The 113,317-nt window shown below is 66.7% G+C and carries 101 protein-coding genes and 1 tRNA gene (2 of these 102 only partly in view); 59 read left to right on the top strand and 43 right to left on the bottom strand.

From position 1 onward, the window contains the following. The 3 genes from LQV39_RS05950 to LQV39_RS05940 all read right to left on the bottom strand — a co-directional run. On the bottom strand, positions 1 to 532 hold the 5' portion of the coding sequence (locus tag LQV39_RS05950; protein ID WP_230021229.1) for a sigma-70 family RNA polymerase sigma factor. 53 nt of this gene lie to the left of the window's left edge; 532 of the gene's 585 nt are visible here — the first part of the coding sequence; it begins with the start codon at positions 530 to 532; the stop codon falls past the left edge of the window. Between the two features lie 94 nt (positions 533 to 626). Beyond that, positions 627 to 1,718 (bottom strand): sensor histidine kinase KdpD, encoded by a 1,092-nt coding sequence (locus LQV39_RS05945; RefSeq protein ID WP_230021227.1) that lies wholly within the window; start codon positions 1,716 to 1,718, stop codon positions 627 to 629. 161 nt (positions 1,719 to 1,879) lie between these two features. Beyond that, a complete protein-coding gene (locus LQV39_RS05940) occupies positions 1,880 to 2,248 on the bottom strand; it encodes a response regulator (protein ID WP_230021219.1) in 369 nt (122 codons plus the stop codon). A 284-nt stretch (positions 2,249 to 2,532) separates the two neighbouring features. On the opposite strand from LQV39_RS05940, the gene LQV39_RS05935 reads away from it, so the two are divergent. The 3 genes from LQV39_RS05935 to LQV39_RS05925 all read left to right on the top strand — a co-directional run bounded on the left by LQV39_RS05935 (position 2,533) and on the right by LQV39_RS05925 (position 6,094). After that, a complete protein-coding gene (locus LQV39_RS05935; RefSeq protein ID WP_230021207.1) occupies positions 2,533 to 2,697 on the top strand; it encodes a hypothetical protein in 165 nt (54 codons plus the stop codon). A gap of 153 nt (positions 2,698 to 2,850) precedes the next feature. Further along, entirely contained in the window at positions 2,851 to 3,252 is a 402-nt protein-coding gene (locus LQV39_RS05930; RefSeq protein WP_230021199.1) for a response regulator, read from the top strand. A gap of 142 nt (positions 3,253 to 3,394) precedes the next feature. Further along, positions 3,395 to 6,094 (top strand): caspase family protein, encoded by a 2,700-nt coding sequence (locus LQV39_RS05925; RefSeq protein ID WP_230021190.1) that lies wholly within the window; start codon positions 3,395 to 3,397, stop codon positions 6,092 to 6,094. On the opposite strand, the gene LQV39_RS05920 is transcribed toward LQV39_RS05925, so the two are convergent. Continuing rightward, positions 6,080 to 8,245, bottom strand: coding sequence for an FUSC family membrane protein (locus LQV39_RS05920; RefSeq protein ID WP_230021180.1), 2,166 nt, complete (start codon positions 8,243 to 8,245; stop codon positions 6,080 to 6,082). The two genes, LQV39_RS05925 and LQV39_RS05920, sit on opposite strands and share 15 nt — an antisense overlap. A gap of 124 nt (positions 8,246 to 8,369) precedes the next feature. Here LQV39_RS05920 and LQV39_RS05915 point away from each other — a divergent pair, with 124 nt between their 5' ends. Further along, complete coding sequence (locus tag LQV39_RS05915) at positions 8,370 to 8,621, top strand: hypothetical protein (RefSeq protein ID WP_230021178.1); 252 nt, start codon at positions 8,370 to 8,372, stop codon at positions 8,619 to 8,621. A gap of 25 nt (positions 8,622 to 8,646) precedes the next feature. Here the strand turns inward: LQV39_RS05915 and LQV39_RS05910 are convergent, their stop codons facing one another. The 4 genes from LQV39_RS05910 to LQV39_RS05895 all read right to left on the bottom strand — a co-directional run bounded on the left by LQV39_RS05910 (position 8,647) and on the right by LQV39_RS05895 (position 14,605). Further along, entirely contained in the window at positions 8,647 to 9,897 is a 1,251-nt protein-coding gene (locus tag LQV39_RS05910) for an alginate lyase family protein (RefSeq protein ID WP_230021177.1), read from the bottom strand. 20 nt (positions 9,898 to 9,917) lie between these two features. After that, positions 9,918 to 12,623, bottom strand: a complete 2,706-nt coding sequence (locus tag LQV39_RS05905; RefSeq protein WP_230021168.1) for a TonB-dependent receptor — start codon at positions 12,621 to 12,623, stop codon at positions 9,918 to 9,920. A 58-nt stretch (positions 12,624 to 12,681) separates the two neighbouring features. Then, positions 12,682 to 13,842, bottom strand: coding sequence for an alginate lyase family protein (locus LQV39_RS05900; RefSeq protein ID WP_230021160.1), 1,161 nt, complete (start codon positions 13,840 to 13,842; stop codon positions 12,682 to 12,684). A gap of 361 nt (positions 13,843 to 14,203) precedes the next feature. Beyond that, on the bottom strand, positions 14,204 to 14,605 hold the full coding sequence (locus tag LQV39_RS05895; RefSeq protein ID WP_230021155.1) for a hypothetical protein: 402 nt from the start codon (positions 14,603 to 14,605) through the stop codon (positions 14,204 to 14,206). Between the two features lie 79 nt (positions 14,606 to 14,684). Here LQV39_RS05895 and LQV39_RS05890 point away from each other — a divergent pair. From LQV39_RS05890 to LQV39_RS05870, 5 genes are all read left to right on the top strand, one after another. Further along, positions 14,685 to 14,758 (top strand) — tRNA-Cys (locus LQV39_RS05890). A 148-nt stretch (positions 14,759 to 14,906) separates the two neighbouring features. Next, positions 14,907 to 16,373: a glycoside hydrolase family 30 beta sandwich domain-containing protein gene (locus LQV39_RS05885; RefSeq protein ID WP_230021152.1), complete on the top strand. Its 1,467-nt coding sequence runs from the start codon at positions 14,907 to 14,909 to the stop codon at positions 16,371 to 16,373. 275 nt (positions 16,374 to 16,648) lie between these two features. Next, complete coding sequence (locus tag LQV39_RS05880) at positions 16,649 to 19,354, top strand: TonB-dependent receptor (protein WP_230021149.1); 2,706 nt, start codon at positions 16,649 to 16,651, stop codon at positions 19,352 to 19,354. Positions 19,355 to 19,371: 17 nt separating this feature from the next. After that, the gene (locus tag LQV39_RS05875) at positions 19,372 to 20,817 is read left to right on the top strand and encodes a glycoside hydrolase family 30 beta sandwich domain-containing protein (RefSeq protein WP_230021146.1); all 1,446 of its coding nucleotides are present in this window, start codon (positions 19,372 to 19,374) and stop codon (positions 20,815 to 20,817) included. A gap of 70 nt (positions 20,818 to 20,887) precedes the next feature. Further along, positions 20,888 to 21,901 carry a LacI family DNA-binding transcriptional regulator gene (locus LQV39_RS05870; RefSeq protein ID WP_230021143.1) on the top strand — a complete coding sequence of 338 codons (1,014 nt, stop codon included), beginning with the start codon at positions 20,888 to 20,890 and terminating at the stop codon, positions 21,899 to 21,901. A gap of 133 nt (positions 21,902 to 22,034) precedes the next feature. On the opposite strand, the gene LQV39_RS05865 is transcribed toward LQV39_RS05870, so the two are convergent. From LQV39_RS05865 to LQV39_RS05840, 6 genes are all read right to left on the bottom strand, one after another. Further along, a complete protein-coding gene (locus LQV39_RS05865; RefSeq protein WP_230021141.1) occupies positions 22,035 to 22,946 on the bottom strand; it encodes a diguanylate cyclase domain-containing protein in 912 nt (303 codons plus the stop codon). Next, positions 22,943 to 26,371 carry a hybrid sensor histidine kinase/response regulator gene (locus LQV39_RS05860; RefSeq protein WP_230021139.1) on the bottom strand — a complete coding sequence of 1,143 codons (3,429 nt, stop codon included), beginning with the start codon at positions 26,369 to 26,371 and terminating at the stop codon, positions 22,943 to 22,945. Before LQV39_RS05860 ends, LQV39_RS05865 begins: the two co-directional genes overlap by 4 nt. 12 nt (positions 26,372 to 26,383) lie before the next feature. Beyond that, entirely contained in the window at positions 26,384 to 28,609 is a 2,226-nt protein-coding gene (locus LQV39_RS05855) for a TonB-dependent receptor (RefSeq protein ID WP_230021137.1), read from the bottom strand. 237 nt (positions 28,610 to 28,846) lie between these two features. Continuing rightward, positions 28,847 to 30,106: a metal-dependent hydrolase gene (locus tag LQV39_RS05850; protein WP_230021135.1), complete on the bottom strand. Its 1,260-nt coding sequence runs from the start codon at positions 30,104 to 30,106 to the stop codon at positions 28,847 to 28,849. Positions 30,107 to 30,141: 35 nt separating this feature from the next. After that, positions 30,142 to 30,813: a 4'-phosphopantetheinyl transferase superfamily protein gene (locus tag LQV39_RS05845; RefSeq protein ID WP_230021133.1), complete on the bottom strand. Its 672-nt coding sequence runs from the start codon at positions 30,811 to 30,813 to the stop codon at positions 30,142 to 30,144. Positions 30,814 to 30,817: 4 nt separating this feature from the next. Beyond that, on the bottom strand, positions 30,818 to 34,843 hold the full coding sequence (locus tag LQV39_RS05840; RefSeq protein WP_230021130.1) for a Pls/PosA family non-ribosomal peptide synthetase: 4,026 nt from the start codon (positions 34,841 to 34,843) through the stop codon (positions 30,818 to 30,820). A gap of 211 nt (positions 34,844 to 35,054) precedes the next feature. On the opposite strand from LQV39_RS05840, the gene LQV39_RS05835 reads away from it, so the two are divergent. Continuing rightward, complete coding sequence (locus LQV39_RS05835) at positions 35,055 to 36,602, top strand: PAS domain-containing methyl-accepting chemotaxis protein (protein WP_230021128.1); 1,548 nt, start codon at positions 35,055 to 35,057, stop codon at positions 36,600 to 36,602. On the opposite strand, the gene LQV39_RS05830 is transcribed toward LQV39_RS05835, so the two are convergent. After that, positions 36,599 to 36,886, bottom strand: a complete 288-nt coding sequence (locus LQV39_RS05830; RefSeq protein WP_290368552.1) for an MmcQ/YjbR family DNA-binding protein — start codon at positions 36,884 to 36,886, stop codon at positions 36,599 to 36,601. The two genes, LQV39_RS05835 and LQV39_RS05830, sit on opposite strands and share 4 nt — an antisense overlap. Positions 36,887 to 36,969: 83 nt before the next feature. Here LQV39_RS05830 and hemN point away from each other — a divergent pair, with 83 nt between their 5' ends. Genes hemN through ccoS form a run of 4 tightly spaced genes read left to right on the top strand, consistent with a single transcriptional unit; the run spans position 36,970 to position 41,714 of the window. After that, positions 36,970 to 38,400 carry an oxygen-independent coproporphyrinogen III oxidase gene (gene hemN, locus LQV39_RS05825; RefSeq protein WP_230021124.1) on the top strand — a complete coding sequence of 477 codons (1,431 nt, stop codon included), beginning with the start codon at positions 36,970 to 36,972 and terminating at the stop codon, positions 38,398 to 38,400. A 1-nt stretch (position 38,401) separates the two neighbouring features. After that, positions 38,402 to 39,169 (top strand): sulfite exporter TauE/SafE family protein, encoded by a 768-nt coding sequence (locus LQV39_RS05820; protein WP_230021122.1) that lies wholly within the window; start codon positions 38,402 to 38,404, stop codon positions 39,167 to 39,169. Next, positions 39,166 to 41,574: a heavy metal translocating P-type ATPase gene (locus LQV39_RS05815; RefSeq protein WP_230021121.1), complete on the top strand. Its 2,409-nt coding sequence runs from the start codon at positions 39,166 to 39,168 to the stop codon at positions 41,572 to 41,574. Before LQV39_RS05820 ends, LQV39_RS05815 begins: the two co-directional genes overlap by 4 nt. Beyond that, on the top strand, positions 41,574 to 41,714 hold the full coding sequence (gene ccoS, locus LQV39_RS05810; protein WP_230021120.1) for a cbb3-type cytochrome oxidase assembly protein CcoS: 141 nt from the start codon (positions 41,574 to 41,576) through the stop codon (positions 41,712 to 41,714). The genes LQV39_RS05815 and ccoS overlap by 1 nt, the downstream gene beginning before the upstream one ends. Before the next feature lie 7 nt (positions 41,715 to 41,721). Here the strand turns inward: ccoS and LQV39_RS05805 are convergent, their stop codons facing one another. After that, on the bottom strand, positions 41,722 to 42,135 hold the full coding sequence (locus LQV39_RS05805; protein WP_230021119.1) for a TraR/DksA family transcriptional regulator: 414 nt from the start codon (positions 42,133 to 42,135) through the stop codon (positions 41,722 to 41,724). 153 nt (positions 42,136 to 42,288) lie between these two features. On the opposite strand from LQV39_RS05805, the gene ccoN reads away from it, so the two are divergent. The 7 genes from ccoN to LQV39_RS05770 all read left to right on the top strand — a co-directional run bounded on the left by ccoN (position 42,289) and on the right by LQV39_RS05770 (position 48,016). After that, positions 42,289 to 43,740, top strand: a complete 1,452-nt coding sequence (gene ccoN / locus LQV39_RS05800) for a cytochrome-c oxidase, cbb3-type subunit I (protein WP_230021118.1) — start codon at positions 42,289 to 42,291, stop codon at positions 43,738 to 43,740. 19 nt (positions 43,741 to 43,759) lie between these two features. Next, complete coding sequence (gene ccoO / locus LQV39_RS05795; protein ID WP_230021117.1) at positions 43,760 to 44,389, top strand: cytochrome-c oxidase, cbb3-type subunit II; 630 nt, start codon at positions 43,760 to 43,762, stop codon at positions 44,387 to 44,389. 1 nt (position 44,390) lies between these two features. Then, positions 44,391 to 44,561: a CcoQ/FixQ family Cbb3-type cytochrome c oxidase assembly chaperone gene (locus tag LQV39_RS05790; protein ID WP_230021116.1), complete on the top strand. Its 171-nt coding sequence runs from the start codon at positions 44,391 to 44,393 to the stop codon at positions 44,559 to 44,561. After that, on the top strand, positions 44,554 to 45,477 hold the full coding sequence (gene ccoP / locus LQV39_RS05785; protein ID WP_230021115.1) for a cytochrome-c oxidase, cbb3-type subunit III: 924 nt from the start codon (positions 44,554 to 44,556) through the stop codon (positions 45,475 to 45,477). Before LQV39_RS05790 ends, ccoP begins: the two co-directional genes overlap by 8 nt. Continuing rightward, the gene (ccoG, locus tag LQV39_RS05780; protein WP_230021114.1) at positions 45,474 to 46,862 is read left to right on the top strand and encodes a cytochrome c oxidase accessory protein CcoG; all 1,389 of its coding nucleotides are present in this window, start codon (positions 45,474 to 45,476) and stop codon (positions 46,860 to 46,862) included. Before ccoP ends, ccoG begins: the two co-directional genes overlap by 4 nt. A 10-nt stretch (positions 46,863 to 46,872) precedes the next feature. Next, positions 46,873 to 47,385: a FixH family protein gene (locus tag LQV39_RS05775; protein ID WP_230021112.1), complete on the top strand. Its 513-nt coding sequence runs from the start codon at positions 46,873 to 46,875 to the stop codon at positions 47,383 to 47,385. Positions 47,386 to 47,479: 94 nt separating this feature from the next. Then, a complete protein-coding gene (locus tag LQV39_RS05770) occupies positions 47,480 to 48,016 on the top strand; it encodes a pyridoxamine 5'-phosphate oxidase family protein (protein WP_230021110.1) in 537 nt (178 codons plus the stop codon). Between the two features lie 37 nt (positions 48,017 to 48,053). On the opposite strand, the gene LQV39_RS05765 is transcribed toward LQV39_RS05770, so the two are convergent. After that, positions 48,054 to 49,046, bottom strand: coding sequence for a GlxA family transcriptional regulator (locus LQV39_RS05765; RefSeq protein WP_230021108.1), 993 nt, complete (start codon positions 49,044 to 49,046; stop codon positions 48,054 to 48,056). A 186-nt stretch (positions 49,047 to 49,232) separates the two neighbouring features. On the opposite strand from LQV39_RS05765, the gene LQV39_RS05760 reads away from it, so the two are divergent. Further along, on the top strand, positions 49,233 to 49,919 hold the full coding sequence (locus tag LQV39_RS05760) for a M24 family metallopeptidase (RefSeq protein ID WP_230021106.1): 687 nt from the start codon (positions 49,233 to 49,235) through the stop codon (positions 49,917 to 49,919). A gap of 16 nt (positions 49,920 to 49,935) precedes the next feature. Here the strand turns inward: LQV39_RS05760 and LQV39_RS05755 are convergent, their stop codons facing one another. Next, complete coding sequence (locus LQV39_RS05755; RefSeq protein ID WP_230021105.1) at positions 49,936 to 51,345, bottom strand: PLP-dependent aminotransferase family protein; 1,410 nt, start codon at positions 51,343 to 51,345, stop codon at positions 49,936 to 49,938. 100 nt (positions 51,346 to 51,445) lie between these two features. Here LQV39_RS05755 and LQV39_RS05750 point away from each other — a divergent pair, with 100 nt between their 5' ends. Together LQV39_RS05750 and LQV39_RS05745 are read left to right on the top strand one after the other, a co-directional pair. Then, entirely contained in the window at positions 51,446 to 51,895 is a 450-nt protein-coding gene (locus LQV39_RS05750; protein WP_230021104.1) for a carboxymuconolactone decarboxylase family protein, read from the top strand. Positions 51,896 to 51,908: 13 nt separating this feature from the next. Beyond that, entirely contained in the window at positions 51,909 to 52,559 is a 651-nt protein-coding gene (locus LQV39_RS05745) for an HD domain-containing protein (protein ID WP_230021103.1), read from the top strand. Here LQV39_RS05745 and LQV39_RS05740 read toward each other — a convergent pair. Continuing rightward, positions 52,556 to 52,870 carry an EthD family reductase gene (locus LQV39_RS05740; RefSeq protein WP_230021101.1) on the bottom strand — a complete coding sequence of 105 codons (315 nt, stop codon included), beginning with the start codon at positions 52,868 to 52,870 and terminating at the stop codon, positions 52,556 to 52,558. The genes LQV39_RS05745 and LQV39_RS05740 overlap by 4 nt on opposite strands. Positions 52,871 to 53,077: 207 nt before the next feature. On the opposite strand from LQV39_RS05740, the gene LQV39_RS05735 reads away from it, so the two are divergent. After that, positions 53,078 to 54,001: an ABC transporter ATP-binding protein gene (locus LQV39_RS05735; protein WP_230021098.1), complete on the top strand. Its 924-nt coding sequence runs from the start codon at positions 53,078 to 53,080 to the stop codon at positions 53,999 to 54,001. 9 nt (positions 54,002 to 54,010) lie between these two features. Next, complete coding sequence (locus LQV39_RS05730) at positions 54,011 to 57,592, top strand: M1 family aminopeptidase (protein ID WP_230021096.1); 3,582 nt, start codon at positions 54,011 to 54,013, stop codon at positions 57,590 to 57,592. Between the two features lie 96 nt (positions 57,593 to 57,688). Here the strand turns inward: LQV39_RS05730 and LQV39_RS05725 are convergent, their stop codons facing one another. From LQV39_RS05725 to LQV39_RS05715, 3 genes are read right to left on the bottom strand one after another with little or no spacing between them, the layout of a single operon-like run. After that, positions 57,689 to 58,603, bottom strand: a complete 915-nt coding sequence (locus LQV39_RS05725) for a YgcG family protein (protein ID WP_230021090.1) — start codon at positions 58,601 to 58,603, stop codon at positions 57,689 to 57,691. A gap of 21 nt (positions 58,604 to 58,624) precedes the next feature. After that, positions 58,625 to 58,861, bottom strand: a complete 237-nt coding sequence (locus tag LQV39_RS05720) for an NINE protein (protein WP_230021086.1) — start codon at positions 58,859 to 58,861, stop codon at positions 58,625 to 58,627. 45 nt (positions 58,862 to 58,906) lie between these two features. Continuing rightward, a complete protein-coding gene (locus LQV39_RS05715) occupies positions 58,907 to 59,467 on the bottom strand; it encodes a hypothetical protein (protein WP_230021084.1) in 561 nt (186 codons plus the stop codon). A 408-nt stretch (positions 59,468 to 59,875) separates the two neighbouring features. On the opposite strand from LQV39_RS05715, the gene udk reads away from it, so the two are divergent. Then, on the top strand, positions 59,876 to 60,517 hold the full coding sequence (gene udk, locus LQV39_RS05710) for a uridine kinase (protein WP_230021082.1): 642 nt from the start codon (positions 59,876 to 59,878) through the stop codon (positions 60,515 to 60,517). 13 nt (positions 60,518 to 60,530) lie between these two features. Here the strand turns inward: udk and fnr are convergent, their stop codons facing one another. Beyond that, the gene (fnr, locus tag LQV39_RS05705) at positions 60,531 to 61,301 is read right to left on the bottom strand and encodes a fumarate/nitrate reduction transcriptional regulator Fnr (RefSeq protein WP_230021080.1); all 771 of its coding nucleotides are present in this window, start codon (positions 61,299 to 61,301) and stop codon (positions 60,531 to 60,533) included. A gap of 198 nt (positions 61,302 to 61,499) precedes the next feature. Here fnr and LQV39_RS05700 point away from each other — a divergent pair, with 198 nt between their 5' ends. The 23 genes from LQV39_RS05700 to LQV39_RS05595 all read left to right on the top strand — a co-directional run bounded on the left by LQV39_RS05700 (position 61,500) and on the right by LQV39_RS05595 (position 82,811). Beyond that, on the top strand, positions 61,500 to 62,927 hold the full coding sequence (locus LQV39_RS05700) for a cytochrome ubiquinol oxidase subunit I (protein WP_230021079.1): 1,428 nt from the start codon (positions 61,500 to 61,502) through the stop codon (positions 62,925 to 62,927). Positions 62,928 to 62,929: 2 nt separating this feature from the next. Continuing rightward, positions 62,930 to 63,937, top strand: a complete 1,008-nt coding sequence (gene cydB / locus LQV39_RS05695; RefSeq protein WP_230021077.1) for a cytochrome d ubiquinol oxidase subunit II — start codon at positions 62,930 to 62,932, stop codon at positions 63,935 to 63,937. Continuing rightward, entirely contained in the window at positions 63,937 to 64,059 is a 123-nt protein-coding gene (locus LQV39_RS05690) for a DUF2474 family protein (protein WP_230021076.1), read from the top strand. The genes cydB and LQV39_RS05690 overlap by 1 nt, the downstream gene beginning before the upstream one ends. Before the next feature lie 78 nt (positions 64,060 to 64,137). Beyond that, positions 64,138 to 64,809, top strand: a complete 672-nt coding sequence (locus LQV39_RS05685; RefSeq protein WP_230021075.1) for a molecular chaperone — start codon at positions 64,138 to 64,140, stop codon at positions 64,807 to 64,809. Between the two features lie 8 nt (positions 64,810 to 64,817). Next, positions 64,818 to 65,027 carry a formate dehydrogenase gene (locus LQV39_RS05680; protein ID WP_230021074.1) on the top strand — a complete coding sequence of 70 codons (210 nt, stop codon included), beginning with the start codon at positions 64,818 to 64,820 and terminating at the stop codon, positions 65,025 to 65,027. 21 nt (positions 65,028 to 65,048) lie between these two features. Beyond that, on the top strand, positions 65,049 to 67,877 hold the full coding sequence (locus LQV39_RS05675) for a formate dehydrogenase subunit alpha (protein ID WP_230021073.1): 2,829 nt from the start codon (positions 65,049 to 65,051) through the stop codon (positions 67,875 to 67,877). Positions 67,878 to 67,934: 57 nt separating this feature from the next. Next, on the top strand, positions 67,935 to 68,606 hold the full coding sequence (gene fdh3B, locus LQV39_RS05670; RefSeq protein ID WP_230021072.1) for a formate dehydrogenase FDH3 subunit beta: 672 nt from the start codon (positions 67,935 to 67,937) through the stop codon (positions 68,604 to 68,606). Further along, positions 68,603 to 68,815 carry a hypothetical protein gene (locus tag LQV39_RS05665; protein WP_230021071.1) on the top strand — a complete coding sequence of 71 codons (213 nt, stop codon included), beginning with the start codon at positions 68,603 to 68,605 and terminating at the stop codon, positions 68,813 to 68,815. The genes fdh3B and LQV39_RS05665 overlap by 4 nt, the downstream gene beginning before the upstream one ends. A gap of 10 nt (positions 68,816 to 68,825) precedes the next feature. Continuing rightward, positions 68,826 to 69,911, top strand: a complete 1,086-nt coding sequence (locus LQV39_RS05660; RefSeq protein WP_230021069.1) for a formate dehydrogenase subunit gamma — start codon at positions 68,826 to 68,828, stop codon at positions 69,909 to 69,911. Further along, positions 69,908 to 70,357: a hypothetical protein gene (locus tag LQV39_RS05655; RefSeq protein ID WP_230021067.1), complete on the top strand. Its 450-nt coding sequence runs from the start codon at positions 69,908 to 69,910 to the stop codon at positions 70,355 to 70,357. Before LQV39_RS05660 ends, LQV39_RS05655 begins: the two co-directional genes overlap by 4 nt. An 18-nt stretch (positions 70,358 to 70,375) precedes the next feature. After that, positions 70,376 to 70,933: a hypothetical protein gene (locus LQV39_RS05650; RefSeq protein WP_230021066.1), complete on the top strand. Its 558-nt coding sequence runs from the start codon at positions 70,376 to 70,378 to the stop codon at positions 70,931 to 70,933. Positions 70,934 to 70,946: 13 nt separating this feature from the next. Further along, positions 70,947 to 71,387: a DUF3305 domain-containing protein gene (locus tag LQV39_RS05645; protein ID WP_230021065.1), complete on the top strand. Its 441-nt coding sequence runs from the start codon at positions 70,947 to 70,949 to the stop codon at positions 71,385 to 71,387. A 7-nt stretch (positions 71,388 to 71,394) separates the two neighbouring features. Beyond that, positions 71,395 to 71,883: a DUF3306 domain-containing protein gene (locus LQV39_RS05640; protein ID WP_230021064.1), complete on the top strand. Its 489-nt coding sequence runs from the start codon at positions 71,395 to 71,397 to the stop codon at positions 71,881 to 71,883. Beyond that, positions 71,880 to 73,556: a 4Fe-4S binding protein gene (locus LQV39_RS05635; protein WP_230021063.1), complete on the top strand. Its 1,677-nt coding sequence runs from the start codon at positions 71,880 to 71,882 to the stop codon at positions 73,554 to 73,556. Before LQV39_RS05640 ends, LQV39_RS05635 begins: the two co-directional genes overlap by 4 nt. Positions 73,557 to 73,614: 58 nt before the next feature. Then, complete coding sequence (locus LQV39_RS05630; protein ID WP_230021062.1) at positions 73,615 to 75,291, top strand: AMP-binding protein; 1,677 nt, start codon at positions 73,615 to 73,617, stop codon at positions 75,289 to 75,291. Between the two features lie 107 nt (positions 75,292 to 75,398). Next, positions 75,399 to 75,911: a hypothetical protein gene (locus tag LQV39_RS05625; protein WP_230021061.1), complete on the top strand. Its 513-nt coding sequence runs from the start codon at positions 75,399 to 75,401 to the stop codon at positions 75,909 to 75,911. A 112-nt stretch (positions 75,912 to 76,023) separates the two neighbouring features. Further along, positions 76,024 to 76,365: a hypothetical protein gene (locus LQV39_RS26480; protein WP_374199406.1), complete on the top strand. Its 342-nt coding sequence runs from the start codon at positions 76,024 to 76,026 to the stop codon at positions 76,363 to 76,365. Between the two features lie 597 nt (positions 76,366 to 76,962). Continuing rightward, positions 76,963 to 77,448, top strand: coding sequence for an SET domain-containing protein (locus tag LQV39_RS05620; protein ID WP_230021058.1), 486 nt, complete (start codon positions 76,963 to 76,965; stop codon positions 77,446 to 77,448). Further along, a complete protein-coding gene (gene pncB, locus LQV39_RS05615; RefSeq protein ID WP_230021057.1) occupies positions 77,445 to 78,632 on the top strand; it encodes a nicotinate phosphoribosyltransferase in 1,188 nt (395 codons plus the stop codon). Before LQV39_RS05620 ends, pncB begins: the two co-directional genes overlap by 4 nt. A gap of 10 nt (positions 78,633 to 78,642) precedes the next feature. Beyond that, positions 78,643 to 79,389, top strand: coding sequence for an SDR family NAD(P)-dependent oxidoreductase (locus LQV39_RS05610; protein ID WP_230021051.1), 747 nt, complete (start codon positions 78,643 to 78,645; stop codon positions 79,387 to 79,389). A gap of 151 nt (positions 79,390 to 79,540) precedes the next feature. Beyond that, on the top strand, positions 79,541 to 80,941 hold the full coding sequence (locus tag LQV39_RS05605; RefSeq protein ID WP_230021049.1) for an FAD-binding oxidoreductase: 1,401 nt from the start codon (positions 79,541 to 79,543) through the stop codon (positions 80,939 to 80,941). A gap of 90 nt (positions 80,942 to 81,031) precedes the next feature. Continuing rightward, positions 81,032 to 81,769, top strand: coding sequence for an AraC family transcriptional regulator (locus LQV39_RS05600; protein ID WP_230021045.1), 738 nt, complete (start codon positions 81,032 to 81,034; stop codon positions 81,767 to 81,769). A gap of 91 nt (positions 81,770 to 81,860) precedes the next feature. Further along, entirely contained in the window at positions 81,861 to 82,811 is a 951-nt protein-coding gene (locus LQV39_RS05595; protein ID WP_230021042.1) for a DMT family transporter, read from the top strand. On the opposite strand, the gene LQV39_RS05590 is transcribed toward LQV39_RS05595, so the two are convergent. Further along, on the bottom strand, positions 82,804 to 83,697 hold the full coding sequence (locus tag LQV39_RS05590; protein ID WP_230021040.1) for a LysR family transcriptional regulator: 894 nt from the start codon (positions 83,695 to 83,697) through the stop codon (positions 82,804 to 82,806). The two genes, LQV39_RS05595 and LQV39_RS05590, sit on opposite strands and share 8 nt — an antisense overlap. A gap of 100 nt (positions 83,698 to 83,797) precedes the next feature. On the opposite strand from LQV39_RS05590, the gene LQV39_RS05585 reads away from it, so the two are divergent. Together LQV39_RS05585 and LQV39_RS05580 are read left to right on the top strand one after the other, a co-directional pair. Beyond that, a complete protein-coding gene (locus LQV39_RS05585; protein ID WP_230022227.1) occupies positions 83,798 to 84,406 on the top strand; it encodes a glutathione S-transferase family protein in 609 nt (202 codons plus the stop codon). A 7-nt stretch (positions 84,407 to 84,413) separates the two neighbouring features. After that, positions 84,414 to 85,307, top strand: coding sequence for a pyridoxamine 5'-phosphate oxidase family protein (locus tag LQV39_RS05580; protein WP_230021038.1), 894 nt, complete (start codon positions 84,414 to 84,416; stop codon positions 85,305 to 85,307). Here the strand turns inward: LQV39_RS05580 and LQV39_RS05575 are convergent. Then, the gene (locus LQV39_RS05575; RefSeq protein WP_230021034.1) at positions 85,293 to 86,186 is read right to left on the bottom strand and encodes an AEC family transporter; all 894 of its coding nucleotides are present in this window, start codon (positions 86,184 to 86,186) and stop codon (positions 85,293 to 85,295) included. The two genes, LQV39_RS05580 and LQV39_RS05575, sit on opposite strands and share 15 nt — an antisense overlap. Positions 86,187 to 86,330: 144 nt before the next feature. Here LQV39_RS05575 and LQV39_RS05570 point away from each other — a divergent pair, with 144 nt between their 5' ends. Further along, the gene (locus LQV39_RS05570) at positions 86,331 to 86,483 is read left to right on the top strand and encodes a hypothetical protein (RefSeq protein ID WP_230021033.1); all 153 of its coding nucleotides are present in this window, start codon (positions 86,331 to 86,333) and stop codon (positions 86,481 to 86,483) included. Here LQV39_RS05570 and LQV39_RS05565 read toward each other — a convergent pair whose 3' ends face one another. Next, entirely contained in the window at positions 86,484 to 87,542 is a 1,059-nt protein-coding gene (locus LQV39_RS05565; RefSeq protein WP_230021032.1) for a major royal jelly family protein, read from the bottom strand. 36 nt (positions 87,543 to 87,578) lie between these two features. After that, positions 87,579 to 88,724, bottom strand: a complete 1,146-nt coding sequence (locus LQV39_RS05560; RefSeq protein WP_230021026.1) for a DNA topoisomerase IB — start codon at positions 88,722 to 88,724, stop codon at positions 87,579 to 87,581. Positions 88,725 to 88,899: 175 nt separating this feature from the next. Between LQV39_RS05560 and LQV39_RS05555 the strand changes: the two genes are divergently transcribed. After that, positions 88,900 to 89,643 carry an ABC transporter substrate-binding protein gene (locus tag LQV39_RS05555; protein ID WP_230021022.1) on the top strand — a complete coding sequence of 248 codons (744 nt, stop codon included), beginning with the start codon at positions 88,900 to 88,902 and terminating at the stop codon, positions 89,641 to 89,643. A gap of 164 nt (positions 89,644 to 89,807) precedes the next feature. Further along, positions 89,808 to 90,395 carry a PEP-CTERM sorting domain-containing protein gene (locus LQV39_RS05550; protein WP_230021021.1) on the top strand — a complete coding sequence of 196 codons (588 nt, stop codon included), beginning with the start codon at positions 89,808 to 89,810 and terminating at the stop codon, positions 90,393 to 90,395. Here the strand turns inward: LQV39_RS05550 and LQV39_RS05545 are convergent, their stop codons facing one another. From LQV39_RS05545 to LQV39_RS05530, 4 genes are all read right to left on the bottom strand, one after another. Continuing rightward, a complete protein-coding gene (locus LQV39_RS05545; RefSeq protein ID WP_230021019.1) occupies positions 90,396 to 92,033 on the bottom strand; it encodes a Na+/H+ antiporter in 1,638 nt (545 codons plus the stop codon). A 74-nt stretch (positions 92,034 to 92,107) separates the two neighbouring features. Then, entirely contained in the window at positions 92,108 to 93,862 is a 1,755-nt protein-coding gene (locus LQV39_RS05540; protein WP_230021018.1) for a VWA domain-containing protein, read from the bottom strand. Between the two features lie 93 nt (positions 93,863 to 93,955). Beyond that, positions 93,956 to 96,154, bottom strand: coding sequence for an ATP-binding protein (locus tag LQV39_RS05535; protein ID WP_230021017.1), 2,199 nt, complete (start codon positions 96,152 to 96,154; stop codon positions 93,956 to 93,958). Positions 96,155 to 96,225: 71 nt separating this feature from the next. Continuing rightward, positions 96,226 to 97,377 (bottom strand): pyridoxal phosphate-dependent aminotransferase, encoded by a 1,152-nt coding sequence (locus LQV39_RS05530; RefSeq protein ID WP_230021016.1) that lies wholly within the window; start codon positions 97,375 to 97,377, stop codon positions 96,226 to 96,228. A gap of 212 nt (positions 97,378 to 97,589) precedes the next feature. On the opposite strand from LQV39_RS05530, the gene LQV39_RS05525 reads away from it, so the two are divergent. Together LQV39_RS05525 and LQV39_RS05520 are read left to right on the top strand one after the other, a co-directional pair. Next, a complete protein-coding gene (locus LQV39_RS05525; protein WP_230021015.1) occupies positions 97,590 to 97,922 on the top strand; it encodes a hypothetical protein in 333 nt (110 codons plus the stop codon). Positions 97,923 to 98,094: 172 nt separating this feature from the next. Further along, positions 98,095 to 98,700 (top strand): isochorismatase family protein, encoded by a 606-nt coding sequence (locus LQV39_RS05520; protein WP_230021013.1) that lies wholly within the window; start codon positions 98,095 to 98,097, stop codon positions 98,698 to 98,700. 63 nt (positions 98,701 to 98,763) lie between these two features. Here the strand turns inward: LQV39_RS05520 and LQV39_RS05515 are convergent, their stop codons facing one another. The 11 genes from LQV39_RS05515 to LQV39_RS05460 all read right to left on the bottom strand — a co-directional run bounded on the left by LQV39_RS05515 (position 98,764) and on the right by LQV39_RS05460 (position 109,512). Continuing rightward, on the bottom strand, positions 98,764 to 100,245 hold the full coding sequence (locus tag LQV39_RS05515) for a tetratricopeptide repeat protein (protein WP_374199411.1): 1,482 nt from the start codon (positions 100,243 to 100,245) through the stop codon (positions 98,764 to 98,766). A gap of 49 nt (positions 100,246 to 100,294) precedes the next feature. Then, positions 100,295 to 102,589 carry a molybdopterin cofactor-binding domain-containing protein gene (locus LQV39_RS05505; RefSeq protein ID WP_230021008.1) on the bottom strand — a complete coding sequence of 765 codons (2,295 nt, stop codon included), beginning with the start codon at positions 102,587 to 102,589 and terminating at the stop codon, positions 100,295 to 100,297. Further along, on the bottom strand, positions 102,586 to 103,083 hold the full coding sequence (locus LQV39_RS05500; protein ID WP_230021007.1) for a (2Fe-2S)-binding protein: 498 nt from the start codon (positions 103,081 to 103,083) through the stop codon (positions 102,586 to 102,588). Before LQV39_RS05500 ends, LQV39_RS05505 begins: the two co-directional genes overlap by 4 nt. 74 nt (positions 103,084 to 103,157) lie before the next feature. After that, complete coding sequence (locus LQV39_RS05495) at positions 103,158 to 104,486, bottom strand: erythromycin esterase family protein (RefSeq protein ID WP_230021006.1); 1,329 nt, start codon at positions 104,484 to 104,486, stop codon at positions 103,158 to 103,160. 16 nt (positions 104,487 to 104,502) lie between these two features. Next, a complete protein-coding gene (locus LQV39_RS05490; protein ID WP_230021005.1) occupies positions 104,503 to 105,750 on the bottom strand; it encodes an SRPBCC family protein in 1,248 nt (415 codons plus the stop codon). Further along, entirely contained in the window at positions 105,701 to 106,441 is a 741-nt protein-coding gene (locus tag LQV39_RS05485; protein WP_230021004.1) for a phosphoribosyltransferase, read from the bottom strand. Before LQV39_RS05485 ends, LQV39_RS05490 begins: the two co-directional genes overlap by 50 nt. Before the next feature lie 17 nt (positions 106,442 to 106,458). Beyond that, entirely contained in the window at positions 106,459 to 106,929 is a 471-nt protein-coding gene (locus LQV39_RS05480) for an Hsp20/alpha crystallin family protein (RefSeq protein ID WP_230021003.1), read from the bottom strand. Between the two features lie 155 nt (positions 106,930 to 107,084). After that, positions 107,085 to 107,942 (bottom strand): S-formylglutathione hydrolase, encoded by an 858-nt coding sequence (gene fghA, locus LQV39_RS05475; RefSeq protein ID WP_230021002.1) that lies wholly within the window; start codon positions 107,940 to 107,942, stop codon positions 107,085 to 107,087. A gap of 166 nt (positions 107,943 to 108,108) precedes the next feature. Further along, positions 108,109 to 108,696, bottom strand: a complete 588-nt coding sequence (locus tag LQV39_RS05470; RefSeq protein WP_230021001.1) for a chromate transporter — start codon at positions 108,694 to 108,696, stop codon at positions 108,109 to 108,111. Further along, positions 108,693 to 109,286, bottom strand: a complete 594-nt coding sequence (locus LQV39_RS05465; protein ID WP_230020998.1) for a chromate transporter — start codon at positions 109,284 to 109,286, stop codon at positions 108,693 to 108,695. Before LQV39_RS05465 ends, LQV39_RS05470 begins: the two co-directional genes overlap by 4 nt. 49 nt (positions 109,287 to 109,335) lie before the next feature. Next, positions 109,336 to 109,512 (bottom strand): hypothetical protein, encoded by a 177-nt coding sequence (locus LQV39_RS05460; protein ID WP_230020996.1) that lies wholly within the window; start codon positions 109,510 to 109,512, stop codon positions 109,336 to 109,338. A 125-nt stretch (positions 109,513 to 109,637) separates the two neighbouring features. On the opposite strand from LQV39_RS05460, the gene LQV39_RS05455 reads away from it, so the two are divergent. Next, positions 109,638 to 109,826 carry a hypothetical protein gene (locus LQV39_RS05455; protein WP_230020995.1) on the top strand — a complete coding sequence of 63 codons (189 nt, stop codon included), beginning with the start codon at positions 109,638 to 109,640 and terminating at the stop codon, positions 109,824 to 109,826. A gap of 302 nt (positions 109,827 to 110,128) precedes the next feature. After that, positions 110,129 to 112,222, top strand: coding sequence for an ATP-dependent helicase (locus LQV39_RS05450; RefSeq protein WP_230020994.1), 2,094 nt, complete (start codon positions 110,129 to 110,131; stop codon positions 112,220 to 112,222). 382 nt (positions 112,223 to 112,604) lie between these two features. Here the strand turns inward: LQV39_RS05450 and LQV39_RS05445 are convergent, their stop codons facing one another. Next, positions 112,605 to 113,317: the 3' portion of a Sir2 family NAD-dependent protein deacetylase gene (locus LQV39_RS05445; protein WP_230020993.1), read on the bottom strand. It continues 118 nt past the right edge of the window; only the last 713 of its 831 coding nucleotides appear in the window; its start codon lies beyond the right edge, outside the window; its stop codon occupies positions 112,605 to 112,607.

Below are 113,317 nucleotides of genomic sequence, written 5' to 3'. Positions count from 1 at the left end.
GAATCCAGGTCTTGACCGTCCCCAGCGGCTGGCTGAGCTGGGCCGCGACTTCCGTGTGCGACAAGTCATGCAAGTAGGCCATGCCGATCGCCTGGCGCTGGCGCGCCGCCAGTTTCTCCATGCAGCCTGCCAGGGCCAGCGCGTCCTGTGACAGCTGCACGCGTTCCTGAGGTCCGGCGGCGGCATCCTGCAAGGCCTCGACCAGGTCAAAGTCGCGCGGCGCCAGCTCGGTTTCCAGGCTGGCCTGCATGCGCCGGCGCAGGTCCAGCGCCTTGTTGCGCACGATGGTCGCCATCCAGGTCAGCGGTGCGGACAAGTGGACCTGGTAGCTGGACGCCGCGTGCCAGATCGCCACGAAGGCATCCTGCAAGGCTTCCTCCGCCAGCTCATCCTTCCTCAGGATGCGCAGGGCAAAGCCGAACAGCCTCGCCGAGCTGGCGTCGTAGAGTTTGCGGAATGCCGCCCTGTCGCCGAGCGCCACCGCGGCAAGCAGGCGGTGCAAGTGCTCGTTTTCGTCGAAGTCCCTGCTCACGGCGACCTTATCATTGATTTAATGAAATCATTGTAGCGCATCAATGTAAGTCTTTATACGTGCGGGATCCGGAATCGGATTCAGATGCGCGCGCTCAGTCCAGGCTGAGGGTTGGTGCGTTCTGGGATGGGCGGGCGTCGACGGGCAGGTCGACAGTGAAGGTGGTGCCGCGTTCCTGGCTGCTGTCGAGCCCGACACTGCCGCCATGGCTCTCCGCCACGGCGCGCACATAGGGTAGGCCGATGCCCCAGCCTTGCTTGTCGTTGGTTCTTGCGGATTCCGCCCTGCGGTACATCTGGAAGATGCATTCCTGTTCGTCGGGCGGGATCGGCGGGCCCTCGTTGTGGACCGACAGCAGCATGCGTCCGTAAGCTTCATCGAGCGTGATCGTGATCGGCGTGCCGGCACTACCGTACTTGAGCGCGTTGCTGACCAGGTTTTCCAGGACACGCTTGAGGGCTGGCCGGTCCCAGTATCCCTTGACCGGGCGTTCGGTCACATGGAGGCGCGCGCCGTAAGTTGCGGGGGCGTCGGCCCGGATTTCCCTCAGCACCTCGCAGATGTCGAAGCTGGTCAGGGTCAGCTCGATGTTCTGGCCGCTATGGAAGCGCATCGTGTGCAGCAGCTCGTCGATCATGCTCCCCATCCGTTGCGCGCTCGACAAGGCCTTCGCCGCGACGGACTTGATCCGCGCCGGATCGTCGATGAGGCGGATCAACTCGAGCGCCGTCACCGTCTCGCTCAGCGGGCCCCGCAAATCATGCGTCAGGGCCGCCGCAAAGCGCTCGCGAAAGCCGCTGTGCACCAGCGAAAAGGCCTCGACGGCTTCCTGGATGCCGGAATCGATCGAGCTATTGATGGTATGCGTCTCGTCGAAGTCGAGCTGTACGTTTTCGCGCCGCAGGACGTGGAAGATCGCCCCGCGGAAGAGCTGGTATTCCTCGATCAGGGCGGAGTGATTGTAGGCGGTGATGCGCGCACGTTCTCCGCCATGTTCGGCGGCCACCGTGGTGCCGTCGACGGCGGAGGTGCGTGGCGTGCCCGGGCTGATGCTCTCGACGATGTTGTCGTAGAAGGCCGGCATGGTATTGATGAGGAAGGGCGGCTGCACGTCGCGGGCTTCGAACACCCGTTCCCTGACCCATTGCTCCCAGGTCTGCAGCACCTCATCGCGGAGCTCGAGCATGCGCCTGGCGTTCGCCGACAGCGCAGCTATTGCTCGGTTCTGGTCATCTGCAAGCGTCATGAGCTTCCCGGATCGATGGGCGAGTTTGCGCCATCATACAGGCAGCAGCTTGCGCTACCGGCAAATTTGCAATTTCCGCCCAAACGGATTTAACAATGGCATCAAGTGCGGAGCAGGGCCACCACGGTATCGATCTTGTAGGGCTTGGGCGTGTAGAGATAGGGCCGCTCGCGATTCGCCAGCAGCGAGGGCACCGTATAGCCCGAGGCCAGCACGACCTTGACTTTCGGGTACATCTCGCGGATGGCGTCTGCCATCTGCAAGCCGGTCATGCCGGGCATGACCACATCGGAAAAGACCGCATCGATGTCCTTGTCGTCGGCAAGCATTTGCATGGCCACGTGACCGGAGTAGGCCACCACCACCTCGAGGCCGTGGGCGGCCAGCAGGGCGGCGGCCATGTCGGCCAGGTCCTGCTCGTCGTCGACCACCAGCACTTTGCGCAGCAGGGCAGGGGATGCCCCGTCCATGCCTGCATCCTCATCGAAATGCCGGGCGACACCGGGCGGCTTTCCGTCCTTGCTGGCCCAGCCTGTATTCCAGATGCCTTGCATATCGTTCTCGCGCCTTGATCAAAACCTTATTTTAACGAATTTGCCAGACATCGCGCGCGAATATGTTGCGATAAAGGACATTGTATTGCTAAATTGGCATGTTTCGATTTCTTGCAGCGTGTGGGGAACGTCAATCGTGCGCTCATGGCGTCTTTTGTCGTCCTGGATTACATTGAAAACATTGACGAAGAGGTGGTGCGATGCTGAACCTGTTCAACGATTTCGAACCCAGGCTACTCCTGCATGCCGGAATACTTGTGCTGGGACTCGCCACGTTTGTCGGCGCCATCCTGGCCAGCCGATGTCCTCGCTGCAACTGGCTCGAGTGGATAGGCGAGCGCCGCGACGCGGACGATACGGAGTAACACTTAGGCTCGCTAATAATTTCCTGTTGTCAAACTTTTCTGTGCTAAGCTGGTTCCTTGCTTTACGTAAAGCCAGTCGCATTTTCCCGCCTGCCCAGACTCCGCAGGATTAAGCTTTCTTCTCTCATGGCACGCGCAGTGCCGCTTAATCCCATGACTTCCCCGACAAACGATGCGCAAAAACGCATCCTCCTCATCGACGACAACGTCGATGCCGCCTCGATGATGCAAGCCCTGCTGACCGCCTTCGGCTTCACGGTCGAAACCGCCAATAGCGGCGCGCAAGGTCTCGCGCTGGCGCAGATCTTCCTCCCGCAGGTGATCTTCCTCGACCTGGGCATGCCGGTGATGAACGGCTATGAAGTGGCGACGGCGCTCAGGAAGCTGCCCGCACTCGCCGACGTCTTCCTGCTGGCGCTGACCGGCTGGAACGACCAGGGGACGCGCGCCGCCGTGATTGCCGCCGGCTTCGACCGGCACCTGGTGAAGCCGCCCGATTTCGAGCAGATCCGCGCCATCCTCGCGCAGCATTTCGAGGCCAGGGCCACGGTCTGAGGACAGGCAGGGCCCGGCTTGTTGCGTTTGACGCAGTACTCCATGCGCCATTCATATTTTGACAACATTTTTTTGTAGGCGAAGATCGTTTCGGCTAGCATCTACGGCATTGCCTGATTATTAACCAATCGCGCTGCCAACCGTGAACCGACACCCCATCGCACCAGCCCTCGCGCTGGCCATCGTCTTGTTTTCCGTCGTCGCAGCCGGCCCGTCCCATGGCCAGGCAGCCGCCGACCTGAAGACCCTCCGCGGCGCCGACATGGCCCGCATCAACGAGCAACTGGAACGCGAGCTCAAGGAAAAAGAAGAAGCCCAGGCGCGCCGGGCGAAGGAAGAGGCCGAGCGGGCCGCGCGCCTGCTGGCCATCACGCAGACGGGCGCGAAGCCGGCGGCGCGGACGCAGGCGGCAAACGGGCAGGCGCAGGCGGACGCACCGGCGCCGGCCGCGCTGGCGCCGGTCCGGCCGGAGCAGCGCCTGGCACTGGTAATCGGCAATAGCGGCTACAAGACCGGGCCGCTGACCAATCCGGTCAACGATGCGCGCGCGATGGCGGTGCGCCTGCAGCAGCTGGGCTTCAGCGTCATCAAGAAGGAAAACGCCTCGCGAGAGGAGATGATGGCGGCGGTGCGCGACTTCGGCGTGCAGCTCGCGAACGGCGGCGTCGGCCTGTTCTATTACGCCGGCCACGGCGTGCAGTCGAAGGGCGCCAACTACCTGGTGCCGGTCGACGCCGACATCCGCAACGAGGACGAACTCTCGACCCGCGCCTACAACGCCAACGAGGTGCTGGAAAAGATGGACACGGCCAAGAACCGGATCAATGTCGTCATCCTCGACGCCTGCCGCGACAACCCCTTCGCGCGCAGCTTCCGCTCCGGCAGCCGCGGCCTGGCCGGCATGGACCAGGCGCCCAGCGGCACCCTGGTCGCCTATGCGACTTCGCCCGGTTCGACGGCCTCGGACGGCCTCGGCGCCAACGGCCTGTACACGGAGCAGCTGCTGCAGGCGATGAACGAGCCCGGGGTCAAGCTGGAAGAAGTGTTCAAGCGCGTGCGCGTGGGCGTGAAGGAACGCTCCGAAGGAAAGCAGCTGCCCTGGGAGATGTCGTCCGTGACCGGCGACTTCTATTTCAACCCGACCCCCGACCAGGCCGCGGAGATGGCCGCTGCCGCCGTGGCCTATGCATCGCGCCAGGGCGGCGGCGCGGCGCCGGTGGCGGCTGTCGCCACGGCGGGGCGCTCGGCGCTGATGCCGGTGCTTATCTCGCGCAAGCTGATCGAGCAATACCAGATGAACGCCAGCGCGCCGCTGGCCGGCGACACGCGCATGGCGACCTTCTCGCCGAACGGCGCCTACTTCCTGCTGGCGAACGCCGACCGCCAGATGCGCCTCTGGCACGCGGACACCGGCCTGGCCGTGCCCGGCCTCCCGCGCCTGAACGCACCCATCGCCACGGCGCACGGCGAGAGCCTGGCCGGTATCAACGCGGAAGGCGAAGCGGTGGTGCGCGACCTCGACAACGCGGAGCAGCACCGCCTGCTGGACAAGCTGCCGAAGGGCAGCCAGCGCCTGATCCTGTCGCCGGACGGCCGGCGCGTGCTGGTGCTGCACCGGGACAAAGGCCTGCTGCTGTTCAGGCGCGACACGCAGGAGCAGGTTGCGGAGCTGGATTCCGTCAGCGGCGATTTGCAGTACGCGTTCTCGCCGGACGGCAAGCGCCTGATCGTCTGGGGCGACCGCGACTCGAACATGAAACTGTACGATCTTGACACCGGCAAGCGCATCGAGCGCCTCAGCGCGCACTGGGACCCGCCCTCCGTGCTGCGCTTCAGCCAGGACGGCAAGAGCTTCGTCAGCGTGGCGGCCAAGGACAAGGCCATCGTCTGGCGTACCAGCGACGGCGAGGTGATGGGCAAGTTCGAGCTGGGCAAGGGCGGTCCGATGGCGAAGGAAGTCGAGCTCCTGAACGAGGGCCGCCAGCTGCTGGTCTACGCGCCGGTCGACGCCACGCTGCCCGGCGCCGCGCCCGAGTTGAGCCTGTGGGACGTCAAGAGCGGCGCCCGTGTCGCGACCCTGCTGCCGGCCAGCGTACCGCTGAAATCCTTCCGCGTCGTCGCCGAGCGCCACCGGCTGTTCGTGAACGGCGGCGAGGACCTGCGCGTGTACGACCTGAAGACGCTGCAGCGCACCCACCAGCTGGCGGGCATGGAGCTGGTCGACCTGTCGGCCGACGCGCGGCGCCTGCTGGTACGCAACGGCGACGAGATTCGCCTGATGGATGCCGACAGCCTGACGGTGGTGGCGCGGCTGCGCGGCCAGGTCAGCGCCTTTGCCGCCGCCAGGGGCAAGCTGTTCGCCACCAGCACCAGCGACGGTCTGCTGACCCTGTGGAACTTCGACACCGCGGAACAGGTGGGCCAGCTCAAGGGCCACCTCGACACCGTGAAGAAGGTGGTGTTCTCGGACGATGGCCGGCGCCTGGCCAGCCTGGGCGCGGACAATACCGTCAAGTTGTGGGCGCTGCCCGAGGTCAAGGACCGCCAGATGATCGTCAAGAATCAGCTGGAGTCGACCGCCGAATACGTGAAGCGCGTGGCGAACTGGAATTCGCCCTATACCACGCTGGTCACGCTGGATGCCTACGATGCCGACAGCGCGCTGTTCAACGTGCGCTTCGGCGAACTGAGCGCCGCCATTCCGCTGGACCGGGAAGCGGCCAAGAAGCTGGTCGGCCAGCGCCAGGCCGTGCTGTCGGCGCGCCTGAAATTCTTCGACAGCGAACAGCTGGTGATCGCGGACGCAAAGCTGAGCAGCGTCGCTTCTTCAGCGCCCGAGTAAGGACGCATCGTCCTTCACGGCCTGCGCGCCGGCGGGCCGGCCCAGCGCCTGGCCGATCGCCGCGCTGGCCAGCGCCACCTGGGCCGCATCCTGGCGCAGCATCCGCAGGCGCCGCCGCAGCGGTCCCCAGCCCGGCCAGGCGGGGTCCTGGCGCGCCGTTTTATCAAGCATGGCGTCCACTGTCTGGGGCGCCGCCCCCAGACTGGTGCGCACCGCGGCAAGCCCGTTCCTCAGCATGGCCTCGACCTCGGCGCGCGGCATGTTCTCCGCATAGCGCTGCAGCAGCAGGCGCAGCGCCGCCATGTGCGCGACCAGCAGGTAGTTCTGCACCGTGAAGCGGTTCAGCTCCCTGGGCGCGCGCCGCTTGTCCGCCGGTTCGTCCAGCATGCGCCCGAGCGCCCCGCTGAGCGTCGCGAGGCTGTCCATGAAGCGCTTGCGGCTGACCCGGTAATGGAAATCGTCGGCGACGTCGCCGAGCAGGAGGGCAGCGCCGTCGCCGACGTATTTGCGGTTGGCCTCGAGCACCTCGTCCACCAGGCGCGGCAGGTCCTGGTACTCCCAGCTCGGCAGCACATAGCTGAAGAAGGTGGCGATCAGGGTGCCGAGCAGCGTGTCCAGCAGGCGCTCGCCGATGGCGCCGGCGTGCGGCACCGTCAGGCCGATCAGCAGCAGCGCCTGCATGCTGGCGGCGATCGCGGTGTAGCGGTACTTCACGTAGAGGAAGGTCGGTCCGGCGGCGGTGGCGACGAACAGGAAGCCGAACAGGATCGCCGGCGCGTGCACGAAACGCAGGATCACGGCGGTCAGCAGGCAGCCGATCAGGGTGCCGACCAGGCGGTCGGCGCGGCGCTGGCGGGTGATGCTGAAGCTGGGCTTGAGGACCACGGCGATGGTCAGGGCGATCCAGTAGCCGTGCGTCTGCCAGGGCAGCCATTCGCTCGAGACCAGGCCCACCGAGATCGCCATCGCCACCCGCAGCGCGTAGCGGAAGGTCGGCGAGGTCCAGCGCAGGTTGGCCAGCAGGATGCCGAGGCTGTAGCGCTGCTGGGTGAGGAAGGGCGTCAGGTCGGCGCCGGCCACCATCGGCAGCGCGCCCTGCGGCGCCTGGCCGGCGGCGTGCAGGCGGGCGATCATCGCGATCGTCTCGCGGATCTTGTTGGAGGTGGCGCGCAGCACGGCCTGGGCCTCGGCCGCTTCGCCTTCGCCGGGGGGCAGGGCGCGCAGGGCGCCGGCGAGCGCGCGCAGCTCGTCTTCGTAGTCGACGGTCCGCTGCGAAGCCCGGCCGCGCGTCATCGCATACGCCACCGATTCGATATCGCGCGCCGCCTTGCCGATCAAGTCGCCCAGCAGCGGCAGCACGCTGCTGCCGGCGAAATGCTGGCGCAGCAGGATGTAATCGGTGTGGGTGGCCAGCACCAGTTCATACAGGTCGAACATGGCGTAGTGCACCTGCACCAGCACCTCCTCGTCCTTCGCCGGCCTGCCGCGCAGGATCAGGTCGCGCGAGGCCTGCTGGCGTTCGGCCAGCGTGCTTTGCTGGCGCACCAGCTTTTCCATCTGCGCGGACAGCGGCTGCGCGATGTCGTAGCAGCCGGCCTTGGTGCTGGTATAGGCCGCGAGTTCATAGAGTGCTTCGGCCAGCACCTGCTGCTTCAGGCGGCGCTGCAGGATCCACACGACCATCATCGCATACGCCATGTAGCCGGCGCCGCCCAGGAAGAACAGCGCGCCCTGGTGCAGGGCCTGCAGCGGCGTCGCCGCCTCTTCGCTCGACAGCATCATCACGAACAGGGCCACGAACTGCAGCGGCATCGCCTTCCTGCCGTACACCACCATCATGCTGGCCAGGAAGCTGACCAGCACGATCACGCTGCGCAGCAGCCAGGGCACCGGCGAACACAGGCCCACCACCAGCGCGACCAGCGAGCAAAACAGCACGCCGGCCAGCATCTCGTTGAACTTGTGGCGCAAGGGGCTGGGCAAGTCCATCAGGCTGGTGCACAGCGCGCCGATCGCTACCGCCATGGCGCTGGGCAGGCCGGCGATGAAGTAGGTGAGGTAGGCAAGGCCGACGATGCCGGTGGCGATCCGCAGGCCGGTGTAGAAATAGTGACTGAACAGGAAGGTGCGCGGGGCGAGGGCGTAGTGCATGGGATCGGATCGCAGCTGTGATCACGATTATAACGCCGCGGCCCGCACCCCACAGCGCGCCTGGACCAAGCATGCAAGCTCATGAATTTAAAGCTAACACGCGTATTTACCGATCGAAGAAATCATGGGTCACGACATCAAGACCGTCAAAGAGGCCGGCGCCCTGGTGCGGCACACCTGGCGCGCCGCCTCGGGCTTTTTCCTCAGCATCGAACTCCTGCTGATGCTGCTGGTGGCCTTCGCCGCCGTCGGCGGCGTCTGGCTGGCGGTCATGGGCTCGCCGCTTTGCCTGCTGCCCTTCGGCCTTGCGGGCGCTTATCTGGTGGCGCGCCCTGTGCTGCACCTGAAGCGCATCCTCGCCTGGCCCTTCATGTGAGCCGGCGGCGGCCCGCCGCTGGCCTTCACTCGCGCAGGGGCAGGACCAGGGCGCTCAGCTGCCCGGGATACTGCTGCAGCAGCCAGCGCGCCTTTTCGCGGAAGACCGGATCGTCGCGGTAGGCGCGCGCCGCCGCCAGCATGTTCTGCATCGCATGCCGGTTGACGCCGTCCGGCGAGCCTTCCTTGGCGTCGATTTCCGGATAGGGCCACTTCTCGCCGTTCACATGGCGCGCGACGAAGCGGTACCCCTGCCTGATGGTGTGCGCATCCTCGTTCTGCTGCCAGAGGTTCACTCCCATCAGTTCACCATAGCGGCCCAGATTGCCGAAGGCCTCGAGCGCGAAGTTGACGTAGCCAGACGGGCGGGTGCGCTCCAGCTCCGCGACCAGCTTGCCCTCGCGGTCGATCTGGCCGGGGATGCGGCGGATCCTGGCGATGTCGAGTTCGCGCCTGGCGACTGCCGGCTGATTCGTGTACAGGGCATACGCCACCACCTGGGCCCCGTACCAGGTGCCGTGGTTGTTGTGCGCATTGCTCTCCTCGAAGCCGTTACGGCTGCCCAGCAGCCAGTCCAGGTAGGCGCGGTACCAGGCGCGTACATCCGCGTTCTCCGCATCCGTCAGCGCGCGCGCCGGCTGGATCAGGGCCAGGCTGTCCATCACGTCGATCAGGTTGCGGCTGGTGATGATGCCGATGCCGCGGCCGTTCACCCGGCCGGGAATCGCCTGGCCGTAGTCGAGGTTCGGATTCATGCGCGTTGCCGGCGCCAGGAACCAGGCCCGCGCCAGTTCGCCGGCCTTGTCGGCGTATTTCTGCTCGCCGGTGAAATACCAGGCCAGCGCCAGCACCGTGACGTCGCGCGAAAACTTGCCGATGCGGGAGGCATCCGTGGCGTCGGTCGAGGAAGCGGGATTGTGCTGGCCGTCCTTGCGGATGTAGGGCAGGCCATCCTTCTTCGAGGGATCGGGCCACCAGTAGGGACCGAAGCTGAAGAAGTCGTGCTTGTCGCCGCTGGCCGGCGCCAGGCTCTTGTCGACCACGCTGTAGCGGGGATGCGTGAGCGCGGCGTCGGCCTGTTTCAGCAGGCTGTCGTAGGACGGCAGGTAAAGCGGATCGCGCGCGGCGACGCGCTGCTTGGCCAGGGCCAGCGCCGCCGGATCGTAAGTGTAGAACTGCGAGGGCGCGGCGGCCTGCGCGGGGCCGGCCAGGCCCACGCTCAGGCAAACGCCCAGGCAGGCGGCCAGCACGGCCGCACGCAGGGTCGAAGCTATCATGAAGTCTCCTCGGGCAGGCTTCAGAAGGTGTAGGTCGCGCGCGCCACGAAGGTACGGCCGAGCGGGCTGCCTTCACCGCTGGCATAGCCTTCGTTGCGGTAGTTGGCGGCCGGCGGATCGCGGTCGAACACGTTGTTCACGCCTGCCATGAGCTTCCAGTGGCGCTGGCCGGAATAGGTCAGCGACCAGTTGAAGACCGTGTACGGATCGATCACGTGGTAGAACTGCGTGCCGCTGTTCCGGTCTTCGAAGCTCTGCTTGTACTGCTCGTTCAGGGTCGAGGTCCAGGCACCGCCCGGGCTCTTCCACTTGATCGACGCGCCGTACTTCCAGCGGAAGTTCTGCACGTTGGCGTCCAGCGGGCCGAACTTGTTGACGCTCGAGATCCACTCGCCGTCACGGTCCACCTGGGTTTCGAAGCGGTGGATGTAGGTGCCGTCCAGCTGGGCGCCGAAGGTGCCCCAGCGCGTTTTCGGGAAGGTGTAGGTGGTGGTAATGTCGATGCCGTCCGTGCGCAGCCCGCCCAGGTTGGTCTGGCGGTCGTCGATGTACAGCAGGTTCTTGTTGGCGTCGCGGATGAACAGGTCAGCGTAGGTCGGGTCGGTGAAGAAGGTCGGCTGGGCGATCTGGCCGATCATGTCGCGCAGCTTGACGTTGAAGTAGTCGAGCGAGACCAGCAGCGAGCGGGTCGGCGTGAGCACGAGGCCGAAGTTGAAGGTGGTCGAGCGTTCCGGGCCGACGTTCGGATTGGCGCCCGTGTTGATCGGCTGGCGCGCGGCGCAGACGACGGCCGGGTCATACCCGGGTAGCGCGGTGCCGTTGGTATTGCCGCCGGGACGGCCGCCCGGGCACAGCAGCGGGTCGTTGTAGCTCAGGCTCGTGATGCCGGTGCGGCCGTCGACGGCGCCGAAGTAGCGCTGGCTCAGGGTCGGCGCGCGGAAGCCGGTGCCGGCCGCGCCGCGCAGCATCCAGGTATTGCCCGGCTTGTAGCGGAAGCTGACTTTCGGATTCGTGGTCGAGCCGAAATCGCTGTAGTGGTCGGTGCGTACCGCGAAGTCGACGTCGAGCGCCTTCGTGAAGGGCATGTCGAGTTCGATGTAGGCGGCCGTCACGTTGCGCGAGGCATGCTGGTTGACGGCGGCGGTGTTGCCGGTCTGGCCACCGGACAGCGCCACGGTTTCCGGAATCGAATGGTAGGTGAAATCGTGCCAGGCGCTGGCGCCCACGGCCAGCGACATCGCGCCGCCCGCCAGGGGCATGAGCTCACGGTTGGCGGTCAGGTCGATGCCGTTCAGGCGGGTCACGCCTGCATCGGCGGTCTGGCCATTGGTCGAGAGGCCGTCCAGGTAGGCGAGGCCGTTCTCGTCCTGCAGGCCGAAGGGGTTGAGCGAGCCGTCGGCGACGCCGGCCAGCAGGCCGTAGCTGTTGACGAAGCCCGAACGGAAGGTCACACGGGATGTGTACAGCGCGCTCCACAGGCCGGCGCGGTAGTCCCAGGCGCCGATGCGGCCCTCGTCCTCGATGGTCGCACGCGCGGTGCGGGTGTTGTAGTCCAGGACGGTCGGGCCGAGGTCGCCGATCAGCGACCAGGCCAGGGTCAGGGTCTGGTTGGTGATGCCGGGCATGGCCGGGGTGATGCCCCGGCCCGGGTAGTACTTGCTGGCCGGGGTGATGGTCAGCGCCGGGAAGCCCGCGATCGAGGCATTGATGCCGAAGGTCGGGTTCTTGACGGGACGGTTGTAGATATTCGAATACAGCAGGGTGGCGGACAGCTTGTGGTCCGGGTTCAGCATCAGGCTGCCCTTGGTGAAGAAGGACGCCTGCTGGTGCTCCTTGGTCAGCGTGAGGCTGTTGGCGCTGTAGGTGGCCGAACAGGTATTGCTGGTGCCCGGGGTGGTGTACGGTTCCACGCAGCCGGTCGCGTAGTACGGGTTGCCGGCGTTCTTGGTCGAGCCGTTGACCAGGGTGACGTTGGCCGGCACGGCATTGGTGCCCTTGGTCAGCTTGGGCGGCGCGAAGCCGGCGCTGATCCGGTTCTCGTCCGAGGTGATGTTCGGGCGCGCCGACTGCGCCAGTTCGTTCTGGTGATTCAGGTCGCCCGTGACGTAGATGTTCCAGCCGTCGGCGGCCAGGTCGCCCTTGCCGAAGATGAAGTTGAAGCCCGTGGACTGGCCGCCGCCCGCCCGTTGCGGCGTGGTGCCCTTGGCGGTGATGGATGCGCCCTTGTAGGCCTTTTTGGTGACGAAGTTGATCACGCCGCCGATCGCGTCGCTGCCGTAGATCGAGGACGCGCCGTCGCGCAGCACCTCGGTGCGGTCGAGCGCGCTGACCGGGATGTTGTTCGGGTCGATCGAGTTGTCCGAGACGCGCTTCCCATCCAGCAGGACCAGGGTGCGCGAGCCGCCGATGCCGCGCATGTTGGCGCTGTTGCCGTTGCCCGAGGTGGTGTTCAGCGTGTAGTCCGATGCGGTCGACATCGACATCAGGATGTCTTCGATGGTCAGCATGCCTTGCGCCAGCCAGTCCTCGGCCTTGACCACCGTAACAGGCAGGGCCTGGTCCGCCACCGAGCGCTTGATGCTCGAGCCGGTGACTTCCACTTTCTGCATCGTCGGATCGGGCTGCGATGCCTGCGCGCCGGCGTCCATGCCGGCCAGCGCCAGGGCCACCGCGGCCGGTAATGTCTTCAGCAGCTGCGCTGCGTGTCGTTTGTCGTGCTTGTCCAAAGCTTGTCTCCTCGTTGTTGTAGATGTCGTTGTATGCGTTGCCGGCTGCCGGTGCGGCTTACTCCCACAGCACCGGCTGGCGGATGAAGAAGTTGCGCACCACTTCGTCCACCGAAGAATCCGCGGGCAGGGTGCGCCATAGGTCCAGGTAGTCGGGGCGGTGCAGCGCGCGGCCCGCGAACAGCAGGCTGGCCTGGCGCATCGGCCACTCCCGGTCGAACATGAGGTCCGGCGGCAGCGGCCATTGCGACTTGTCGCGGATGTAGGGCACCATCCAGGCCATGGCCTTGCCGATGCCGATGCCGCGGCCGTCCGGCGTCGTGTAGGTCCACAGATCGTCGCCCGGGGTGGACAGGACTTCGCACAGCGCCGCGAGTGCTTCGAGGTCGAACAGCGCATAGCCATACGGCTTGGTGCGCTTCAGCTCCAGCGGCAGGCTGCCGTCCGCCGCCAGCTGCGTGGGCAGCAGCACCTTCTTGTAGCGCTCGCGCGCATAGGCGAGCAGCGCCTCGTCGCCGATGAGGCGGGCGAAGGCAGCCACCTGCAGCAGCCAGCAGCTGCCGTGGTTGTTTTTGGCGTCGCGCTCCTGCTGGCCATTGCGGCTGTGGACCAGCCAGTCCAGGTAGGCGGTGAACCATGCCTTGATGCGGTCGCCCTCGGCAGGCGGCAGCGCATGGCCGGCCTCCAGCACCTCGATGGCGCGCGCCACCTCGACCAGGTGCACGGTGTCGATGATGCCGATGCCGCGGCCTTTGCTGCGGCCGAAGACGGCCTGTGCGTATTCCAGGTTCGGGTTGAGCCGGGTGGCCGGATCGACGAACCAGGCGCGCAGGTGGGCGACCGCATGGCCGGCATAGCGCTTGTCGCCGGTGATCTTCCAGGCGGCCACCAGTTCCGGCACCTGCACCGCGAAGCGCAGCAGGGCCTGGCGGTGTGCGACGAAGTTGTCCGGGTTGCTCAGGCCGTCGCGCTGGATGTAGGGTCCGCCGGGGTGGGCGGGATCAGGCCACCAGTAGTCGCCTTCGGAATAAAAGTCGTGCGGACCGCCGCTGCTGCGCGGCGCCGGAAAGGCCGTGATGGTGTGCGCCGCCTGGCCGAGGTCGGCCTGGGCGGCGCGCAGGATGCGTGCGCGATCGAGTTGCGCAGCGACGGGGGCGGCCGGGTCCGTGCCGGGCCGCGCGGCTGCTGCCAGACAGCTCCCCAGCAACGCTGCCGCCATCAGCCATTTCGCTGCGCGACGCCGTGTTTCGACAGATTTATGAAATCGTTTAACAAGCCGCAATGCCATTCTTCCGAAACTCCCGCTCCAAGAGAAACCGTTCTCTTACCCGATATTTACATGAACTTTTTAAAATGTAGGAAAACGTTTAACTAAAAGGTATAGGAATTTTTTTCGCTAGTCAACAATTCGTGAAAGCGATTCGGTGCTACGAGACGGTGGAGGGGGTGGGGACTTGCGCGTGCAATGCCGGGACAGGGTGGACGGCATCGAGAAAGGCGCACCATGGCGAGCGCACGGTGCGGCGGGTGCTGCTAAAAATGGGGTATCCGGAACCGAAGCGATTCAGGCGGCCTGGCGTTCAGGCGTCAGCCGGCAAGTTCACCAGCAGCCGCGGATCGAGTGCCCGCATGCGCGGTTCGACATAGTAGCCGCCGGCCTCGACATACTTCAGGCAGCAACGCCCGCAGACCTCGCACTGGAGGACGCTGCAGCGGTTGTAGGGATAATGCCGCCAGGCGATCGGCGCCTCGGCCGACCAGTAATTCGTCCCGGCCGGATGGTATTCCTCGTAGGTCGCTTCGATGTAGGGATCCTCGACCAGGGTGCCAAGCGTCTGCATCTGCTGCTCGGGGAAGCCGGCTGGAATGCGCGTCCATTCGCGGCAGGCGTCGATGGCGCAGTCGCAGTCGCGGGTGACCGCCGCCGATGTTGTCGCCAGTTGCATCAATTCGTCGAATTGCAGTTTTTTCTCGGTGCTCATGGCAGGAGTATGCCATGCCGCCGCTTTCCGTTTGCGCCACCGCATGGACGGCTCAAGCCACGCGCGTACCATTCTCTTCGGCGAGGTAGCAAAGAGGTTATGCAGCGGCTTGCAAAGCCGCGTAGACAGGTTCGATTCCTGTCCTCGCCTCCAGGACATCATGATCGGCCCACCACTGCGTGGGCCGATCTTTTTTCGCTTTCCGCACGCACGCGTTGACTTCGCCAACACCTCTGCTATAGTTCTCGGCATAAATTTGGCAACGTTTCCAATCTGCCGTCCCATACAGGAGATGAACACCATGGCTCTCGCCACCCGGCTGCGGCTGCGCAGTGCATTCCCCATCCTGCTGGCCGCCGCATTCAGCGCCTTGCCGGCCGCCGCCGCACCTGTCAAAGGAGAGGGCCCCACGGTCCAGGCCTGGCTCACCACCGGCGACCAGGCCAAACTGCTCTCCCGCGAAGCCGACGCCAGCTTCAGCAGCGCGATGGTCAAGATGGCCGCTGGCACGCCGGTGATCGAGGTCGACCCCGGCACCAGTTACCAGCAGATCGCCGGCTTCGGCGCGGCCATCACCGACGCCTCGGCCTGGCTGATCCAGCAGAAGATGACGGGCCCACAGCGCGAGGCCCTGATGCGTGAGCTGTTCGGCCGGGGGCAGGGGAAGACGACGGGCATCGGCCTGTCCTTCACCCGCCTGACCATCGGCGCCTCCGACTTTTCGCGCACCCACTACAGCTTCGACGACATGCCGCCCGGCCAGAGCGATCCGCAGCTGCAGCACTTCTCGATCGACGCCCAGCGCGACACCGTGCTGCCTGCCGTGAAGGCGGCGCTCAAGGTCAATCCACAGCTGAAGGTGATGGCCTCGCCCTGGAGCGCGCCGGGCTGGATGAAGAGCAGCGACAGCCTGGTCAAAGGCACGCTGAAGCCCGAAGCCTACGATGCCTTCGCGCGCTACCTGAACCGCTACGTCGATGCGATGAAGGCCGAGGGCGTCGCCATCTCCGCGCTGACGCTGCAGAACGAGCCGCACTTCGAGCCCGGCGACTATCCCGGCATGCGCGTCGACCCGGCCAAGCGCGCCGCTTTCATCGGCGGCCATCTCGGCCCGCTGCTGGCGCGCGCGAATCCCGGCACCGCGATCTTCGACTGGGACCACAACTGGGACGAGCCGGATTCGCCGGCCACCGTGCTGGCCGACCCGCAAGCGGCAAAGTACGTGAGCGGCGTTGCCTGGCACTGCTACGCCGGCAAGTCGGACGTGCAAACCAGGCTGCACGACAAATACCCGGCCAAGGACACCTGGTTTACCGAGTGCTCGGGCGGGCGCTGGTCGCCGGACTGGTCCAGGAACCTGCAGTACTTCACCAAAACCCTGGTGATCGACACCACCCGCGGCTGGGCGCGCGGCGTGCTGTTCTGGAACCTGGCGCTGGACGAGAACGACGGTCCGCACCTGGGCGGCTGCAAGGACTGCCGCGGCGTCGTCACCATCGATTCCAGGACCGGCGCCGTCACCCGCAACGTCGAGTATTACGCGCTGGCCCATGCCAGCCGCTTCGTGCTGCCGGGCGCGCGCCGCATCGCCTCGAGCGAAGCGTCTGAAGGCGTGGCCAACGTCGCTTTCCGCAATCCGGACGGCGGCGTCGTGCTGCTGCTGGCGAACGGCGAGGCCGCGGCGCGCACGGTCGCGGTCAAGGTGGGCAAGGCATCCTTCCGCTACACGCTGCCGGGGGCCAGCGTCGCCACGCTGGTCTGGAAATAAATCGCGGAAGGTGCGTGAGCTGTTGCGCACACGCACCTTCGCTATTGACATTGAAATTCGAGCAAGCTGATAATGACAACACAGCATTTGGCAACGTTTCCAATCCCGGGCGTCAGGGGACTGGACGGGAAGCCAGCTGCGATGAAGGCTGACTACCGAGTCGAACCGATGAGCGGAAACGGATGCCCCTTGAATTGGCAACGTTTCCATTTTTAAGCTCACGATTTGGCAACGTTTCCACAACCGGACCATAAAAACATTCAGGAGACAGAAACATGGCTCACCCAAGCCCCCGCCGCGTCCACCCGCTGTCCGTCACCCCGATCGCCGCTGCTTGCGCCGCGCTGCTGTGGGGCGGCGCCGCGATGGCCCAGGACAGCACCCAGGACGGCGCGCCCTCGCAGGTGGTCGTCACCGGCATTCGCGGCAGTATCGAGAGCTCGATCGCCATCAAGAAGGATGCCGACAACATCGTCGAGGCTATCACCGCGGAAGACATCGGCAAGCTGCCGGACGTGTCGATCGCCGAATCGATCGCGCGCCTGCCGGGCCTGACCGCCCAGCGCGTTGCCGGCCGCGCCCAGGTGATCTCGCTGCGCGGCCTGGCGCCGGACTTCGGCGTGACCCTGCTGAACGGCCGCGAGCAGACGTCCACCAGCAACGACCGCAGCGCCGAATTCGACCAGTACCCGTCCGAGCTGCTGGGCGGCGTGACCGTGTACAAGACGCCCGACGCCTCGATGACGGCGGCCGGCCTGTCCGGCACCATCGACCTGCGCGCCGTGCGTCCGCTGGACCGCCGCGGCCGCACCATCGCCGTCAACCTGCGCGGCGAGCATAACGGCAACGGCAAACTGAATAACGGCTGGTCGGACAATGGCGGCCGCGCGTCGATCTCCTACATCGACCAGTTCATGAACAACACCCTGGGCATCGCGGTCGGCTATGCCCACCTGGATTCGCCGGGCCAGCAGAAGGAATACAAGTCCTGGTGGTGGGGTAACAACAACAAGCTCCCGCCGGGGAACGAGGACGTGACTGCGCTGAAGGGTGCCGAAGTCACGGCTACCTCTCGCAAGCAGGTGCGCGACGGCCTGATGGCGGTCATCGACTACAAGCCGAACCGCGATGTGCGCTCGGTCCTCGACCTGTACTACTCGCAGTTCGACCAGAAGGAAATCATGCGCGGCATGATGTGGAACTCGGCCGATTCCGTGAGCTACCTGAATCCGCAGATCCAGTCCATCGGCGGCACCCGCCTGCTGACCGGCGGCGCCCTGGTCAACATGGAGCCGATCGTCCGCAACGACTACAACACCCGCAAGGACAAGCTGTTCGCGGCGGGCTGGAACAATGCGGTCAAACTGGCCGACCGCTGGTCGGCCGACAGCGATCTGTCGTATTCCTCGGCCAAGCGCAAGGAGATGACTTCCGAAACCTATGCAGGCCTGGGCAAGGCCGGATCGGGCGCGGCCGATAACAATTTCGGTTTCCAGATCCCGGTTGGCGCCGGCCTGCCGCAGTTCACCCCAAGCATGGATTTCGCCAATCCGAACATCATCAAGCTGGCCGACGTCGGCGGCTGGGGCCACGACGCCACCCAGCACCACCCGATCGTCGAGGACACGCTCGGCAACGTGAAGCTGAACGTCAAGCGCGAGATGGACGGCTTCCTTCGTGATTTCCAGGCTGGACTGAGCTACACCAGGCGCGAGAAGTCGCACGAGGACGTGTCCCAGCGCTTCGCCCTGAAGAACGACCGCGCCCTCACGAGCGTGCCGGCCAACCTGATCCAGCCGACCACCTCGCTGGCCTGGGCCGGGATTCCGGGCGTGCTGAGCTTCGATTCCCTGAGCGCGCTGAATACCCTTTACGACAAGATGCCGCTCGATACCGACGTCGCCCAGCAGGACTGGTCGGTGCGCGAGAAGCAGACGGTGGGCTTCGTCCGCTTCGGCATCGATACCGAGCTCGGTACGGTACCGGTGCGCGGCAACGCCGGCGTGCAGTACGTGCATGTCAATCAGGACGCGGACGGCAAGACCAATAACGGCGGCGTCATCACCGACCTGCACGGCGGCGCCTCCTACCACGACGTGCTGCCCAGCCTGAACCTGAACTTCGACCTCGGCAACTACGTGCACGACACCTACCTTCGCTTTGGCGCCGCCAAGACCGTGGCGCGTCCGCGCATGTCGGACATGCGCGCCGGAATCGCGGCCGGCGTGGATGCCACCACCCGCATGTGGAACGGCAGCGGCGGCAATACCAGGCTGGAGCCGTGGCGCGCCAACTCCTACGACCTCTCGCTGGAACACTACATCAGCAAGGGCAGCTACGTGTCGGCCGCGTACTTCTTCAAGGACCTGAAGAATTACATCTACAACCGCCAGCAGGAGTTCGACTACAGCGGCTATCCGAACAGCAGCACGGTGATCCCGATCCAGAGCATCGGCACCATCAACCAGCCGGCCAACGGGCAGGGCGGCTTCGTGCGCGGCATCGAGCTGACCGCGTCGATGCAGCTGAACATGCTGTGGAACCGCCTGGACGGCTTCGGCCTGCAGGCCAGCGCCTCTGGCACCGACAGCTCGATCCACCCAAATGGTCCGGGGACCAAGGAAAAGCTGCCCGGCCTGTCCGGCGTGGTGGCGAACCTGACCGCCTTCTATGAGAAGAACGGCTTCTCGGCGCGTATCTCGGAACGCTACCGCTCCGCCTACCGCGGCGAGGTCACCGGCCTGTTCGCCCAGCGCGCCTTCAGCGAGATCCGCGCCGAGCGCCAGATCGACGTCCAGATCGGCTACGAGTTCCAGGAAGGCCGCTTCAAGAACCTGGGTCTGCTGCTGCAGGCGAACAACCTGCACAACCAACCCTACCAGACCATGCAGGGCAGCCCGTTCAGCAGTGGCGCCTACGCACCGGAGCGTTACACTACCTACGGCCGCCAGATCCTGCTCGGCCTGAACTACAAGCTGTGAACCACCGGGAGACCAGATTGACGACTAAACGATTTGCAATGCGGCTGCTGTGCGCCGCCCTGATGACGGCCGCGGGCGGCACGGCGCTGGCCGCCAACAGCCAGTGGCAGGTCTACACCACGGCCCAGGGCGCGGGTGAGCGCTTCGTGCCGCAGACCCTGGGCGCGGCGCGCCCGGCCACGCAGCCGATGGAGACCGAGATTGCGGTGTTCGTGGATACCCGGCGCAGCTTCCAGGAAGTGTTCGGCTTCGGCGGCGCCGTCACCGACGCCACCGCCGAGACCTATGCCAAGCTGACGCCGGCCCAGCAGAAGGCCTTCCTGGCCGCCTACTTCGACCCGAAGCAGGGCCTGGGTTACAGCATCCTGCGCGCCACCATCCACAGCTCGGACTTCAGCAGCGGCAGCTACACCTATGTGAAGGATGGCGACCGCGCGCTGGCCTCTTTCAGTATCGACCACGACATGAAGTACCGCGTGCCGCTGATGCGCCAGGCCCTGGCGGCAGGCGGCAGCTACGGCACGCAGATGCGGGTGTTCGCCTCGCCCTGGAGCGCGCCCGCCTGGATGAAGTCAAACGGCAGCATGGTCGGCGGCGGCACCCTGCTGCCGGAGTTCCGCGACACCTGGGCCCAGTACATCGTCAAGTTCGTCAAGGCCTATGAAAAGGCCGGCATCCCGCTGTGGGGCCTGTCGATCCAGAACGAGCCGATGGCCAGGCAGAAGTGGGAATCGATGATCTACACCGCCGAGGACGAGACCCGCTTCCTCGGCGATCACCTCGGCCCGGCCCTGAGCGCGGCCGGCCTGCAGGACAAGAAGGTGATCGTATGGGACCACAACCGGGACCTGCTGCCGCAGCGCGCCGCCCACATCCTGGCGGACAAGAAGGCGCGCCCCTACATCTGGGGCGTCGGCTATCACTGGTACGAGACCTGGGCCAAAGGTGAGCCCATGCACCGCAACCTGGCCGCCGTGCACGAGGCCTGGCCGGACGTGCCGTTCCTGCTGACGGAGTCGTCGATCGAGCACTTCGACCCGACGCAGATGCAGTCCTGGGCCAACGGCGAGCGTTACGGCAGCGAGATCCTGGCCGACCTGAATGCCGGCTCGAGCGGCTGGGTCGACTGGAACATGCTGCTCGACAGCCGCGGTGGTCCCAACCACGTCGGCAACTACTGCTTCGCGCTGCTGCATGCAAGCGACGACGGCCAGCTGATTTATACCCCGAGCTACGCCTACATGGGCCACTTCACCCGCTACATCCGGCCGAAAGCGCGCCGCGTGAGCGCCGCCACCAGCCGCAGCACGCTGGATGCGACCGCCTTCCGCAACCTGGATGGCAGCCTGGCGGTGGTGGTGATGAACAAGACCGCGCAGCCGCAGCATTACCGTCTGATCGTCGACGGCAAGGAAGTCGCGGTCGACATCCCGGCCCACGCGATCCAGACCGCGGTGCGTTAAAGCGCCGGCTGAAAAGCTGCTGCGTCCGGGCCCGGCTTGCAGTATGCTTGGGCCCGGGAGGGGAAACTCAGTGTCGACAATCAAGGACGTAGCGCGCATGGCCGGCGTCGGCCTGGGCACCGCGTCGCGCGTGGTGCGCGGCAAGGGCTCGGTGTCGCCGGCGAAGCTGGAGCGCGTGCGCAAGGCCATCGCCACGCTGGGATACCGTCCCTCGCACGCGGCGCGCTCGCTACTGTACGGCACGAGCCGCATGATCGGGGTCTACATCCCGCTGATGTCGGGCACCTTCTACACGGCGATGCTGCAGATCGTCGACGCCGAACTGCGCAGCGCCGGCCTGCACATGATGGTCGCCTTCGGTGTCGAACGCGAAGGCGCGCGCCAGCAGGCGATCGACGGCGTCGGCTTCCTGTTCGAACGCGGCTGCGACGGCGTAATCGTGCTCACCAGCCCCCTGCTGGAAGAAGACCTGGAAGCCCTCGGCCCCAGGCGCGGCAAGCTGGTCCTGCTCAATCACAGCTTCGACAGCATCCCCGAACAATGCTTCACGGTCGACCACCGCCTGGGCGGCCGGCTAGCGGCGCGCGCGCTGCTGGACCATGCGCACCGCGAGATCGCCGTGATCGCCGGGCCTGCGGGCGTGGCCGACAATATCGACCGCATCGCCGGCTTCATGCACGAACTGGAAGAGGGAGGTATCGACCCTTCCAGCCTGTGGACGGCGGAGCGCGACTTTTCTTCGGATGGCGGCTGGTCGGCGGCGCAGGCGCTGCTGGCTTCAGGACGGTCCTTCACCGCGGTGTTCTGCGCCAACGACGAGATGGCGATGGGCGCGCTGGCCTGCTTCCACGAAGCCGGCATCCGCGTGCCGCAGGACGTGTCCGTGATCGGCTACGACGACGTGCCCAGCGCCGCCTACTCGGCGCCGCGCCTGAGCTCCGTCCACATCCCGTGGAGGGAGATGACCCGCAGCGGGGTCGCGGCGCTGCTCAATCTTTGCTATGGCTTCGAGCGGCCGCTGACGCGGACTTTTCCGGTGAGTGTGAGTTTAAGGGCTTCGCTGGCACGGCCGTCGCGCGGATAGGAAACCGTCGTTCCCGCTAGCCCCTCGTCGTCCCCGCGAAGGCGGGGACCCAAGTTTGCTGGCGTCTCGACTGCTCGAAGAGAACTTGGGTTCCCGCCTTCGCGGGAACGACGGTGGGAAGCGGGAACGACGGTCAGTCCATTCCCCGCCACACAATCCTGTTCCGCCCCCCATGCTTGGCCCGGTAAAGCTGCACATCCGCCGCCTCGAACAGCTCGGCCGCCGTCTCGGCGCCGTTGCCGCCCAGGGTCGCGCCGCCGACGCTCGCCGTCAGCCACGCCGACACCCCGGAGGCCGCATGCGGCAGCTGCAGCTCGGCGATGGCCGCCAGGATCCCGTCCAATACATGCCGCGCCTGTAGCGCATCCGTGTCCGGCAGCAGCAGCACGATCTCCTCGCCGCCGTAGCGCGCCGCCAGGTCGGCCGGGCGGCGCAGGCCGGCGCTCGACGCGCGCGCCACCGCGCGCAGGGCGCGGTCGCCGGCCGGGTGGCCGTAGTGGTCGTTGTACTGCTTGAAGGCGTCGATGTCGAGCAGGGCCAGCGACAGCGGGCGGCCGTTGCGCTGGGCGCGCTGCCATTCCACCGCGTACAGCTCGTCGAAGCGGCGGCGGTTGGCCAGCTCGGTCAGGCCGTCGACGTTGGCCAGGCGCTCGAGCATGCGGCGCTGGCGCACCAGCTGCAGGTGCAGGGCCACGCGCGCCATCACCACCGTCGCGTTGTAGGGTTTGGCGATGTAGTCGGCGGCGCCCAACTTGAGGCCGTTGGCTTCGTCCTCCGGTCGGTTCAGGCCGGAGACGAAGATCACGGTGATGTGCGCGGTCTGCGGATCGGCGCGCAGGCGGCGCAGGACTTCGTAGCCGTCCATGTCCGGCATCATCACGTCCAGCAGCACCAGGTCGGGCGCATGGCGCTGGGCGCGTTCCAGCGCCTGCTCGCCGTTCTTCGCCAGCAGCACCGTGTATTCGGGCTTCAGCAAATCGGCCAGCACCTGGCGGCTGATCGGGTCGTCGTCGGCGATCAGGACTTTTTGTGGTTCGAGATTCATGCCTGCAGCTCCTCCAGTCCTTGTTCCAGTTTCTCGAGCACTGCCAGCGCGCTGCCGTACTCGATCTCGTCGACCGCCCTGCGCAGCGCCGCCAGCTGCGCGGCGTGCTCCTCGCCCGGCAGCGCCGCCTGCAGCTCGGCCAGCGCGTCCTCGGCGCGGGCGTCGTCGGCGCGCAGGTAATCCGCCAGGCGCGCCAGCTGCGCGCGGGCGTCGAGCCTGGCCGCGGGCAGGGCCGGCGCGGCGCCGGCGGCACGCCCCAGGCCGTCGATTACGGCGTCGAGGCTCAGCGAGAGTTCCGGCGCCAGCAGCGGCAGGCGTTCGCGGCGGCCGGCGCGCAGTTCCTGTTCGAGGTCGCCGGCGATGCGCGCCAGGGTATCCGCGCCGATGTAGGTGGCGCCGGAACGCAGGTTGTGCGCCAGGCCGAGCAGGACCTCGTCGGCGCCGCCGGCCATGGCCTCGCGGATGACGCGCGGGGCGTCGCCATATTCGCGCACGAAGCTGGCGAGGCGGCGGCGCAGGCGCGCCGGTTCGCCGCCGGCGCTCGCCAGGGCCTGCTGCCAGTCGACGCCGGCCAGCGGCGGCAGCGGCGCATCGCTAGCCGCGCCAGCGTCCGCCGGATCCACCGGGCGGACCGGCAGCGCGCGCCCCAGCAGCCGCTCCGGGGCGATCCAGCGCAGCAGGGCGCGGAACAGCAGGTCGGGATCGATCGGCTTGACCACGTGGTCGTTCATGCCGGCCGCCAGGCTCTTTTCGCGGTCGCCGGACAGGGCGTTCGCGGTCATGGCGACGACCGGCAGGGCGGCGCGGCCGGGCAGGGCGCGGATCTCGCGGGTCGCGCTCAGGCCGTCGAGCACCGGCATCTGGATGTCCATCAGGACCAGGTCGTAATCCCCGTCGCGCACCATCGCCACCGCCTCGGCGCCGTCGGCGGCGACGTCCACGCGCATGCGCGCGGCGGCCAGGAAGTCGAGCGCCACTTCACGGTTGTTGGCGTTGTCGTCCACCAGCAGGATGCGGGCGCCATCGAGACGCGTGAGGTCGGATGCAGTGGCGCCGGTGTTCGGCGATGCCGGCGCCAGTTCCGGGTGTAGGGCGCGCAGCACGCTGTGGTGCAGCAGGGCCGGGTTCACCGGCTTGGTCAGGAAGCCGTCCAGCGGAATGTCTCCCTGTTCCTGCAGCACGCCTTCGCGGCTGCAGACGCTGACCATCAGGATGGCCGGCGTGGCCCCGAGGCGCGCATCGCCGCGGATGCGGCGGATGGTCTCGACGCCATCCCAGCCCGGCATCAGGTAATCCATCAGCACCAGTTCGTAGGGCCGGCCGGCTTCCGCCGCCTGGGCCAGCAGTTCCAGCGCGGCTTCGCCGGACGCCGCGGCGCCGGCACGGATGCCATAGGCGCCCAGCATCTCGAGCAGGGCCTCGCGCGCGCTGGCGCTGTCGTCCACCACCAGCACGCGGGCCTGGCCGAGGGCGGCGGCGGTGGCCGCCGCCAGCTGGGGCGCGTCTTCGGCGCCGAGGCCGAGCGTGACCGTGAAGCTGAAGCGGCTGCCGGCGCCCGGCGTGCTGGTGACGCTGATGGCGCCGCCCATCAGCTCGACCAGCTGCTTCGAGATGCTCAGGCCCAGGCCGGTGCCGCCGTACTTGCGGGTGATCGAACTGTCGGCCTGGGTGAAGGCCTGGAACAGGCCGGCCAGCTGCTCGCCGCTCATGCCGATGCCGGTATCGCTGACCGAGAAACGCAGGCGCGCCTTGCCCGCGCGCGCGTCGACCGGCTCCACCAGTTCGACCGCGACCACGATCTCGCCGCGCTCGGTGAACTTGACGGCGTTGTTGGTGAGATTGATCAGCACCTGGCCCAGGCGCAGCGGATCGCCGACCAGCTGCGGCGGCACTTCGGGCGCCACGCGGAACACCAGTTCGACCTGCTTGGCATCCGACTTGATGGCGGCGATGCCGGCCAGGTGCTCGAGCAGGCCGTCGAGCGCGAACGGGGTCGCTTCGACCGTCATGCGGCCGGCCTCGATTTTCGAGAAGTCGAGGATGTCGTTGATGATGCCCAGCAGGTGCTCGCCGGCGCCGAGGATCTTGCCGAGGTAGTTGCGCAGCTTCGGATTCGGCTCCGTCATCAGGGCCAGGCGGCTCATGCCGAGGATGGCGTTCATCGGGGTGCGGATCTCATGGCTCATGTTGGCCATGAACTCGGCCTTCATGCGGGCCGCGGCCTCGGCGCGCAGGGTGGCGTCGCGGCTGGCGCGGCTGCGCAGGCCGACGATGCGCAGGAAGGCGATCATGTCGAGCGCCGCGCCGAACTGCACGGCGTGCATGTTCCAGAAGGTCGGCGCCGCGCCGGCATGCGATACCTTGGTCATGATGGCCGCGCCGCTGAAACTGATGGTCCAGCCGACCAGCAGCCAGATGCCGACCGGGTCGCGTGCGCGCGCCAGGCGGAAGGCGCCCGGCAGGCCGAACAGGGTCGGGAAGATGCCCAGCGTGCTGACCATCAGGATCAGGAATTCGTCGTGGATGAGGTCGAGGCCGAAGGCGGCCGCCAGCAGGATGCACAGCACCGCGCAGCTTTTCATCACGCGCGAGAAGAGGCGGCTTTTTCCCGGCCGCGCCAGCACGTGCTCGACGAACAGATAGGCGCTGCAGGAGCAGACCATGGCCGCGATGCCGCTCATGTGCAGCGCGCCCCACATGTTCCCGGGCCACAGGTACTGGCCGCCCACGCCGTACAGGGCGGCCGAATAGATGGCCAGGCTGCCGACGTACAGCGCATATTTCGCGTACAGCGTTTCGCGCAGGTGGGCCCATTGCGCCAGGCTGTAGACCACCAGGAACAGGCTGAGGCCGGACAGCAGGCCTTGCAGGATCTGCTCGTTCATCGCGCTGCGGTACGAGGCCTCGGGTTTGCGCAGGCGCACCGGCAGGATCTTCGGCGCCTCGGTGTCGATGCGCAGCAGGACCTCGTAGCGCACGCCCGGCGTCAGCGCCAGGCGGAAGGCCGGGTTGCCCGGGCCGAGGGCGCCGTCCGGCTTGACGCCGGCGCCGCCCACCGCATGGCGCAGGATGCGGCCCTCGCTCACCAGCCACAGGTCGGCGCGGGTGATCAGGCCATAGGCGACGTCCAGCACCCAGTCGCCGTCGCCGTAGACCGGCTGCAGCGGGATGCGCAGCCAGGCGCGTCCCTTCTGCACGCCGATGCTGGCGAAGGGCGAGTCCGGCGCCCTGAAGCGCTCGGGGGCCTTGAGCAGGGTGTCCACCTCGAGCCGGTAGCTGGGGTCGACCAGCACGCTCACCGCCGGCCAGGCGTCGACGTCCGGATGGCGGTCGTCGAGCGCCAGCGGGGCCGGCGCCGCGGCCCGGGCGCCGCTTGCCAGCAGCATCAGCACAGACAGAAGGAAGGCGGCGGTCCAGGTTCGCATGGCGGGTCTTTCTTAGAAGCGGTAGTCGAAGCGCAGGTCGGCGGTGCGCGGGGCGCTGGGCAGCGCCATGCCGAAACTGTTGACGGTGGTCGGGCGCACGGCATTCTCGAGATTGCGCACGCGGGCCTGCAGGGTCCACGGCGCGCCCGGCGGTTCCCAGGCCAGGCGCAGGTCGGACTCGGTGTGGCCCGGCACCCAGTACCGCAGGGCCTGGGTCGGCACGGTCAGCAGGCTGCGGCTGCCGGCGCGCGTGTGCAGGCCGGCCACCAGCGCGCCGCCGGACAGGTCGAAGCGGTGCTCCCAGCCCAGCGACAGGGTGCGCGTGGGCGTGCGGTCCAGCTTCACGCCGGCCCAGGAGTGCACGCCGTCCGGCGAATAGCGGGCGTAATGCGCATCGGTGAAAGTCAGCGCGTAGTCGATGCGGTCGCGCGGCGTGAGGCGGACCTGGCCCTCGGCTTCGAGGCCGTTGACCACCGCCTGGCCGGCATTGCTGGTCACGTAGACCGGCGAGCCGCCATGGAAGGCTACCGCCGACAGCTGCAGGTTGCGGTAGTCGTAATGGAAGGCGGCCAGGTTCAGGCTGGCGCGCTTCTGCCAGAAGCGGGTCTTCAGGCCGGCCTCCCAGGAGGTCACGGTTTCGGGCGCGTACACCAGGTCGGCGGCCGGCACCTGGCTCAGGGCATTGCAGCGCACGCCCAGCTGTTCTTCGCCGGCGACGCAGCCGTCGTTGAAGCCGCCCGCCTTGAAGCCGGTAGCAACGGCGCCGTACAGCAGGGTGGACGGGGCCAGGTCGTAGTCGGCGCCGAGGCGCCAGGTGGTCTTGTGGGTCGATAGTTCGCCGTGGACCAGGGCGCGCAGGTCGGTGGCCGCATTGAAGCTGCGGGCCTGCTGGTAGCTGGTGGTGCCGACGCGCGACTTGCCGTCCTGGTTGACGCGGGCGCCGGCGGTCAGGCGCAAGCCGTCGCTGACGGCGTAGGTAGCCTGGCCGAACACGGCGCGGCTGCGCGACACCGAAGGCACGATGTCCCACACGTAGTAGGGCGTCAAGCCGATCGGCTCCATGTCGCGGTAGACGTAGTGGTTGTTCGCGTCTTCGCGGAACCAGTACAGGCCGCCCTGGGCGCTCAGGCGGCCGCCGGCCTTGGTGGCGAAGCGCAGCTCGTGCGAGTCCTGGTTGTAGTCGCCGCTGAAATCGTGGCGCAGGCCGATCGCGAAAGTGGGGACGACGCGGTAATAATAGTTGTACAGGTAGGTGGACGAGAAATCGCGGTGCGCGCCGAGATACGTCGCGGTCACGAGGCCCAGGTCCCAGCTCAGCTCTGCCGACAGCGCAGACATGGTCTTGTGCGTGTAGCCCTGCTCGGGCTGCATGTTCGGCGCGATGAAGGCGTTGGTCAGGCGCTGCGCGGCCGGGGCGTCGATCCACACCGGATTACCTTGCGCGGCGCCGCGGTAGAAGTTGGTGTCGGGCAGGCTATCGTCGTTGCTGGCATCGTTCTGCTGGCGCTCGTAGCGCAGCAGCAGGCCGCCGTCCTTGCCGAGATTGAGCTTGGCCGACAGGCGCGCGGCCCAGTCGTCGCGTTCCATGCCCAGATGCCAGGGCGTGCCCTGGCCGTTGCGCAGGAAGGAGTCGCGCTGGTTCGAGGCCACTGCCGCGCGCAGCGCCAGCGCACCGTTCACCGGGACGTTGACCGTGGCGCCCAGCTTGCGGCTGTTGTAGGTGCCGGCTTCGGCATGGGCCTCGCCCTCGAAGTACGGGGTCGGGGCCTTGCTGATCACATGCACCACGCCGGCCGTCGTGTTGCGGCCGTAGAGCGTGCCCTGGGGCCCGCGCAGGACTTCGATGCGGTCGACGTCGAAGAAGGAGACGGTCTGGCTTTGCGGACGCGCCACGTACACGCCGTCGACCATGAAGGCGGCCGAAGGATCGCCTTTTTCGGTGTTGTCGGCGTTCGAGACGCCGCGGATGGTAATGCGCAGGCCGTCGTTGCCGTATTCCAGATAGGTGTTCGGCAGGCGGTCGCCGATCGCCATCGGGTCGTCGAGGCCGAGCTTGTTCAGCTCCTCGCCGCCGAGCACGCTCATCGCCACCGGGGTCTTCGATTCCGGGGCGGCGGTGCGTTGCGCGGTGACGATCACTTCGGGAATGGACTGGGCCTGGGCCGCGCTCCAGGCGATGCTGGCCAATGCGGCGGCCAGCAGGGTGAGGTTCGTGCGAACCTGGTGCTGCTTGTTCATGACATCCCTATAACTGCTTGATTTTTTGAGTATTCTTTTATGTATCGCGTCTGCCTGTGTTGCCTGGCAGAAATGCTTATTGCATACACTTAGCCTGCCAGTCTAGCATTTGGTGCTTGTGCGCAATAGTGCTGTGTAACCACAGTGCAGGGAATTTGTGACTGGCGCGCACAAATGAGACAGCCTGCCCGGCTGCCTTGCACAGCGGGGCGGCTTGAGGGATGAAGCCAGGTCGCGTCAGCGTCCTTGCAGAAGGTCCGCGCGCGGATAGCCCCAGTCTGGCACCGGATGCGGGCAGGGTTTCGCGTCCTGGCCGCCATAGTGCATAGTCGAAAAGTTGCGGCTGCCCGGCTCGCCCCAGCGCAGGTCGGTCGCCACGCCCTCCGCCAGCGAGGGCGCGCGCGCGAAACGCATCCAGGCATTCACCCGGCAGTCGCGCCCGGCCGTTTGGCGCAGCGTGGCCAGCGGCTGGCGGTCCTCCGCCTGCCAGGCGATCTGCGGCGGCGCATCCTCGAGCGCCGGGCCGGCGATGCGCGCGGGGCAGTGCGACACCGGGCTCAAGCCCGGCGCAATGCTCAGCATGCCGCGCCGCAGGTGCACCGTGCCCGCGCCGCCGGCGCCGGTCCTGGCCACCGTCACGAAGGACCAGCACAGCGGATTCGCGGGGTAGGCCGACAGCGCCGTGTCCAGCAGGCGCTCGCCCGCATCGATGCGTTTCACTTCGGCGGCGACGATGGCGCGCGCCTGCTGCAGCGACAGCGCCTGCAGGCCGACCCAGGCCAGGCAGCACGCGAGGCCGGCGGCCAGCGCCCTGCGTCCGCGTTCCGAACGGGCTTCGCCGTGGTGTTCGTCGTTACGCCGCTGGACCCAGGCCAGCAGCAAACCGAGCGCAAACAGGCCAAGCAGCGATCCCCATTGCAGGAAGCCGAGCAGGGTGGCGGCCAGCGGCACCAGCGCGATCACGGCCAGCCACAGCAGGCGCAGCGGCCGGCTGCGTACCAGGGCCGCCAGCGGCACGCCGAAAGCGATCCAGAACACCGGCTCGACGATGAACACGAGGTCGCCGTAATACCAGTTCGGATCGAAGGGCCAGAAGGGATGGACGCCATACACGTTCAGGCTGTCCATGCCGATATGCAGCGCCAGCCCGGCGAAGGAGGCCAGCACCGCGCCCCAGCGCGCCGGACTGCTTGCCGCCTGCAGGCGCCGTGCCGCCGGCCACAGCAGCCAGACCAGGCCCAGCAGCAGGGTAGCCTCGAACAGCGCGGCGATCAGGGTATGCGTGTGGCCGCGGTGGTGCAGCAGGTAGCCCAGCGGCGCATCGAGCAGGGGCGTGAGCACCAGGTCGAGGTCGGGGAAATTGCTGGCCAGGCAGCCGATAATGAGCAGCATGCGCGAACGGGTGCGGCCGCTGTCAGGATTTGCTTCGGCGGGCAGGCTGCGGTCGATCAGGGCGCCGATGCCAAGGCCGACGACGGAGTGGGTAAGATTATCCATTGTGCAATCTTACCCGTATTGCAAGCCACACGCGCTCAGCTTGTGCCAGGCGGCAGAGCCAGCACCCCGGCATAGCCCTCGGGCAGCGCCAGCGGCAGGCAGCGGCAGCCCGCCAGCTCGGCATCGCCATCCGCGCTCCATTCGATGAGTTCGCGGCCCAGGTATTTCAGGCGCGCCTCGCGTTCGCTCCAGGCCCGCGCGAAGGCCTCCGCGCGCCCGGGCGCGGGCAGGGCAGCGAGGGCCGCCGTCACTTCCGGTCCGAGGTAGTCGCGCGCCACCGGCTCCCAGTCGGGAATGTCCATGACCAGTGTGACGTCGATGCCGACCGGAGCCTGCAGGGAAATCGCGGCCAGCGACAGCGCGCCGTCGTGGCTGATGGCGACCCAGGCGCGTTGCTGCCCTGAGGCTGTGTCGAGCAGGGCGTAGGGCACCTGGCCCTCGGGCGTGTGCAGGACGATGCGCTGCGGCGGCAGGCCGCTCAGGGCCGCGAGTTCGGCCATGATCGCTTCCCGGATCGCACGGCGCGCCGCTTCGCGCTCGGGCTGGCCCTGGATGCCGATCACGGCGACGCCATCCGCTGCGCAAGAATTTGCAACTAACCGACGAGAGGCGGGCAGACCACCGAACCCCTGGCCGCCAGGCGCCGAGGGCGGCGCCACGGACGAGGAAGCGCCCGCAAGCCGCCACTGCACCGGTATCATCGTCATCCCCTCAATCCCGTTGCGGCGCAGCCGGCAAGCCATTCCACCCGGTCGCCGCAGGGATATGCTCGCCCTTCATCACCAGGGTCAGGGGGCCGATGCGGGCATTGTCGCCGACCTTCGCGCTGTACAGCACCGCACTGCGCGGGCCGATATACACCTTGCTGCCGATGTCGACGCGGTCGATCTTCATCACGCGGTCTTCGAACAAGTGGGTCTGCGGGCAGGACAGGGCATTCAGCTCGCTGTGGTCGCCGATGTGCACGCAGTCGAATTCCGTGATGTCGGTGGTGTCCATGTACACGCCCTTGCCGATGCGGCAGCCGAGCAGGTTGAAGGCCAGCGGCAACCAGGGCGTGCCGCGCAGGTAGCGCATGAAGTTGGGTACGGCGATGCCCTCGTACAGGTTGGTCACGCCCTCGGACAGCCAGACGAAGGGCGTCCACATGGGTTCCGCGCGCTTCTTGTAGCGGCCCAGCAGCAGCCATTTGAAGGCCAGCACGAACACGTAGTTGCCGATGCCGTAGACCAGGCCGATCAGGGCGAGGTACCAGACCACCTCGCCCCAGCGCCCCGCGCCGGCCAGCGGCATCAGGTCCAGCACCACGGTGTAGCCGACCGCGATCACCACCGCGTGCGGCGCCACGATGCGGAAGGCCTCCACCAGCGCACGGCCCAGGCGGCGCGCCATCGACGGCCGGTAGGTCAGGTGTTCGGGGTAGCCGCTGACCTGTTCGCGCGCCGGCAGGTGGATGGGCGGTGAGCCGAGCCAGGTGTCGCCGCCCGTCATGCGCTCGTTGGCCGGCGCGTGCGTGTGCACGCCCACCAGCACGCCTTCGGGCAGCACGGTGCCGTCCGGGATGTAGCTGCCGTTGCCGACGAAAGAACGGTTCGAGACCACGGTCGGCTCCATCGTCATCCAGCCGCCGTCGATCTGTTCGTCGCCCAGCATCACGGCGTCGGCAATGAAAGTCTCGTCGCCGAGGGTCAGCATGTCGGGCACCACGCCCAGGGCCGTCGAGATCTCGGCGTCGCGGCCCACCCTGGCGCCCAGCAGGCGGTACCAGAAGGGCGCGAACACGGTCGCGTAGATGCCGTGCAGGACGTTCAGGCTGGATTCCTGGATGTGCGAGACCAGCCACTTCTTGCAGTAGGTGTTCGAGTGCACGGCCGAGCGGCCCGGCTGCAGGCGCGGCAGGAAGCCCCAGCGGATCGCCGCCGACACCAGCATGGTCAGCGCGATCAGCACGGCGCTGGCCGGCAGCGCCAGCACGAAGTAGCGCGCCAGCTGTTCATGGATCGTGTCCGCGCGGACCATCGCCAGCGCGCCGCGCTCGTCGAACCAGTCGATCAGCACGAAGCTGGGGAAGACCGGCATGAAGAACAGGGTCGCCACCAGCAGGATGCCGAACACGAAGAACAGCGCTTCGCCAAGCAGGCGCGCGCGGCTTGCGATCGGGCGCGGCGGCAGGGTCGAGGGGTCGAAGGCGCCGGCATCGCGCGCGGGCGAGCCTGCCCACACGCGGCCGTCGAGCACCGCCATGCCATCGGCGAGCGCCGACTGGCCTTCCAGATGGCCGCGGCGGCCAACCCGTGTATTCCCTTCGAGGATGGCATACGAGGAGACGCAGGCATCGTCGTCCAGCACGATGGGACCCAGCAGCAGGCGCCCGCGCTCGACGCGCGCGTTCTCGAAATTGACGCCGTTGCCGATGCTGACGTTGTCGCCGAGCGTGAACAGGTCCGGCGAACGCAGGGTCATCGAACCGATCACGACGTCCTTGCCGATCTTCGCGCCCAGCAGGCGCAGCCACCAGCCGTACAGCGAAGAGCCGGCCAGCAGATAGGTCGGCGCCGCTTCGACCAGGCGGTCGGCCAGCCACCAGCGGTAATAAGTCATGCCCCACAGTGGATAGCTGCCGGGTGTCAAGCGGCCGGCCACCAGCCATTTGCCGGCGGCGGCGAACACGAACTCCATCACGGTGGCGAGCAGGAAGACCCCGATCGAGGCCGCGATCGCGCGCGCGATCGAGTCGCCGGGATCGCCGGTCATGAAGTGGTAGGTGAAGAAGGGCGCCAGCCACTGCGCCATGCGCAAGGTGACCAGCACCGGCACCGCGGCCAGCTGGCCAATCCCGCAGGCCCAGCGCCGTGCGTTTGGCGGCGGGGCCCAGTCCTGCTCGACGCGGGCGGTGCCGGCGGCCTGGTCGAGGCTGGACGCGATGGCGCCGATTCTCCGGTGCTGGTAGATGTCGCGCACCGTCATGTGGGCGAAGGCCGGGTCCTTGCGCAAGGCCGTCGCCAGGCGCGCGGCGAAGAAGGAGTGGCCGCCGAGGTCGGAGAAGAAGTCCAGCTCGCGCCGGATCGGCTGGCCCGGGAACAGCTGGGCGAGCGCCGCGAACAGGGCTTCTTCGGCCGGGGTTTCCGGGACATCCGATTCGGCGGCGTCGCTGGGCAGCGGTGCGCTCAGTGCCGTGGCCTTCAAGGCCTTGCGGTCGATCTTGCCCGAGGTCAGGCGTGGCATCACCGTCAGCACTTCGAAGCGGCTCGGCACCATGTAGGGCGGCAGGCGTTCGGCCAGGGCTTTACGCAGCGTCGGCGCGGCCAGCTGTTCGTTGGTGGCGCCCGCGGCGGGCACGAGATAGGCCACCAGGCGGTCGATGCCATCGTCCTTTCGGAGCAGCACCGCGGTGGTGCCGATGCCGTCCTGCTGGGCCAGCACCGCTTCGATTTCGCCCAGCTCGACGCGGAAGCCGCGGATCTTGACCTGGTCGTCGGTGCGGCCCAGGCAGACCACCTGGCCGTCCGGCTCGATGCGCGCGAGGTCGCCGGTGCGGTACAGGCGCAGGTCGTCGGGGCCGGCGGTCCAGGGATTCGGCTGGAATTTTTCCGCGGTCAGGTCGGGCCGGCCCAGGTAGCCGCTCGACAGGCCGGGGCCGATGATGCACAGCTCGCCGGTGTCGCCGCGCGGCAGGATTTGCAGGCCCTTCTCCGTATCGGTGGAGATCACCAGCAGCCCGTAGTTCGGCAGCGGATTGCCGATCGTGATCAGCTTGCCCGGTTCGAGGCGCGCCAGGCTCGCCGACACGGTGGCCTCGGTCGGGCCGTAGGTGTTGAACATCTGGCGGCCGGGCCTGGAGAAGCGCTCGACCACGGTTTCCGGGCACATCTCGCCGCCCAGGTTGATGATGCGCAGGCTGGGCACGTCCTCGGCGAACAGGGCCAGCAGGGTCGGCACCGCGTGCAGCACCGTAACGCCGTTCTCGTTCAGCAGGCGCGGCAAGGCTTCCGGATCGGCGGCCGTCTCCTTCGGCCCGAGCCAGAGCGTAGCGCCGACCAGGTAGGAAATCCAGATCTCTTCGAAGGACATGTCGAAGGCGACCGAGAAGCCCTGGTAGACGGTATCGGAAGCAGCCACGCCCAGCACTTCGTTCTCGCTGCGCAGGAAGTGGCAGATGCTGCGCTGGTCGATCAGGATGCCTTTCGGCTTGCCGGTCGAGCCGGAGGTGTAGATGACGTAGGCCGGCGCGCTGCCGCTGACCTTCCCGCGGCGCTGGATCTCATAGCCTTCGGGCGCCGGCGCCAGCAGGCTTTCCGCGGTGTGGATGGGGCGGTCGACGCCGGCCAGGCGCTCGCCCATGCGCTCGCTGCTGACCAGGGCCGGCGAACCGGCATCTTCCATGCAGACCAGCAGGCGCTCGACCGGGGTGTCCTCGTCCACCGGGAGCCAGGCCGCGCCGGCCTTGGCGATCGCAGCCTGCATGACGAGCAGGTCGGCGCCGCGCGGCATCCACAGGCCGACGATGTCGCCGGGCTGGATCCCGGCCTCGATCAGGCGCGAGCAGGCCAGGCTGGCCAGTTCGTCGAGTTCGCGGTAGCTGAGCCGCCGTTCGCCGGCGACCAGCGCCGTCTGCTCCGGCGTGCGGCGCGCGCTGGCTTCCAGCAGGTCGGCCAGGATTTCGTCGCGCAGCAGCTCGGGCTGGTGCGGGCCGTAAAGGACATCGGGATGCCGTGTCAGGTGGGAAATGTCATTCATCGACGGCAGATGAGGGCAAACAAGGGGGCAAACAAGAGCGGGCACATGGGCGCAGCGTACAACATTTTGTGGGAATCCAGCGGCACGTTTACCCATTTTTACCTGGGCATCCGATTCGCCCTCGTTTTTGATCTAGATCAAGGACTTTGATTGTCTTACGTCTATACAATCAACGCAGCAGATGTTGCTGTATGGAAATAAAGGAAGTCCCGTGCGTACCAACCTGCCGGTCACCGGCATCGAATACCTTCTCCAGGATGGCCAGTCCATCGTCTCCAAGACCGACACCAGGGGCCGCATCACCTACGTCAACCCGACCTTCGTCGAGGTCAGCGGCTTCGGGCTCGATGAGCTGATCGGCAAGGCCCACAATCTCGTGCGCCATCCGGACATGCCGCCGGAAGCCTTCGCCGACCTGTGGCAGACGCTGAAGGCCGGCCTGCCGTGGACGGGGGTGATCAAGAACCGCCGCAAGAACGGCGACTTTTATTGGGTGGTCGCGAACGTCGTGCCGATCAAGGAGCAGGGCGCGACGGTCGGCTACATGTCGGTGCGCACCCGTCCCGCACGCGAGCAGGTGAAGGAAGCCGAAGAACTGTACCGGCGTTTCCGCACCGGCGAAGCGAAGGGCCTGGCGATCCGCCGCGGCGCCGTCGTCCGCACCGGCTGGTGGGCGCGCCTGCTGGCCCTGCGCAACCTGCCGCTGGGCCGCCGGCTCGGCCTGATGCTGGGTGCGCAGTCGGCGCTGCTGGTGGCGCTGGCAGCGGCTGTCGACGGCGCCGTGTGGCGCGTGCTGGCCGGCGCCGGCGCGCTGCTCACGCTGCTGGCATGGAGCGAACTGCAGCGCGCCATCGTGCGCCCGCTGCGCCAGGCCGAAGACGCCGTGCATGCGCTGGCCGGCGGCGACCTTTCTCATCTGCCCCCGGCGGGCCGCGACGACGAAGTCGGTCACCTGCTGCTGGCGCTGCGCCAGCTGAAGCTCAACCTGACCGCCATCGTCGGCGACGTCCGCGCGAATGTCGCCTCGATCGAAGCGGCTTCGCGCGGCATCGCGGCCGGCAACCAGGACCTGGCCCGCCGCACAGAGGCCCAGGCCGCCAGCCTGGAACAGACCGCGGCCAGCCTGGCCCAGGTGGCCGCGGCGGCCGGCAGCAATACCGACGGCGCAGTGCGTGCCGACAGCCTGGTGGGCGCCGCCGCCGGCGTGGCCGACCGCGCCGGATCCTCGGTGCAGCAGGTGGGCGCGACCATGGGCCAGATCAGCGGCTCGGCCACGCGCATCGTCGACATCATCGGCCTGATCGACGGCATCGCCTTCCAGACCAATATCCTGGCGCTGAACGCGGCCGTCGAGGCGGCCCGCGCCGGCGAACAGGGACGGGGCTTTGCGGTGGTCGCCGGCGAGGTGCGGAGTCTGGCGCAGCGCTCGGCCAGTGCGGCCAAGGAGATCAAGCTGCTGATCGAGGATTCGGTCGCCAAGGTCGGACAGGGCAACGAGTACGTCGGCGCCGCCGGCCAGACCATGCGCGAAGTGGTGGCCTCGGTGCAGGATGCCGCGCGCATCATGCACGGGATCACGCTGGCCTCGCGCGAGCAGCACGAGGGGATTGCGCAGGCGGATGCCGCGATGCGCGCGCTGGATCGGATCACGCGCGAGAATGCGGCGCTGGTCGAGGAAGCGGCTGCGGCCTCAGGCAACGTGGCCGAGCAGGCAAGTCACCTGGTGCAGGCGCTGTCGGTGTTCAAGACGGCGGCCTAGGCCGCGCCGGCGGCAATTTCGCGCTGCAGTTTTTTGGTCAGCTTCGCGAACACCAGCTCGTAGGAGCGGCGCAGCAGCCGTGCCGCTTCCTGGTCGGACAAATCCGCCTCCCTGTCGACATGCACCCACCTGGCGCGCGCCAGGTAGGGCGCCGGAATGATCCCCGGACGATCGGTGAGTTCCAGGAAGCGGTCGTCGTCGACCTTGAAGCTGATGCCTTCGGCAGGCGCCGTGTTGCCCGTCACCGCGAACATTCGCGGCGACCTCGGAAAATTTTGATGCACGTCAAAGATTTTGCTGATCTAGATCAATAGACTCCTCGCATAAACTACGCTGCCCCTCGGCGGCGGCCGCAAGGAGTTCCCACATGACGCAATTGTTCGAAGTACCGGCCAAAGTCCTGGCCTTCCAGCCCACCGTCGATTTCGACGCCGGCCTGATTTCCCGCCTCAGCAAATCCGGGCCGCGCTATACCTCCTACCCGACCGCGGACCGCTTCTCGGACAGTTTCGGCTACCGCGACTACCTGCACGCCGTGGCCGACCGCCGCACCCGCGGCAATGCCCGTCCGCTCTCGCTCTACCTGCACATTCCCTTCTGCGACACGGTCTGCTACTACTGCGCCTGCAACAAGATCGTCACGAAGAAGCGAGAAAAGGCCGCCACCTACCTGGCCTACCTGAAGCGCGAAGTGGCCATGCAGGGCGGGCTGTTCGCAGGGATGAACGACATCGAACAACTGCATTTCGGCGGTGGCACCCCGACCTACCTGAGCGACGCGCAGATGGGCGAGCTGATGGACCACCTGCGCCGCTGCTTCCGCTTCGCGCCCGACAATGTGGGCGAGTACTCGATCGAAGTCGATCCGCGCACGGTGTCCGCCGAGCGCGTGCACAGCCTGCGGGCGCAGGGCTTCAACCGCATCAGCCTGGGCGTGCAGGACTTCGATGCCGAGGTGCAGAAGGCCGTCAACCGCATCCAGCCGGAAGCGGAGACGCGCGCCATCATCGCCGCCGCGCGCGATGCCGGCTTCCGCTCGGTCAGCATCGACCTGATCTACGGCCTGCCGAAGCAGAGCCCGGCGACCATGGCGGCGACCCTCGAAAAGGTGGTGGCCGCGGACCCGGACCGCATCGCCGTCTACCACTACGCCCATCTGCCGCACCTGTTCAAGCCGCAGCGGCGCATCCTCGATGAGGACATGCCGGACAGCGACGCCAAGCTGCAGATGCTCCAGCTGTGCATCGAGCGCCTCGGCGCCGCCGGCTACGTCTACATCGGCATGGACCATTTCGCCAAGCCCGAGGACGATCTCGCCATCGCCCAGCGCCAGGGCCGCCTGCACCGCAACTTCCAGGGCTATTCGACGCATGCGGACACGGACCTGGTGTCCTGCGGCGTGTCCGCCATCGGCGCGGTGGGCGCGACCTACAGCCAGAACGTCAAGACCCTCGATGCCTACTACGATGCGCTCGACCGCAACGAGCTGCCAGTGGCACGCGGCGCCCGCCTGAACATGGACGACGTCCTGCGCCGCACCGTCATCCAGAAACTGATGTGCCAGTTCGAGCTGTCGATCTCCGCCATCGAACAGGCCTTCCCGGTCGTGTTCCGCCAGCACTTCGCCGCTGAACTGGTGCAGCTGAAGGCGATGGAAGAGGACGGTCTGGTGGGCGTGGACGGCGACTGGATCGGTGTTTCCCCGCGTGGCCGCCTGCTGATCCGCAATGTGTGCATGGTCTTCGACCGCCACCTGGCTACGCGCAGCGCCGGGCCGCGCTATTCGAAGACCCTGTGAGATGGGCATCGCGCTGCTTCCTGTGTTCATGGTCGGCCTGCTGGGCAGCGTGCATTGCGCCGGCATGTGCGGCGGGATCGTGGGGGCGCTGTCGGTGGCGCCTGCCCGCGGACGGGCCGTGCCGGTGCCGGTACGGCTTGTGCCGCCGGCGCGGCCGGCACTGGTGAACGTGCTGGCCTATAACGCCGGCCGCATAGCCAGCTACATGCTGGCCGGCGCACTGGCGGGCGGGATCGGACAGGGCGCGGGTGCGCTTTCCCGGCTGCCCGCATTGCAGACGGGCGCCTACTGGATGGCCAACCTGATGCTGGCGCTGCTCGGCCTTTATCTGATGGATGCCTGGCGTGGCCTGGCGCGCCTGGAGCAGGGCGGCCGGATCCTGTGGCGCCGCGTCCAGCCGCTGCTGCGGCATGTACGGCCATCGAATGGCGCCGGTTCTGGTCCGGCCAGGATGCTGGCGGCCGGCGCTCTGTGGGGCTGGCTGCCTTGCGGGATGGTCTACAGCGTGCTCGTGACGGCCATGCTGTCGGGTTCCGCCGCTGGCGGCGCACTGGTCATGCTGGCCTTCGGCCTCGGCACGCTGCCGATGCTGCTCGGTCTCGGGCTGCTGGGCGCGCGCCTGCGCGCGGGCCTGCGCCTGCGCGGCGTGCGCCTTGCCTGCGGTGCGCTGGTGCTGGGCTTCGGCCTGCTGGGCCTCGCGCGCGCGGCCGGCGGCCTGCCGCACAGCTGGCTCGAGACCTTCTGCGTGACGCCGGGAGCGGCGGCATGAATGCGGTGAGCGAGTTCGCGGCCTGCTACCACTGCGGCCAGCCGGCCGTCGACGGCGCGCGCTGGCAGGCGATCGTCAGCGGCGAGCCTCGTACCATGTGCTGCCCCGGCTGCGCGGCGGCGGCCCAGGCGATCGCGGACGCCGGCCTGGACGACTACTACGGCAGCCGTGCCGGCTATGCGGCCACCGCCGCCGAGGGCGATGCGCCTGAACTGAAGCTCTACGACGAGATGGGCCTGGACGGCGACGCCGAGTTCACCGTCGAAGGCCTGCGCTGCGCCGCCTGCGTGTGGCTGATCGAGCGCCGCGTGGCCGCGCTGCCGGGCATGCAGTCCGTGGTGCTGAACGTCGCCACCGAGCGCCTGCACGTGCGCTGGGATGCCGCCGGCTGCCGTCCCAGCGATATCCTGCTGGCCCTGCGCGCCATCGGCTACACCGCCTATCCCTACGACGCCAGCCGCCACGGCGCCCAGCTCGAGCGCGCCCGCAAGTCCCTGCTGCGGCGCCTGTTCGTGGCAGGGCTGGCCATGATGCAGGTGATGATGTACGCCGTTCCCGTCTACCTGGCCACAGACGGCACCATGGACGCCGACATGGCGGCGCTGATGGGCTGGGCCTCCTTCCTGCTGACCCTTCCCGCGGTGACTTATTGCGCCTGGCCTTTCATGCGCGGCGCCTGGATGGACCTGCGGCGCGGCCTGCCGGGCATGGACGTGCCGGTGGCGCTGGGCATCCTGGCCGCCTTTGCCGGCAGCGCCGTCTCGCTGGTGCGCGGCCAGGGCGAGGTCTGGTTCGATTCGATCAACATGTTCGTGTTCCTGCTGCTGGGCAGCCGCTGGCTCGAGCTCGACGCCCGCCGCAAGGCCGCGCGCGCGCTCGAAGGCCTGCAGCATGCGGCGCCGGCCACCGCCTTGCTGCTGGCGGATTGGCCGGCGTCCGTCGAGGCGGAGACGGTGGCGGCCAGCAGCCTGCGTCCCGGCGACGTGATCCTGGTGCCGCCGGGCCAGACCGTGGCGGCGGACGGCGTCATCCTCGAGGGCCGCACGGAAGTCGACCTGGCCCTGCTGACCGGCGAGAGCCGCACCCGCGCCATGGGGCCGGGCGAGCAGCTGCCCGGCGGCGCCGTCAACGTGGCGCAGGCGGTGACGCTGCGCGTGGCCAGCAGCGCCGCCGACAGCACGCTGGCGATGCTGGTACGCCTGAGCGAACGCGCGGGCCAGGACAAGCCGCGGCTGGCGCAATGGGCAGACCGCGTCGGCGCATGGTTCGTGCTGGTGCTGCTGGCGCTAACCGTGGCCGTATTCGCGTTCTGGCAGCTCGCCGATCCGGCGCGCGCCTGGCCGGCTGCGATTGCGGTGCTGGTCGTGTCCTGTCCCTGCGCGTTGTCGCTGGCGACGCCGACCGCGCTGGCGGCCGCGCTCGAGCGCCTGCTGCGACATGGCGTGCTGGCGGTGAAGCCGCATGTGCTGGAGACCCTGGAGCGCGCGACGCACGTGGTGTTCGACAAGACGGGCACCCTGACCCGCGGCCGCCCGTTGCTGCGCGGGACCGTGGCGCTGGGCGTGGCGGATGGCGCCGACTGCCTGGGCATCGCCGCGGCGCTGGAAGCCGGCAGCGCGCATCCGCTGGCGGCGGCCTTGCGCGATGCGCTGGCTGCATCCGGCGCCACGGCGCTGACGGCGCGGGCCATCGACAACGTGGTCGGGCAGGGTGTCGAGGGCGAAGTGGCCGGCTTGCGCTACCGCCTCGGCAACGCCGCTTTCGTGGCCGGACTGGCGTGCGGCGAGGCCCCGCCCGGCGCCGGCGCCGGCGCCGGCGCCACCGTGGTCTGGCTGGGCGGCAGCGGACGCTGGCTGGCGCGCTTCGACCTGGTCGACGCCCTGCGCCCGGAAGCGCCGGCCCTGGTGCGCGCGCTGCAGGCGAAGGGAAAGACCGTGCTGCTGCTGTCCGGCGACGATGTGGAAGCGGTGCAGGCGGTGGCGTCGCAACTCGGCATCCGCGATGCGCGCGGCCGCCAGCTCCCGCAGGACAAGCTGGACGCCGTGCGCGCCCTGCAGGCCGGGGGCGCGGTGGTGGCGATGGTCGGCGACGGCATCAACGACGCCGCCGTGCTGGGCGGCGCAGACGTCTCCTTCGCAATGGGCCAGGGCGCCCAGCTGGCGCAGCTGCATGCCGACTGCGTGCTGCTTGGCGATGGATTGGCGCCGCTGGAGGAAGCGCTGCGCACGGCCTCCGCCTGCGTGCGCGTCATCCGCCAGAACCTGGGCTGGGCGATGCTGTACAACCTGGTGGCGATTCCGTCGGCGGCCAGCGGCCTGCTGAATCCCTGGTTGTCCGCGATCGGCATGACGGGCAGCTCGGCGCTGGTGGTCCTGAATGCCTTGCGGCTGAGGAGGGGAGGCTGATGGAAGCCTTGTATCTGCTGATTCCGCTGAGCGTGATCCTGGTGGCGTTTGCGCTGTGGGTGTTCTTCGGGGCGGCGGAGAGCGGGCAGTTCGAGGATCTGGACGGGCCGGCGCTGCGGATTTTGAATGATGATGATTAGCTGCGGCTCACATCGACGGCCCGCGCCCCGTATGCTGCTCCTGCTCGATCTCCTCCTGGCACCCGATGCAGGTCTGCACCGTCGGCGTCGCCACCAGCCTCGCCTCCGGAATCTCCACCCCGCAGCGCGCGCAAATCCCGTAGCCGCCCGCTTCCAGCCGCCCGAGCGCGGCATCGATCTCGTGCAGCAGATTGGTCTCGTGCTCGGCCAGGTGTTCCTCGTTATGGCTCAGCATTTCCCCAGCCGGGGCGTCGTCGTTCGAGCCCATGTGGGCCATCGGCGAGATCGCCGGGCGGTCGTCGGTGTCGCCGTCGGTGCGGGCGTGGATGGTGGCCAGCATGTCCTCGCGATCCTTGCGCAGGCGCGTGCCGATTTGGTCGTGCAGTTCTGATGAGATGGGCGGCATGGGAATTCCTATCAACGATTGAAAGATCGTCCGCTTTCAGCAACACCAAGTAGGAACTTATCTCCTACCGCAACCCATTCTGAACATTTTGATTCACATCAAGGATTTTCCACGTTCAGAAACACACACTCTTGATGTCGTTCATTTCTTCTTATTCAGGAGTGCATCTTGGACAGCAGTCTAAACTACAACTACAAAATCGTGCGCCAGTTTGCCATCGCCACCGTGGTCTGGGGTGTGATCGGCATGCTGGCCGGCGTGTGGATCGCGGCCCAGCTGGCCTGGCCCGCGCTGAACTTCGACATCCCGTGGCTGACCTATGGCCGCCTGCGTCCGCTGCACACGAATGCCGTCATCTTTGCCTTCGGCATCTGCGGCCTGTTCGCCACCTCCTACTACGTCGTGCAGCGCACCTGCCAGGTCCGGCTGTTTTCGGACAAGCTGGCCGCCTTCACCTTCTGGGGCTGGCAGGCGGTGCTGGTGTCGGCCGCGATCACGCTGCCGATGGGCTTCACGCGCGGCAAGGAGTACGCCGAGCTGGAATGGCCGATCGCCATCCTGATCGCCATCGTGTGGGTGGCCTACGCGGTGGTCTTCTTCGGCACCATCGTCAAGCGCCGGGTGCAGCACATCTACGTGGCCAACTGGTTCTTCGGCGGCTACATCATCGCGGTGGCGGTGCTGCACATCGTGAACGGCATGTCCATGCCGGCTTCCTTCATGAAGTCGTACTCGATGTACGCCGGCGTACAGGACGCGATGATCCAGTGGTGGTACGGCCATAACGCGGTCGGCTTCATCCTCACCGCCGGCTACCTCGGCATGGTCTATTACTTCATCCCCAAGCAGGCCGATCGTCCTGTGTACTCCTACCGCCTGTCGATCGTGCACTTCTGGGCCCTGATCTTCACCTACATGTGGGCCGGCCCGCACCACCTGCACTACACCGCGCTGCCCGACTGGACCCAGTCGATCGGCATGGTGTTCTCGCTGATCCTGCTGGCGCCTTCCTGGGGCGGCATGATCAACGGGATGATGACCCTGTCGGGCGCCTGGCACAAGCTGCGCTCGGACCCCATCCTCAAGTTCATGATCGTCTCGCTGTCCTTCTATGGCATGGCCACCTTCGAGGGCCCGATGATGTCGATCAAGACCATCAACTCGCTGTCCCACTACACCGACTGGGGCATCGCCCACGTCCACGGCGGCGCGCTGGGCTGGGTCGGCTTCATTACCATGGGCTCCCTGTACTACCTGATTCCGCGCCTGGCCGGCAAGAAGCAGATGGCCAGCGTGGCGCTGATCGAAACCCACTTCTGGCTCGGCACCATCGGCATCGTGCTCTACATCGCCGCGATGTGGATCGCCGGCGTCATGCAGGGCCTGATGTGGCGCGCCGTGAACCCGGACGGCACGCTGACCTACACCTTCGTCGAAGGCGTCAAGGCGACCTATCCCTACTACGTGATCCGCTTCGGCGGCGGCCTGATGTACCTGAGCGGCATGTGCCTGATGGCCTACAACACCTGGCTGACGATGCGCGGCACGGCATCCGTGGATGCGCGCATCCCTGGCTTGACACCGCACGCGCCGGCCGCCGCCGTCCCCGAACACGCATAAAGAAAGCAGGATAACCATCATGAAACCTGGCATTAGAAAATTCAGTCACGAATGGATCGAGAAGAACCCCTGGTTGCTGATCGGCCTGGTGCTGGTCGTGATCTCCTTCGGCGGCCTGGTCGAGATCGTGCCGCTGTTCTTCCAGAAGTCGACCACCGAGCCGGTCGCCGGCCTCAAACCCTATTCGGCGCTGCGCCTGGCCGGGCGCGACATCTACATCCGCGAGGGCTGCTACAACTGCCACTCGCAGATGATCCGTCCCTTCCGCGCGGAGACCGAACGTTACGGCCATTACTCGGTGGCGGGCGAATTCGTCTACGACCATCCCTTCCAGTGGGGCTCGAAGCGCACCGGCCCGGACCTGGCGCGGGTCGGCGGCCGCTACTCGGACGAGTGGCACCGCACCCACCTCGACAACCCGCGCGACGTGGTGCCGGAATCGAACATGCCGGGCTACCCATGGCTGGCGACGACGAAGCTGGACCCGCAATCCATCGTGCCGAAGATGCGCGCGATGCAGCGCCTGAGCGTGCCGTATTCCGAGAAGGACGTGCAGGACGCGCCGGCCGAGCTGGAAGGCAAGAGCGAGCAGGATGCGCTGATCGCCTACCTGCAGGGCCTGGGCACGCAAATCAAGACGAGGAACTGAGATGGAACTCCAATACCTTTTTGACGACGCAAGCCGCATCATGACCGTGATCAGCTTCGCCACTTTCACCGGCATCCTGGCCTGGACCTTCCTGCGCAAGGAGCGCGACTTCGCCCAGGCGGCAGGGCTGCCTTTTGCGAACGACGTGCAGGAGGCCGAAGATCATGTCTGACTTCACGAGCGGTTTCTGGAACTGGTACGTGGCCTTGATCACGGTGCTGTCCATCCTCGGCTGCGGCATCCTGTTGTGGTCCCAGTCCAGGTACAAGGTCAGGCTGGGGGCGGACGGCCAGCCCGAGAAGACCACCGGCCATGTCTGGGACGAGGACCTGACGGAGCTGAACACCCCGATGCCGCGCTGGTGGATGGGACTGTTCTACCTGACCATCGTGTTCGCGATCGGCTACCTGGTGCTCTACCCGGGCCTCGGCACGTACGCGGGCAAGCTGGGATGGAAGTCGAGCGCCGCCTACCAGCGCGAGGTGAAGCAGGCGAACGCCGACTACGGCCCGCTGTTCGACAAATACCTGAAGCAGAACATCAAGACGGTGGCGCGCGACCCGCAGGCGCAGGCGATCGGCGAGCGCCTGTTCCTGAACTACTGCGCGCAATGCCACGGTTCCGACGCGCGCGGCAACAAGGGCTATCCGAACCTGACGGACAAGGACTGGCTCTACGGCGGCGAACCCTCGGTCATCAAGGAGACCATCATGAAGGGCCGCAACGGCCAGATGCCGCCCATGGGCGCGGCCCTCGGTGCAGACAGCGATGTCGAGAACGTGGCGCATTACGTGCGGAGTTTGTCCGGCTTGACCGCGGACCCGGTGAAGGTCGCCTTCGGCAAGCCGAAGTTCGGCGCCTGCGCGGCCTGCCATGGCGCCGATGCACACGGCAACCAGGCGCTGGGCGCGCCCAACCTGACGGACAAGGTCTGGCTCTACGGCGGCAGCGCGGAAACCGTCATGGAAACCATCCGCAAGGGCCGCAACAACACCATGCCGGCCTGGGGCGAGTTCCTCGGCGAAGGCAAGTCGCACGTGCTGGCGGCTTATGTCTGGGGCCTGTCGAACGAGGACCAGCTGAAATGAATGCGCCGGAACCGGCGGTCAAGGAGACCGTCATCAAGATGTACGCCGCGCGCGAGGAGATCCACCCGCGCGAGGTGAAGGGCCGCTACGCCACGCTGCGCTGGGCCTGCGTCTGGCTGACCCAGGTCCTGTTCTACGGACTCCCATGGCTGCAGATGCACGGGCGCCAGGCGGTGCTGTTCGACCTCGGCGCCCGCAAGTTCCACCTGTTCGGCCTGGTGCTGTGGCCCCAGGATTTCATCTACCTGGCCGGCCTGCTGATCATCTGCGCCTACGGCCTGTTCCTGGTGACGACGGTGGCGGGACGGGTCTGGTGCGGCTACGCCTGCCCGCAGACGGTCTACACCGAGATCTTCCTGTGGATCGAGCGCCGCATCGAAGGCAATCGCAGCGCGCGCATCCGCCTCGACCGCCAGCCGTGGACGGTGGAGAAGCTGACCAAGCGCGGCGCCAAGCACCTGGCCTGGGGAGCGGTCGCGCTGTGGACCGGCTTTTCTTTCGTCGGCTACTTCACGCCGGTGCGCCAGCTGGCCCACGAGGCGCTGGGCTTTTCGCTCGGCCCGTGGGAAGCCTTCTGGGTGCTGTTCTACGGCTTCGCCACCTACGGCAACGCCGGCTGGATGCGCGAGCAGGTCTGCAAGTACATGTGCCCCTACGCTCGCTTCCAGAGCGCGATGTTCGACCGCGACACCCTGATCGTCAGCTACGACGTCGCGCGCGGCGAACCGCGCGGTGCGGCGCATGCGGAAGGGAAGGGCGACTGCATCGATTGCAGTATGTGCGTGCAGGTCTGCCCGACCGGTATCGACATCCGCAAGGGCCTGCAATACGAATGCATCGGCTGCGCCGCCTGCATCGACGCCTGTGACAGCGTGATGGACAAGGTGGCCAAGCCGCATGGCCTGATCCGCTACGCGACGGAGAATGCGCTGGCCGGGCGCTGGTCCGCGGCGCAGATCAGGCGCCGGCTGCTGCGCCCGCGGGTGATCGGCTATGGCCTCGTGTTCGTGGCCATCGGGGTGGCCTTTTCAAGCGCGCTGGCGCTGCGCACCCCCTTGAAACTCGACGTGATCCGCGACCGCGGCGCCATGGGGCGCGAAGTCGAGGATGGCATGATCGAGAACGTCTACCGCCTGCAGGTGATGAACACCGCCGAGCGCGCGCACCTGTACCGCATCGAGGTGGACGGCATCCCGACCGCCGGCATCGCCGACGAGGACGTGGTCGAACTGGCCGGCGCCTCCACGCGCGCGGTGCCGGTGCGCGTGCGCGTCAACCCCGGCAAGGCTGCCGGCGGCTCGCATCCGATCCGCTTCACCCTCAGCGCGCTGGACGATCCTTCGCTGCGCGTGAGCGAGAAAGCGGTCTTCATCGTCCCCAGATAATGGAAAACCCATGAACATCACCCGGATTCCCACCCAGGCCGCGCCCTGGTACACGCATCGCTGGCCCTGGTTCCTCATGATCGGCCCGGCCGCCGTGCTGGTCGGCGGCGCGGTCGCCACCTGGCTGGCGCTGGGTCACCCGGACGCCATGGTGGTCGACGACTACTACAAGCAGGGCAAGGCCATCAACCAGGACCTGCGCCGCGACCGCGTGGCGAGCGCGATGGGCCTGGCCCTGCAACTGCGCTACGAGGGCGGGCGCCTGCACGGCCGCATCGACAGCTCCGGCCGGCCGCTGGCGGCGCCGTTCACGATTCGGTTCGCCCACCCCACCCTGCCGCAGCGCGACCTGAGCCTGCTGGTCAGGCCGGACGCCGGCGGCGCGTTCTCCGTCTCGCTGCCGGTACTGGAGCAGACCCACTGGCAGGTGGTCGTCGAGGGCAACCGGCGCGACTGGCGCCTGGCGAGGAGCTGGGACTGGCCGCGGCAGCATGAGCTGGCGCTGGTCGCCGACCGGCCCTGAGCCCTCGTCGCAGGCTGTGTTCGCGGCTGCACATACTGCGCGAGCGGATCGCGCTAAAGTCTGGCATCGGCCAAGTCGGCCTTCGGAGACGCCCATGGATTCGATCAACCAGCAGCAGCCTGAACAGAACCGCCGTGACCTCGATGGCGTGGAAGCCATCAAACGCGTGCAGGACATGGTGGACGACGCCACGTCCTGCTTCTTCCGCACCGACGGCGCCATCGGCCCCAGTCGCGGCGTGCGTCCGATGAGCGTGCGCGAGGTGGACGACACCGGCCATCTCTGGTTCCTCAGCGCCAGCGACAGCCACAAGAACCTGGAGCTGGCGGCCAGTCCGGCCGTGACCCTGCACTTCCAGGCCGGCGCACACGCCGGTTTCCTCGAGCTGGAAGGCCGCGCCGAGGTGCTGACCGACCGTGCGCGCATCAAGGACCTGTGGAATTTTATGCTGCGCACCTGGTTCACGGAAGGTGAGGACGACCCGCGCATCACCGTCATCCGCTTCGTGCCGGAACGCGGCTACTACTGGGACAACAAGCATGGCAACGCCATCGCCGGCGCCAAGGTGGCGGTCGGCGCGGCGATCGGCAAGACGCTCGACGATTCGATCGAGGGGCAGCTGCGCTTCTGAGCCCGCCGGCAGGCGGCCGGCCAGGGCATCGGCGCGATCATCCAGCGCCGGGTGGCGCGCCGGAAGCAGGCCCGAGCCCGCCGAAGTTCAGCCGGTACTGGCGGGCGCTCAAGCCCAGGTGCTTGACGAAGGCCGCGCGCATGGCGGCGGCGCTGCCGAAACCGCAGCGGTGCGCAACGGTCTTGAGCGGCGTGTCGCCCGTTTCGAGCAGAACGCGGGCGGCGTCGATGCGTGCGCGCTCAACGAATTCGCCGGGTGTCACACCGGCGTCGCGCAGGAACACGCGCCCGAAGTTCCGCTCGCTCATGGCCGCCACGCCGGCCAGGCGCTGTACCGAGAGGTCGGCGCCGAGATTCGCCAGCACGAACTGCTGCACCGTCTGCAGCGGCGAGGCCTGGTCCACGTAGGGCGCCAGGAAAGGGCTGAACTGGGACTGGCCGCCGCTGCGCTGGGTGAACACGACCAGGCGTTTGGCCACGTTCAGCGAGAGTTCCGCGCCATGGTCTTCGTAAAGCAGATAGAGCGACATGTCAATGCCGGCCGTCACGCCGGCCGAGGTGTACACCTGCCCATCCTTGACAAAGATGCGGTCCGGCGCGACCGCGATGCGCGGGAAACGCGCGGCCAGCCTGGTGGCGTCGTTCCAGTGGGTCGTCGCCTGCCGCCCGTCGAGCAGGCCGGCATGGGCCAGCAGAAAAGCGCCGTTGCAGACCGAGGCGATGCGCGCGCTGCGCCTGCTCATGGCGCATAGCCAGGCGCTGAGCGCCGGGTCGCGGGGCCGGCGCGGCAGTTCAGGACCGCCCGCCACCATCAGTAGGTCGACACCTTCGTTCACATCGTGGCACAGCGCGTCCGGCAGGACAGCCATGCCGTTCGAGCAGCGCAGCAATCCCGGTTCGGTACCGAGCACGCGCAGCGTGTAATGCTCCGCCGGCGCGAGGAAACGGTTGGCCTCCGCAAACGCGTCCATCGGACCGCTCAGGTCGAGCGCCTGGACGCCGGGAAAGGCGAGGATGGCGATACTGGGCACGGGTTCTCCTTCGGTTGCCTGCACTATAGCGCGGCGCCGGCGCCGTGTCGGTCCGCGGCCGCGAGACTGGCGCGATTCGCGCCATGCTTGGCGCTTTTGCGTGCTTTTCCGCCGCGCCGGGGCCTTTCCCGGGCCGGACAATCACTGCTCTTTCAACACGGTCGTCACGATCGACAGGAGCAGACGATGGACAATCTGGCGGAACGCGTAGGGCCCGCATTTTCGGTGGACGGCATGTTGTGGGCGCGGAAAGAAACGCGCAGGGCGATCGCGGCGATCGCCGCGCAGGTGCGTCCCGGCATGGTGGAAGAAGATGCGGTCGACCTGGCCAGGCGGGTGATCCAGGCCCAGGGCCATGCACTGAGCTGGCATCCGGCCCGGGTGCGCTTCGGGCCCAATACGATCGTCCCGATGAAGCGGGCCTCGACGCCCGGCGTGGTTCTGCAGGAGAACGATATCTTCTTCATCGATATCGCTCCGCGGGTCGATGACTGGGAAGGCGACGGCGGCGCCTCCTTCGTGGTCGGCAGCCATCCGGCGTACGCACGCTGCGCCCGCGATGCCGAGCGCCTGTTCCACGAGGTGCGCAAGCTGTGGCAGACGCGGCGACCAAGCGGCGCGGCGCTCTACGAATTCGCCGCCGCGCGGGCCTGCGCGATGGGCTGGGAGCTCAATTTCGACCTGCCGGGCCACCGCGTGTCCGATTTTCCGCACGCGGCCATCCATACCGGCGCGCTGGCAAGCTACGAGGCGACGCCCTCGGCCATGCGCTGGATACTCGAGATCCACCTGCTCGATCCGACGCGCCGCTTCGGCGCCTTTTTCGAAGACATGCTGCTCGACGACGGCGACTACGGCATGCCGGCCCCCTGAACGCGCACTGCGGCGCTCAGGCCGGCCGTGCCAGCCCCGCCAGCCGGCGGCAGTCCTCCGCAATGCGCTCCACACCGACATTGGTCACGCCCAGCAGCAGTCCTTGCCGGCGCGGAGGCTGTTCGTACCACGGCGACAGCGGCGTCGGCGCGAGCCCGAGCCGGCGCGCACGCACGGCAATCTCGACATCGGACGCCGCGCCATGCAGCCGCGCCACGACCGCCATGCCGGCCGTGGCCTGCACCTCGATTGCACCCGCGACTTCGTCGCGCAAGCCCTGCAGCAAGGCCGCGCGCCGCGCCGCGTAAAGGCGTTTCATCCGGCGCAGGTGACGCAGGTAGTGACCGTCCTGCATGAAGACCGCCACCGCGGCCTGGACCATGCCGGCAGGCGCGGGCGCCAGGCAAGCCATCAGGTCGCCGAAGCGGCGCACCAGCATTGGCGGCACGACCAGGAAGCCCAGGCGCAAGGCCGGACTGATGGTCTTGCTGAAAGTCCCGATATGCAGCACCCGCCCGTCTTGGTCGAGCGAGGCCAGGGCCGGGGCCGCCCGTCCCTCCAGCTGGAGCTCGCTCAGGTAATCGTCCTCGACGATCCACCCACCGTTGTGCTGTGCCCATTCCAGCAGCGCCAGCCGGCGCGACAGCGACATCGTCATGCCGAGCGGCGCTTGCTGGCCCGGCGTCACCACGGCCAGCGTCGCACCTGGCGCGAGCCGTGCACCGGCGGCCACGTCCAGCCCCTCGTCGTCGACCGGAACGGCCACCGCCCGCATGCCTGCCAGGCCCAGCGCCGTGCGGGTGAGCGGGAAGCCCGGCTCCTCCATCCACGCTTGCCCGCCTTCGAGTCCGAGTCCGCGGATGGCGAGGTTCAGGGCGCCGGAGAAGCCCGCCGTGATCAGCACCTGGGACGGGCTGCAGCGCAGTCCGCGCGCGATGCCCAGATAGGCCGCCACTTCCTTGCGCAGGGCCGGGTCGCCGCGCGGATCCGGATACCCGACCGGGCCTGCGGCGCTGCGCTTCGCCTCCTGCGCGAGGATGCGCGACCACAAGGCGGCAGGAAACGCGTCCTGTGCGGGAACGCCCATCTGGAAGGGCAGGGGCGTGGAACCGAAATCATGAAACAGGTCCGGCATCGGCGGGGCTTCCACGGACCAGGGAGAGACCGGCGCCGTGGAGCGGCGCTCGGTCACGCGGGTGCCGGCGGCGCCCAGACCGAGCGCAAGCTGCTCGTCGATCAAGCGCTCATAAGCCAGGCGCACGGTACCGCGCGAAACGCCGAGCTGGACCGCCAGGTCGCGCCACGAGGGCAGCTTGGCGTTGGCAGGAATTTGCCCCGATTCGATGGCCGCGCGGATCGTCAGGTAGATCTGGGAGGCGAGAGGAATCTTCTTGCCGCGGTCGAGGCTGATGGAAAGCTGGGTCATCGCCGATGGTACATTAAAAAACCCGATTCTTGGCACTGTTTTTTGACCACGCGATGCGCGATCCTTCTCTTTTGGCTTCATTCATTCCAGGAGAAAACAGATGACACAGCGCATGGACTACAACACCGCAACGCCCGCCGGCATGAAAGCCCTCGGCGGCGTGTACGGGCATATCCTGCAATCCGGCTTGCCGAAGGTCCTGGTCGACCTCGTTTACCTGCGCGTCTCGCAGATCAATGGCTGCGCCTTTTGCATCGACATGCATTCGCGCGACCTGCTGAAAGAAGATGTCACGATCGACAAGCTGGTGCTGGTGCCGGGCTGGCGCGAGGCCGAGGCCCTGTTCAGCAGCGCCGAGCGCGCCGCGCTGGCCTGGGCCGAAACCGTCACGCGCGTGGCCGATACCGGCGTGCCGGACGCCGAGTACCAGGCAGCTGCCGCCGTGTTCGACCAGAAGCAGCTGGCCGACCTGACGATCGCGATCGGGCTGATGAACGCCTACAACCGCATGGCGATCAGCTTCCGTGCCGTGCCGGCGGCGGCCAGGTGAGCGGGGCGGGGTCATGGACACCGACATCGCCGGCGTGCGCATACCGGACAGCCGGCTCGCGCGCGAAATCACCCAGCTGATCCGCGACAGCGAGAGCGAGCTGCTGTTCCAGCATTCGGTACGGGTCTATTACTGGGGCGCTCTGAGCGGGAGGCGGCAGGGCCTGCAATTCGATCCTGAGCTGCTGTACGCGGCAGCCATGTTCCACGATATCGGCATCGCGCCGCACTACCACGCCAGCCAGCAGCGTTTCGAGGTGGATGGCGCGAATGCGGCGCGCGATTTCTTGCGCGGTCACGGGATACCCGAGAGCGAGGTCGAGAAGGTCTGGCTGGCGATCGCCCTGCATACCACGCCGGGAATCCCGGAGCACATGCATCCGGAGATCGCCCTGCTGCAGGCGGGCGCAGGGATGGACGTCGCGGGCCGCCAGTACGAAAAGTTCAGCGCCGACGAACGCGAGGCCGTGCTGGCCGCCCACCCGCGCGGCCCGGCGTTCGGACACCGGATCATCGACGCCTTCCATTGCGGATTGAAGCACCGGCCCGCCAGCACCTTCGGTACCTTCAACGACGATTTCCTCGCCTTCAAGGATCCGGGATTCCAGCGTGCCGACATGTGCGGCATCATCCTCGGCTCATGTTGGGAGCGGACAGAGGCCTAACCCACCACCACTTCGCTCATCTGCACCACCGGCTTCTGGTTCGTATAGTTGGGAATATCGCCCATGATTTCCTTCGTATGCGGCCCGAAGCCGGCCTGGAAATCCTCCACCGAATCGCAGAACAAATGCCCCATCGCGATGTAGGGCGCGTTCGGGTCGGACGCGCCCTTGGCGAGCGCCTTGTCGACCGTGTAGAACTTGCAGTAGTCTCCCATCAGCTGCTTCACCATCGGCATGTGCCGGTCGCGGTAATAGGCGTCGTCGAAATGCGCGTCCGGGCCGTTCGGGTACATCACGCTTACCTTGATCATCGTCGTCTCCTTCTTGTGGTTGGCTCAGTGGTGCATGGCATCGTGCACCGATGCCGCGCGCTTTTCAAGTTCACATGCATATAGCAGGAATTCGTCGTTCAGGCATCGATTCCCGCAACTCATCCCAATATAGCTTGAACATTGCTTTTGATTGAGGGTAAATTATCCGAAAGGAAATATTCCTGGACAACTTTTTGGAGAACCCGGATGCTATCGATCAAGCAGTTGAACAAGACCTACGCCAATGGCGTCAAGGCCATCAACAACGTCAGCCTCGAGATCCCGAACGGGATGTTCGGCCTGCTCGGCCCGAACGGCGCCGGCAAGTCTTCGCTGATGCGCACCATCGCGACGCTGCAGGATCCCGACAGCGGCAGCATTCACTTCAACGGCATCGACGTCCTGAAGAACAAGGAAGGCCTGCTGCGCCAGCTGGGCTACCTGCCGCAGGACTTCGGCGTCTATCCGAAAGTCAGCGCCGAAAAGCTGCTGAACCACTTCGCGGTCCTCAAGGGCCTGACGGGCAAGGGCGAGCGCAAGGAGGCGGTCGAAGGCCTGCTGCACCAGACCAATTTGTGGGACGCGCGCAAGCGCCAGCTCGGCACCTTCTCCGGCGGCATGCGCCAGCGCTTCGGCATCGCCCAGGCCCTGCTCGGCGCGCCGCGCCTGGTGATCGTCGACGAGCCGACCGCCGGCCTCGATCCCGATGAGCGCAACCGCTTCCTCAACCTGCTGGCCAAGATCGGCGAGCAGGTGGTGGTGATCCTGTCCACCCACATCGTCGAAGACGTGACCGACCTGTGCCCGCGCATGGCGATGATCGCCAAAGGCACGGTGCTGCTGCAGGGCGAGCCCCAGGCCGCCATCGACACGCTGAAGAACCGCGTGTGGCGCCGCACGGTCAGCCAGGAAGCGCTGCCGGAATACCAGGAGCGCTTCAACGTGCTGTCGACGCGCCTGGTGGCGGGCCGGCCGCAGATCAATGTGTACGCCGAGTCGCAGCCCGACGACGGTTTCGTCAGCGTCGAGCCGGACCTCGAAGACGTCTATTTCCTCCAGATCCGCAACGCCGGCCGTGCTTCGGCCACGGCGCCGGCCGCGGCTGCGCCCAACGCACCGGCCATGGCATAAGGAGCGGCCATGTTGAGAGAATTCTTCAGTTTCGAGCTGGGCACCCAGCTGCGCCAGCCCCTGCTGTGGGTGTGCGCCCTGATCTTCGGCGCGCTGGCCTTCGGCGCCACCACCACCGACGCGATCCAGGTCGGCGGCAGCATCGGCAACGTGAACCGCAACGCGCCTGTCGTCGTCGCCCAGTTGCTGGGCGCCTTCAGCCTGATGTCGATGTTCGTGGTGACCATTTTCATTGCCGGCACCGTGCTGCGCGACAGCGAAGTCGGCATCTCCGACATGCTGTTCGCCACACCCATGAAGAAGCGCGACTACCTGGTCGGCCGCTTCTCCGCCGGCCTGGTGGCCTGCCTGTTCATCTTCGCCGTCATCGTGATCGGCATGATGATCGGCCCGCAGATGCCCTGGGTGGATCCGCAGCGGGTCGGGCCTTTCCCTGGCCACGCCTACCTGTGGGCGCTGGGCGTGCTGGTCGTGCCCAACCTGTTCTTCATCGGCGCGCTGCTGATGCTGCTGGCTTCGACCACGCGCTCGATCATGCTGGTCTACGTGGGCGTGCTGGCCTTCTTCGTGCTGTGGATCGTGGCCGGCAAATTCACCCAGAACATCGACAACGAGTGGATCGCCGTGCTGGCCGACCCCTTCGGCATCCGCGCCCTGGGCCGCGCCACCCGTTACTTTTCCACCGCCGAGGCCAATGCCGGGCTGCCGGCGATCGCCGGCTACATGCTGGCCAACCGCGTGGTCTGGACCGCGGTCGCGCTGGCCCTGTTCGGCCTGACCCTGGTCCTGTTCAAGCCGCAGCGCGCCGGCACCGGCAAGCGCCTGTTCGGCAAGGCCAGGCCGCTGCCGGCTTCCTCGCCGGTGCCCGCGCACATCGCGCTGCCGCGCATCGAGCCGCGCTTCACGGGCGCCACGCGCTGGACCCAGTGCTGGCACATCCTCGCCTTCGACGCCGTGGCGGTGTTCAAGAGCGTGCCTTTCCTCGTGATGCTGCTGTTCGGCGTGCTGAACATGGTCGGCGCCGGCTCCCAGATGGGCAAGATGTTCGGCACAGACGTCTATCCGATGACCCACCTGATGGTCGAGCTGCTGAGCGGCAGCTTCAACTTCTTCCTGCTCATCATCGTCACCTTCTACGCCGGTGAGCTGATCTTCAAGGAGCGCCAGGTCAGGATCGCCGACGTCAACGACGCCATGCCGGTGCCGAACTGGGCACCGCTGGTGGCCAAGAGCCTGGCGCTGATGGGCGTGGTGCTGGCCTTCCTGCTCGCCGGCAGCCTGGCCGCCGTCTGCATCCAGCTGGTGAAGGGCGGGGCGCCGGTCGAGGGGCTGCTCTACCTGAAGGGCGTCCTGATTGCCGGCCTGCCTTTCGCCCTCATGGGTTTGATTGCCGTGGTCCTGCAGGTGGTGACGAACAACAAGTTCATCGGCTACCTCTTGATGATCCTGCTGCTGGTGTCGCAGATCGTCGCCGGCGTCATGCACCTGGACCACAACCTGATGAACATCGCCGGCCTGCCGCGCACGCCGTATTCGGACATGAACGGCTACGGCCACTTCATCACCGGGTGGGCCTGGTTCGCGCTGTACTGGAGCCTGTTCACGGTGGCGGCCCTGATCGTGGCCCAGTCCTTCTGGGTGCGCGGCCTGTCGCTGGACTGGCGCTCGCGCGTGCGCGAAGCCGGCCGCCGCCTGACGGGCGGGTCCGGCGTGGCGCTGGCCCTGTGCCTGGCGGCGTTTGCCGGCGTGGGCGGCTGGATCTTCCACAACACGAACACCCTGGCGCACTACGAAGCCGGCGACGTGGCCATGGACAAGCGCGCGGACTACGAGAAGATCTATCGCAAGTACAAGGACCTGCCGCACGCGAAGATCACCGACGTCAACGCCGCGGTGGACATCTATCCGGACCAGCGGCGGGTCCAGATCCGCGGTCACTACGTCCTGCAGAACAAGACCGCCCAGCCGCTCGACACCCTGCGGCTGCAGTTCAATCCGGACGTCCAGACCACCCTGTCCGGACTGCCCGAGCACAAGGTCGAACTGGATGACAAGAAGTTCGGCTTCCGCATCATCAAGCTGGCGCAGGCCTTGCCGCCGGGCGGGCGCCTGCCGCTGGACTTCATGGTCGGCGTGCGCCGGCCCGGCTTCCAGAATAACGGCGAAGCCGACACGATCAATTACAACGGTACCTTCTTCAACAACCGCGCCTTCTTCCCGCTGATCGGCTACCAGCCGGACCAGGAGCTGCGGGACCGCAACGAGCGGCGCAAGCGCGGCCTGGGCGAGCCGGAGCGCATGGCCAAACTGGAAGACCAGGCGGCGCGCGCCAACTCGATGTTCGGCGCGGACGCGGACTGGATCAATTTCGAGACCACCGTCTCGACCAGCGGCGACCAGGTCGCGCTGGCGCCGGGCTACCTGCAGAAGTCGTGGAAGGAAAACGGCCGCAACTACTTCCAGTACAAGATGGACCAGAAGATGATGCCCTTCTTTGCCTACCTGTCGGCCAACTGGCAGGTCAAGAAGGGCGACTGGCACGGCATCCCGATCGAGATCTACCACGACCCCAAGCACCGTTATAACGTGGACCGCATGATCGAGGCCACGCAAAAGGCGCTGGACTATTACACGACCCAGTTCACGCCTTACCAGCACAAGCAGGTGCGCATCCTGGAGTTCCCGAACTACGCCAGCTTCGCCCAGTCCTTCGCGAACACGATCCCGTTCTCGGAATCGATCGGCTTCATCGCCGACCTTCGCGACAAGGAAGACATCGACTACGTCTTCTACGTGACGGCCCACGAGATGGCGCACCAGTGGTGGGGCCACCAGGTCACCGCCGCCAATGTGCAGGGATCGAGCATGCTGATCGAATCGCTGTCGCAGTACTCGGCGCTGATGGTGATGGAGAAGGAATATGGCCGCCACCAGATGCGCCGCTTCCTGCGCTATGAACTGGACCGCTACCTCAGCTCGCGCGGCAGCGAAGCGATCGAGGAACTGCCGCTGGTGCGCGTGGAAAACCAGCAGTACATCCACTACCGCAAGGGCAGCCTGGTCTTCTACCGCCTGCGCGACGAGATCGGCGAAGAGGCGCTCAACCGCGCATTGAAACGCTTCTTGCAGGACAAGGGCTACCAGGAGTCGCCGTTCACGACCTCCGCCGAACTGGTATCGTATATTCGTCAGGAAGCGCCCACCGACAAACAGGCCCTCATCACCGACCTGTTCGAGAAAATCGTCTTCTACGATAACCGCGTGCTTGACGCCAGCGCGAAGAAGCGCGCCGACGGCCAGTGGGACGTGACCATGAAGCTGCACCTGGCGAAGATGGAGGCGGACGGCAAGGGCAAGGAGACGCCACGCACCTACGACGAGCCGGTGGAGATCGGCGTGTTCGCGCGCGCCAAGGGAGCCAGGGAGGCGGACGAGAAGGTGCTGCTGCTGGAGAAGCGGGTGCTGAGCGGGGCGAACCCGGTGGTGACCGTGACGGTGAAAGAGCAGCCCTTCGAGGTCGGCGTCGATCCGTATAACAAGATGATCGACCGGGTGTCGCGCGATAATCGCAAGGAAGTTAGCGTCGACTGAGCGACTGGATCCGAGGATGTGAAAAGAGCCCACGAATTTGCGTTCGTGGGCTCTTTTCTCTTTAATTCAAGCCTGTGGGTGCTTGAAGCCGTGCTGCTATTGCGGCAGCGGCTGTGATGCATTCTGCGTGACAGGGCTATCCTTTTCGTCCAGGGCAGCGACAATTGCTCTCACGCCGGCGCCCAGACCTTCTCCGAACTCATGCCTGGAGAACTTCGGCGCCAGGACATTCCGCATGATTTCTAAGGATTTCTCCTCAGTCAAGGCCGATGCCAGTCCGCTGCCAACGGAAATCCGGATCCGCTTCAGGTCGCGAGGATTTTCAGCGGCAACTACGAGCAGAACGCCGTCATTGACATTTTTCCGCCCCAGGCCCCAAGCGTTCGCAACACGGAGACTGTACTCGTCTATATGTTCAGGAAATGTTGACTTTACCAACAGAACCGCAACCTGATGCCGCGACCGCGCTTCATAATCCGTTAGCAAGGCTTCAAGTTCCGAAACCTGGGTGGCATTCAGCATGTCGATCGAATCGTTGACGTGTGCGCTGAAATGAGGAACTGGCGCCACCGAAGCAGCCTGCACCGTTACTTCTTTTACCGGCGCGGTAGAGGTTGCGACCGGCGCAGGAGGCGCGGCGACGACGGCTGCCTCCTTCCGTTGGGCGCTCGGATGGGTGAGAATGAAACCAATCGCACCCACCGCTGTAAATGTAAGCGTACCGACCAATAGGCCGACACCCCAACGCGACCATTTTTTCTGAACCCGGTCAAACTCTTCGACGCTTTCCCACTCGCGTGCCTTCCAGGCCAGTTCGCGGCCTTTGAATCCGAGCCAGAGCGCGACAAGCGGGCCAACGTAGGGAATTACCACCAACAGACCAATCCAGGTTCGATTCCCGATAGCCCAAATCCAGTTCAGGAGGAACGGGCCCCAACTCCAGCCTTTGACGCCTTCTGGAACCTCGTTTCTGTTCCAGCCGACACTGGCGATATTCAATTCGGTATTCATGCTAAAGATGCGCCGATATGGTTATTGCGGAGCAAGGCTTATGCTGTGTTTTTCCATCCATTCCGCCGGCTTGGCCCTGTAGTAACCAAAAGCGTCGAACAGCGCAACGAGGCCGGGTATTCCGGTTATAAAAAAGACCAGGAAAATAAAGCCGCCTTTGCGGCCACCCAGGTAAAACCGGTGTATGCCGAGGCCACCGATAAGGAGCGCCAGTAAAATTGCAGTCTTTTTTGAAGGGAGCTTTTTCGAGTGATTCATTTTGTGTATCCGGGCTAAAGGCATTAGTTTGTAAGCTTCGAAGGCTCAGCCCTCGACAAAGTTGAGGGAATCCAGGCGCTGCTTGACGCGATCCATATATTCGATTCCGAGAATGACGCTTTCGGCATTGCCGGTACTTTTCTGGATGACCACATAAGCGGCGTACTCATCGCGCTTTTTTATCTCTTTGCCGCCCACATAATAGGTGCAGGTCGCCGTGAACTTCGCGAGGACCGCCGGTTCAGGTTTTGCATACTCATAAGCGGCTGTGCCGCGGCTGATCACATCCAGTTTTGTATCCGTGACCGTTTCGCAAATACCTTTTCCGGTCGAGGCCAGGAGGTAATTCGTGATGACTTCTTCCACTCGACTATCGGTGGTGCCGTTGCCTGAGGAAGCAAGCAGATAGATGCCCATCCATCCGAATGCCATCCATCGCACTGCTTTGCTGTATCCATTTCTCAAGGTAAACCACGCAGCCAGCACCGGAATAAAAATGATTGCCAGGATCAACAATATTGAGGGCTTGCGGTGCGGAATGGCGCCATTTTCTCCAAATGCAGGTGCATCGGCGCTCGCAACTGGAGTAGAAGTTGAGGTGTTCATAAGAAAATATTAGTGGAAATTTATAAAAATGAAGAACAGCAAGCAGGCTCTTCTTTATAGAGATACGAATTGTCGCATGGCAATAATTTTCTCCGGTAGGAAGGCGCTTGTTTTTTTATTTGATGTTGTTCCGGAACCTCGATATATTTACAACGTTGTCGTTTAATATCGGATGGCATATTTGTCTGCCGTTGCTCGAACTGGCGGGGATAAATCGGGGAGCTGAAAAGGCGCCCGCAAGCCCGACTGAAGTGGTTAATGGATTGATTTTCGATAACAATGAACGCGTCTTTGACAGACACAGGGATCCTGGGGCCCGGACCGTCAAGCGCTCGCGGGAACGCCGTATGCTCCGTCCCGGTCTGCCGCCCCCTGTCAGTTCCGCCGCCGCTCCGGTATCATTCGGGGATGAATCAGAATCCCTTCCAACCCTTCGTCATTGGCGTTGCCGGCGGCAGCGGCAGCGGCAAATCCACGGTGACCCAGCAGGTGCTGGCGTCCTTCGGCGCCGAGATGGTGTCGGTCGTGATGCAGGACGACTACTACAACGACCAGTCCGAACTCACCCCCGAAGTCCGCCGCAAGCAAAATTACGACCACCCGGACGCCTTCGACTGGCCGCTGATGGTGCAGCACGTTCGCGCCTTGCGCAATGGCGAAACGATCGCCATGCCGGAGTACGACTTCACGATCGACAACCGTTCCAGCAAGACCATTCCGGTCAAGCCGGCCCCGGTCATCGTGATCGAAGGCCTGTTTGCCCTCTACGATGCGGACTTGCGCAAGATGATGTCGCTGAAGATCTTCGTCGATACCGCCCCGGACGTGCGCTTCATCCGCCGCATGCAGCGGGATATCGCCGAGCGCGGCCGCACGACGGAGAGCATCGTCAACCAGTACCTGGAAACGGTGCGTCCGATGCACAAGCAGTTCATCGAACCGACCAAGCGCCACGCCGATGTCATCCTGCCGCACGGCGCGAATGGTCCGGCCGTCGACGTGATCACCACCAAGGTGGCCAGCGTCATCGGCAAACTTGGGCAGCCCTAGTTTACAGCCCTGATCAGGCCATCGGGCTGCACTGCTCGGTGCCGGCCGCCATCGCTTTCAGGCGCGCCGGGTCGAGCAGGGTGACCTCGCGCTTGTCGATCGTCAGCAAGCCCATTTTCTTGAAGCGCGACAGCAGGCGGCTGATGCTCTCGATCGTCAGGCCCAGGTAGTTGCCGATGTCTTCGCGCGACATGCGCAGCGCGAACTGGGTGGGCGAGTAGCCGCGCGCGGCGTAGCGGGCCGATTTGTTGACCAGGAAGACCGCGAAGCGCTGTTCCGCCCGCATATTGCCGAGCAGCAGCATGGCGTTCTGCTCGCGCGTGATCTCGCTGCTCATCATGCGGTGGAAGTGGCGCAGCAGCGTCGGCACCTGGCCGAACAGCTCTTCCAGGTTGCCGAAGGGGATCTCGCAGACTTCGCTGTCCTCGAGCGCGACCGCATCGCAGTGGTGGCGTTCGCTGCTGATCGCGTCCATGCCCAGCAGTTCGCCGGCCATCTGGAAGCCCGTGATCTGGGTTTCGCCGGCGGCGTTCACCTGGTAAGTCTTGAAATGCCCGAAGCGCACCGCGTACAGGTTGCGGAAGGGATCGCCCTTGCGGTACAGGTGCTCGTCGCGCGCCACGCGGCGGCGGCGGCCGATGATCTTGTCGAGGCGGTCGATGTCCGCATCCTCGAGGCCCATCGGCAGGCAAAGCTGGTGCATGCTGCAGGCCGCGCAGCTGGCCTTCAGGGTTTGCACATTCAGCGGTTTGTCGTCATTGGGGAAGCTGATGGCCTGGATCATCGGTCGGTGAAGGCGGATGGCTGTCAATATCCGTGATTATACGGTCGCTGTTCAAGGACCGGGCGGCTTGCCGGCGGAACAGTTGAACGTCTGTTCACATGATGTCGCATTTTGACCGCAGGCCAGCCTTGCCACCCTGGCAATCGTGCGCACCCCGGCGCGTGCTAGATTCTGCACACAACAATAAGGGGAGCTCACATGTTCGGCTTGGCGGCGTTGGACCTGGCGCGCCTGCAGTTCGCGTTCACGATGTCCTTCCACATCCTGTTTCCCGCGATCACCATCGGCCTGGCCAGCTACCTGGCCGTGCTGGAGCTGTGCTGGCTGAAGACCAGGCGCCAGGTCTTCGTCGACCTGTACCAGTTCTGGCTGCGGATCTTCGCCGTGACCTTCGGCATGGGCGTGGTCTCCGGCATCGTGATGGCTTACCAGTTCGGCACCAACTGGAGCTATTTTTCCGAATACGCCGGCGCCATCACCGGGCCGCTGCTGGCCTACGAGGTGCTGACAGCCTTCTTCCTGGAAGCCGGCTTCCTGGGCGTGATGCTGTTCGGCTGGACCAAGGTCGGGCCCGGGCTGCACTTCCTTGCCACCTGCATGGTTGCGCTCGGCACCCTGATCTCCGCCACCTGGATTCTCGGCTCGAACAGCTGGATGCAGACGCCGCAGGGCTACGCCATCGTCGAGGGGCGCATGGTGCCGGTCGACTGGCTCAGGATCATCTTCAACCCGTCCTTCCCCTACCGGCTGGTGCACATGTCGATCGCCGCTTTCCTGTCGACGGCGCTGTTCGTGGGCGCGTCGGCCGCCTGGCACCTGTTGAAAGGGCGGAGCAACGCCGCGGTGCGCACCATGCTGTCGATGGCGATGTGGATGGTGCTGATCGTCGCGCCGATCCAGGCCGTGGTCGGGGACATGCACGGCCTGAACACCTTGCAGCACCAGCCGGCCAAGATCGCTGCGCTCGAGGGACACTGGGAGAACGAAGGCGACAAGCCCTTGCCGCTGCTGCTGTTCGGCATTCCCTCCATGAAGGACGAGGAAACCAAATTCGCACTTGGCATACCGCGCGTCGGCAGCTGGATCCTGACCCACAGCTGGGGCGGCCAGATCAAGGGCCTCAAGGAATTTCCGAAGGATGAGCGGCCCAACTCCCTGATCCTGTTCTGGAGCTTCCGCGCGATGGTCGGCCTGGGCCTCCTGATGATTGCGCTGGGCGCCTGGAGCCTGTGGCTGCGCTTCAAAAAGCGCCTCTACGACAGCCGCGGCTTTTTGAAAATGGCGCTATGGATGGGGCCGGCGGGCCTGCTGGCGGTGCTGGCCGGCTGGATCACCACCGAGGTCGGGCGCCAGCCCTGGATCGTCTACGGCGTGCTGCGCACGACCGACGGCGCCTCGAAGATTTCCGCCGGGCCGCTGGCGCTGTCGCTGGCGCTGTTCGTGGTCGCCTACCTGTTCGTATTCGGCGTCGGCATCGCCTATGTGCTGCGGCTGGTGCGCAAGGGCCCGCAAGCCTTCGACACCACGCGTGCGGCCCAGGGCGGGCCGGGCAGGGGACGCACGCCGGCGCGGCCCCTGTCGGTGCCGGAAGCCGAGGCCTCGGCCAACGAAGACAACATGACGTGACTATGGACATCGACATCACCGCGGTCTGGGCCGGCATCATCTTCTTCTCCGTCTTCATGTACGTGGTGCTGGACGGCTTCGACCTCGGCATCGGCATGCTCTATCCCTTCGTTCCGGCCAAACGGGACCGCGATACGATGATGAATTCGGTGGCGCCGATCTGGGACGGCAACGAGACCTGGCTGGTGCTGGGCGGCGAGGGCCTGCTGGCGGCCTTCCCGGTGGCCTACGCGGTGATCCTGCCCGGCCTCTACCTGCCGCTGATCTTCATGCTGCTCGGCCTGATCTTCCGCGGCGTCGCCTTCGAATTCCGCTTCAAGGCCAACGACCGCGAACGGCCCATCTGGGACCTGGCCTTCATCGGCGGGTCGATGACGGCGGCCTTCTTCCAGGGCGTGTCGCTGGGCGCCTTCCTTTCCGGGATCCCGGTGTCGGGGCGCAGCTATGCGGGCGGGCCGCTGGACTGGTTCGCGCCTTTCCCGCTGGCGGCCGGCTGCGGGGTCATGATCGCCTATGCGCTGCTAGGCGCGACCTGGCTGGTGATGAAGACCGGCGGCGAGCTGCACGAACGCATGCGGAAGCTGGCGCGGCCCTTCACCTGGCTGCTGCTGGCGGCCATCGCCGTCGTCAGCGTGTGGACCCCGCTGTCCCAGCACCAGGTGGCCGAGCGCTGGTTCAGCTTTCCGAACCTGCTGATCCTGTCGCCGGTGCCGCTGCTGGTGGCCGCTTCCCTGGTCTGGCTGCTGTGGTCGCTGAAGCGCAATCCGTCCTGGCAGCCCTTCGCCGCCGCGCTGGCGCTGGTGCTGCTGGGCTTTACGGGCATGGCGATCAGCATCTGGCCGCACATCGTCCCGCCCTTCATCACGATCTGGGAAGCGGCCGCACCGCCTGCCACCCAGAGCTTCGCCCTGGTCGGCACGCTGATCGTGCTGCCCCTGATCCTGGCCTATACGGGCTGGGCCTATTACGTGTTTCGCGGCAAGGTGATCGATACCGAGGGCTACCACTGATGAACACGCTCTGGATGCGCAGGCTGGGCTGGATGCTGGGTCTCTGGCTGCTCGGGGTGGCGGCGCTGGCGGGCGTCGCCTGGCTGTTGCGGGTGCTCATGCATGCGGCCGGCATGAAGTAGAAGCTTCAACCGTGCGCGCCTCTTGGGTTACGTAGGACTACACTTTCAGTGCAGATTTGCTAACGGGAGAACCGCTCAGTGCCACAGGAGAACACGTCCTTACAAACGATCGCCTTGCCCTTGTCCGATGAGGACCAGGCGCGGGCCGACTTTTACGCGCTGATCGCACGCCTGATGCTGGCGCCGCCGAACGCCGGCCTGCTCAAGGCCCTGGCCGACGCCGACCCGGTCCACGCCGATGGCCTCGCCGAAGCGGGGCAGGCTCTCGAAGACGCCTGGCTGAAACTGAGCCAGGCCGCCAGCGTGATGGATGCGGCGGCCGTCGCCGATGAATTCTCGGCCCTCTTCATCAGCACCGGCAATCCGCTGCTGAATCCCTACGGCTCCTTCTACGTGGCGGGCCACCTGAACGACGTGCCGCTGGCCGAACTGCGCCAGGACCTGGGCCGCCTGGGCATCGCGCGGGCGCGCGGCGTCGGCGAGTTCGAGGACCACCTGGGCGCCCTGTGCGAGACCATGCGCGTGCTGATTTCCGGCGCGCCGGGCATCGCGCGCCAGCCGCTCGAAGAACAGCAGCACCTCTTCACGGCCCATATCCAGCCCTGGTACGCAGCCTGCCTGCTTGACATCGCCGCCGCGGAGCCGGCCAATTTCTACCGGGTGGTGGCGGCCTTCGTGGGCGCCTTCCTCGGGGTCGAGGCCCTTGCGTTTGCAATGTGGCAGCCGGCCGATTCAACCATTGCCGCATGAGGAACATCATGGCCAAGAACGAACAGACTCCCGACCCCGCCCGCCGCAGCCTGCTGAAGGCGGCGCCGCTGGGCGCCCTGGCCGTGGTGGCCGCCCGCGCCAGCGCCGCCGAGACGGCGCCGCCGCCCGCGCCCGTTCCGGAAGAAGCCGCCAAGCCCAAGGGCTACCACGAGACCGAACACATCCGCCGTTACTACGCGACGGCCGCCTACTGGTAATCAGAGCAAAGAGGAACAACCATGACCCTGGTGAAGACTTCGCGCGACAACGGCCTGAAACGTCGCAAATTCCTGGTCGGCGCCGGCGTCACGGCCGGCGCCGCGGCAGTCGCGCGCCACCTGCCGCTGAACGTGATCGAGCCGGCCAGCGCGGCCGACCCGGCGCCGGGCGCGAATACGGCGCCGAAAACCGAGATCAAGCACACCGTCTGCAGCCACTGCTCGGTCGGTTGCTCAGTGGAGGCGGTGGTCAGCAACGGGGTCTGGGTGCGCCAGGAAGCGGCCTTCGATTCGCCCATCAACATGGGCGCCCACTGCGCCAAGGGCGCCTCGGTGCGCGAGCACGGTTTCGGCGAGCACCGCCTGCGCTATCCGATGAAGCTCGTGAACGGCAAGTACGAGCGCATCTCCTGGGACCAGGCGATCAACGAAATCGGCGACAAGCTGCTGGCGCTGCGCCAGAAGTCCGGCCCGGACGCGCTGATGCTGATCGGCAGCTCCAAGCACAACAACGAGCAGTCCTACCTGCTGCGCAAATGGATTTCCTTCTGGGGCAGCAACAACTGCGACCACCAGGCGCGCATCTGCCACTCGACCACGGTGGCGGGCGTGGCCCAGACCTTCGGCTACGGCGCAATGACGAACTCCTTCAACGACCTGCACTACAGCAAGGCCGTGATGTTCATCGGTTCGAATCCGGCCGAGGCCCACCCGATCTCGATGCTGCACTTCCTGCACGCCAAGGAGCTGGGCGCCAAGATGATCGTGATCGATCCGCGGTTCACGCGCACCGCGCGCTTCGCCCACCACTATGTGCGGGTCCGGCCCGGCACCGACATCCCGCTGGTGTGGGGCATTCTCTGGCACATCTTCGAGAACGGCTGGGAAGACAAGGAATACATTGCCGCCCGCACCAACGGCATGGACGACGTTCGCAAGGAAGTCGCGAAATGGACCCCGGACAAGGTCACCGACGTTACCGGGGTGCCGGAATCCGCGGTGCGGATGGCGGCCGAGATGCTGGCCAAGAACAAGCCATCCTCGGTGGTCTGGTGCATGGGTATCACCCAGCACCACGTCGGCACCGCCAATGTGCGCGCCCTGTGCATCCTGCAGCTGGCGCTGGGGAATATCGGCGTGCCGGGCGGCGGCGCCAACATCTACCGCGGCCACGACAACGTGCAGGGCGCCACCGACGTCGGCCCGAACGGCGAATCGCTGCCGGGCTACTACGGCATCGCGGAGGGCGCGTGGAAGCACTTCGCCAACGTCTGGGGCGTCGACTACGAGTGGATCAAGTCGCGCTTCGGCTCCAAGGAACTGATGGAGAAGCCGGGCATCACGGTCTCGCGCTGGTTTGACGCCGTCAATGAAGAGAACCAGTACGTCGACCAGCCGAGCAACCTGCGCGCCGTGATCTACTGGGGCCACGCGCCGAACAGCCAGACCCGCCTGCCGGACATGAAGGCGGCCATGCAGAAGCTCGACATGCTGGTCGTGATCGACCCTTATCCGAGCATGACGGCGTCCATGCACGGGCGCCAGGACGGTGTCTACCTGCTGCCGGCGGCTTCGCAGTTCGAGACCCAGGGCTCGGTGACGGCCTCGAACCGCTCGATCCAGTGGCGCGAGCGTGTGATCCAGCCCCTGTTCGAGTGCAAGACCGACCACGAGATCATGTACCTGTTCGCGAAAAAGTTCGGCTTCGCGGAACAGCTGTGCAAGAACATCAAGGTGGTCAACAACGAGCCGGTGATCGAGGACATCCTCCGCGAAATCAACCGCTCCTGCTGGACCATCGGCTATACGGGCTGCTCGCCGGAGCGCCTCAAGCTGCACATGGAGAACAAGCACACCTTCAATCCGACCACCATGCGCGCCGACGACGGCCCGTGCAAGGGCGACTATTACGGCTTGCCGTGGCCGTGCTGGGGCACGCCGGAGATGAAGCACCCGGGCACGCCCATCCTGTACGACATCCACAAATCGGTGGCCGAGGGCGGCCTGCCGTTCCGCGCCAACTGGGGCGTCGAGCACAACGGCGAGAGCCTGCTGGCGGCCGACGGCTCGACCAACAAGGACAGCGAACTGGACGTCGGCTATCCGGAATTCGACCACGTGTTCATGAAAAAGCTGGGCTGGTGGGCCGACCTCACGCCGGAAGAGCAGGCTGCCGCCGAGGGCAAGAACTGGAAGACCGACCTTTCGGGCGGCATCATCCGGGTGGTCATCGCCCACGGCTGTGCACCCTGGGGCAATGCGCGAGCGCGCTGCAATGTCTGGAACTTCCCGGACCCGGTGCCGACCCACCGCGAGCCGATCATGTCGCCGCGGCGCGACCTGGTGGCCAAGTACCCGACCTACGACGACAAGGCCGCCTTCTGGCGCCTGCCGACGCTGTACAAATCGGTGCAGCAGGTCGACTTCTCGAAGGACTATCCGCTCATCATGACCTCCGGCCGCCTGGTCGAATTCGAAGGCGGCGGCGAGGAGACCCGTTCGAATCCCTGGCTGGCCGAGCTGCAGCAGAACATGTTCTGCGAGGTGAACCCCGAGGACGCGGCCCAGATCGGCGTCAAGCTGGGCGATTTCATCTGGGTCCAGACCCCGACCGGGGCCAACCTCAAGATGATGGCGATGGTGACCCAGCGCGTGCCCCAGGGCCTGGTGTGGATGCCTTTCCACTTCGGCGGCTGGTGGATGGGCGAGGACCTGGAAAAGCATTATCCGGAAGGCGGCGCCCCGGCCGTGCGCGGCGAGGCCGTCAACACCGGCTGGACCTACGGCTATGACGCCGTGACGATGATGCAGGAAACCAAAGTGTCGATGTGCCGCCTGGTGCGCGCTTGACCGTCGTCCCCGCGCAGGCGGGGACCCAAGTTTTGGGAGAATGAAATGGCCGCAAGGATGAAATTTATTTGCGACACGGAGCGCTGCATCGACTGCAACGGCTGCGTGACGGCCTGCAAGAACGAGAACGAGACGCCCTGGGGCGTGAACCGGCGCCGCGTGGTGACCATCAACGACGGCGTTCCCGGCGAGCGTTCGATCTCGATGGCCTGCATGCACTGCACCGACGCGCCCTGCCTGGCGGTGTGTCCGGTCAACTGCATCTACCACACCGAGGATGGCATCGTGCTGCACTCGAAGGACCAGTGCATCGGCTGCGGCTACTGCTACTACGCCTGTCCCTTCGGCGCCCCGCAGTTCCCGGAAACCGGCCTGTTCAACCACCGCGGCAAGATGGACAAGTGCACCTTCTGCGCCGGCGGCCCCGAACCGGACACCTCCGAAGCCGAATTCAAGAAGTATGGCCGCAACCGTATCGCCGAGGGCAAGCTGCCGGCCTGCGCCGAGATGTGCGGCACCAAGGCCCTGGTCGCCGGTGACGCCGGCCTGATCGCCGACATCTACCGCCAGCGCGTCGAGACCCGCGGCTACGGCCCGGAACTGTGGGGCTGGAAGATCGCCTACGGCAAACCGAAGCGTGGCGGCGAGATCAAGGCCACCGGCAACGGGCCGCGCGAGAACCAGAACCTGAAGGATTCCCAGAACGACGAGGGGAGGCTGCCGACATGAAGCGACTCATCCTGATGCTGATTCCACTGGCGCTGCTGGCCGGCTGCCTCGAGGTCGACCAGCACCCGCACTGGGTCAAGGGCCAGTACGCGGGCAAGAAGGACGACCTGCCGTTCCAGACCTACTTCCACCACGACCGGCTGTCCTGGTGGGGCACGATCAGCAACCGCAACCAGCACCAGAACGAATACAACCGGGCCAATCCCTGAGGAGCCGAGCATGCGAGCTTTCTTCCTGTGTATTCTCATGGCGCTGAGCCTGTCCCCGGCCTGGGCCGGCGTGCCCAACAACCGCGCGCAGCCGGCCTATGCCGAAGAGCAGACCATCCTGCAGGCCGAGCACGACGCGCGCGCGCCGGAGCCGGGCCTGGCCTCGAAGGATTCCGGCCGCGTGCACATCGACCGCCATTACCTCGGCCAGTACGGCAATAAAGAGGGCACCGTCATCGTCCAGCGCGGCGGCAACGAATGGCGGGTGCTGCGCAACGGCCCGCTGGCGACCCTGTCCGGCGTCATCCTCGTGCTGGCGCTGCTGGCCGTGTTCCTGGTCGCCAAGGTGGTCGGCAAGATCAAGGCCGACGAGCCGGACACGGGGCGGCGCATCCGCCGCTTCACGGACTGGGAGCGCCACATCCACTGGGCCACCGCCATCAGCTTCATCATCCTGGCCGTGACCGGGCTGGTGATCCTGTTCGGCAAGAAGCTGCTGATCCCGCTGCTCGGGCACGACATCTTCGCCTTCATCGCCTACGTCTTCAAATACCTGCACAATTTCATCGGTCCGCTGTTCATCGTGTGCTCGGTGCTGATGTTCTTTACCTTTCTGCGGCGGAATTTCTTCAGGCGCATCGACTGGCTGTGGTTCCGCAAGGCGGGGGGCATGCTGACCCATGAGCACGTGCCGGCCGGCTTCTTCAACGCCGGCGAGAAGAGCTGGTTCTGGTTCGGGGTGACCCTGCTGGGACTGGTGATGTCGATCAGCGGCCTGATCCTGGATTTCATCGCCTTCGGCCAGACCCGCTACGTGCTGCAGGTCGCCAATTACCTGCACCTGATCGGCGCCACCTTGTATATTGCCGCCGCCATGGGCCACATCTACATCGGCACCTGGGGCACCCCGGGCGCCTATCACGCGATGCGCCACGGCGACGTCGACGAAGCCTGGGCCCGTGCCCACCACGGCGTCTGGCTCGACGAAGTGAAGGCGGGCGTGCCGGTCGGCACCTTCGACAAGCGCGCGCCCCCTCCCGACCATCCGCCCGCGGGCGGGGCGCCGGACAATGTGCCGCCGGGAGTACGCCCATGAAAGCATCAGTTTTTCTTATGCATGCAGGCGCCGCGGCGCTGCTCCTGAGCGCGGCCGGCTGCAGCAAGCACGGCGACCAATCCATGCGCGAGACCAAGTACCCGGGCATGGTCACGGCCGGCGGCGGCACCAGCGGCCAGGTGATGGCGCGTAACGGCGGACCGAAGACCGACGCGACTTATGCGGGCGGCACCCCCGGCATCGCCGGCGGCGCGGGCGGCAACACCGCGGGCGCGGGCACCGGCGGCAGTACGCGCGAAACCGGGCAGGGGCCGAGCAGCGGCGTCTCGACGCCGTCCAGCGGCACGGCGGCGCAGACCGGCGCCACCGAAAAGCCATCCGGCGACAGCGGCAACAACCCGGTGAAGCCCGACGCCACGCCGGCGCCGCAGCCGGCCGCCGCCCACCGCGACCCGGGCGCGAACAGCGCGGCGCCGGGCCGCTGACGGCAGGAGACTGAAGCCATGAGAACGCATCGAACATTCAAGACGCACAGTGGGCGGCACCCAGCGCTGAAGGCGGCCTTGCTGATTGCAGGCCTGCTGATCGCCAGCGTCGCCTGGGCGGCGCTGCCGCCGCCGACCCCGGCCCAGCAGCAGGCTGCGGCCGCCAAGAAGGCCAAGGCGGACGAACAGGCCGCCAAGGACAAGCTGAGCCTGGCCGCAACCATGGATGCGGTCACCGCCCACTATCGGGCGCGCGCGGCCAAGGAAGGCTGGAAGACCCATCCGGCGGTGGCGGTGGTAGCCGCGGCGCCGGCTGCCGGGGCCGCGGCCGTCACCGCGGCCGGGCCCGCGGCCGTCACCGCGGCCGGGCCCGCCAGCCCGCCGCCCGCGGGGTCTCAGGGCGCCGGCAACACGACGCCCGCCGGCCAGGCTGGCGTCGATCCGGCGGTCAAGAGCGAGAAGCTGGGCACGGCGCCACCGAGCGAAGACGTCAAGAAATTCCAGACCAGGGCCCAGCCGAAAAACGCCGAGCCGACGGTCCAGAAAGGCACGCCGACCGACGTGAGCAAGAAGTGAACAGGAACATGCGATGAAAATGGGCAGCATGCCGATCGCGGTGCTGATGCAGCGCCGCAGTGTCAAGCACATCTGGGCGGACGAGGCCTGGGAAGCGGTGGGCGTCGTGCCCGACCGCGGCAATTTGCCGCCTGTACAGGTGCTGAGCCAGTCGCCAGAGCGCGACTATTACCTGGTTTCGGGCCTGGAGCTGGAGCTGTATTCGGACGACAACGAAGGCTATTTCGAGAACGTGATGTCGCCGGAATCCAAGGTATTCGTGCTGTGGCGCATGGAGGACGGCCGGGCGATGCCGGTGCGGGCCTCGGTCAGCTACGTCGAAGGCACCCGCATGTTCGACAACGGCGAAAACGCCGACGGCGTGACCATGCCGGCCGATATCTACGCCTGGGTGGCCGGCTACCTGCGCGAGCACTACCAGCCCAAGCCGCGTCGCGGCCGGCAGCACGGATAAGGACAGCATGGCCGACGAAGGTTTCCTGCGCCGCTGGGCGCGCCGCAAGAGCGAGGTTCGGGAAGGGCGCGAGCCCGAGCCGGCGCCGGTGGCCGAGGCGCCCCTGGATGCCGCCGGGTTTGCAGCGCCGGCTGCGGTGCCCGTGCAGGCGCCGCTGGAAGGCGCCGCCGAGGCGCAGCCTTTGCCGGCCGAGCACACGCTGCCAACCATGGACGATGTCGCCGCGCTGGATGCCGATTCCGACTTCTCGGGCTTCGTTGCCCGCGGCGTCGACCAGGCCGTGCGCCGCAGCGCGCTCAAGAAACTGTTTGCCGACCCGCATTTCAAGGTGATGGACAGGCTGGACGTCTACATCGACGACTACACCAAGGCCAGCCCCATGTCCGAGGCGATGCTGGCCTCGCTGAACCATGCGAAAAGCGCGTTCATGAAGATGGTCGAGGACGAACCTGCAGAACCACAACCAGAACAACCACCTGAACAAGAGACACAATGAATATCCGTTTCATCGAAGGGCAGGGCGCCGATCCCGCCCAGGAGGCCAGGAATCTGCTGGCCCGGGTCGCCGCCGTCGCCGCCCTCGGCACCATCGAACCGCCCGAGGCGCTCGACACCGTCGGCTATCATTCGACCGGCCGCACCCTGGTCATCGGCAGCAGCGCGCAGGCGCTGCCCTGGGCCGACCGCCTGGCCGGCGGCCTGAACGTGACCGTGCTGCTGCTGGACGAAGAAGCGCATGAGGAAAAGCGGCCGCCGCTGCGCATTTACCCGGTCTTCAATGCGCGCGCCGTCGTGCTGAGCGGCTGGCTGGGCGCGTTCCAGGCCACCTGGCAGGCGCCGGGTCGCGCGCCCGAGCATGGCAAGTTCGACCTGGTGCTGGACCTCGGCGCCGCGCCGCAGATCGCCACCCATCAGCGTCCGCACGGCTATGTCTTCCCCGGTCCCGACGAAGCCGAACGCACGCAAGCCGTCGAGCAGCTGCTGGACATGGTCGGCGAATTCGAGAAGCCGAAGTATTTCGCCTATAAAGAGCGCTTGTGTGCGCACAGCCGCAACCAGCTGGTCGGCTGCAATGCCTGCGTCGAAATCTGCTCGGCCGGCGCCATCGAAGGCGCGGGCGACCTGATCAAGGTGAACCCCTATCTGTGCGCCGGCTGCGGCGCTTGCACCACGGTCTGCCCGACCGGCGCCATCTCCTATGCTTATCCATCGGCCAGCCACACGGGCGGGCGCATCAAGACCGTGCTGCAGGCCTATGCGGAGGCCGGCGGCCAGGAACCGGTCCTGCTGCTGCACGGTCTGGAAGGCGCGGCGCTGCTGGCCCAGCTGGGGGATGCCGTCCCCGGCCGCCTGCTGCCGCTCGGCCTGCACCACACGGCCTCCACCGGCATCGACGTCTGGCTAAGCGCGCTGGCCTATGGCGCGGCCGGGGTCACCGTGCTCATGACCGAGGCCGAAGCGCCTCAGTACGCGGCTGCGCTGGGCCAGCAGATGGAGATCGCCCAGGCCATCCTCGACGGGCTTGGCTATGCCGGTCCGCACCTGCAGCTGCTGCGCGCCAGCAGTCCGGACGAGCTGACGGTGGCGCTGCAGCACGCGCCGCGCGGCCAGGCGCCGGCCCAGCGTGCCGGCTTCAACATCGCAGCCGATAAACGCAACACGCTCGACTACGCGCTGGATCACCTGGTGAAGTACGCCCCGACCAAGGTGGCGGAGATCCCACTGCCGCCGGGCGCCCCTTTTGGCACGCTGGCGGTGGACAGCGCCGCCTGCAGCTTGTGCATGTCCTGCGTCGGCGCTTGCCCGAGCTCCGCGCTGATGGACGGCCAGAACGCGCCCCAGCTGCGCTTCGTCGAGAAGAACTGCGTGCAGTGCGGCCTGTGCGCGACCACTTGTCCGGAAGACGCGATCCGCCTGGCGCCGCGGATGAACCTCACGGAGACGCGCAAGCAGACAGTGGTGCTGAACGAAACCCAGCCCTTCCACTGCATCCGCTGCAGCAAGCCCTTCGGCACCTTGAAGATGGTCGAAACCATGCTGGCGCGCCTGGCCTCCCACCCGGCCTTCGCCGGCAACCTCGACCGCATGCGCATGTGCGGCGACTGCCGCGTGATCGACATGATGAGGCCGAAGGACGAGGTCAACATCGGCGAGATAAAACGTCTGTAACCCTGCCGTCAGCAAGCCATGGCAAAATGTTCGCAATAGAACATAAAAGGAGACGACCATGGCCCAGACGCCCTACGAGCGCTTCATCCAGGCGCGCGACTTCCTGCAGCAGCACCGCCTTGACTACGACACCGCCTACCGCGACTACCGCGCCCCGGAACTCGACGAGTTCAACTGGGCGCTGGACTTCTTCGACGTCCAGGCTCGCGATAACCAGACCCCGGCCCTATGGGTGGTCGAGGAAGACGGCAGCGAGCGCAAGATCAGCTACGCCGACATGGCGGCCAGATCGAGCCAGGTCGCGAACTGGCTGCGCGACCAGGGCGTCCGCCGCGGCGACCGCGTGCTGCTCATGCTGCCGAATCGCGTCGAGCTGTGGGAAATCATGCTGGCCGGGATCAAGCTGGGCGCGGTGCTGGTGCCGACCACGATGCTGGTCTCGCCGGCCGACCTCGAAGACCGCCTGCAGCGCGGCCATATCCGCCACGTGATCGCGCAATCCTCGGAAGCGCACAAGTTCGAGACCCTGCCAGGCGACTATACCCGCATCGCGGTCGGCGGCGCGGCCGAGGGCTGGACCGGATTCACCGACAGCGGCAAAGCGGACCGGCAGTTCACGCCGGATGGCTCTACGCGCGCCACCGATCCGCTGCTGCTCTATTTCACCTCCGGCACGACCGCCAAGCCCAAACTTGTGCTGCACAGCCAGCAGAGCTACCCGGTCGGCCACCTGTCGACCATGTACTGGATCGGCCTGAAGCAGGGCGACGTCCACTGGAACATCAGCTCGCCCGGCTGGGCCAAGCATGCCTGGAGTTGCTTCTTTGCGCCCTGGAATGCCGGCGCCACCATCTTCGTCTACAACTACGAACGCTTCTCGGCGCGCGCCTGCCTGGACGTGATCTGCCGCTGCGGCGTCACCTCGCTGTGCGCGCCGCCCACCGTGTGGCGCATGATGATCAAGGAAGACCTGACGGCCTGGCGCCCGCCGCTGCGCGAGCTGGTCGGCGCCGGCGAACCGCTGAACCCGGAAGTCATCGAACAGGTCGAGCGCGCCTGGGGCATCCGCATCCGCGACGGCTTCGGCCAGTCGGAGACGACCTGCCAGATCGGCAATCCGCCCGGCCAGCTGGTCAAGCCGGGCTCGATGGGCCGCCCGCTGCCGGGCTACCAGGTGACCCTGCTCGACATCGACGAACAGCCGGCGCAAGAGGGCGAGATCGCGCTGGTGCTGGCGCCGTCACCGTTGGGCCTGATGCTGTGCTACGAAGGCGACGAGGCCAAGACCGCCGACGTCATGCGCGGCGGGCACTACCATACCGGCGACACCGCGACCGTCGACGAAGACGGCTACTACTTCTACGTTGGCCGCAACGACGACGTGTTCAAGTCCTCCGACTACCGCATCAGCCCCTTCGAACTGGAGAGCGTGCTGATCGAGCATCCGGACGTGCTGGAAGCGGCCATCGTGCCCAGCCCCGATCCGCTGCGCCTGTCGGTGCCCAAGGCTTTCATCACCTTGCGGCCGGGCGTGGAGCCGACCCGCGAGCTGGCCGGGGCCATCTTTGCCTTTGCGCGCGAGCGGCTGTCGGCGTACAAGCGGATTCGCCGACTGGAATTCACTGAGCTGCCGAAGACGATCTCGGGCAAGATCCGGCGGGTCGAGTTGCGCAAGGCCGAGCAGGCGGGTGGGCGTGAGGGGACGGAGTTCCGCGAGGAGGATTTCGCCGGCTGAGGAATAAGGGTGACAAAGAGTGTAATTTTGCAAACTCCGATGTGCTAAGGTGCTTGCGTACCGCCGAGTACCGCTCCACATTTCATTTCAGCTAACGGAGTTCCTGCATGCCGCTACGTCACCCGATCCGCTTGACCGCCATTTCCGCTGCATTATTGCTGTCCGATGCCGCGATTGCGCAGAGCCCACTCAGGGTCGAAAACGAGTCGCGGGACGCCGCAGCAGCTTTCGTCGGCACTGAGAACTTCATGATCGGCCGCATCGGCCGTGACTGCATGCCGGTGCTGAGTCGCATGGAGACGCCGCAGCAATTCGTTCGGGCCTGGCAGAAGCGCAATGCCAAGTACTATGTGGCCACCATCAAATATATGAAGCAGCGGCTTGACGAAGCACTGGCCGAGGGCGGTACGGCGAAACGCGATACCGTCCTCACCGCCTACGTGACAAACCTCCAGCGCAATGGCGATGCGGCGGCCAAGGATTGGCTCAGCCGCGGCGAGCAGAAGCAAGCATGTGAACGCGCAGTCGCTACAATCGAGAGCGGGGCCGCCGACATCACGCCCAAGATCCGGATGTTTGATGAACTGGAGGCGATGGCCGATTGGGCGCAGCGGCATTAGCAGACCTGCGTGGATGCGCAGCCTTTAAGAGCGGCACATGCACCGTCTGCAACCTGCCAGGAGTGGCCGTTCGGATGGATTTATCTGAAAGCGAATAAGCGAGTGGCAAGCTATGACTTCGATAATTGAGTCCCGAATTATTGCCTCACAAGAATTAATTTGGTCGCTTTCAAACGGCATGGAAAAGCCATTCTGCATCAAAGTTGCCGAACCATATCAAATCGACGCCAGCACCTGGGTTTGCTCGATTTTGTTGGATGGGTTAGAGGAGCATCCGCGAAACATCTATGGAGTCAGCTCTCTTCAAGCCTTATGCCAAGCAGTAAATCATGTTGGGGACTTCTTCGGGCATCTAATGAACAAGGGAGAGAAGTTTATTTATCCCCAAGACCGAACCGTATTTGACAAGCAGTTTCTATCGTCGATATTTAGGCTAAATATCGCTGTAGGTTGATAAAAGCGGATCCATGGATGTCACATACCTGAGGTCCGCAACGGGTCGTAATCGGACACTGCAATAGGTCTACTATCGGCCCAAAGGCGGACACAAACAACTGTAATCAAGGGATTACCAGTTATGTGCAACGGCACCAAACCTTCAGCCCAAACGCCGCAACGCCAGCAATGCGCGAACCAACGCCCCACATTGCATCCAGGTTGAGCCACGCTCACGGCAAGAACTGCAAGCCGAGATAACGATACACGGCCCAAGCGATCCCAATCGGCCAGCAGTGTCGTAAGAATATGCAAGACCGCAAGCAGCGCAGTCACAATCATCGTCTGCGCCAACACCCGCCACGTCGGCATGCATGGCGCCATGCACAGTCCAAGCATGAGGGGCACCGGCATCAACCCTGCCCAAGCGTGGTCGCCTTCAGGAAGGACCATGAGGCCAGCCTGGACGGCGGAATCCGCTCTGGAAGGCGCGGGCGGCGGCGACTGAGCAGCTTGAACAGGGCTTAGTTGCAATCGGTGATCGCGTGCGGCACAAAAGTGCTTTTCGGTCAATAATAGGCATCCTCTTCGTTCATCCATCGCCCACGCATCCGCAATGAGTTCATCCGCAAAAAATTACGAAGTCAGGAAGTCCCCGGTCCACGGCAACGGCGTGTTTGCCTTGCGCCCGATCGGCGCGGGGGAACGCATCATCGAATACCGCGGCGAACGCATCAGCTGGGACCATGCGACCGAGCGCGCAGCCGAGCGTGGCGGCCCGATCAACCACACCTTCTATTTCAGCCTGGCAGACGGAAACGTCATCGACGGCGGCCGACGCGGCAACGATGCGCGCTGGATCAACCACGCCTGCGAGCCGAACTGCGAAGCCTACGAGGAAGACGGGCGGGTCTACATCCACGCCCTGCGCGACATCGACGAGGGCGAGGAGCTCAACTACAACTACGCGCTGATCTACGACGAGCGGCACACGCCGGCGCTCAAGCGCCAGTTCGCCTGCCGCTGCGGCACGCCTGGCTGCAGCGGGACCATGCTGGCGCCGAAGCGCCGCTCGCGCGCGAAAAGCGAAAGGTCTTCATGAAACCAGTCGTCCGCAGCCTGCTCGAGACCGACCTGTACAAGTTCACGATGTGGCAGGCCTTCCTGCACATGCATCCGGGCGCCATCGGCGAATACGAATTCAAGTGCCGCAACACGCCGGCCTATCCGCTGGCCGAGCTGAAGGATGAGGTCGAGCGCGAGCTGGACCACCTGTGCGAACTGATGTTCAGCGAGGACGAGGTCGATTACCTGCGTTCGCTGCGCTTCATCAAGAGCGATTTCGCCGACTACCTGACCCTGTTCCGCTTCCAGCGCAAGTTCATCCACGTCGAGACCGACGGCCCGCACCTGCGCATCCGCGCCACCGGCCCCATCGTGCACGTGATGGGCTTCGAGATCTTCGTGCTCTACATCGTCAACGAGCTGTATTTCCGCCGTTTCGACCAGGCCGCCGCACTGGAAGAAGGACGCAGGCGCCTGGCGCAGAAGGTCGAGGAATTCCGCGCCTTCGATGCCGAGCCCAAGCGCCTGAACCCCTTCGACTTCTTCGACTTCGGCGTGCGCCGCCGCTTTTCCGGCGAATGGCACGAGGAAGTCGTGGAGACCCTGGCGCGCGAGCTGCCGCAGTTCTTCAAGGGCACTTCGAACGTCTACCTGGCCAAGAAGTTCAACCTGGTGCCGATCGGGACCATGGCCCATGAATACATGCAGGCCTTCCAGTCCTTCGACGTGCGCCTGCGCGACTTCCAGAAGAAGGCGCTCGAGGACTGGGTGCAGGAATACCGCGGCGACCTCGGCACCGCGCTCACCGACGTGGTCGGCATGGATGCCTTCCTGCGCGACTTCGACCTCTATTTCGCCAAGCTGTTCGACGGCCTGCGCCACGATTCCGGCGACCCGGTCGAGTGGGGCGAGAAGGCGATCGCCCATTACGCCAAGCTGCGCATCGACGCCCGCACCAAGCGCCTGGTGTTCTCCGATGCGCTGACGGTGCCGAAGGCGCTGAATCTGTACCGCCACTTTGCCGACCGCGTGCAGCTGGGCTTCGGCATCGGCACCAAGCTCACCAACGACACCCAGTACGAGCCGCTCAACATCGTCATGAAGCTCACGCGCTGCAACGGCCAGCCGGTGGCCAAGCTGTCCGACAGTCCGGGCAAGGGCATGGGAACCGACGAGACCTTCATCGCCTATCTGCGGCAGGTGTTCGACCAGCATATTTGAGGGAAATGCGATGAAACTCGACGGACGCAGTGCAATCGTGACCGGCGCGGCCGGCGGCATCGGCCTCGCCACCGCGCGCCGCCTGCTGCGGGAGGGCGCCAGCGTGCTGCTGGCCGACCTCGACCAGGCCAGGCTGGACGCCGCCGCTGCCCAGCTGGCGGCAGACACGGAAGCCGCGCCCGAGCGCATCGCCACCATCGTCTGCGACGTCGCCAACGAGGACCAGGTCGCCGCCGCGGCCGATGCGGCCATCGCCAAATTCGGCCACTGGGACATCGTGATCAACAACGCCGGCCTGATGATCTTCAAGGCCATCGAAGACCAGACCGTCGAGGACTGGCAGCGCATCCTCGGCGTCGACCTGCTCGGCGCCTTCCTCTTCATCAAGCAGGCCTTCCTCAAGATGAAAGGCGGCGGGGCGGTGGTCAACGTCTCCAGCGTGCACGCGGTCGAGACCGAACCCCTGGTCGCGCCTTATGCGGCGGCCAAGACGGCGCTGCTGTCGCTGACGCGCTCGGCCGCGCTGGAGGGCAAGCCCAAGGGCGTGCGCGTGAACGCCGTGCTGCCGGGCGCGGTCGACACGCCCATGCTCTGGGATAACCCCAACGTGCGCTCGGGCGCGGAAGTCATCAACAAGGCCGAGGTCGGCACCCCCGACGACATCGCCGCCGCGATCGCCTTCCTGTGTGGCGACGATGCCGCCTTCATCCTGGGCGCCGGGCTGCGCGTGGACGGCGGGCGCCTGGTGCGCTTATGAGCGCTTAAGAAAGTCCGCAGGGCAAGGCGGGGCAACGCCGCCATGTGGGCTTTATTAAGCGCTCATCGCAGACAGCGCTTGCACATCCCTCCATAGCACCTATCCTGCATAGGACGGCGCCAGCCGGCGCCCTGGCGAGTGGAGGCGAAAGATGACCAATATGAAGAACGAAGTGGTCGCTGCATTCAAGGCCACGCTGCGGGGACCGGTGCTGCAGCCGGGCGACCCCAATTACGACGATGCGCGCGCGATCTGGAACGCCATGATCGAGCGCCGTCCCGCCCTGATCGTGCGCTGCGCCGGCACCGCCGATGTGGTGGCGGCGGTGAATTTCGCGCGCGACAACGGCTTGCCGCTGGCGGTCAAGGGTGGCGGCCACAACATCGCCGGCAGTGCGCTGTGCGAAGACGGCATGGTGATCGACCTGTCAGGCATGCGCGACGTCCACGTCGACCCGCGCGCGCGCCTGGCCTGGGTCAGCGGCGGCGCGCTGCTGTCCGACGTCGACCATGAAACCCAGTCCTGTGGCCTGGCGGTCCCCCTGGGCATCAACTCCACCACCGGCGCCGCCGGCCTGACGCTTGGCGGCGGCTTCGGCTGGCTGAGCCGCATGCACGGGCTGGCGGTCGACAACCTGGTCGGCGCCGAGGTCGTCACCGCGGACGGCAAGCGTCACTGGGCCAGCGCGCAGGACGAACCGGACCTGTTCTGGGCGATCCGCGGCGGCGGCGGCAATTTTGGCGTGGTCACGCTTTTCCAGTTCGCCCTGCATCCGGTCGGACCCGAGGTCACCGCCGGGCTGGTCGTGTTCCCGGCCGCGCAGGCGCGCGAGGTGATGCGCCGCTACCGCGATTTCGTCGACGTCCTGCCGGACGACGCCAGCGTCTGGGCCGTGCTGCGCCAGGCGCCGCCGCTGCCTTTCCTGGCGCCCGAGGTGCACGGCACCGCGATCGTCGCCCTGGCCGTGTTTTCGCCCAAGGCGCCGGATGCGGTAGCGCCCTTGCTCGAGCAGATCCGCAATTTCGGCCAACCCGGCGTCCAGCCGGTGGGCGAGCACGTCGGCGCGATGCCCTACGAAGCCTGGCAGAAGGCCTTCGACCCGCTGCTGGCCCCGGGCGCGCGCAACTACTGGAAATCGCACAATTTCACGCGCCTGTCCGACGAGGCCATCGACGTCGTGCTGCGCTACGCCGGAGCGGTGCCGACGCCGCACTGCGAGATCTTCCTCGGCCTGATCGGCGGCAAGGCCAACGCGCGGGCGCCTGTGGACACCGCCTACCCGCACCGCAACGTGCAGTTCGCGATGAACGTGCACGGGCGCTGGATCGACGCCGCCGACGACGACAAGGTGGTGTCGTGGGCGCGCGAATTCTTCACGGCCGCGGCGCCGCACGCCGCCGGCAGCGTCTACATCAACTTCCTGACCCAGGACGAGGGCGCGCGCATCCACGAGGCCTACGGTCCCAACTACGCGCGCCTGGTCGGCATCAAGCAGCGCTACGATCCCGACAACCTGTTCCGCTTCAACCACAACATCCGTCCTGACGCATGACGCGTCGGACTGATGCCCGGGGCGCTGGCTTTCAAGCCGGCGCTCCGGGACCTCCCTGAGTCTCCAGAGGATCGATGCTAAACTAGCCCGATGGTTTCCACCGTCGATCTTCACCTGCGCAGCTACGGCGAATTCACCGCGCCCGACCGCCACGACTACGGCCAGCTGGTGCTGCCGCTGAACGGCGCGCTGCTGCTCGAGGTCGAAGGGCGCCAGGGCATGCTGGACCCGCTGCGCGCCGGTTTCGTCGCGCCCGGCGCCTGGCATGCCCAGCACGGCGATGCCAGCAACCGCTCGATCATCGTCGACATCGGCGCCGAGGCGCTGGCGCCCGGCGCCGGCGAGCGTTTGTTCGAGCGCCCGTTCGCGCCGCTCGGCCCGGCCTCCCGAAAACTGATCGAATTCATGGCGCTGATGAGCGACAGCGGCGCCGCGCCGCCTGCGGTGGTGCAGGGCTGGGTGCCGCTGCTGCTCGATACCCTGACGCTCGACAGCCCGCGCCCGGCCTCGAAGCTGGCCGCGCTGCTGGCCCGCATCGAGGCCGCGCCCGGCCAGCCGTGGACCACCGGATCGATGGCGCAGGCGCTGGGCAGCAGCGTCAGCCGCCTGCACGCGCTGTTCCGCGAGGAGCACGACACCACGCCGCATGCCTGGCTGCTCGGCCGCCGCCTCGACCTGGCGCGCGAGTGGCTGGCGGGCACCGCCACGCCGATCGCCGAGATCGCGCTGCGCGCCGGTTTTTCCGAGCAAAGCGCGCTGACGCGGGCGCTGCGCAAGGCCACCGGGATGACGCCGGCGGCTTACCGGCGCCAGCACCGCCCGGCATAAAGGACGCCAGGAGAACAGGTCAAATCCCCGCGAGTTGAGGTCAAGACATAGCCGGGCCGTCCCACGCATCATGGCGGCTCGGAGGAAAAGCATGCTTACACGAAATCACTGGCTCGGCATCGGCGCGAGCATCCTGGCAGGCGCCTTCTGGGGCCTGGTCTTTCTCACCCCCGAGCTGACGCGCGGCTTCTCGCCGCTGCAGCTCTCGGCCGGCCGCTATCTGGCCTATGGCCTGGTCGCGGCCGCGCTGTTGGCGCCCTCGTGGCGGCGCGTGCGGCCCATGCTGGGCTGGCGCGACTGGCGCACCCTGGGCTGGCTCAGCTTCGCCGGCAACATCATCTATTACGTGTTCCTGGCGAACGCGGTGCAGCTGGGCGGGGTGGCGATGACTTCCTTGATCATCGGCCTGCTGCCGGTGACGGTCACGCTGGCCGGGCGGCGCGATGCCGATGCCGCGCCCATGCTGCGCCTGCTGCCTTCGCTGGCGCTGGGCGTCGCCGGCCTGGTCTGCATCAGCTGGCAGTCGCTGTCGAATCCCCAGCATGGCTCGATGGCGGGTTCGCTCCTCGGCCTGCTGTGTGCGGCGGGCGCGCTGGTGTCCTGGACCCTGTACGCGGTCGGCAACAGCCGTGCGCTGACCCGGCTACATGGGGTGTCGGCGCATGACTGGAGTCTGCTGGTGGGCGTGGTCACCGGGGCGCAGGCGCTGCTGCTGGCGGTGCCGGCTTTCATGCTGAACCCGGGCCTGCACTCGTCTTCGTCCTGGTGGTATTTCGGCGGCGTGGTCACGACGGTCGCGATCCTGTGCTCGGTGGTCGGCAACGCGCTGTGGAACCACGCCAGCCGCCTGCTGCCGCTGACCATGACCGGGCAGATGATCGTCTTCGAGACCCTGTTCGCGCTGCTGTACGGTTTTATTTGGGAGCAGCGCCTGCCCACCGGGCTGGAATGGCTGGCGATGGCGTTGCTGATCGCGGGTGTGCTGAGCTGCGCGTCGGCGCACCGCGAGCGTTCGGCCGACGCCGTGGCCGTACTTACCTGAGTACGTCCAGCGCCGCGAACTGCGCCACCGCGAAATCGACGAAGGCACGCAGGCGCGGCGGCATGTGGCGGCTGCTCGGAAGCACCAGCTGGACCGGCAGCGGCTCCGGCTCGTAATCGTCCAGCACCCGTTGCAACAGGCCGGCACGCAGCAGCGGCTCGACCTGGTAGGACAGGGCGCGGGCGATGCCGAAGCCGTCGCAGGCCGCGCCCAATACCGCCTCGACATCGTTCACCCGCAGGCGCGGGCTGTAGCGCACCACGTGCTCGCGCGCGCCGGCCCTGAAACGCCATTCGGCGACGCTGCGCACCGAAGTCGACATGATCAGCTCGTGGTTCGCCAGGTCGGCCGGCTCGAGCGGCGTGCCGCGCCGCTCGAGGTAGGCGGGACTGGCCACCGTCACCCTTGCCACCTTTCCCAGCGGGCGCGCGACCACGCTCATGCTTGATACGGCGCCAATGCGCACCGCGGCGTCGATGCCTTCCTCGATCAGGTCGACGTTCCGGTCCGACAGCAGCAGCTCGACCTGCACCTCGGGCTGCGCGGCGAGGAAGCGCGTCGCCACCGGCGCGACGTGCCTGCGCCCGAACACGTTGGGCGCGGCGACGCGCAACAGGCCGCGCGGCGTGCCGGCGGCTTCCGGCAGCAGGGCGGCGTCGTAGTCGGCCAGCAGGCGGCGTGCCTGTTCGGCCAGGCGCAGGCCTGCCTCGGTCGGGGTCAGGCGGCGCGTGCTGCGCTCCAGCAGGCGGGCGCCGGCGCGCGCTTCCAGCGCACCCAGCACGCGCGTGACGGCGGCCGGCGAACGGCCCAGCTTGCGCGCGGCGGCGGCCATGCTGCCGGTGTCGAGGATGGCGACCAGGATCTGCAGTTCGTCGAATCTGTCCATTATTGCGCCAAGTGAAATGCTGAATTGCGATTATGCCGGATTTACGGGGTAGTGCAATCGGCCTAGCATGAGGGTTCCAACTACCTTCAAAGAGACCATCATGGACCAGCCCCGACGCATCCTCCACGGCACCCGCCTGTCCGGCCACACGCACCGGGTCATGCTCTTCCTGCACCTGCTGGGCCTGGCATACGAGTTTGCCGACAGCCCGGCCGCGGTGCGCGACACGCCCGCGTTCCGCCGCCTGAATCCGCTCGGGCAGATCCCGGTGCTCGAAGACGGCGAACTGGCGCTGGCGGACAGCAATGCCATCCTCGTCTATCTCGCCAAACGCTACGCGGCGGGGACCAACTGGCTTCCGGAGGACCCGGTCCAGGCGGCGCGCGTGCAGCGCTGGCTGTCGATGGCGGCCGGCGAGATCGCCTACGGCCCGGCCAGCGCCCGCATCAACGCGCGCTTCTACGACACCGGGGTGCCGGCGGCGCTGAGCCAGCGTCTTGCGGCCCGGGTGCTGGGCGCGATGGAGGGCGAGCTGGCAGCGCATCCCTGGTTGGCCGGTCTTGAACCGAGCATCGCCGATGTCGCCTGCTATGCTTACATTGCCCATGCGCCCGAAGGCGGCATCGAGCTCGCGCCTTATCCGCAGGTTCGCGCCTGGATCGCAAGGGTGCAGGCCTTGCCAAACTTCGTGCCGATGCCCGACGCGTGAGGCAGCCATGAGCGGAGAACGTATCGAGCAGCCTTTCCACGCCGGCGAACTGCAGGCCCAGCGCCTGGCCGGCACCGCACCGGCCGCCGCGCCGATCCGCGCCTTCATGCCGGAGCAGCACCGGGCCTTCTTTCCCTTGCTGCGCTTCGTCTGCGTGGCCGTGCCGGATGACGTGGGCTGGCCGCTGGCGACTCTGGTCGAGGGCGCGCCCGGCTTTGCCAGCTCGCCCGATCCGGCGCGGCTCGTGGTCGGCGCCATGCCGCCGCCCGCCGATCCGGTACGGGCGCGGTTAAGAGAAGGGGCGCCCGCAGGACTGCTCGGCATCGACCTGGCCACGCGCCGGCGCAACCGCCTGAACGGCATCGTCGCGCAAGTGAGCGAGGAGGGCTTCGCGGTCGACGTGGTCCAGTCCTTCGGTAACTGCCCGCGCTATATCCAGGTGCGCGAGTTGATACCTCTGGCGCGCGAGGCCGGCCCGGTGACCGTATTCGATGAAGCGCTGCCGGCGCGGGCGCGCGAGCTGCTGGCAAACAGCGGCACGCTGTTCGTGGCCAGCGCCAGCGGCGCCAATGCGGAAGGCGCCGCGGCGGGCCTGGACATCTCGCACCGCGGCGGCCCGCCCGGCTTCGCGCGGCTGGCGGGGAGCGTGCTGACGATCCCCGACTACAACGGCAACCGCTACTTCAACACGCTGGGGAATTTCATCGCCGAGCCGCGCGCCGCCATCGTGCTGGCGGATTTCAAGACCGGGGACATGCTGCAGCTGCAAGGTCTCGTCGAGATCGACTGGAGCGCGGCCGACCCGGACCGGCAGCCACCGGTCGAGCGGGTCTGGCGCTTCCGCATCGTGCGCGGCGTGCTGCGGGAAGGCGCCTTCGGCCTCGGCTCAGAGCTGGCGTAGCGCCCACAGCCAGGCCGGCATGGTCGCCGCGCACAGGAGGCTGGACAGCAGGATCGCCGAGTTCACGCGCTGCGCGCCCTGGCCGCCCGGCTTGACCACGAAGGCGGCGTTGATGCCGACCGGGCAGGAGGCCAGCACGACCAGCACCATCGCCGCCGCCATCGGCAGATCGAACACGAACACGGACAAGACCGTCACGCCCAGCGGCAGCAGGACCAGCTTGGCCAGCACGATGGCGAAGGTAGCGCTCCAGCGGCCGGGCTTGAGCGCTGCCACCGAGGCGCCCAGCGACAGCAGCGCGCAGGGCAGGGCCGCGCCGCCCAGCATGTCGAGCGCGCGCAGCAGCGGCGCCGGCAGCCCGATCCGGGCCAGGTTCAGCGCAAGGCCCAGCAGCAGTGCGGCGACGATGGGATTCCTGAGGGTGTTCAGCACCGGCTTGAGCCAGCCCTGCGGCGCCGCCTCCTCGTTCAGGTGGTAGAGCGTGAAGCAGAACAGGCTGTGGAAGGCGATCACGGGATAGGCGAACTGCAGGCTGTCGTCGCCCAGCACCTGCACCAGCACGGGCACGCCGACGAACACGGTGTTCGAATAGGTGGCCGCCAGGGCCGTGGCCGCGCCGTCGCCGCCGCGTTTCGCCATCCAGCGCGCCGCCAGGAACAGCAGGCCCAGCGGCAGGTAGAAGGCGCACAGGACTTTCCAGGACAGCGAAGGCGGAATGCCGGTGCGCCAGGCGCTGGTGAACAGCAGGCAGGGCACCAGGAATCTGGCGGTCAGTTCGGTGACGCCGGCGTGCCAGGACGCGCGCAGCCAGGGCAGGCGAACGAGCAGGGCGCCGAGGCCGGCGAGCAGGAAGACCGGCAGCAGTTGGGTAAAGAACATCGGCGCAGGGAAAGTCGGGCTTACCGTATTCTAAACGATGTGTTGCTTTCGGGACACACGTTACATTTCGCGTATTTCTTTCTGTATGTACCTTGGTATGCTAGAAGACTAGCTGCACAGAAATATAGAAACAGGAAAACGATAATGAGACACTCCCTGCCTTCCACCCGCTTCCGCCGCCTGCGCGTGCTGTCCCTGCTGGCCGCCGTCGTGGCGCTTGCCAGCATTAGCCTGGCGCATGCCGCCACGCCGGCGCATGACGGCCAGGCCGTCGCGCCGGTCGTCAGCAGCCGCTGATCAGCCTTCGCGCTTCAAACGCCACAACTGCGTCGGCAGCGCTGCCGGTGCGTCCGGCTTGAAGAAAGCCGAGTCCTGGATGTGCGAGGTCGTCACGTAGATCGTGCCGTCCGGCCCCTGTGAAAAGGTGTCCGGCCAGCGCAGGCGCTCGTCCTGCACCACGGTCTGGATGGCGGCCTGCGGTCCTTCGGCCAGATTGCGCAGCTTGATCGCGTTGTCCTGCACCGAAGTCAGGTACATGTCCTCGGTGCCGCGCGCGATCAGCAGGCCGTCATTGACGCCGTTGGTGCCGTAGTGCTCGACCTGGCCCGACACGTCTTCGCCTTTCAGGCCGGCGCCCGTGAGCGCATCCGCAGGGATGCGGTACAGCTGATCGCCCTTGATCGCCTGCCAGTACAGGTATTTGCCGTCGGATGACAGCTCGATGCCGTCGGCCGAGAACTCGACGCCGCGGCCGTCCGGGCGGCGCAATTCCTTGCCATCCGCCTTGACGTTCAAGCCCTTCTTCATCTGCGTGGACGGGTGGCCGTCCAGCACGCGCGCCGTCTTGCCGGCCGCGATATCGACCACCAGCAGCGCGCCCTTGACGCCGGAATCGGTGATGAAAGCGTATTTGCCGTCGTTCGAGAAGCGCACGTCGTTCAGGTAGGAGCCCTGCGGCGCGGCGTTTTCGTCGAAGGCGATGACCTGGGCGACCTTGTCGCTGGCGAGGTCGATGCGCACCAGCTTCGGTCCCTTGTCCACCATGTGCGACTGGGCCGGCGCGGCCGGGTCCAGCACCCACAGGCTGCCGCGCTGGTCGGCCACCACGCTCTGCACGCAGACCCAATGGTCGTTCGGCGTGATCTCATCCTTCTTGGCGTTGCGCCAGGCGTTCCATTCTTCGTCAGGGTAGGGCACCACTTCGCCGTCCTTCAGTTCCGCCACCGAGACCGCCGTGTCCTCGGTCCAGCGCGGGAAGTTGACGAAGATGCGATTGGTTTCCGAGACCGAGACGCCGGTCACCTGGTGGCCGAAATCCGCGACCAGTTCAATTGTTGCCGTCGTGCTTGCTGTCATGCTGGGTCCTTTCCTGTTGCGTTGGACGTAAAGGGGTCAGGCAGCCCGGCGGCTGCGCTGCACTTTCTTGGGTTCGGGGACGTCGCGGGCGAGGCGCTGCTGCAGCATGGCCAGCACTGCCGCTTCCTCAGGCTGCAGGTCCTGCAGGTCTTCGGCCAGCTTTTCCTCGGCGCGCGCCAGCAGGCCCTCGACCATGGTGCCGTCCATGTAGGAGTCCAGCACCGCCGGGTGGACGTAGCACTTGCGGCACACCGAGGGCGTGTTGCCGAGCTTTTCGGCCACGGTCTCGATGGCGCGCACGACGTTTTTCTTGGCCTGGGCCTCGGAATCGAACTTCTCGAATTCCTGCAGCGCGATCGCGGCCAGTACCGTGCCCGACCAGGTGCGGAAATCCTTGGCGGTATAGTCCTCGCCGGAGATCTCGCGCAGGTAGTCGTTGACGTCGGCGGAGTTGACCGTGTGCGGCTGCTTCTCGTCGTCGAGATATTCGAACAGGTCCTGGCCCGGCAGGTCGCGCGAGCGCTGGATGATGCGCGCCAGCCGCCGGTCGTTGACCTTGACGTCGTGCCAGACGCCGCTCTTGCCGCGGAAGCGGAACTCGACCTCGCTGCCGTCGATCTTGACGTGGCGGTTGCGCAAGGTCGTCAGGCCGTAGGACTTGTTTTCGCGGGCGTATTCGTCGTTCCCGATCCGCATCATGGTCGCCTCGAGCAGGTAGACGATGGTCGCCAGCACCTTCTCGCGCGGCAGGCCGGGCAGGCTGAGGGCGCGGTCGACTTCCTTGCGGATCTGCGGCAGGGCCTTGCCGAACTTGATCATGCGCTCGTACTTCACCTCGTCGCGCACCTCGCGCCATTTCGGGTGGTAGCGGTACTGCTTGCGCCCGCGCGCATCGCGCCCGGTGGCCTGCAGGTGCCCATTCGCCTGCGGGCAGATCCAGACGTCAAGCCAGGCGGGCGGAATGGCCAGCGACTTGATGCGCTTCAGGGTCGCTTCATCGTCGACGGTTTCGCCGCGCGCGTCGATATAGCGAAAGCCATCCTTCTCGGGCTCGCGGCGGATGCCGGGGCGGTCGTCGAGGACGTAGCGCAGGCCGGCCGCTTTCGCAGCGGTGGGCGGGTCGCTGTTCGGTATCGCGTCGGCGTCCGCGGCGCGTTCTTCGGGGTCGATGTCGCTCTTCATGCTGCTCCCGTTCGTGGTGCAGGCGGGCGTAGGGTGGGCACCCCTGTGCCCACCAGAGGAGAGCAAAGTCTACGCTGCTCCCGAATCCGCCCACCGTACGGGAGCGCACTTTCGCCGCGCCATCGGCGCCGCATGTGCGTTACGATTGCCCGTGTAGAAATGACAAGGGGCCGTTTTGATCAGCCGACGGAAGGTATTGACACTGGCGCTGGGCGCGGCCAGCGGCGGCAGCGCGCGCGCAGCGCACGGCAGGCCGGCGCCGCTGCACATCGTGACCGCACACCTGCCGCCGCTCGTGATGGCGCCCGGCGGCAAGCAGGCGGGCGCCCTGCGCGAGCTCGTCGACGCCCTGTGCCGCCGCCTCGACCTGGCGCCGGAGCTTGCTTTCGTGCCCTGGCGGCGCGCACTCTACCTGGCCACGAGCATGCCGCACACCGCGATTTTCCCGCTGACCCGGCTGGCGGAACGGGAAGCCCAGTTCCGCTGGCTGGCGCCGCTTTACGAGGAAAACTATATCTTCATGGCCCAGCAGGGCAGTGCCTTCGACGTGCAGCACCCGCAGAAAATGACCGGCAAGCGCATTGCCCTGCTGCGCGGCGCGGCCCAGTCCGCCATTCTGCGCGAACTGGGTTTTCGGCACCTGGTGGAGGCCTCGTCCATCGACGAAGTCCACCGCTTCCTGTTGGCAGGCATGGCCGACGCAGTCTTTGGCGAGCGCGCCATTATCCACAGTTCGCTGCTCATGCGCGGCGAGGAAAAGAACTTCCGGCTCGGACCGCCCGTGCGTTCGACCAGTGCGTGGCTGGCAGGTTCGCTCGATTTCACCGAGGCCGAGGTAAGGCGCTATGGCACCGCAATGGCGGAACTGGTAGCGGATGGCACGCAGAAAAGAATTTTCAGACAGTACGGACTCGCCTGAAATGTCGGCGTCCATGGCAGTCCTGGCTGTCGACCATCTTTACACTTGCAGCTGAGCTTTCCCAGTCGGCTGAGCCAAGCGCTTGATTTTACAGAAAATTTCCTCGTGGGCACGATTGTTGCATACATCCAATTTATATTGCATTAATCTAATTGGAGTATCTCATGTCGAAAACTGCCCTCATCGCGCTGCTGATCGCCGCGTCCACCTTTGCCGGTTCCGCCCAGGCCGGCTTGATCGGCGTGAAATCCGTCGTGATCACCAATGCCAGGAGCGACTATCTGCAGGTCGCCGAATTCCAGGCTTTCGAAACCGGCACCGGCAAGAACGTCGCGCTGGCCAGCGCAGGCGCGACGGCCAGTACCACCTCCGGCTGGTGGGACGGCAATTCCACGCCCGGCAAGGCAATCGACGGCGCCTATTCCGACCTCAGCTTTCCGAACATGTACCACAACGCCAATTGGACGACCGGCAACCTGACCATTACCCTGAACGGAACGCATGAGCTGGATAGCTTCTCGATCTACGGCCGTTCCGACTGCTGCAGCACCCGCGACGTTTACAACCTGTCCTTCTACGGCGCCAGCGGCGATCTGCTGTACACCGCGCCGTCCGCCAATGCGGCCAACAACAGCCATATGGTGAACGTGTTGCTGCCGAATACCGATGTGCCGGAGCCGGCCTCGGTCGCCCTGATGGGCCTGGGCCTGGCAGGCCTGGCGGCGCGCCGCAAGCGACAGGCGCGCGGCTGATCAGGACTCGCGGTAGCGCGCTTCGACCAGGTCGATCTCGCGCAGCAGCTTGCGCGCCACCTCATCCGAAATCTCGCGCCGCCGCCCCAGCCGCAAAATCGTATCGCGCTCGGCCCGCAGCGCAATCAGGCGGTATTCCCGCTCGGCCTGGCGCGCCGCCTGGACGTCGGGACCGGCGGCTTCGCCCAGCTGGATATTGCGCAGCCGGTTGCGGTACAGGCCGGCCACCGTGCCCCAGGCATGCGCATGCAGCTCGGCGTCCGGATCGCCCGCATGCGAGCGGCCTGCGCGTTCCACGGCCTCGACCGCCGCCGTCACCGATGCATGCCGCGCCCGGTCCTCTTCCTGCTCGGCCTCGGCCTCGGGCGGTACTTCCAGCCCGCGCAGCAGGCGCGGCAGGGCCACGCTGGCGAGCAGCAGGGAGACCACGATCACCGCGCTGGCCAGCAGGATCGCCAGCTGGCGGCCGGGGAAGGGCGAGCCGTCTTCCAGCGCCAGCGGCAGGGTCATCACGCCGGCCATGGTCAGCGCGCCGCGCACGCCGGCAAAGGAAGTGGCCAGGATCAGCCGCATGCGCGGCTTGAACACCTGCTGGCCGAGGCGGCGCCGGTTCAGGATGGTCAGGCGCAGTGACACCCAGACCCAGACGAAGCGCAGCACCACCAGGCCCAGGCTGAGCGCCAGCGCATTCCCCGCCAGCCACCAGGGGTCGAGGGGCGCGCCGCCGCCCGGCGGATGCAGGGCCTCGCGCGCGATGTCCGGCAGCTGTTCGCCCAGCAGCACGAACATCACGCCGTTCAGTGAAAATTGCAGGGTGTCCCAGATGACGTTGCGGCGGATGCGGGTCGAGGGCGAGGCCGAGCCGCTCAGCTCCACATAGCTCATCGCGATGCCGGCCGCCACCGCCGCCAGGATGCCCGAGGCGCCGATGTGCTCGGCCGCCAGGTAGGCGCCGAAGGGCGTCAGCAGGTTGATCAGGATCGGCATGCCGTCGTCCTCGCCAAAGCGCCGCAGCAGGGCGCCGTGGGCACGGCTCACGGCCCAGGTAACGAGCACGCCGGCGGCGATGCCGGCCAGCGCCACCCATAGGAAGGTCAGGCCGGCCCTGGTGGGCGAAAAGCTGCCGGTGACGGCGGCCGCCACGGCGAAGCGGAAGCACACCAGGCCGCTGGCGTCGTTGAGCAGGGATTCGCCTTCGATGATGTGCATCAGGCGCGGCGGCACCGGGATCCGGCTGGTGATGGCGGACACCGCCACCGGGTCGGTGGGCGCGACGATGGCCGCCAGCGCGAAGGCGACCGGCAGCGGCATCGAGGGAATCAACCAGTGCACCAGGTAGCCGGCGCCGATGACGGTGAACAGCACCAGGCCGAGGGCCAGCTCGATGATGGTGCCCTTGTCGCGGAACAGGCCGACCTTGGGGATGCGCCAGCCGTCCAGGAACAGCAGCGGCGGCAGGAACAGCAGGAAGAAGATGTCCGGTTCCAGCGTGACCCCATGGCGGAACACGCCCGAGATCACGGCGCCCAGCGCGATCTGGATCAGCGGCAGCGGCACGCCGAAGGGCAGTATCCGTCCCACCCAGCCGCTGGCGACCACCGCCAGCAGCATGGCCAGGACGACTTCGACCGATTCCATCCCCGTACCTCCTTATCAAAACCCGATGATAAGGGATGAAACGGAAGAGCGTGGCCCGCTAGCCCGTGGCGGTCTCAGGGCTGGCCCGCGGTCCCGGTCTGGCCCAGGGTCTCGGCCATGCGCACCAGCTTCACGAACTCGGCGCGGTAGCCTTCCGGATCGTCGCTGCGCGCCGTGTTGGCCAACTCGGCGATGCGGTCGTAGCCGTAATCCGCCAGCTGCGGCTCGCCGCGCAGGCGCTGGCCGAAGGCGGCCACGGCGATGGCGAAGCGCTGGTCGGCTGGCGCCGCATCCAGGCTCCTGCGGGCCGCCGCCGCATGCACCGGGTGCGCGATCTCGCGGCTGGTCGATTTGCCCGGCAGCTTGTAGCGCAGCTTCACGAAGCACAGCTCGTCGCCATGCTTGCCGCTGGCTTTCGCCTTCTCCTTCTTGCCGTAGCGGAGAGAATCGGCCAGCTTACCGGCATCAGCGGCCGGCGTGATCTCGTAGATCGCGGTGACGGTGTGACCGGCACCCATGTCGCCGGCGTCGACCTTGTCGTCCTTGAAATCCTGGCGCTGCAGCATGCGGGTTTCGTAGCCGACCAGGCGGTAGGCCGCCACTTGCTCGGGATTGAATTCGACCTGGATCTTGACGTCGTTTGCGATCGGGAACATGGTCGAGCCCAGCTCCTCGCCCAGCGCCTTGCGCGCTTCCAGCAGCGAGTCGATGTAGGCGGCATTGCCGTTGCCCGACTGGGCCAGGCGCTGCATCAGGGCGTCGTTCAGGTTGCCGGTGCCGACACCGAAGATCGACAGGTAGACGCCGCTCTTGCGCTTGTCCACGATGAAGCGTTCGAGCTGCTTCGGGTCGGTCATGCCGAGGTTGAAATCGCCGTCGGTGGCCAGGATCACACGGTTCACCGCTTTCGCATCGAAGTGGCGCTCGGCCATTTCATAGGCGCGCTGCAGGCCGGCGCCGCCCGCGGTGCCGCCGCCGCCGCGCAGCGAGTCGATCGCATCGAGGATCCTGCCCTTGTCCTTGCCCTGGGTCGGTTCCAGCACCACACGGGTGCCGTCCGCATAGCTGACGATGGCGACGGTGTCTTCGTCGCGCAGCTGCTGGGCGAACAGGCGGAAGCCCTGTTTCAGCAGGGGCAGGCGGTCGGGCGGCATCATCGAGCCTGAAACGTCGACCAGCAGCACCACGTTGGCGCGCGGCCGCGCCGCGGTCTTGCTCATTACAGTCTTATTATCGTAACCGCGTATGGCGATATGGACCAATTGGGTGCCGGCCTTCCACGGATTCGGCAGCACCTCGGTGCTCACCGAGAACGGCTCCGAAGCGCTGCGCGGGCCGGCGTAGTGGTAGGGGAAGTAATTCACCATCTCTTCGACGCGCACCGCATCCGGTGCCGGCAGGCGGCCGTCGGACAGGGCGCGGCGCACGAAGGCATAGGAGGCGGTGTCGACGTCGGCGCTGAAGGTGGAGACCGGCTGCTCGCTCACCAGCACCGTCTTGTTGGCTTCCTTGTCCGGGAACTTGTCCGCACCCTGGGGCACGACGATGGCGATGCCTGGCGGGATATAGGGCGGTGGCGGGGCGTACATCATCGGCGCCGGGGCGGTGCGGCGGTAGGCCTGCGCAATGGAGGAACCGGTCACCGTCACCGAGGACGGCGCTGCCGGCGCGGGCGGCGCCACCATGACCGGCGCCCGCGGCGAGCTCGCATCGGCGACCACGTTCTTCTCGACCGTGATCTCCTGCTGGGGCGGATTGGAGGTGCTGCAGGCGGCCAGCACCAGGGCGAGGAGCGGTAAGGCGCCGGCGGCGGCGGTTGCGGGTTTCATCGGAGGCCTCGTAGAAGTTATTGTGCCGCTAACTTGCTACAAAGCCATCGAACTGGCAATCGCCGTTACAACTTGAATATCTTTTCGGCCGCCTCAACCCTTTATCTTGGCCTCGGCCGCGGCCGCCAGGATATCGGACAGCTGGGTCGTATTGACCGGCTTGACCAGGTAGTGATCGAAGCCGGCCGCCATCGAGGCATCGCGGTCCTGCTGGCGGCCGTAGCCGGTCATCGCGATCAGGGTGCTGCCCGCGGCCTGGGGCAGCACGCGCAGGCGGCGCGCCAGTTCGTTGCCGTCGAAGTCGGGCAGGCCGATGTCGAGCAGGCAGACGTCCGGGGCCATGGCCCTGGCCAGCTCCAGCGCGTCGCCGGCGCAGTACGCGACCTCGACCTCGTGGCCGGCCGAATGCAGGAACAGCTGCAGGGTGTGGACGGCGTCGACATTGTCGTCCACCAGCAGAATGCGCAGCGGCACCGCGCCCTCGGGCAGCGCTTCGCCGGAGGGCTGCGGCGCCAGCACCACGTCCTGGGTGTAGCGCGGCAGGCGCACCGTGAAGGTCGAGCCCTTGCCCAGGCCCGCGCTGGCCGCCTGCACGGTGCCGCCGTGCAGCTCGACCAGGCTCTTGACCAGCGCCAGGCCCAGGCCGAGGCCGCCCTGCGAGCGGTCCGGGGTGCGCTCGGCCTGGGTGAACAGGTCGAACACGCGGTCCACCAGCGCGGGTTCCATGCCGATGCCGTCGTCGAGCACCGTCAGCACATAATAGCCAAGCTCAGCCTCGCCCTCGGCTTCCAGGCGCACGCGTAGGGTGCCGCCTTCCGGCGTGTACTTGGTCGAGTTGTTCAGCAGGTTGGCGACCACCTGCACCAGGCGCTTGTGGTCGCCCTTGACGTGGGCCGGGCTGGGCGGCAGTTCGACCACCAGGCGGTGGCGCCGCGCCGTGATCAAGGGGCGGATCTGCTCGGCGGCGTCGTCGACCACGCGCTTCATGTCCAGCACTTGCGTCGACAGCGAGACCAGGCCGCGCGTCACGCGCGAGACGTCCAGCAGGTCGTCGACCAGGCTGGTCATGTGGTCCACCTGGCGCACGATGATCGAGCAGGTCTGGGTGATCTGGGCGTTATCCGAGTGCAGCAGCTTCAATAAGTGCGCCCCGGTGCTGATCGGCGCCAGCGGGTTGCGCAGCTCGTGCGCCAGCATCGCCAGGAATTCGTCTTTCCTCTGGTCGGCGGCGCGCAGCTCGCGCTCGGCCAGCGAGCGCGCCGACTCCTTCTTCTGCAGCGAGGCGGCCATCCGGTCCAGCGCCTGGGCCAGGTTGCCGATCTCCTCGTGGGCGTAGTCGATGCCGGAGCGGGCGTCGAGGTCGCCGGCGGCGATGCGCTCGGCGGTGCCCATCAGCTTGCGCACGCGCTGCACGATCAGCACGTCGCCGACCAGCCAGGCCGCGAGCAGGGCCAGCATGGTGGTGGCGGCCAGGCCCAGCAGCGACATCAGCTGGTCGTGGCGCGCGGCCGAGGTGATGGTCTCGGTCGGGATGCCGATGGTGACGGTGTAGTCGGTCAGGGCCGGCGCGCCGACGCGGGCGAAGGTGTGCAGGCGCTCGACGCCGTCCTCGCCGCGGATGGTGACGGCGCGCTGGCCGGCGGTGGCCTGGGCTTCCAGCGTGGCCGGCGAGAGACGCGTGCCGAAATAGCGCTCCGGGTCGGGGCGGCGCGAGATGATGCTGCCGCGCGCGTCGGCGGTGGCCAGCACGGAGCCCGGCGGCAGGTTGATGTCGTTGATGAAGGTGTCGAGGCCTTCCAGGTCCATCGCGGCGAACACCACGGCCAGCACCTTGCCGCTGCGGTCGATGACCGGGTAGGTGAGGTTGATCGTGTGCTTCTTGATGACGCGCCCGAACACGTAGTCGCCGGCGATGAAGCGGCGTTCGGAAATCGCGCGGCGGAAGTGGCTGCGGTCGCCCAGGTTCACGGGATGGAGCAGGGGCACGGCGGAGCAGGTGACGTCGCCGTTCAGCTGGATCAGGCCGAAGTTGACGAAGCCCTCGTTGCGGTCGAGGACATCCGACAGCAGCGAGGTGCACTTGGCGGTATCGCCCATCAGGTCGGGCACGCTGGCCAGGTCGACCAGGATCTGGCGTGCGCCTTCGATCGACTGGGCTTCGTTGGCCGCCGCCATGCCGGTCAGGCGGCGCAGGTTTTCCTCGGACGCCTTGATGGCGTGCTCGCGCTCGCGGATGCCCGACAGGATCGTCATCACTGCGAGCGGCATCATCGCCAGCGCAACCAGCAGCATCAAGCGGCTGCGCAAACTGTTCAGCCGAAATCGGCCTTTACCACGGCCCAACCCAGATGTCATTGTTCTCTTTACACTGCCTTGTAGGCATCACCAAATTCTATGATCCTGCGGATGCCGTCGCGCAGCGTCGCCACGTCGTCGGAAATGTAGCCCAGGCGGATAAAGCCCGGTACACCCAGCGCGTCGCCGGGCATGATGGCCACTTTCTGTTCTTCGATCAGCCGCTCTGCGAAGCCGACGGTGTCCATCGTCAGGCTGCGCACGTCCCCCCACAGGTACGGTCCGGAAGCCGGCGCGTGCATCTCTATCCAGGGGACCTCGGCAAACAGCTTCACCGCCAGATCGCGCCGCTGGCGGTATTCCGCCATCATCTCGTGGGGCGCGCCGGTGGCGAAGGCGACGTCGGCCGCCACCTGCGACAGGTGGGGCGCGGCGGCCGTGATCGGACCCTGCAGCGTCTGCATCGCGTTGACCACTTCGGCGGGGGCCAGCGCGAAGCCGACCCGCCAGCCCATCATGGCGTAGCTCTGCGAAGCCGAGAAGATGGTGATGACGCCGATCTTCCGCCAGTCGCACAAGGCCGCCAGGCTGGTGTGTGCGCCATCGAAGATCAGGTGCTCGTAACTTTCGTCGACGATCACCTTTGCTCCAATACGTTCCACCCAGGCACGAATGTGTTCCAGTTCGCCGCGAGTGTACACCTTGCCGGTCGGGTTGTGCGGGTTATTGATGATCACGACCCTGGGGGTTTCCAGGCTTTCCAGGAACTGTGGCGTGAAGGCGTCGGGCAGTTCCGCGAGGATGGGGCGCAGGCCCAGCAGCTGCGAGGTGGCGACGTAGGCCGGCCAGTGCGGCTTGAAGATCAGGACGCTGTCGCCGGGGTTGGTGATGGTGTACAGCGCTTCGTACAGCGCCTGCTTGGCGCCGTTGGTGACGATGATCTCGTCGGCGGTGGCGGCGATGCCGTTTTCCTTCGACAGCTTGTCGGCAAGGCGGCTGCGCACATCGAGGGCGCCGACCACGCTGGTATAAGGCATGGTGCGCTCGCGTTCGACCGCGGCGGCGACCGCGTCCAGCACCGGGCGCGGCGCCGGGAAGTGCGAGATCGCGATCGAGAAATCGATGACCGGCACACCTTCCGCGCGCAGGCTCTCCACGCGGCCATGCATGGCGGTGGTAGCGAGGGGGCGGGAGTTGGCGATCCTGGCCGAGATATGCATTCTGGTCTGTCTCCGTAACTATCTGATATTGCAGGAAATTTGGCGTTACACCGTAGAGTGTTTCCTGATTGTACTAGTTTTAAAAATTCATGACGCACGGGACACATATGTAACTGCCGGGCAATCCGGACGGGAAACCGGCGCATGCGCGAGCGCCGCGCCGCGGACGTTTCTGGTACGGTGGGCCTGAAGGATCATTGTTGGAGGAAACCATGCAAAACCCCATCGTTCGCACTTTCAAGCAGCTGTCATCCGCCGAACAGGCGCGCCAGGAGCTGCTGGCGGCCGGCGTTTCGGCCGACGACGTGAAAATCGATATGCTCATTTATGAAACCGGCGCCGTGCAGGGCAATTTCACCGTGGGCGACAACCCGGACGTGAAAGGCAAGACCGCCTACACGCACACCTACGCGCCCACGGCGCAGGACGACGTGCGCGACTGCATGATCGTCGTGAACGCGCTTGACGACGGCCTGGCGCAGCGCGCGGAGGCGATCCTGGAGCGGCATGGGGCGCTGGATCCGGATCCGGCGCATCGGCATTAATCGATACGTCGCTCCCGCGAAAGCGGGAGCCCATACCGAGCACCCGAAGTTGTACGGTCGGATACGGTATGGTAATTTTGAAGGACGTGATTTCTTTACTTCAGCATGGAGGGAATAGTGCTGGGGGCACTATTCCCGCTTTCGCGGGAATGACGATAGAGCGGAGAACTGCATGAGCGCCATCCATCTCGAACCCAGCGACGCCCTGCTCATCATCGACATGCAGGTCGACTTCCTCCCCGGCGGCGCCCTCGGCGTCGACGCCGGGCACGAGGTCGTCGCGCCGATCAACCACCTTATCGAGCTGTTCCGCGAGCAGGGCCTGCCCATCGTCGCCTCGCGCGACTGGCATCCGGAGAATCACTGCTCCTTCGCGGCCCAGGGCGGGCCGTGGCCGCCGCACTGCGTGGCCGGCACGCCGGGCGCCGAGTTCACCGCCGAACTGGCGCTGCCGGACGACGCCATCGTCGTCTCCAAGGCCGACACCGCGGCGCAGGACGCCTATTCGGCCTTCAATGGCACCAACCTGGCGGGCGAGCTGCGGGCGCGCGGCGTCGGACGGGTGACGGTGTGCGGCCTGGCCACCGATTACTGCGTGCTGAACACCGTCACCGATGCGCTGGAAGAGGGTTTCGACGCCATCATCGTGCCCGAGGCGATGCGTGCCGTGGATGCCGAAGCGGGTGATGGCAGGCGGGCGATGGACCGCATGGTGGCGCGTGGGGCGGTGCCGGTGCGTCTGGGTGAGGTGGGGATGACGGCGTTGTCGGTTGCGTGACCGGGTAGGTGGCGCGTCAATGGACGGTAGGGTGGGCACCCCGTGCCCACGCGGAAGCCGGCATCACGTCGACTTCACGCGCAGCAGGTATAACATGCCGGCCACGTCGGCGCCGTGCTCCTTGCGCAGCACGGCATCACGCGTTTCCACCACATCGAAACCAGCCGCCGCGCAGGCGCGCACATAGGCCGGCGCGTGCGCAAAGCGGTTCGAAGCCGTGATCGCATAGCCGGCGACGGCATCCCGATCCGGCGCGAGCGACTCCACCGAAAACGCAAACCAGCCACCCGGCCGCAGCGCCTGCGCCACGCGCTCGAACAGCGGCGCTAGCTCGCCGAAATACACCAGCACGTCGGCGGCCAGCACCAGCTCCCATTCCGCCCGCCGGCCTGCCAGCCAGCTCACGATGTCGGCGCAGGCCAGTTCGTCATACAGGCCGGTCGTGCGGGCCTTTTCCAGCATCTTCTCCGACAGATCGACCCCGGCGAGATGCCGCGCCATCGGCCGCAGCAGCGGCGCGCACAGGCCGGTGCCGCAGCCCAGGTCCAGCGCCGATGCCAGAGCCGGTTGCGGTCCCAGGCGATCGTGCAGCATGGCCGTTAACAGCGCCGGCGTGCGGTAATCCAGCACCCCGACCAGGTGGCGGTCGAAATGGCTGGCGTACTGGTCGAACAGGCCCTTGACGTAATCCGCGGGCGCCGAGGAGGGCAGCGCGCCGTCGCCCAATGCCGCCAGCGCGAAGGCGATGCCGGCCGGGTCGGCGCCCAGTTCGCGCGCGCGGCGGTAAGAATGCAGCGCGTCCTCGCGGCGGTCCAGCGCGCGCAGGACGTTGGCGCGGTAGTGCTCGGCCATTGCATAATCGGGGCGCAGCTGGAGCGCCTGTTCGTAGCTGTCCAGGGATTGTTCCAGCATGCCGGACTTCTTGAGGGCGGCGCCGCGCGCGCACCAGATCTCGGCCTGCCTGGCCGCCGGCGCGGCGGCCAGGGTGCGGTCGTAGGCCGCCACCGCTTCCGGGTGCCGCTCCAGCGCCTGCAGGGCATTCCCCAGCGCCTGCAGGGCGTCCGCATAGCCGGCGCGCATCGCCAGGGCCTGCTCGGCGCTGGCGGCGCCATCGGCATGGCGGCCCAGATCGTTCAAGACAATCGCGCGGTGGCACCAGGCTTCAGGATAGCCGGCTTGCAGGGCCAGCGCGCGCTCGTAGCTGTCCAGCGCCTCGGGCTGGCGTCCAAGGCGGCGCAGGGTGTTGCCGCGGTTGTTCCAGGCGAGCGCATAGCGCGGGTCGAGGCGCAATGCGGCATCGATGCTGTCCAGCGCCGCAGCATGCTGGCCGAGGTCGTTCAGCGCCGCGCCCAGGTTGGCATGGGCGCGGGCCTGCTGTGGATCGACCAGGAGCGCGGCGCGGATCAGGTCCACCGCGAGCGCGGGATCGCCGAGCTGGCGTTCGATCACCCCGCTCAGGTGCAGGGCGTCGAACTGCTGCGGGTCGCGCTCCAGTACCTGCCCGTAGAGGGCGCGCGCCTGCTCCAGCCGGCCCTGCTGGTGCAGGGCGACGGCCTGGCGGAGCAGGGCGTTCAGGTCCAGGCGAACTCCATGCTCAGCTCCAGCTGAGATCCGCCCTGGACAGCGGCAGCTCGCGCACCCGCTTGCCGGTGGCCGCGAAGATCGCGTTGCAGACGGCCGGCGCCAGCGGCGGGAACACCGGCTCGCCCAGGCCCGTGACCGGATAGTCGGTCTTCAGGAAGTGGGTCTCGATCCTCGATGGCGTGTCCGGCATGCGCAGCATCGGGTAATCGTGGAAGTTGCTCTGCACGATGCGGCCCTTCTCGATGTTCAGCGCCGGGTACATCAGCGTGGACAGGCCATCGATCACCGAACCCTGCACCTGGTTCTCGGCGCCGGACAGGTTGACGATCTGGGCGCCGATGTCGGTCACGACCACCACGCGGTCCACCTTCAGCTGGCCTTCCTTCGACACCGTGACCTCGGCCACCTCCGCCACATAGCCGCGGTGGCTGAAGTGGAAGGCCACGCCGGCGCCCTGGCCGCGCGCGAACTTGCGCTTGCCCCAGCCGGACTTCTCGGCCACGGCCTTGAGCACATTGCGCATGCGCGCCACGTTGTAGGGCACGCCGCGCTCGCCGGTGCCGGCCACCATGTCCTTGTCGCCCAGGATCTCGAGGCGGAATTCGATCGGATCGCGGCCGGCGGCATGCGCCAGTTCGTCGATGAAGCTGTGGAAGACCCAGGCGAACACGTTCGAACCCGGCGCGCGCCACGGTCCCATCGGGATGCGGCATTCGAGCGGGGTCTGCTCGAGCAGGCAGTTCGGCGCCCAGCGGCCGGGGAATTCGTCGCCCGACAGGTTGCCGCCGCTGCCCGGCCGCAGCACGCTGCCGGTGCTGCCGTCGCTTTCCTTCTGTTCGACGCGGTTGGCGAAGGTGACGAAGTGGTTGTGCCAGGCCACCAGCTTGCCCTGCTCGTCGACGCCGCCGCGCAGGAAGTGGAAACCGCCGGCGCGGAAGTGGTCGTGCTGCAGGTCGTCTTCGCGCATCCAGGTCAGCTTGACCGGCGCCTTGACCTTCTGCGCGATGGCGACCGCATCGACGATGAAGTCCGACGACAGCCGGCGCCCAAAGCCGCCGCCGCTGCGCGTGATGTGCAGCGTGATCTTTTCTTTCGGGAGGTTGAAGGTGCTGGCCACCAGCGCCTGGCCGGCGCCCGGGTTCTGGGTCGGCACCCACAGTTCCACGCTGCCGTCCTTCGGATCGATCGACGCCGTGCAGTTCTGCGGCTCCATGCTGGCGTGCGAGATGAAGGGGTAGACGTAGGCCGCCTCCACGGTGCGGGCGGCGCCCGACAGCGCGGTCTCGATGTCGCCGTCGCGGCGCATCGTGGCCACGCCAGGCTGCTTGGCTGCAGCCTGGGCCTGGGCCAGGAAGCCCGACCAGCTGTGGTGCGCGCCTTCGCCTTCGTCCCACTGCACCACCAGCTTCTTGCGTGCGCGGATCGCGTTCCAGGTACTGTTCGCGACGATCGCCACGCCCGGACGCAGGCCGTTCAGGTTGTCGGTGCCCTCGACGATGAAGGCGTCCTTCACGCCCGGCATGGCCTTGATCGCGTCCAGGTTGGCCGAGACCGGGCGCCCGCCCAGCACCGGGCACTTGACGTACACGGCGTAGAGCATGCCGGGCAACTGGACGTCGATGCCGAACAGCGGCTTGCCGGAGACGACCTTGTCGTTGTCGACGCCCCCGACGCGGGTGCCGAGCAGTTTATAGGCGGCCGGATCCTTCAGTTTCACGCCTTTCGCGTCCGGCACCGGGAGCCTTGATGCCGCCTTCACCAGTTCGCCGTAGCCGAGACGGCGGCGGCTGGCATCGTGCAGCACGGCGCCGCGTTCGGCGCGGCATTCGGCGGCCGGCACGCCCCAGGCCTGGCTGGCCGCCTGGACCAGTATGGTGCGCGCGGTGGCGCCCAGGCGGTGGAAGTTCTCGTAATTGGTAGGCGTCGAGGTCGAACCGCCGGCGCCCTGCGAACCATAGGCCGGGTTCAGGTCGCCCTGGACCACGCGCACGTCCTTCCAGTCGACTTCGAGCTCTTCCGCGATCACCATCGGCAGCGAGGTCTTGATGCCCTGGCCGATTTCCGGCTGCTTGGACACCAGGGTCACCGTGCCGTCCTGGGCGATGCGGATGAAGACGTTGGGCGAGAATTCGGCAGCCGCCGCATTGGCGCCTGCGCCGGCCTGGCCCTGGGCGAGGGCGGCGATCGCGCCATTGCCGAAGACGCCGAGCGCCAGCAGCGAGCCCCCGGCCGCGGACTGGCGCAGGAAGCTGCGGCGCGCATTCGAGACCGGCGCGGATTTCAGATCGTCGTGGCGGGCGCTCATTTCTTGCCCTTTCCGGTCGAGGCGGCGGACGCGCTCGATGCGATATCGGCGGCGCGCTGGATGCCGGCGCGGATGCGGACATAGGTGGCGCAGCGGCACAGGTTGCCGGCCATGGCATCGTCGATCTGGGCCTCGGTCGGGCGCGGATGCTGCTTGAGCAGGGCGCAGGCGCTCATGATCTGGCCGGACTGGCAGTAGCCGCACTGGGGCACGTCGAGTTCCTGCCAGGCTTGCTGCAGCGGGTGCGCGGCTTTGGCGTCGAGTCCCTCGATGGTGGTGATCTTGCGCTTGCCGATGCTGGACACAGACAACTGGCAGGCGCGCGCCGGCTGGCCGTCCACGTGAACGGTGCAGGCGCCGCAAGCGCCCACGCCGCAGCCGTACTTGGTGCCGACCAGGCCCATGGTGTCGCGCAGGGCCCACAGCAGGGGCGTATCGGCTTCGACGTCGACCGGCTGCGCCTTGCCGTTGACGTTCAACGTGTATTTACTCATGTGTTGTTTAGGTTATTGCCAGAACAGAACAACACAATCGTAAACCAAAGCAGGCCGTCAAGACCAAGGTTTTATTACAATCCGCCGGGGTAGGTCTCCGGCGGCTCCTCCGAATGCCAGCCGCCGCCCGCATCGAGGGGCGTGACTGCCGTGGTGCGGTCGATGTGGATCACGGCGTCGAACTGCACCGCCATCTGCGCCGAAAAATAATGGCTCTGGCGCTCGGTGCGCGGTAGATAGATGACGCCGATCGCCCGTTCCAGGCGGCGCTGCATCAGGGCTTCGCGGGCGGGGTTATCCCCGCGCAGCGGGAGCAGGAAGCGCTCGATGCCGGTGTTGTGCAGCAGTTCCTCGTAGCTGCCCGGCATGCCGGGACGCACCTGCTTGTGCTCGGCAGGGCCGTCCCATTCCGAGGCTGCCGTCACATAGCCTTCATAAGTCGAAAAGCCGATCAGGCGGGTCTGGCCGTCGTAGGCCTTGCGCGCCAGTTCGCCGACGTTCCACTCGCCCAGTTCGCCGACCTCGGTGGCGCGGGCGTCGCCGATGTGGGAGTTGTGTTCCCAGACCACGATCCTGGCCGGCTCGCCATCCTTTGAGAGGTGCTGGGCCAGGGCATCCAGTGTCTCGGCCATGTGGCTGTCGCGCAGGTTCCAGGACGAGACGCGGCCGCGGAACATGGTCCGGTAGTATTCCTCGGCATTCTTGACCAGGCGCGCGTTCTGCTGGGCGTGGAAGAAGGCGTCGGCGCTGCCGTCCTTTTGCGAGTACTCGTAGGCGCGCTGCTGCAGCTGGTTCAGCTGCTCGATCACGCCTTCCTCGCAGGAGGCGGACAAATTCATGTTGGCCGAATAGCCGTAGTGCTGGCTGTCTTCATAATAGTGGTCGAAGCAGGCATAGCGTTCGCGCGCCACCCTGGCCGCCTGCGGATCGACCTTGTCGAGGTAGGCCAGCACTTCGCGCAGCGAGGTGAACAGGCTGTACAGGTCGAGACCGTAGAAGCCGACCTGCTTGCCATCGGCCTGCTTCCGGTTGCGCTCGCGCAGCCATTCGACGAAGGCGGAAACGTCCGTATTCCGCCACATCCAGTTCGGGAAGCGCTCGAAGCCGGAGAGGGCGGCGTTGGCGTCGCCATCCTCTCCCTGCCCGCGGACGTAGCGGTTGACGCGGTAGGCATCCGGCCAGTCGGCCTCGACGGCCACGGCGTGGAAGCCCTTCTCCTCGATCAGCCTCTGGGTGATCCGCGCGCGCTCCTCGTAGAACTCGTGGGTGCCGTGGGTGGCTTCGCCCAGCAGCACGAAGCGGGCGTCGCCGACCAGGTCCAGCAGTGCGTCGTAGTCGCGCGGGCCGCCGTTCAGGGGGACGGCGGCCGCGCGAATGGCGTCAAGGGGATCGAGGTTCGCCATGATGGGCTGGCTTGCCTCAATGCAGGAAGCGGCTGGTCCAGCTGGACTGGGCGGCCTCGCGCGGCAGCGAGCCGCGCTCGATGAAGGACCGCATGCGCGCCAGGTCCTCGTCCATCTTGGACTTCGGATCGGAGCCGAGCAGCAGGGCCAGGCCATGGCCGAGGGCGCCGGCCGGCGGCGTATAGGCCATGCGCACGGTGACCAGGGTGCCGCCGCGGTGGCGTTCGAACTGGATCGAGCCGCTGTTCGGGATTTCGGCGCCGGCTTCGCTGCGCCATGCCAGGCGGTGCGGGCGGCTCTGCTCGGTCAGCACGGAATTCCATTCGAATCTGGAGCCGCCCGGGCCCTTCACGCTCCAGTGCGATCGGCGGTGGCCGAGGTCGCGCACTTCCGTTACGTGGGACATGTAGCGCGGGAAGTTCTCGTAATTCGCGAACTGTTCGTAGACCACGTCCGGCGACGCCTCGATGTGGATGGTCTTCTCGAAGTCGATGGTCTGGTCCATGCTCAGGTTGCGCGCCAGGTCCTTGCCCATGCCGAGACCGGCTGCGCCGCGGCCCGCCAGGGTGCGCAGCGGCTGGTTGGCGGCCCCGCGCGCCAGCAGGGCGGCGCCGGCCAGGCCGAGTACGGCGCTCATCGGCGAACGGCGCATGATGCCCAGCAGGGCCAGCAGGCCGCCGCCCACCAGCGCGGTATTGCGCATCGTCGGGCCCCAGGCGCCTTCGCTGTCGCCGCGTACTTCCTCCGCCATGCGCTTGCCGAGGCGGCCGGCGCTCTTGCGGGTGTCGTCGTAGAAGTCGACGGCGCTGTCGGCGGCGCGGCTCACGGCCTTGCTGACGCTGCTGCGGGCGTTCGAATAGGTGTCGCTGTCCTGCAGGTCGTCGGCGCTGCTCTTTGCCTTCGAGATCGCATCCTCGGCCATATCGCTGGCGGCGCTGGCGGCGCGGCTCATCGCGTCCCTGGCGGTCGACAGTGCGCTCGAGATCGCCGAGCCGATGCTGCCGTCCGGCTTCGCGGCTTCGATGGCATCGTCGGCGGCAGCGCCCATGCGGCTGCCGGCGCCACGCCAGACATTGCCGAGGGCGCTGGAAGTGCGCGAGCCGGCGTTGCGCACGGCGGCGGCCGACTGGGCGCGGCGTGCGCCGCCGCGGTCGGGGTCGAGCATGTACATCAACAGGGCGCCGGCGGCGGCGCCGCCCAGCCATTTGGCAAGTTCAAGCCCGGTGTCCGTCGTCGTCGTGCTTGTCGTCGGCAGTCGTTGCATGATTCGGTCCTCCATGTGGTTGTTGTCGTTCGGCCGTCCGCGCATGCCAGGCGTCGGCCAGCAGATCCTGCACTTCCTCGTCGCTGGTCTGGTCGAAGGCGTCGTACCACTGGCCCACGGAGCGGAACAGGGGCGGCGCCGACAGGCACACCAGATGGTCGACCTCCGGCTCGAGCAGGGCCAGTGTCTGCGGCGGCGCCACCGGCACCGCTAGCACCAGCTTCCCCGGGCCGAGGCCGCGCGCCACGCGGATCGCCGCCAGCATGGTCGAGCCGGTGGCGACACCGTCGTCGACCAGGATCGCAGTGCGCCCAAGCAGGCTCAGCGGTTCGCGCGCGCCGCGGTAGGCCCGCTCGCGCCGCTGCAGCTCCCCCAGCTCGCGCTGCGTGACCGCCTCGACCTGCTCGGCCGTGACGCCCATCAGGCCGGGCACGCCCGCCTGCAGCACCCGCACGCCGCCGCTGCCGACCGCGCCCATGGCGTATTCCTCGTGATTCGGCAAACCCAGCTTTCTGACGAGGAGGATATCGAGTTCGATGGCGAGCCGCTGTGCGATGGCGAACGCAACGGGCACACCGCCGCGCGGCAGCGCCAGCACGATGGCGTCCGCGCGGCCCGCGTACTCACGCAAGTCCCGGGCCAGCAATTTGCCGGCCTGGGTGCGGTCCTTGAAGCGGCGAAACTCTGCCATGCCTGGTCGTGCCCTCGCTACTGGATGGTCAGACGCTTGGCCGCGCCACCCTGCTTCTTGGGCAGCGTCAGCATCAGGATCCCGTTTTCGAGCCTGGCCTCGGCGCCGGCGTCGTCGACCTCGGACGGCAGCGTGAAGCTGCGCTGGTACCTGCGCGTCGAACGTTCAGAATACACTACCTGTTCGCCCTCACGCTGTTCGTTTGCCTGCTGACATTCCCCCTCGATCGTGACGCGCTGGCCGTCGATCGAGACCTTGACGTCGTCCTTCTTGACGCCCGGCAGCTCGGCTTGCACTTCGAAGGTTTTCTCGGTCTCGCTGAGGTCGAGACGCGGCATGGCCAGGCCATCGTCGGTCCAGCGGCCGCCCTGGGCCAGGGGTGCGAGGAAATCCTGGAACATGCTCTCGACCATACGGCCGAACTGGTCGTCCATGGGGCCGCCGCGCAGGGTGGATAGCGGGCTGTTGCCTCTCCTGATCAGGTTCATGATGAGACCTCCCTTTGTAATGGATGAATTACATGGCGGGCGATGCAAAGCATGCCGCCACTCTTTTTATAGGGCGTACGAGAACCGTTTTCAAGCGGGGTGCAGGCAATATTGATGCCCGCCAGCCGGCGGGCACTTCGCGGGAATTCGCCGGCTCAGCCGAGATTGCGGCTGTGGAAGCGCAGGTGGTCTTCGACGAAGGTCGAAATGAAGTAATAGCCGTGGTCGTAGCCGGCGTGGCGGCGCAGTTCGAGCGGCTGGCCGGCGGCGCGGCAGGCTTCCTCGAGGGCTTCCGGGTACAGCTGCTCGGCGAGGAACTTGTCGGCCAGGCCTTGGTCGACCAGGATGCCGTCCGGGAAGACGGCGCGGCCCGCATCCTTGATCAGTTCGGTAGCGTCGTGGGCGCGCCAGGCGGACTGTTCTGCGCCGAGGTAGCCGCCGAATGCCTTCTGGCCCCAGGGGCAGCGGGTCGGTGCGGCGATCGGCGCGAAGGCCGAGACCGAGCGGAACAGGTCCGGGTGGCGCAGCGCCAGGGTCAGCGCGCCGTGCCCGCCCATCGAGTGGCCGAAGATGCCGACCCGCTGCGGATCGGCGGGGAGGGTGGCCAGCGCCAGTTCGCGCAGCTCGAGGATATAGCTCTCCATGCGGTAGTGGCGCGACCATGGCTCGGCGGTGGCGTCGAGATAGAAGCCGGCGCCGGCGCCGAAGTCCCAGTTGTCCGTCTCGCCGGGGACACCGGCGCCGCGCGGGCTGGTGTCGGGCGCGACCAGGATGATGCCCAGCTCGGCGGCGACCCGCTGGGCGCCGGCCTTGATCATGAAGGTCTCTTCGGTGCAGGTCAGACCGGCCAGGTAGAACAGCACCGGCAGCCGTTTGCCTTCGGCGCCGGGCGGCAGGTAGACGGAAAAGCGCATCGGCAACCCGATCGCGCTCGAGGCGTGCTGGTAGAAGCGCTGCACGCCGCCGAAGCAGGCGTGTTCGCTGAGCATATTTAATTGGGCAAGCTCGGTCATTTTCTTCCTCTTCAGGTGAGCAATAACGCAAGTATGCCTGCTGCGCGCTCGCCGTGCACGGGGCAATCACACGAAGCCCGGGCTGATGTAAAGCGCCCAGGGCAAGGCGCACCGTCGAAGACAGTACGCTAGTACGCCGAGACGGTGCAACGCCGCCATGGGCGCTTTACACCAGCCCGAAAGCGCCGAGCAGGGCGCCGGCCGCGAGTACCCACAACAGATGCAGCCGCGTACGCCAGATCACCGCCCCGGCCGCCACCGCCAGCAGCGGCAGGCGCCAGCCGGCGGCGCCGACCGAGCTGCCGAGGATCCAGGCGGTCGACAGCAGCAGGGCGATCACCACCGGCGCCATGCCTTGCTTGAAGGCGCGCACGGCGCGCAGCTCGCGGTTGCGGTGGCCCCAGCGCGCGGCCGCGTAGGTGATGATGGTGGAGGGCGTCATGATGCCGACCATGGTGACCAGCACCCCGAACAGGGCGGCGCCCAGGCTGCCGGCGTTCAAGCCCACGTGCCAGCCCATCAGGGCGACGAACAGCACGTTCGGCCCGGGCGCGGCCTGGGCCAGGGCGATGGCGGCGTTGAACTGGTCCTGGGTCAGCCAGGCATGCTGCTCGACCAGGAAGCGGTGCATCTCGGAGGAGGTCGAGATTGCGCCGCCGATCGACATCATCGACAGCAGCAGGAAGTGGCCGAACAGGTTCAGCCAGTCGGACCAGGCCAGGGTCAGGTGCAGGGTCTCGGGCGCCGCGCTCATGCCTTGAGCCTGCGCCAGGTGAGGATGCAGCCGAGCCCGCCGAGGCCGGCCAATACATAGAGCAGCGGACACTTCAGCAGTGCGACCAGCACGAAGCCGAGGGCGGCGATGGCCACGCACCAGGACATGGGCAAGGGGCTGCGCTTCAGGGCCACGGCCAGTTTCAGGCCGGCGGCGCCGATCAGGCCGGCCGAGACGGCGGCCATGCCGCGCAGGGCGCCGGCCACCTGCGGGCTGTCGGCGAAACGGTCGTGCAGCACGGCCAGGCCCAGCACCAGCACCAGCGGCAGGGCCAGCAGGCCGGCCAGTGCGGCCAGGGCGCCGGGCAGGCCGAACCAGCGGCCGCCTATCATCAGCGACAGGTTGACCACATTCGGGCCCGGCATGATCTGGGCGACGGCCCAGTCCTCGATGAATTCTTCCTGCGTCAGCCAGCGCTTGCGCTCGACCAGTTCGCGCTGGACGACCGCGAGCACGCCGCCGAAACCCTGCAGGGCCAGCCAGGTGAAGGAGCTAAAAAGATCGGTCAGGGACTGCGGACGGGGCGGAGAGACGGGCTCTACCGGCGATGGGTGCGGCGGTTTGCTCATGGCGCGATTATCGCGCCACACCCCTTGAGCTGTCCATGCGGAGTGCTACTTAGCCGCCGCCGATGCCGCGCATGACGCGGCCCGTGCCTTCGCATTCCGGGCACTGCTTGCCGTCGGCGAGCTTGCCGCTGCCGCCGCAGGTTTCGCACAGGTCCTCGCCCGCGCCCGGGGTGCCCGGTTCGGCTTCGTCGCCCGGTTTCATGTCGGGATCGGGAGTCGTGGTCATGGGGGCCTCGCTGGTGGTGGATGACGCGACCATTCTAGGCCGGGCGGCGCGGAGGCGGCGCACGCGCTCACGTGTGCGATACTGCATTGGCGGCAAGCGGCCGCGATCACAGATCGGGAGGACCGATGGACCAAATTCGTAGCAGCCAGCGTCAGGACCTGCACCGCCGCGAGATCGTCAATGCCGGCATCAAGCTGCAAGAACGCGCCGGCACCGTGTCCGCCGTCGAATTCCTGCGCTCGCAAGACATTGCTTCTTCAGTAATTGAACGGGTATTGGGCGAGCCGGAACGCCGCCGTGCAATTGCTGCCTGAGCCTTTACCAGGCGCATATGGTTATGCACAAAAGTTTCCTGCGCACATCTTGCAAAAATATTTGAATTGTGCGCCTCTTGACTTCGTAAACCATTGATTTTGTGGTCTTCAAAAGCTGCACGTGCAATGGGCAACTTGTTGAAAGCCGCATCAATCCTTGCTTCCGGCATGTCAAGGGGGTGTTTTTCCACATGCTTGTCCACAGTTTTTGTGGATATCTGTACAAGCCTTCGCGGCATATTTGGCTTGCTTAAGTCTACTGGATAAATGTACAGTTCTGTCATCAACAGAACTGTCGTCCCATGCCCGATACCGCCGACCCCAGCCTTGCCGAGCCCGCGCTCGCGGACCCCTATGCGTCCCTGAATCCCGAACAGCGCGCGGCGGTCGAGCATGACGTCGGCGCCGCGGGATCGCGGCCCTTGCTGGTGGTCGCCGGCGCCGGTTCGGGCAAGACCAATACGCTGGCACACCGCGTTGCGCGCCTGATCCAGTCAGGCGCCGACCCGCAGCGCATTCTATTATTGACGTTTTCGCGGCGCGCCGCCAACGAGATGGTGCAGCGCGCCGGCGGCGTTTTGCAGCGCATCTTCGGCACCTCCGCGCAGGCCGTGGCCGCGCTGCCCTGGGCCGGCACCTTCCACGCCATCGGCGCGCGCCTGTTGCGCGAGTACGCGGGCCGGATCGGGCTGGAAGCCTCCTTCACCATCCACGACCGCAGCGATTCCGAAGACCTGATGGGCATGGTGCGCCAGGACATCGGCCTTACCGGCGGCCAGAAGCGGTTTCCGTTAAAAGGAACTTGTCTGGCGATCTATTCGCGCGTCGTGAACAGCCGCGACAGCCTCGGCGAGGTGCTGCAGTCGACCTTCCCCTGGTGCAGCGAGTGGGAAGAGGAACTGAAACGCCTGTTCGGCGCCTATGTCGACGCCAAGCAGGAACAGAACGTGCTCGATTACGACGACCTGCTGCTGTTCTGGTCCGAGATGGCGGCCGACCCGGAGCTGGGGCTGGAGCTGGGTGCGCTGTTCGACCACGTGCTGGTCGACGAATATCAGGACACCAACCGCCTGCAGGCCGCCATCATCCAGGGCATGAAGCCGGACGGGCGGGGCGTGATGGTGGCCGGTGACGACGCGCAAAGCATTTATTCCTTCCGCGGCGCGACGGTGCGCAACATCCTCGATTTTCCGCAGGCTTTCTCGCAGCCGGCGCGCGTGATCACGCTGGATCGCAATTACCGCTCGACCCAGCCCATCCTGGACGCGTCGAACGCGGTGATCGCGGCGGCGCTGGAACGGCATGCGAAGACGCTGTGGACCGATAAGGCATCGACGGCAAAGCCGCAGCTGGTGCTGATCCCGGACGAGGCCGAGCAGGCGCGCTGGGTCTGCAACCAGGTGCTGGCGCAAAGGGAAAGCGGCACGAAGCTGACCCAGCAGGCGGTGCTGTTCCGCGCCGCCAGCCACAGCGCGGCGCTGGAGCTGGAACTGGTGCGCCGGAACATCCCCTTCGTGAAGTTCGGCGGCCTGAAGTTCCTGGAGGCGGCGCATATCAAGGACATCCTGGCGGTGCTGCGCTTTGCCCAGAACCCGAGCGGGCGCCTGGCCGGCTTCCGCGTCGCCCAGCTGATCCCCGGCATCGGCCCGGCCACCGCGGCGCGCCTGCTGGATGCGGTGAGCGAGGCCGCCGAGCCGACCGCCGCCGTGGAAGCCTTCGAGGCGCCGGCGCGCGCGCAAGGCGACTGGGAGCCCTTCGTGGCGCTGTTCCGCACCCTGCGCGCGCCGGGGCTGCGCTGGCCGATGGACATCGAGCTGGTGAAGAACTGGTACCTGCCGCACCTGGAACGCCTGTACGACGACGCGCCGGTGCGCGCGGCCGACCTGGAACAGCTGGTGCAACTGGCCGGCGGCTACGGCTCGCGCGAGAGTTTCCTGACCGAGCTGACGCTGGACCCGCCCGACGCGACCAGCGACCGCGCCGGTCCGCCGCTGCTGGACGAGGACTACCTGATCCTGTCGACTATCCATTCGGCCAAGGGGCAGGAGTGGAAGGCCGTGCACGTGCTGAACGTGATCGACGGCTGCATCCCCTCCGACATGGCGACCGGCAGCGCCGACGACATCGAGGAAGAGCGGCGCCTGCTCTACGTGGCGATGACGCGCGCCAGGGAGCAACTGCACCTGGTGCTGCCGAACCGCTTCTTCATCAAGCAGCAGGCGCAGATGGGCGATCGCCACGTGTATGCCCAGCGCACCCGTTTCATCAGCCCGGCCATGCTCAAGCATTTCGAGGAATGCAGCTGGGTGAACGCGGAAACGCCGCACAGCCGCAAGCCGATGCCGACCGAGGTGAGAATGCTGGTGAGAGACAGGGCAAGAAACGCATGGAAATAAGGCTGAAATGAGGCTAGTCCAAACGAGTTATCCCCCGTGTCCTACACGTGTAGGAATTTGCCTCATAGCCATATCCTGCACAAAACTAAGGCGCGTGTAAGTCCTTGATTTGTATAGGCTTAAAATTTGCCTGTTGAACGGGCAATTTGTTGAAACCCGCACCAATACTGCGCTCCCGGCTTGTCAAGAGGCGCTTGTCCACACAGTTATCCACATTTCCTGTGGATATGAAAATAAAGGCTGAGGAATCAAGGATTTAGGCGCTGATCTTGAGAAAGGTCTTAGCATTTTCGTAAGGCCAATTGTTCTGGATGGCCATGGACTCCGCGTTATTTCTGCGTGAAAGAAAATTTCAGCTTGCGGGTCAAGGTGAAAAATTCTTTCATTGAGGCAAGTGATCGCGCAGGCGGCGCAGCGTGTCCAGTGCGCCGGCAGGGAAGCCGATATCGCGCGCCGATGGCACTTCCGGCTCGCGTGGATTGATCCTGATCAGCGGTGCGCCCAGGCTTTCGCACATCCTCCGCACCGAAGGCACGTTGGTGCCGGCGCCGAGTTCGATCACCACCAGCTTCTCCACTTGCCTGAGCCAGGTATCGAAACAGCCGTACTGGGCCTCGGTGCGCGCCTCCAGCCAACTGCCGTCGTTGAACATCAGCACGTTCGGCCGCGCCAGGGCGCCGCAGCGAGGGCAGGCAGGCAGGGGCGGGCGCATCAGGCAGCCGGCGGGGTCGATCCGCGGCTGGACAGCGTCGGCGGGCCAGATGGCATCGCCGCAGGGCCGGCTGCATTGCAGGTGGTGAATCGAGCCGTGGCATTCGACCAGCTGTGCATCGCTGAAACCTGCGCGCTGGAACTGGCCGTCGACATTGCTGGTGAAGACGAAGGCGCCATGAAGCCGGCGCGCGCCCAGCTCGCGCAGGATCGTAAAACCTTCGTGCGGCACGGTATCCCGGTACAAGGCCAGCCGGTGACCATAAAAACCCCAGGCCAGTTCCGGATGCCGCGCAAAGCTGTGCGGATTCGCGATCTCGACGAAGCGGATGCCGAGCTTCGCCAGCGGCGGGTAGGCGCGCCAGAAACCGTGGTCGCCGCGGA

This window comes from Massilia sp. Bi118 (genome assembly GCF_918697865.1).
GTDB lineage: Bacteria > Pseudomonadota > Gammaproteobacteria > Burkholderiales > Burkholderiaceae_D > Telluria.
This window is presented reverse-complemented; position numbering and strand designations above follow the sequence as displayed.

What these genes read in the sequence shown, in the direction of transcription:
- LQV39_RS05945 (WP_230021227.1), bottom strand. Translation starts at nt 1,718, where the DNA reads ATGCTCGAGCTCCGCGATGAGGTGCTGCAGACCTGGGAGCAATGGGTC.
- LQV39_RS05940 (WP_230021219.1), bottom strand. Translation starts at nt 2,248, where the DNA reads ATGGACGGGGCATCCCCTGCCCTGCTGCGCAAAGTGCTGGTGGTCGAC.
- LQV39_RS05935 (WP_230021207.1), top strand. Translation starts at nt 2,533, where the DNA reads ATGCTGAACCTGTTCAACGATTTCGAACCCAGGCTACTCCTGCATGCC.
- LQV39_RS05930 (WP_230021199.1), top strand. Translation starts at nt 2,851, where the DNA reads ATGACTTCCCCGACAAACGATGCGCAAAAACGCATCCTCCTCATCGAC.
- LQV39_RS05920 (WP_230021180.1), bottom strand. Translation starts at nt 8,245, where the DNA reads ATGCACTACGCCCTCGCCCCGCGCACCTTCCTGTTCAGTCACTATTTC.
- LQV39_RS05915 (WP_230021178.1), top strand. Translation starts at nt 8,370, where the DNA reads ATGGGTCACGACATCAAGACCGTCAAAGAGGCCGGCGCCCTGGTGCGG.
- LQV39_RS05910 (WP_230021177.1), bottom strand. Translation starts at nt 9,897, where the DNA reads ATGATAGCTTCGACCCTGCGTGCGGCCGTGCTGGCCGCCTGCCTGGGC.
- LQV39_RS05900 (WP_230021160.1), bottom strand. Translation starts at nt 13,842, where the DNA reads ATGGCGGCAGCGTTGCTGGGGAGCTGTCTGGCAGCAGCCGCGCGGCCC.
- LQV39_RS05895 (WP_230021155.1), bottom strand. Translation starts at nt 14,605, where the DNA reads ATGAGCACCGAGAAAAAACTGCAATTCGACGAATTGATGCAACTGGCG.
- LQV39_RS05885 (WP_230021152.1), top strand. Translation starts at nt 14,907, where the DNA reads ATGGCTCTCGCCACCCGGCTGCGGCTGCGCAGTGCATTCCCCATCCTG.
- LQV39_RS05880 (WP_230021149.1), top strand. Translation starts at nt 16,649, where the DNA reads ATGGCTCACCCAAGCCCCCGCCGCGTCCACCCGCTGTCCGTCACCCCG.
- LQV39_RS05865 (WP_230021141.1), bottom strand. Translation starts at nt 22,946, where the DNA reads ATGAATCTCGAACCACAAAAAGTCCTGATCGCCGACGACGACCCGATC.
- LQV39_RS05860 (WP_230021139.1), bottom strand. Translation starts at nt 26,371, where the DNA reads ATGCGAACCTGGACCGCCGCCTTCCTTCTGTCTGTGCTGATGCTGCTG.
- LQV39_RS05855 (WP_230021137.1), bottom strand. Translation starts at nt 28,609, where the DNA reads ATGAACAAGCAGCACCAGGTTCGCACGAACCTCACCCTGCTGGCCGCC.
- LQV39_RS05850 (WP_230021135.1), bottom strand. Translation starts at nt 30,106, where the DNA reads ATGGATAATCTTACCCACTCCGTCGTCGGCCTTGGCATCGGCGCCCTG.
- LQV39_RS05845 (WP_230021133.1), bottom strand. Translation starts at nt 30,813, where the DNA reads ATGACGATGATACCGGTGCAGTGGCGGCTTGCGGGCGCTTCCTCGTCC.
- LQV39_RS05840 (WP_230021130.1), bottom strand. Translation starts at nt 34,843, where the DNA reads ATGAATGACATTTCCCACCTGACACGGCATCCCGATGTCCTTTACGGC.
- hemN (WP_230021124.1), top strand. Translation starts at nt 36,970, where the DNA reads ATGACGCAATTGTTCGAAGTACCGGCCAAAGTCCTGGCCTTCCAGCCC.
- LQV39_RS05820 (WP_230021122.1), top strand. Translation starts at nt 38,402, where the DNA reads ATGGGCATCGCGCTGCTTCCTGTGTTCATGGTCGGCCTGCTGGGCAGC.
- LQV39_RS05815 (WP_230021121.1), top strand. Translation starts at nt 39,166, where the DNA reads ATGAATGCGGTGAGCGAGTTCGCGGCCTGCTACCACTGCGGCCAGCCG.
- ccoS (WP_230021120.1), top strand. Translation starts at nt 41,574, where the DNA reads ATGGAAGCCTTGTATCTGCTGATTCCGCTGAGCGTGATCCTGGTGGCG.
- ccoO (WP_230021117.1), top strand. Translation starts at nt 43,760, where the DNA reads ATGAAACCTGGCATTAGAAAATTCAGTCACGAATGGATCGAGAAGAAC.
- LQV39_RS05790 (WP_230021116.1), top strand. Translation starts at nt 44,391, where the DNA reads ATGGAACTCCAATACCTTTTTGACGACGCAAGCCGCATCATGACCGTG.
- ccoP (WP_230021115.1), top strand. Translation starts at nt 44,554, where the DNA reads ATGTCTGACTTCACGAGCGGTTTCTGGAACTGGTACGTGGCCTTGATC.
- ccoG (WP_230021114.1), top strand. Translation starts at nt 45,474, where the DNA reads ATGAATGCGCCGGAACCGGCGGTCAAGGAGACCGTCATCAAGATGTAC.
- LQV39_RS05775 (WP_230021112.1), top strand. Translation starts at nt 46,873, where the DNA reads ATGAACATCACCCGGATTCCCACCCAGGCCGCGCCCTGGTACACGCAT.
- LQV39_RS05770 (WP_230021110.1), top strand. Translation starts at nt 47,480, where the DNA reads ATGGATTCGATCAACCAGCAGCAGCCTGAACAGAACCGCCGTGACCTC.
- LQV39_RS05760 (WP_230021106.1), top strand. Translation starts at nt 49,233, where the DNA reads ATGGACAATCTGGCGGAACGCGTAGGGCCCGCATTTTCGGTGGACGGC.
- LQV39_RS05755 (WP_230021105.1), bottom strand. Translation starts at nt 51,345, where the DNA reads ATGACCCAGCTTTCCATCAGCCTCGACCGCGGCAAGAAGATTCCTCTC.
- LQV39_RS05750 (WP_230021104.1), top strand. Translation starts at nt 51,446, where the DNA reads ATGACACAGCGCATGGACTACAACACCGCAACGCCCGCCGGCATGAAA.
- LQV39_RS05745 (WP_230021103.1), top strand. Translation starts at nt 51,909, where the DNA reads ATGGACACCGACATCGCCGGCGTGCGCATACCGGACAGCCGGCTCGCG.
- LQV39_RS05740 (WP_230021101.1), bottom strand. Translation starts at nt 52,870, where the DNA reads ATGATCAAGGTAAGCGTGATGTACCCGAACGGCCCGGACGCGCATTTC.
- LQV39_RS05735 (WP_230021098.1), top strand. Translation starts at nt 53,078, where the DNA reads ATGCTATCGATCAAGCAGTTGAACAAGACCTACGCCAATGGCGTCAAG.
- LQV39_RS05730 (WP_230021096.1), top strand. Translation starts at nt 54,011, where the DNA reads ATGTTGAGAGAATTCTTCAGTTTCGAGCTGGGCACCCAGCTGCGCCAG.
- LQV39_RS05725 (WP_230021090.1), bottom strand. Translation starts at nt 58,603, where the DNA reads ATGAATACCGAATTGAATATCGCCAGTGTCGGCTGGAACAGAAACGAG.
- LQV39_RS05720 (WP_230021086.1), bottom strand. Translation starts at nt 58,861, where the DNA reads ATGAATCACTCGAAAAAGCTCCCTTCAAAAAAGACTGCAATTTTACTG.
- LQV39_RS05715 (WP_230021084.1), bottom strand. Translation starts at nt 59,467, where the DNA reads ATGAACACCTCAACTTCTACTCCAGTTGCGAGCGCCGATGCACCTGCA.
- udk (WP_230021082.1), top strand. Translation starts at nt 59,876, where the DNA reads ATGAATCAGAATCCCTTCCAACCCTTCGTCATTGGCGTTGCCGGCGGC.
- fnr (WP_230021080.1), bottom strand. Translation starts at nt 61,301, where the DNA reads ATGATCCAGGCCATCAGCTTCCCCAATGACGACAAACCGCTGAATGTG.
- LQV39_RS05700 (WP_230021079.1), top strand. Translation starts at nt 61,500, where the DNA reads ATGTTCGGCTTGGCGGCGTTGGACCTGGCGCGCCTGCAGTTCGCGTTC.
- cydB (WP_230021077.1), top strand. Translation starts at nt 62,930, where the DNA reads ATGGACATCGACATCACCGCGGTCTGGGCCGGCATCATCTTCTTCTCC.
- LQV39_RS05690 (WP_230021076.1), top strand. Translation starts at nt 63,937, where the DNA reads ATGAACACGCTCTGGATGCGCAGGCTGGGCTGGATGCTGGGTCTCTGG.
- LQV39_RS05680 (WP_230021074.1), top strand. Translation starts at nt 64,818, where the DNA reads ATGGCCAAGAACGAACAGACTCCCGACCCCGCCCGCCGCAGCCTGCTG.
- LQV39_RS05675 (WP_230021073.1), top strand. Translation starts at nt 65,049, where the DNA reads ATGACCCTGGTGAAGACTTCGCGCGACAACGGCCTGAAACGTCGCAAA.
- fdh3B (WP_230021072.1), top strand. Translation starts at nt 67,935, where the DNA reads ATGAAATTTATTTGCGACACGGAGCGCTGCATCGACTGCAACGGCTGC.
- LQV39_RS05665 (WP_230021071.1), top strand. Translation starts at nt 68,603, where the DNA reads ATGAAGCGACTCATCCTGATGCTGATTCCACTGGCGCTGCTGGCCGGC.
- LQV39_RS05660 (WP_230021069.1), top strand. Translation starts at nt 68,826, where the DNA reads ATGCGAGCTTTCTTCCTGTGTATTCTCATGGCGCTGAGCCTGTCCCCG.
- LQV39_RS05655 (WP_230021067.1), top strand. Translation starts at nt 69,908, where the DNA reads ATGAAAGCATCAGTTTTTCTTATGCATGCAGGCGCCGCGGCGCTGCTC.
- LQV39_RS05650 (WP_230021066.1), top strand. Translation starts at nt 70,376, where the DNA reads ATGAGAACGCATCGAACATTCAAGACGCACAGTGGGCGGCACCCAGCG.
- LQV39_RS05645 (WP_230021065.1), top strand. Translation starts at nt 70,947, where the DNA reads ATGAAAATGGGCAGCATGCCGATCGCGGTGCTGATGCAGCGCCGCAGT.
- LQV39_RS05640 (WP_230021064.1), top strand. Translation starts at nt 71,395, where the DNA reads ATGGCCGACGAAGGTTTCCTGCGCCGCTGGGCGCGCCGCAAGAGCGAG.
- LQV39_RS05635 (WP_230021063.1), top strand. Translation starts at nt 71,880, where the DNA reads ATGAATATCCGTTTCATCGAAGGGCAGGGCGCCGATCCCGCCCAGGAG.
- LQV39_RS05630 (WP_230021062.1), top strand. Translation starts at nt 73,615, where the DNA reads ATGGCCCAGACGCCCTACGAGCGCTTCATCCAGGCGCGCGACTTCCTG.
- LQV39_RS05625 (WP_230021061.1), top strand. Translation starts at nt 75,399, where the DNA reads ATGCCGCTACGTCACCCGATCCGCTTGACCGCCATTTCCGCTGCATTA.
- LQV39_RS26480 (WP_374199406.1), top strand. Translation starts at nt 76,024, where the DNA reads ATGACTTCGATAATTGAGTCCCGAATTATTGCCTCACAAGAATTAATT.
- LQV39_RS05620 (WP_230021058.1), top strand. Translation starts at nt 76,963, where the DNA reads ATGAGTTCATCCGCAAAAAATTACGAAGTCAGGAAGTCCCCGGTCCAC.
- pncB (WP_230021057.1), top strand. Translation starts at nt 77,445, where the DNA reads ATGAAACCAGTCGTCCGCAGCCTGCTCGAGACCGACCTGTACAAGTTC.
- LQV39_RS05610 (WP_230021051.1), top strand. Translation starts at nt 78,643, where the DNA reads ATGAAACTCGACGGACGCAGTGCAATCGTGACCGGCGCGGCCGGCGGC.
- LQV39_RS05605 (WP_230021049.1), top strand. Translation starts at nt 79,541, where the DNA reads ATGACCAATATGAAGAACGAAGTGGTCGCTGCATTCAAGGCCACGCTG.
- LQV39_RS05600 (WP_230021045.1), top strand. Translation starts at nt 81,032, where the DNA reads ATGGTTTCCACCGTCGATCTTCACCTGCGCAGCTACGGCGAATTCACC.
- LQV39_RS05595 (WP_230021042.1), top strand. Translation starts at nt 81,861, where the DNA reads ATGCTTACACGAAATCACTGGCTCGGCATCGGCGCGAGCATCCTGGCA.
- LQV39_RS05590 (WP_230021040.1), bottom strand. Translation starts at nt 83,697, where the DNA reads ATGGACAGATTCGACGAACTGCAGATCCTGGTCGCCATCCTCGACACC.
- LQV39_RS05585 (WP_230022227.1), top strand. Translation starts at nt 83,798, where the DNA reads ATGGACCAGCCCCGACGCATCCTCCACGGCACCCGCCTGTCCGGCCAC.
- LQV39_RS05580 (WP_230021038.1), top strand. Translation starts at nt 84,414, where the DNA reads ATGAGCGGAGAACGTATCGAGCAGCCTTTCCACGCCGGCGAACTGCAG.
- LQV39_RS05575 (WP_230021034.1), bottom strand. Translation starts at nt 86,186, where the DNA reads ATGTTCTTTACCCAACTGCTGCCGGTCTTCCTGCTCGCCGGCCTCGGC.
- LQV39_RS05570 (WP_230021033.1), top strand. Translation starts at nt 86,331, where the DNA reads ATGAGACACTCCCTGCCTTCCACCCGCTTCCGCCGCCTGCGCGTGCTG.
- LQV39_RS05565 (WP_230021032.1), bottom strand. Translation starts at nt 87,542, where the DNA reads ATGACAGCAAGCACGACGGCAACAATTGAACTGGTCGCGGATTTCGGC.
- LQV39_RS05560 (WP_230021026.1), bottom strand. Translation starts at nt 88,724, where the DNA reads ATGAAGAGCGACATCGACCCCGAAGAACGCGCCGCGGACGCCGACGCG.
- LQV39_RS05550 (WP_230021021.1), top strand. Translation starts at nt 89,808, where the DNA reads ATGTCGAAAACTGCCCTCATCGCGCTGCTGATCGCCGCGTCCACCTTT.
- LQV39_RS05545 (WP_230021019.1), bottom strand. Translation starts at nt 92,033, where the DNA reads ATGGAATCGGTCGAAGTCGTCCTGGCCATGCTGCTGGCGGTGGTCGCC.
- LQV39_RS05540 (WP_230021018.1), bottom strand. Translation starts at nt 93,862, where the DNA reads ATGAAACCCGCAACCGCCGCCGCCGGCGCCTTACCGCTCCTCGCCCTG.
- LQV39_RS05535 (WP_230021017.1), bottom strand. Translation starts at nt 96,154, where the DNA reads ATGCTGCTGGTTGCGCTGGCGATGATGCCGCTCGCAGTGATGACGATC.
- LQV39_RS05530 (WP_230021016.1), bottom strand. Translation starts at nt 97,377, where the DNA reads ATGCATATCTCGGCCAGGATCGCCAACTCCCGCCCCCTCGCTACCACC.
- LQV39_RS05525 (WP_230021015.1), top strand. Translation starts at nt 97,590, where the DNA reads ATGCAAAACCCCATCGTTCGCACTTTCAAGCAGCTGTCATCCGCCGAA.
- LQV39_RS05520 (WP_230021013.1), top strand. Translation starts at nt 98,095, where the DNA reads ATGAGCGCCATCCATCTCGAACCCAGCGACGCCCTGCTCATCATCGAC.
- LQV39_RS05505 (WP_230021008.1), bottom strand. Translation starts at nt 102,589, where the DNA reads ATGAGCGCCCGCCACGACGATCTGAAATCCGCGCCGGTCTCGAATGCG.
- LQV39_RS05500 (WP_230021007.1), bottom strand. Translation starts at nt 103,083, where the DNA reads ATGAGTAAATACACGTTGAACGTCAACGGCAAGGCGCAGCCGGTCGAC.
- LQV39_RS05495 (WP_230021006.1), bottom strand. Translation starts at nt 104,486, where the DNA reads ATGGCGAACCTCGATCCCCTTGACGCCATTCGCGCGGCCGCCGTCCCC.
- LQV39_RS05490 (WP_230021005.1), bottom strand. Translation starts at nt 105,750, where the DNA reads ATGCAACGACTGCCGACGACAAGCACGACGACGACGGACACCGGGCTT.
- LQV39_RS05485 (WP_230021004.1), bottom strand. Translation starts at nt 106,441, where the DNA reads ATGGCAGAGTTTCGCCGCTTCAAGGACCGCACCCAGGCCGGCAAATTG.
- LQV39_RS05480 (WP_230021003.1), bottom strand. Translation starts at nt 106,929, where the DNA reads ATGAACCTGATCAGGAGAGGCAACAGCCCGCTATCCACCCTGCGCGGC.
- fghA (WP_230021002.1), bottom strand. Translation starts at nt 107,942, where the DNA reads ATGACCGAGCTTGCCCAATTAAATATGCTCAGCGAACACGCCTGCTTC.
- LQV39_RS05470 (WP_230021001.1), bottom strand. Translation starts at nt 108,696, where the DNA reads ATGAGCGCGGCGCCCGAGACCCTGCACCTGACCCTGGCCTGGTCCGAC.
- LQV39_RS05465 (WP_230020998.1), bottom strand. Translation starts at nt 109,286, where the DNA reads ATGAGCAAACCGCCGCACCCATCGCCGGTAGAGCCCGTCTCTCCGCCC.
- LQV39_RS05460 (WP_230020996.1), bottom strand. Translation starts at nt 109,512, where the DNA reads ATGACCACGACTCCCGATCCCGACATGAAACCGGGCGACGAAGCCGAA.
- LQV39_RS05455 (WP_230020995.1), top strand. Translation starts at nt 109,638, where the DNA reads ATGGACCAAATTCGTAGCAGCCAGCGTCAGGACCTGCACCGCCGCGAG.
- LQV39_RS05450 (WP_230020994.1), top strand. Translation starts at nt 110,129, where the DNA reads ATGCCCGATACCGCCGACCCCAGCCTTGCCGAGCCCGCGCTCGCGGAC.